The sequence below is a fragment of the Hyphomicrobium sp. DMF-1 genome (assembly GCF_027886585.1).
Taxonomy (GTDB): domain Bacteria; phylum Pseudomonadota; class Alphaproteobacteria; order Rhizobiales; family Hyphomicrobiaceae; genus Hyphomicrobium_C; species Hyphomicrobium_C zavarzinii.
Map to the genome: position 1 here is coordinate 4,445,306 of NZ_CP115706.1, position 112,558 is coordinate 4,557,863.

119 protein-coding genes, 1 tRNA gene and 1 pseudogene (2 of these 121 cut by a window edge) are annotated in these 112,558 nt (G+C 62.8%); 46 read left to right on the forward strand and 75 right to left on the reverse strand.

Going from position 1 to position 112,558, the window contains the following annotated elements; genetic code table 11:
* Positions 1–386 carry the 3' portion of an RrF2 family transcriptional regulator gene (locus PE058_RS20510; protein ID WP_271029361.1) on the forward strand. It extends 118 nt beyond the left edge of the window, so only the last 386 of its 504 coding nucleotides appear in the window; the start codon falls outside the window, past its left edge; the stop codon is at positions 384–386.
* A 28-nt stretch (positions 387–414) separates the two neighbouring features.
* On the opposite strand, the gene PE058_RS20515 is transcribed toward PE058_RS20510, so the two are convergent.
* Positions 415–1,005 carry a rhodanese-like domain-containing protein gene (locus PE058_RS20515; RefSeq protein WP_271029362.1) on the reverse strand — a complete coding sequence of 197 codons (591 nt, stop codon included), beginning with the start codon at positions 1,003–1,005 and terminating at the stop codon, positions 415–417.
* Between the two features lie 146 nt (positions 1,006–1,151).
* Between PE058_RS20515 and PE058_RS20520 the strand changes: the two genes are divergently transcribed.
* On the forward strand, positions 1,152–1,817 hold the full coding sequence (locus PE058_RS20520; RefSeq protein WP_442908667.1) for a Crp/Fnr family transcriptional regulator: 666 nt from the start codon (positions 1,152–1,154) through the stop codon (positions 1,815–1,817).
* A 313-nt stretch (positions 1,818–2,130) separates the two neighbouring features.
* On the opposite strand, the gene PE058_RS20525 is transcribed toward PE058_RS20520, so the two are convergent.
* From PE058_RS20525 to PE058_RS20575, 11 genes and pseudogenes are all read right to left on the reverse strand, one after another.
* Complete coding sequence (locus tag PE058_RS20525; protein WP_271029363.1) at positions 2,131–2,853, reverse strand: cytochrome c biogenesis CcdA family protein; 723 nt, start codon at positions 2,851–2,853, stop codon at positions 2,131–2,133.
* A gap of 10 nt (positions 2,854–2,863) precedes the next feature.
* Positions 2,864–3,259 carry a thioredoxin family protein gene (locus PE058_RS20530; RefSeq protein WP_271029364.1) on the reverse strand — a complete coding sequence of 132 codons (396 nt, stop codon included), beginning with the start codon at positions 3,257–3,259 and terminating at the stop codon, positions 2,864–2,866.
* Positions 3,260–3,316: 57 nt separating this feature from the next.
* Positions 3,317–4,117, reverse strand: a complete 801-nt coding sequence (locus tag PE058_RS20535; RefSeq protein ID WP_271029365.1) for a pentapeptide repeat-containing protein — start codon at positions 4,115–4,117, stop codon at positions 3,317–3,319.
* Between the two features lie 769 nt (positions 4,118–4,886).
* Positions 4,887–5,357 (reverse strand): annotated as a pseudogene (locus PE058_RS20540) (efflux RND transporter permease subunit); the annotation flags it as partial.
* Positions 5,358–5,366: 9 nt separating this feature from the next.
* The gene (locus PE058_RS20545) at positions 5,367–5,687 is read right to left on the reverse strand and encodes an SHOCT domain-containing protein (protein ID WP_333780408.1); all 321 of its coding nucleotides are present in this window, start codon (positions 5,685–5,687) and stop codon (positions 5,367–5,369) included.
* 10 nt (positions 5,688–5,697) lie between these two features.
* Positions 5,698–6,084, reverse strand: a complete 387-nt coding sequence (locus PE058_RS20550; RefSeq protein ID WP_271029367.1) for a DUF302 domain-containing protein — start codon at positions 6,082–6,084, stop codon at positions 5,698–5,700.
* A 7-nt stretch (positions 6,085–6,091) separates the two neighbouring features.
* The gene (locus PE058_RS20555) at positions 6,092–6,691 is read right to left on the reverse strand and encodes a Spy/CpxP family protein refolding chaperone (protein WP_271029368.1); all 600 of its coding nucleotides are present in this window, start codon (positions 6,689–6,691) and stop codon (positions 6,092–6,094) included.
* Between the two features lie 260 nt (positions 6,692–6,951).
* Positions 6,952–7,161 (reverse strand): hypothetical protein, encoded by a 210-nt coding sequence (locus tag PE058_RS20560; protein WP_271029369.1) that lies wholly within the window; start codon positions 7,159–7,161, stop codon positions 6,952–6,954.
* Between the two features lie 98 nt (positions 7,162–7,259).
* The gene (locus tag PE058_RS20565; protein ID WP_271029370.1) at positions 7,260–7,733 is read right to left on the reverse strand and encodes a DUF411 domain-containing protein; all 474 of its coding nucleotides are present in this window, start codon (positions 7,731–7,733) and stop codon (positions 7,260–7,262) included.
* The gene (gene lspA / locus PE058_RS20570; protein ID WP_271029371.1) at positions 7,730–8,251 is read right to left on the reverse strand and encodes a signal peptidase II; all 522 of its coding nucleotides are present in this window, start codon (positions 8,249–8,251) and stop codon (positions 7,730–7,732) included. Before lspA ends, PE058_RS20565 begins: the two co-directional genes overlap by 4 nt.
* Entirely contained in the window at positions 8,248–10,440 is a 2,193-nt protein-coding gene (locus tag PE058_RS20575; protein ID WP_271029372.1) for a heavy metal translocating P-type ATPase, read from the reverse strand. Before PE058_RS20575 ends, lspA begins: the two co-directional genes overlap by 4 nt.
* Before the next feature lie 49 nt (positions 10,441–10,489).
* Between PE058_RS20575 and PE058_RS20580 the strand changes: the two genes are divergently transcribed.
* Positions 10,490–10,909, forward strand: a complete 420-nt coding sequence (locus PE058_RS20580) for a MerR family transcriptional regulator (protein WP_271029373.1) — start codon at positions 10,490–10,492, stop codon at positions 10,907–10,909.
* A gap of 83 nt (positions 10,910–10,992) precedes the next feature.
* On the opposite strand, the gene PE058_RS20585 is transcribed toward PE058_RS20580, so the two are convergent.
* The 4 genes from PE058_RS20585 to PE058_RS20600 all read right to left on the reverse strand — a co-directional run bounded on the left by PE058_RS20585 (position 10,993) and on the right by PE058_RS20600 (position 14,869).
* Positions 10,993–12,021: a tyrosine-type recombinase/integrase gene (locus tag PE058_RS20585; RefSeq protein ID WP_271029374.1), complete on the reverse strand. Its 1,029-nt coding sequence runs from the start codon at positions 12,019–12,021 to the stop codon at positions 10,993–10,995.
* Positions 12,018–13,388, reverse strand: a complete 1,371-nt coding sequence (locus PE058_RS20590; protein WP_271029375.1) for a tyrosine-type recombinase/integrase — start codon at positions 13,386–13,388, stop codon at positions 12,018–12,020. Before PE058_RS20590 ends, PE058_RS20585 begins: the two co-directional genes overlap by 4 nt.
* Entirely contained in the window at positions 13,385–14,617 is a 1,233-nt protein-coding gene (locus PE058_RS20595) for a site-specific integrase (protein ID WP_271029376.1), read from the reverse strand. The genes PE058_RS20590 and PE058_RS20595 overlap by 4 nt, the downstream gene beginning before the upstream one ends.
* A gap of 108 nt (positions 14,618–14,725) precedes the next feature.
* Positions 14,726–14,869 carry a zincin-like metallopeptidase domain-containing protein gene (locus PE058_RS20600; protein WP_271030634.1) on the reverse strand — a complete coding sequence of 48 codons (144 nt, stop codon included), beginning with the start codon at positions 14,867–14,869 and terminating at the stop codon, positions 14,726–14,728.
* Between the two features lie 65 nt (positions 14,870–14,934).
* Here PE058_RS20600 and PE058_RS20605 point away from each other — a divergent pair, with 65 nt between their 5' ends.
* The 9 genes from PE058_RS20605 (at position 14,935) to PE058_RS20645 (ending at position 23,986) form a co-directional block, all read left to right on the forward strand.
* Positions 14,935–15,642, forward strand: coding sequence for a TetR/AcrR family transcriptional regulator (locus PE058_RS20605; RefSeq protein ID WP_271029377.1), 708 nt, complete (start codon positions 14,935–14,937; stop codon positions 15,640–15,642).
* A gap of 13 nt (positions 15,643–15,655) precedes the next feature.
* Positions 15,656–16,102, forward strand: a complete 447-nt coding sequence (locus PE058_RS20610; protein ID WP_271029378.1) for a hypothetical protein — start codon at positions 15,656–15,658, stop codon at positions 16,100–16,102.
* A gap of 162 nt (positions 16,103–16,264) precedes the next feature.
* Positions 16,265–17,710, forward strand: coding sequence for a dihydrolipoyl dehydrogenase (locus PE058_RS20615; RefSeq protein ID WP_271029379.1), 1,446 nt, complete (start codon positions 16,265–16,267; stop codon positions 17,708–17,710).
* A 99-nt stretch (positions 17,711–17,809) separates the two neighbouring features.
* Positions 17,810–19,606: a PHA/PHB synthase family protein gene (locus tag PE058_RS20620; RefSeq protein ID WP_442908686.1), complete on the forward strand. Its 1,797-nt coding sequence runs from the start codon at positions 17,810–17,812 to the stop codon at positions 19,604–19,606.
* A 44-nt stretch (positions 19,607–19,650) separates the two neighbouring features.
* Positions 19,651–20,082 (forward strand): hypothetical protein, encoded by a 432-nt coding sequence (locus PE058_RS20625; protein WP_271029381.1) that lies wholly within the window; start codon positions 19,651–19,653, stop codon positions 20,080–20,082.
* A 122-nt stretch (positions 20,083–20,204) separates the two neighbouring features.
* Positions 20,205–21,338 (forward strand): efflux RND transporter periplasmic adaptor subunit, encoded by a 1,134-nt coding sequence (locus tag PE058_RS20630; RefSeq protein ID WP_271029382.1) that lies wholly within the window; start codon positions 20,205–20,207, stop codon positions 21,336–21,338.
* Entirely contained in the window at positions 21,335–22,468 is a 1,134-nt protein-coding gene (locus PE058_RS20635) for an ABC transporter permease (protein ID WP_271029383.1), read from the forward strand. Before PE058_RS20630 ends, PE058_RS20635 begins: the two co-directional genes overlap by 4 nt.
* A 1-nt stretch (position 22,469) precedes the next feature.
* Entirely contained in the window at positions 22,470–23,192 is a 723-nt protein-coding gene (locus PE058_RS20640) for an ABC transporter ATP-binding protein (RefSeq protein WP_271029384.1), read from the forward strand.
* Between the two features lie 5 nt (positions 23,193–23,197).
* Positions 23,198–23,986, forward strand: coding sequence for a class II glutamine amidotransferase (locus PE058_RS20645; protein WP_271029385.1), 789 nt, complete (start codon positions 23,198–23,200; stop codon positions 23,984–23,986).
* A 136-nt stretch (positions 23,987–24,122) separates the two neighbouring features.
* Here the strand turns inward: PE058_RS20645 and PE058_RS20650 are convergent, their stop codons facing one another.
* The 8 genes from PE058_RS20650 to PE058_RS20685 form a co-directional block, all read right to left on the reverse strand.
* Positions 24,123–24,542: a hypothetical protein gene (locus PE058_RS20650; protein ID WP_271029386.1), complete on the reverse strand. Its 420-nt coding sequence runs from the start codon at positions 24,540–24,542 to the stop codon at positions 24,123–24,125.
* Positions 24,543–24,775: 233 nt separating this feature from the next.
* Positions 24,776–25,609 carry a quinoprotein dehydrogenase-associated SoxYZ-like carrier gene (locus PE058_RS20655; protein WP_271029387.1) on the reverse strand — a complete coding sequence of 278 codons (834 nt, stop codon included), beginning with the start codon at positions 25,607–25,609 and terminating at the stop codon, positions 24,776–24,778.
* A gap of 19 nt (positions 25,610–25,628) precedes the next feature.
* Entirely contained in the window at positions 25,629–26,504 is an 876-nt protein-coding gene (locus PE058_RS20660) for a quinoprotein relay system zinc metallohydrolase 2 (protein WP_271030635.1), read from the reverse strand.
* Positions 26,505–26,693: 189 nt separating this feature from the next.
* A complete protein-coding gene (locus tag PE058_RS20665; protein WP_271029388.1) occupies positions 26,694–27,263 on the reverse strand; it encodes a TetR/AcrR family transcriptional regulator in 570 nt (189 codons plus the stop codon).
* 400 nt (positions 27,264–27,663) lie between these two features.
* The gene (locus PE058_RS20670; protein WP_271029389.1) at positions 27,664–27,891 is read right to left on the reverse strand and encodes a hypothetical protein; all 228 of its coding nucleotides are present in this window, start codon (positions 27,889–27,891) and stop codon (positions 27,664–27,666) included.
* Positions 27,888–28,169: a DUF3240 family protein gene (locus tag PE058_RS20675; protein WP_271029390.1), complete on the reverse strand. Its 282-nt coding sequence runs from the start codon at positions 28,167–28,169 to the stop codon at positions 27,888–27,890. The genes PE058_RS20670 and PE058_RS20675 overlap by 4 nt, the downstream gene beginning before the upstream one ends.
* 2 nt (positions 28,170–28,171) lie before the next feature.
* Entirely contained in the window at positions 28,172–31,333 is a 3,162-nt protein-coding gene (locus tag PE058_RS20680; protein WP_271029391.1) for an efflux RND transporter permease subunit, read from the reverse strand.
* A 3-nt stretch (positions 31,334–31,336) separates the two neighbouring features.
* Positions 31,337–32,404 (reverse strand): efflux RND transporter periplasmic adaptor subunit, encoded by a 1,068-nt coding sequence (locus PE058_RS20685; RefSeq protein WP_271029392.1) that lies wholly within the window; start codon positions 32,402–32,404, stop codon positions 31,337–31,339.
* A 167-nt stretch (positions 32,405–32,571) separates the two neighbouring features.
* Here PE058_RS20685 and PE058_RS20690 point away from each other — a divergent pair, with 167 nt between their 5' ends.
* Positions 32,572–33,225: a response regulator transcription factor gene (locus PE058_RS20690; RefSeq protein ID WP_271030636.1), complete on the forward strand. Its 654-nt coding sequence runs from the start codon at positions 32,572–32,574 to the stop codon at positions 33,223–33,225.
* Positions 33,226–33,228: 3 nt separating this feature from the next.
* Positions 33,229–34,581, forward strand: a complete 1,353-nt coding sequence (locus PE058_RS20695; protein ID WP_271029393.1) for a sensor histidine kinase — start codon at positions 33,229–33,231, stop codon at positions 34,579–34,581.
* Positions 34,582–34,924: 343 nt separating this feature from the next.
* Here the strand turns inward: PE058_RS20695 and PE058_RS20700 are convergent, their stop codons facing one another.
* The 5 genes from PE058_RS20700 to PE058_RS20720 all read right to left on the reverse strand — a co-directional run bounded on the left by PE058_RS20700 (position 34,925) and on the right by PE058_RS20720 (position 37,208).
* Complete coding sequence (locus PE058_RS20700) at positions 34,925–35,503, reverse strand: YeeE/YedE thiosulfate transporter family protein (protein WP_271029394.1); 579 nt, start codon at positions 35,501–35,503, stop codon at positions 34,925–34,927.
* 26 nt (positions 35,504–35,529) lie between these two features.
* The gene (locus PE058_RS20705; protein WP_271029395.1) at positions 35,530–36,048 is read right to left on the reverse strand and encodes a YeeE/YedE thiosulfate transporter family protein; all 519 of its coding nucleotides are present in this window, start codon (positions 36,046–36,048) and stop codon (positions 35,530–35,532) included.
* A 109-nt stretch (positions 36,049–36,157) separates the two neighbouring features.
* Entirely contained in the window at positions 36,158–36,334 is a 177-nt protein-coding gene (locus PE058_RS20710; RefSeq protein ID WP_271029396.1) for a YgaP family membrane protein, read from the reverse strand.
* A 25-nt stretch (positions 36,335–36,359) separates the two neighbouring features.
* The gene (gene trxC / locus PE058_RS20715) at positions 36,360–36,830 is read right to left on the reverse strand and encodes a thioredoxin TrxC (RefSeq protein ID WP_271029397.1); all 471 of its coding nucleotides are present in this window, start codon (positions 36,828–36,830) and stop codon (positions 36,360–36,362) included.
* Positions 36,831–36,941: 111 nt separating this feature from the next.
* Positions 36,942–37,208, reverse strand: a complete 267-nt coding sequence (locus PE058_RS20720; protein ID WP_271029398.1) for a cysteine rich repeat-containing protein — start codon at positions 37,206–37,208, stop codon at positions 36,942–36,944.
* Positions 37,209–38,185: 977 nt separating this feature from the next.
* Between PE058_RS20720 and PE058_RS20730 the strand changes: the two genes are divergently transcribed.
* On the forward strand, positions 38,186–39,586 hold the full coding sequence (locus tag PE058_RS20730) for an AAA family ATPase (RefSeq protein ID WP_271029399.1): 1,401 nt from the start codon (positions 38,186–38,188) through the stop codon (positions 39,584–39,586).
* 18 nt (positions 39,587–39,604) lie between these two features.
* Here PE058_RS20730 and PE058_RS20735 read toward each other — a convergent pair whose 3' ends face one another.
* Together PE058_RS20735 and PE058_RS20740 are read right to left on the reverse strand one after the other, a co-directional pair.
* Complete coding sequence (locus PE058_RS20735; RefSeq protein WP_271029400.1) at positions 39,605–40,204, reverse strand: hypothetical protein; 600 nt, start codon at positions 40,202–40,204, stop codon at positions 39,605–39,607.
* Between the two features lie 13 nt (positions 40,205–40,217).
* Positions 40,218–41,861 (reverse strand): PDZ domain-containing protein, encoded by a 1,644-nt coding sequence (locus PE058_RS20740; protein WP_271029401.1) that lies wholly within the window; start codon positions 41,859–41,861, stop codon positions 40,218–40,220.
* A 250-nt stretch (positions 41,862–42,111) separates the two neighbouring features.
* Here PE058_RS20740 and PE058_RS20745 point away from each other — a divergent pair, with 250 nt between their 5' ends.
* The gene (locus PE058_RS20745; protein WP_271029402.1) at positions 42,112–42,465 is read left to right on the forward strand and encodes a DUF6915 family protein; all 354 of its coding nucleotides are present in this window, start codon (positions 42,112–42,114) and stop codon (positions 42,463–42,465) included.
* Entirely contained in the window at positions 42,387–43,604 is a 1,218-nt protein-coding gene (locus PE058_RS20750) for a DUF6878 family protein (protein ID WP_271029403.1), read from the forward strand. Before PE058_RS20745 ends, PE058_RS20750 begins: the two co-directional genes overlap by 79 nt.
* A gap of 220 nt (positions 43,605–43,824) precedes the next feature.
* Here the strand turns inward: PE058_RS20750 and PE058_RS20755 are convergent, their stop codons facing one another.
* The 7 genes from PE058_RS20755 to PE058_RS20785 form a co-directional block, all read right to left on the reverse strand.
* Complete coding sequence (locus tag PE058_RS20755; protein ID WP_271029404.1) at positions 43,825–44,355, reverse strand: hypothetical protein; 531 nt, start codon at positions 44,353–44,355, stop codon at positions 43,825–43,827.
* An 88-nt stretch (positions 44,356–44,443) separates the two neighbouring features.
* Positions 44,444–45,571, reverse strand: a complete 1,128-nt coding sequence (locus PE058_RS20760) for a hypothetical protein (protein ID WP_271029405.1) — start codon at positions 45,569–45,571, stop codon at positions 44,444–44,446.
* 318 nt (positions 45,572–45,889) lie between these two features.
* Positions 45,890–46,210, reverse strand: coding sequence for a hypothetical protein (locus PE058_RS20765; protein WP_271029406.1), 321 nt, complete (start codon positions 46,208–46,210; stop codon positions 45,890–45,892).
* Entirely contained in the window at positions 46,210–47,838 is a 1,629-nt protein-coding gene (locus PE058_RS20770) for a type IV secretory system conjugative DNA transfer family protein (protein ID WP_271029407.1), read from the reverse strand. Before PE058_RS20770 ends, PE058_RS20765 begins: the two co-directional genes overlap by 1 nt.
* A gap of 158 nt (positions 47,839–47,996) precedes the next feature.
* Positions 47,997–48,722, reverse strand: coding sequence for a hypothetical protein (locus PE058_RS20775; protein ID WP_271029408.1), 726 nt, complete (start codon positions 48,720–48,722; stop codon positions 47,997–47,999).
* Positions 48,723–48,881: 159 nt separating this feature from the next.
* Positions 48,882–50,261: a hypothetical protein gene (locus PE058_RS20780; protein ID WP_271029409.1), complete on the reverse strand. Its 1,380-nt coding sequence runs from the start codon at positions 50,259–50,261 to the stop codon at positions 48,882–48,884.
* Between the two features lie 61 nt (positions 50,262–50,322).
* Positions 50,323–50,622, reverse strand: a complete 300-nt coding sequence (locus tag PE058_RS20785; protein WP_271029410.1) for a hypothetical protein — start codon at positions 50,620–50,622, stop codon at positions 50,323–50,325.
* 279 nt (positions 50,623–50,901) lie between these two features.
* Here PE058_RS20785 and PE058_RS20790 point away from each other — a divergent pair, with 279 nt between their 5' ends.
* The 7 genes from PE058_RS20790 (at position 50,902) to PE058_RS20820 (ending at position 56,087) form a co-directional block, all read left to right on the forward strand.
* Positions 50,902–51,306 (forward strand): hypothetical protein, encoded by a 405-nt coding sequence (locus PE058_RS20790; protein ID WP_271029411.1) that lies wholly within the window; start codon positions 50,902–50,904, stop codon positions 51,304–51,306.
* Between the two features lie 398 nt (positions 51,307–51,704).
* The gene (locus PE058_RS20795) at positions 51,705–52,283 is read left to right on the forward strand and encodes a hypothetical protein (protein ID WP_271029412.1); all 579 of its coding nucleotides are present in this window, start codon (positions 51,705–51,707) and stop codon (positions 52,281–52,283) included.
* Positions 52,284–52,346: 63 nt separating this feature from the next.
* Positions 52,347–52,571, forward strand: a complete 225-nt coding sequence (locus PE058_RS20800) for a hypothetical protein (RefSeq protein WP_271029413.1) — start codon at positions 52,347–52,349, stop codon at positions 52,569–52,571.
* A complete protein-coding gene (locus PE058_RS20805; protein WP_271029414.1) occupies positions 52,564–52,974 on the forward strand; it encodes a hypothetical protein in 411 nt (136 codons plus the stop codon). Before PE058_RS20800 ends, PE058_RS20805 begins: the two co-directional genes overlap by 8 nt.
* A gap of 730 nt (positions 52,975–53,704) precedes the next feature.
* Positions 53,705–54,061: a plasmid mobilization protein gene (locus PE058_RS20810; RefSeq protein ID WP_271029415.1), complete on the forward strand. Its 357-nt coding sequence runs from the start codon at positions 53,705–53,707 to the stop codon at positions 54,059–54,061.
* Positions 54,058–55,461, forward strand: a complete 1,404-nt coding sequence (locus PE058_RS20815) for a relaxase/mobilization nuclease domain-containing protein (RefSeq protein WP_271029416.1) — start codon at positions 54,058–54,060, stop codon at positions 55,459–55,461. The genes PE058_RS20810 and PE058_RS20815 overlap by 4 nt, the downstream gene beginning before the upstream one ends.
* 2 nt (positions 55,462–55,463) lie before the next feature.
* Complete coding sequence (locus tag PE058_RS20820; protein ID WP_271029417.1) at positions 55,464–56,087, forward strand: HAD family hydrolase; 624 nt, start codon at positions 55,464–55,466, stop codon at positions 56,085–56,087.
* Between the two features lie 12 nt (positions 56,088–56,099).
* Here PE058_RS20820 and PE058_RS20825 read toward each other — a convergent pair whose 3' ends face one another.
* Positions 56,100–56,453 (reverse strand): ankyrin repeat domain-containing protein, encoded by a 354-nt coding sequence (locus tag PE058_RS20825; protein ID WP_271029418.1) that lies wholly within the window; start codon positions 56,451–56,453, stop codon positions 56,100–56,102.
* Complete coding sequence (locus PE058_RS20830) at positions 56,447–57,658, reverse strand: hypothetical protein (protein WP_271029419.1); 1,212 nt, start codon at positions 57,656–57,658, stop codon at positions 56,447–56,449. Before PE058_RS20830 ends, PE058_RS20825 begins: the two co-directional genes overlap by 7 nt.
* Before the next feature lie 33 nt (positions 57,659–57,691).
* Between PE058_RS20830 and PE058_RS20835 the strand changes: the two genes are divergently transcribed.
* On the forward strand, positions 57,692–58,552 hold the full coding sequence (locus tag PE058_RS20835; RefSeq protein ID WP_271029420.1) for a sigma-70 family RNA polymerase sigma factor: 861 nt from the start codon (positions 57,692–57,694) through the stop codon (positions 58,550–58,552).
* Here PE058_RS20835 and PE058_RS20840 read toward each other — a convergent pair.
* Positions 58,549–58,938: a helix-turn-helix domain-containing protein gene (locus tag PE058_RS20840; protein WP_271029421.1), complete on the reverse strand. Its 390-nt coding sequence runs from the start codon at positions 58,936–58,938 to the stop codon at positions 58,549–58,551. The two genes, PE058_RS20835 and PE058_RS20840, sit on opposite strands and share 4 nt — an antisense overlap.
* Positions 58,939–59,113: 175 nt before the next feature.
* Here PE058_RS20840 and PE058_RS20845 point away from each other — a divergent pair, with 175 nt between their 5' ends.
* Both PE058_RS20845 and PE058_RS20850 read left to right on the forward strand, forming a co-directional pair.
* Positions 59,114–59,566 (forward strand): hypothetical protein, encoded by a 453-nt coding sequence (locus PE058_RS20845; protein ID WP_271029422.1) that lies wholly within the window; start codon positions 59,114–59,116, stop codon positions 59,564–59,566.
* Positions 59,567–59,629: 63 nt separating this feature from the next.
* Positions 59,630–60,046: a hypothetical protein gene (locus PE058_RS20850; protein WP_271029423.1), complete on the forward strand. Its 417-nt coding sequence runs from the start codon at positions 59,630–59,632 to the stop codon at positions 60,044–60,046.
* 91 nt (positions 60,047–60,137) lie between these two features.
* On the opposite strand, the gene PE058_RS20855 is transcribed toward PE058_RS20850, so the two are convergent.
* From PE058_RS20855 to PE058_RS20865, 3 genes are all read right to left on the reverse strand, one after another.
* Complete coding sequence (locus PE058_RS20855) at positions 60,138–60,491, reverse strand: ankyrin repeat domain-containing protein (RefSeq protein WP_271029424.1); 354 nt, start codon at positions 60,489–60,491, stop codon at positions 60,138–60,140.
* Positions 60,482–61,573, reverse strand: a complete 1,092-nt coding sequence (locus PE058_RS20860) for a hypothetical protein (protein WP_271029425.1) — start codon at positions 61,571–61,573, stop codon at positions 60,482–60,484. The genes PE058_RS20855 and PE058_RS20860 overlap by 10 nt, the downstream gene beginning before the upstream one ends.
* A gap of 87 nt (positions 61,574–61,660) precedes the next feature.
* Positions 61,661–62,209 carry a hypothetical protein gene (locus PE058_RS20865; protein ID WP_271029426.1) on the reverse strand — a complete coding sequence of 183 codons (549 nt, stop codon included), beginning with the start codon at positions 62,207–62,209 and terminating at the stop codon, positions 61,661–61,663.
* 178 nt (positions 62,210–62,387) lie between these two features.
* Here PE058_RS20865 and PE058_RS20870 point away from each other — a divergent pair, with 178 nt between their 5' ends.
* Positions 62,388–62,735 (forward strand): hypothetical protein, encoded by a 348-nt coding sequence (locus tag PE058_RS20870; RefSeq protein ID WP_271029427.1) that lies wholly within the window; start codon positions 62,388–62,390, stop codon positions 62,733–62,735.
* Between the two features lie 81 nt (positions 62,736–62,816).
* Positions 62,817–63,395, forward strand: a complete 579-nt coding sequence (locus tag PE058_RS20875) for a hypothetical protein (RefSeq protein ID WP_271029428.1) — start codon at positions 62,817–62,819, stop codon at positions 63,393–63,395.
* 18 nt (positions 63,396–63,413) lie between these two features.
* On the opposite strand, the gene PE058_RS20880 is transcribed toward PE058_RS20875, so the two are convergent.
* The 10 genes from PE058_RS20880 to PE058_RS20925 all read right to left on the reverse strand — a co-directional run bounded on the left by PE058_RS20880 (position 63,414) and on the right by PE058_RS20925 (position 70,673).
* Positions 63,414–63,938 (reverse strand): GIY-YIG nuclease family protein, encoded by a 525-nt coding sequence (locus PE058_RS20880; RefSeq protein WP_271029429.1) that lies wholly within the window; start codon positions 63,936–63,938, stop codon positions 63,414–63,416.
* Between the two features lie 60 nt (positions 63,939–63,998).
* On the reverse strand, positions 63,999–64,307 hold the full coding sequence (locus tag PE058_RS20885) for an H-NS histone family protein (protein WP_271029430.1): 309 nt from the start codon (positions 64,305–64,307) through the stop codon (positions 63,999–64,001).
* Between the two features lie 294 nt (positions 64,308–64,601).
* Positions 64,602–64,679: transfer RNA gene (locus tag PE058_RS20890), tRNA-Pro, on the reverse strand.
* Between the two features lie 37 nt (positions 64,680–64,716).
* A complete protein-coding gene (locus PE058_RS20895; protein ID WP_271029431.1) occupies positions 64,717–65,460 on the reverse strand; it encodes a 4'-phosphopantetheinyl transferase family protein in 744 nt (247 codons plus the stop codon).
* A gap of 189 nt (positions 65,461–65,649) precedes the next feature.
* On the reverse strand, positions 65,650–66,201 hold the full coding sequence (locus PE058_RS20900; RefSeq protein WP_271029432.1) for a MerR family transcriptional regulator: 552 nt from the start codon (positions 66,199–66,201) through the stop codon (positions 65,650–65,652).
* Positions 66,202–66,836: 635 nt separating this feature from the next.
* Positions 66,837–67,157, reverse strand: a complete 321-nt coding sequence (locus PE058_RS20905) for an integration host factor subunit alpha (RefSeq protein WP_020084780.1) — start codon at positions 67,155–67,157, stop codon at positions 66,837–66,839.
* A gap of 188 nt (positions 67,158–67,345) precedes the next feature.
* Positions 67,346–68,323 carry a beta-ketoacyl-ACP synthase III gene (locus PE058_RS20910; RefSeq protein WP_271029433.1) on the reverse strand — a complete coding sequence of 326 codons (978 nt, stop codon included), beginning with the start codon at positions 68,321–68,323 and terminating at the stop codon, positions 67,346–67,348.
* Positions 68,324–68,366: 43 nt separating this feature from the next.
* Complete coding sequence (plsX, locus tag PE058_RS20915) at positions 68,367–69,425, reverse strand: phosphate acyltransferase PlsX (protein ID WP_026867846.1); 1,059 nt, start codon at positions 69,423–69,425, stop codon at positions 68,367–68,369.
* 214 nt (positions 69,426–69,639) lie between these two features.
* A complete protein-coding gene (locus PE058_RS20920) occupies positions 69,640–70,170 on the reverse strand; it encodes a YceD family protein (RefSeq protein ID WP_020084777.1) in 531 nt (176 codons plus the stop codon).
* Positions 70,171–70,190: 20 nt separating this feature from the next.
* Complete coding sequence (locus tag PE058_RS20925; protein WP_271029434.1) at positions 70,191–70,673, reverse strand: ubiquinol-cytochrome C chaperone family protein; 483 nt, start codon at positions 70,671–70,673, stop codon at positions 70,191–70,193.
* A 264-nt stretch (positions 70,674–70,937) separates the two neighbouring features.
* On the opposite strand from PE058_RS20925, the gene PE058_RS20930 reads away from it, so the two are divergent.
* Together PE058_RS20930 and PE058_RS20935 are read left to right on the forward strand one after the other, a co-directional pair.
* Complete coding sequence (locus PE058_RS20930; RefSeq protein ID WP_026867845.1) at positions 70,938–71,363, forward strand: outer membrane protein assembly factor BamE; 426 nt, start codon at positions 70,938–70,940, stop codon at positions 71,361–71,363.
* Positions 71,364–71,365: 2 nt separating this feature from the next.
* Complete coding sequence (locus PE058_RS20935) at positions 71,366–71,734, forward strand: bleomycin resistance protein (RefSeq protein WP_271029435.1); 369 nt, start codon at positions 71,366–71,368, stop codon at positions 71,732–71,734.
* A 73-nt stretch (positions 71,735–71,807) separates the two neighbouring features.
* Here PE058_RS20935 and PE058_RS20940 read toward each other — a convergent pair whose 3' ends face one another.
* The 6 genes from PE058_RS20940 to PE058_RS20965 form a co-directional block, all read right to left on the reverse strand.
* Positions 71,808–73,964 (reverse strand): sodium-translocating pyrophosphatase, encoded by a 2,157-nt coding sequence (locus PE058_RS20940; protein WP_020084773.1) that lies wholly within the window; start codon positions 73,962–73,964, stop codon positions 71,808–71,810.
* Positions 73,965–74,476: 512 nt separating this feature from the next.
* Positions 74,477–74,818 (reverse strand): hypothetical protein, encoded by a 342-nt coding sequence (locus PE058_RS20945; RefSeq protein WP_026867844.1) that lies wholly within the window; start codon positions 74,816–74,818, stop codon positions 74,477–74,479.
* Between the two features lie 226 nt (positions 74,819–75,044).
* Entirely contained in the window at positions 75,045–75,392 is a 348-nt protein-coding gene (locus PE058_RS20950) for a RidA family protein (RefSeq protein WP_020084771.1), read from the reverse strand.
* A gap of 98 nt (positions 75,393–75,490) precedes the next feature.
* Entirely contained in the window at positions 75,491–76,069 is a 579-nt protein-coding gene (locus PE058_RS20955) for a GDYXXLXY domain-containing protein (protein ID WP_020084770.1), read from the reverse strand.
* Positions 76,066–77,163 (reverse strand): DUF2157 domain-containing protein, encoded by a 1,098-nt coding sequence (locus PE058_RS20960; protein WP_271029436.1) that lies wholly within the window; start codon positions 77,161–77,163, stop codon positions 76,066–76,068. The genes PE058_RS20955 and PE058_RS20960 overlap by 4 nt, the downstream gene beginning before the upstream one ends.
* 408 nt (positions 77,164–77,571) lie before the next feature.
* Positions 77,572–77,787: a hypothetical protein gene (locus PE058_RS20965; RefSeq protein ID WP_020084768.1), complete on the reverse strand. Its 216-nt coding sequence runs from the start codon at positions 77,785–77,787 to the stop codon at positions 77,572–77,574.
* A 194-nt stretch (positions 77,788–77,981) separates the two neighbouring features.
* On the opposite strand from PE058_RS20965, the gene PE058_RS20970 reads away from it, so the two are divergent.
* From PE058_RS20970 to PE058_RS20985, 4 genes are all read left to right on the forward strand, one after another.
* Positions 77,982–79,379: a cytochrome ubiquinol oxidase subunit I gene (locus PE058_RS20970; RefSeq protein WP_271029437.1), complete on the forward strand. Its 1,398-nt coding sequence runs from the start codon at positions 77,982–77,984 to the stop codon at positions 79,377–79,379.
* A gap of 4 nt (positions 79,380–79,383) precedes the next feature.
* Positions 79,384–80,397: a cytochrome d ubiquinol oxidase subunit II gene (gene cydB / locus PE058_RS20975; RefSeq protein ID WP_020084766.1), complete on the forward strand. Its 1,014-nt coding sequence runs from the start codon at positions 79,384–79,386 to the stop codon at positions 80,395–80,397.
* A gap of 102 nt (positions 80,398–80,499) precedes the next feature.
* Complete coding sequence (locus PE058_RS20980) at positions 80,500–81,210, forward strand: hypothetical protein (RefSeq protein WP_271029438.1); 711 nt, start codon at positions 80,500–80,502, stop codon at positions 81,208–81,210.
* Positions 81,207–82,796 carry a sensor histidine kinase gene (locus tag PE058_RS20985; protein ID WP_271029439.1) on the forward strand — a complete coding sequence of 530 codons (1,590 nt, stop codon included), beginning with the start codon at positions 81,207–81,209 and terminating at the stop codon, positions 82,794–82,796. Before PE058_RS20980 ends, PE058_RS20985 begins: the two co-directional genes overlap by 4 nt.
* A 12-nt stretch (positions 82,797–82,808) precedes the next feature.
* On the opposite strand, the gene PE058_RS20990 is transcribed toward PE058_RS20985, so the two are convergent.
* Complete coding sequence (locus PE058_RS20990) at positions 82,809–83,213, reverse strand: response regulator (protein ID WP_083929068.1); 405 nt, start codon at positions 83,211–83,213, stop codon at positions 82,809–82,811.
* Between the two features lie 139 nt (positions 83,214–83,352).
* Here PE058_RS20990 and trmFO point away from each other — a divergent pair, with 139 nt between their 5' ends.
* The 3 genes from trmFO to PE058_RS21005 all read left to right on the forward strand — a co-directional run bounded on the left by trmFO (position 83,353) and on the right by PE058_RS21005 (position 86,519).
* Positions 83,353–84,765, forward strand: coding sequence for a methylenetetrahydrofolate--tRNA-(uracil(54)-C(5))-methyltransferase (FADH(2)-oxidizing) TrmFO (trmFO, locus tag PE058_RS20995; RefSeq protein ID WP_271029440.1), 1,413 nt, complete (start codon positions 83,353–83,355; stop codon positions 84,763–84,765).
* Positions 84,766–84,816: 51 nt separating this feature from the next.
* Entirely contained in the window at positions 84,817–85,971 is a 1,155-nt protein-coding gene (locus PE058_RS21000) for a GNAT family N-acetyltransferase (protein ID WP_020084761.1), read from the forward strand.
* Between the two features lie 122 nt (positions 85,972–86,093).
* Entirely contained in the window at positions 86,094–86,519 is a 426-nt protein-coding gene (locus PE058_RS21005; RefSeq protein ID WP_040497955.1) for an HIT family protein, read from the forward strand.
* A 10-nt stretch (positions 86,520–86,529) separates the two neighbouring features.
* On the opposite strand, the gene PE058_RS21010 is transcribed toward PE058_RS21005, so the two are convergent.
* On the reverse strand, positions 86,530–87,027 hold the full coding sequence (locus PE058_RS21010; RefSeq protein WP_156827246.1) for a hypothetical protein: 498 nt from the start codon (positions 87,025–87,027) through the stop codon (positions 86,530–86,532).
* Positions 87,028–87,152: 125 nt separating this feature from the next.
* Positions 87,153–88,586, reverse strand: a complete 1,434-nt coding sequence (locus PE058_RS21015; RefSeq protein WP_271029441.1) for an alpha/beta hydrolase — start codon at positions 88,584–88,586, stop codon at positions 87,153–87,155.
* Positions 88,587–88,856: 270 nt separating this feature from the next.
* Between PE058_RS21015 and PE058_RS21020 the strand changes: the two genes are divergently transcribed.
* Both PE058_RS21020 and PE058_RS21025 read left to right on the forward strand, forming a co-directional pair.
* The gene (locus tag PE058_RS21020) at positions 88,857–89,528 is read left to right on the forward strand and encodes a pyroglutamyl-peptidase I (RefSeq protein WP_020084757.1); all 672 of its coding nucleotides are present in this window, start codon (positions 88,857–88,859) and stop codon (positions 89,526–89,528) included.
* Positions 89,529–89,563: 35 nt separating this feature from the next.
* Positions 89,564–90,952 (forward strand): TIGR03808 family TAT-translocated repetitive protein, encoded by a 1,389-nt coding sequence (locus tag PE058_RS21025; protein WP_020084756.1) that lies wholly within the window; start codon positions 89,564–89,566, stop codon positions 90,950–90,952.
* 202 nt (positions 90,953–91,154) lie between these two features.
* Here PE058_RS21025 and PE058_RS21030 read toward each other — a convergent pair whose 3' ends face one another.
* Positions 91,155–91,823, reverse strand: a complete 669-nt coding sequence (locus PE058_RS21030; protein WP_271029442.1) for a hypothetical protein — start codon at positions 91,821–91,823, stop codon at positions 91,155–91,157.
* A gap of 273 nt (positions 91,824–92,096) precedes the next feature.
* Between PE058_RS21030 and PE058_RS21035 the strand changes: the two genes are divergently transcribed.
* From PE058_RS21035 to PE058_RS21050, 4 genes are all read left to right on the forward strand, one after another.
* A complete protein-coding gene (locus tag PE058_RS21035; RefSeq protein ID WP_271029443.1) occupies positions 92,097–94,241 on the forward strand; it encodes an AsmA family protein in 2,145 nt (714 codons plus the stop codon).
* A 195-nt stretch (positions 94,242–94,436) separates the two neighbouring features.
* Entirely contained in the window at positions 94,437–95,978 is a 1,542-nt protein-coding gene (locus tag PE058_RS21040) for a M23 family metallopeptidase (protein WP_271029444.1), read from the forward strand.
* Between the two features lie 61 nt (positions 95,979–96,039).
* Positions 96,040–100,122 (forward strand): M4 family metallopeptidase, encoded by a 4,083-nt coding sequence (locus PE058_RS21045; RefSeq protein ID WP_271029445.1) that lies wholly within the window; start codon positions 96,040–96,042, stop codon positions 100,120–100,122.
* A 71-nt stretch (positions 100,123–100,193) separates the two neighbouring features.
* Positions 100,194–101,183 (forward strand): hypothetical protein, encoded by a 990-nt coding sequence (locus PE058_RS21050; protein WP_020084751.1) that lies wholly within the window; start codon positions 100,194–100,196, stop codon positions 101,181–101,183.
* A 230-nt stretch (positions 101,184–101,413) separates the two neighbouring features.
* On the opposite strand, the gene PE058_RS21055 is transcribed toward PE058_RS21050, so the two are convergent.
* Both PE058_RS21055 and PE058_RS21060 read right to left on the reverse strand, forming a co-directional pair.
* Complete coding sequence (locus tag PE058_RS21055; protein WP_020084750.1) at positions 101,414–102,160, reverse strand: bestrophin-like domain; 747 nt, start codon at positions 102,158–102,160, stop codon at positions 101,414–101,416.
* 204 nt (positions 102,161–102,364) lie between these two features.
* Positions 102,365–103,138 carry an SDR family oxidoreductase gene (locus tag PE058_RS21060; RefSeq protein ID WP_271029446.1) on the reverse strand — a complete coding sequence of 258 codons (774 nt, stop codon included), beginning with the start codon at positions 103,136–103,138 and terminating at the stop codon, positions 102,365–102,367.
* Between the two features lie 116 nt (positions 103,139–103,254).
* On the opposite strand from PE058_RS21060, the gene PE058_RS21065 reads away from it, so the two are divergent.
* The gene (locus PE058_RS21065) at positions 103,255–104,157 is read left to right on the forward strand and encodes a LysR family transcriptional regulator (RefSeq protein WP_271029447.1); all 903 of its coding nucleotides are present in this window, start codon (positions 103,255–103,257) and stop codon (positions 104,155–104,157) included.
* A 34-nt stretch (positions 104,158–104,191) separates the two neighbouring features.
* Here the strand turns inward: PE058_RS21065 and PE058_RS21070 are convergent, their stop codons facing one another.
* From PE058_RS21070 to arfB, 3 genes are all read right to left on the reverse strand, one after another.
* A complete protein-coding gene (locus PE058_RS21070; protein WP_020084747.1) occupies positions 104,192–104,548 on the reverse strand; it encodes a cupin domain-containing protein in 357 nt (118 codons plus the stop codon).
* A 93-nt stretch (positions 104,549–104,641) separates the two neighbouring features.
* Complete coding sequence (otnI, locus tag PE058_RS21075) at positions 104,642–105,424, reverse strand: 2-oxo-tetronate isomerase (RefSeq protein ID WP_271029448.1); 783 nt, start codon at positions 105,422–105,424, stop codon at positions 104,642–104,644.
* A 23-nt stretch (positions 105,425–105,447) separates the two neighbouring features.
* Complete coding sequence (arfB, locus tag PE058_RS21080; protein WP_020084745.1) at positions 105,448–105,870, reverse strand: alternative ribosome rescue aminoacyl-tRNA hydrolase ArfB; 423 nt, start codon at positions 105,868–105,870, stop codon at positions 105,448–105,450.
* A gap of 150 nt (positions 105,871–106,020) precedes the next feature.
* On the opposite strand from arfB, the gene PE058_RS21085 reads away from it, so the two are divergent.
* Entirely contained in the window at positions 106,021–106,365 is a 345-nt protein-coding gene (locus PE058_RS21085; protein ID WP_271029449.1) for a hypothetical protein, read from the forward strand.
* Positions 106,366–106,374: 9 nt separating this feature from the next.
* On the opposite strand, the gene rfbD is transcribed toward PE058_RS21085, so the two are convergent.
* The 6 genes from rfbD to PE058_RS21115 all read right to left on the reverse strand — a co-directional run.
* On the reverse strand, positions 106,375–107,262 hold the full coding sequence (gene rfbD / locus PE058_RS21090) for a dTDP-4-dehydrorhamnose reductase (RefSeq protein ID WP_271029450.1): 888 nt from the start codon (positions 107,260–107,262) through the stop codon (positions 106,375–106,377).
* 131 nt (positions 107,263–107,393) lie between these two features.
* The gene (locus PE058_RS21095; RefSeq protein ID WP_020084742.1) at positions 107,394–107,798 is read right to left on the reverse strand and encodes a hypothetical protein; all 405 of its coding nucleotides are present in this window, start codon (positions 107,796–107,798) and stop codon (positions 107,394–107,396) included.
* Between the two features lie 155 nt (positions 107,799–107,953).
* Complete coding sequence (locus PE058_RS21100) at positions 107,954–109,159, reverse strand: ABC transporter permease (protein WP_271029451.1); 1,206 nt, start codon at positions 109,157–109,159, stop codon at positions 107,954–107,956.
* Between the two features lies 1 nt (position 109,160).
* A complete protein-coding gene (locus PE058_RS21105; protein WP_271030637.1) occupies positions 109,161–109,865 on the reverse strand; it encodes an ABC transporter ATP-binding protein in 705 nt (234 codons plus the stop codon).
* Positions 109,866–109,899: 34 nt separating this feature from the next.
* Entirely contained in the window at positions 109,900–111,219 is a 1,320-nt protein-coding gene (locus tag PE058_RS21110; protein WP_271029452.1) for an efflux RND transporter periplasmic adaptor subunit, read from the reverse strand.
* Positions 111,220–111,515: 296 nt separating this feature from the next.
* Positions 111,516–112,558, reverse strand: the 3' portion of a protein-coding gene (locus tag PE058_RS21115) for a phytoene desaturase family protein (RefSeq protein ID WP_271029453.1). It continues 571 nt past the right edge of the window; 1,043 of the gene's 1,614 nt are visible here — the last part of the coding sequence; its start codon lies beyond the right edge, outside the window; its stop codon occupies positions 111,516–111,518.

The window sequence follows — 112,558 nt, forward strand, 5'->3', positions numbered from 1 at the left end:
ACCTGATGAAGGCGACGCATCAGCTGGGGCAGTGGGGATTCGTGGAAACGGTACGGGGTCGAAACGGAGGGCTGCGTCTCGCCAGACCGGCGGCAGAGATCACGGTAGGAGAAGTGCTGCGCCGGACGGAAGCGCCTCTTGAGCTTGTTGAATGCTTCAATCCCGAGACGAACACCTGTCCACTGCGCGCGGTGTGCCACCTGTCGCGCGCGTTCCGTCGGGCTTTGACGTCATTTCTCGCCGTGCTTGACGAGGTGACGATTGCCGATATCGCGCGCAATCGCTCGGACCTCATGCCCCGCCTGGGACTGACGCTTGCCGGAGCGGCACCTAAGACCATTGCCCGCCGATCCATGCCTCGCAGTGCGGCGCGGGCGACGAAGTAGGAAGGTTCCGACCGTGCACCAGATGATGTCATCGAGCGGCGACGGGAGCGAGGAAAAGCTTTCCCTTATCGAGCTTATAGGTCCACGGCAGTCCGGTATTTTTCCAGCCATTGACCGTCCGGCGCCCGTCTGGCGACAGGTCGCCCTCAAACCCTTCGTAGACGCTCCACGCGTTGGTAAAGCCGGCGCCAGCAAGCGCGTTGACGGCCTTAACGGTGCGATCCCCCGATCGGCATATCACGATGACCTTGTCCGCCTTACCAAGCCCCTTCCTGGCCAACAGAGCCTCGACCTCCGATACGAAAGATGGATTGGGCACGAGTTGAAGCCTGCCATTCTTATCATCCCATGCCGGCGGGCTCGGCAGGTCAACAAACGGGACATGCGCATCGATGTCGTTGGTCATGCCGACGAACATGAGTTCGGCGGCCGTGCGCACATCAACAAACAACACCTTATCCCGTTCTGCCGTCACGAGGTCATGCGCCTCGTTGGCGGTGAGGTACTTGCCGAGCGTGGTTTGCTTGTCTTTAGGAACCTCAAGCGCCATCGCCGCGCTGCCAAAGCAGCTCATCAGCAGGGCGAAGACGGTCGCGACGGCAAACAAAGGGGACTTCATGATGCTCTCCAGCTCCAGTCGTCGAGTGTATGGTTTAGTTACGGGCATCAGCCAGTGTATGTCGGTGACAAAGTCACCAAGTTTCGTGGCCCACGTGCCGCAACCGCGGCTCGGACTGGCATCGTTGAGCAATTCGGAAGGGAAGCATGATGTCGATCGGGTGGGTTGAGCAATTTCCGGGTCTCAAGAAGCTTCAGCCGGCCGTTGGCGAAGTCCTTATCGACGCCAGCCGAGTGGTCACGTTGCCGGCTGGGACGCAGATCTTCGGTCCTGGTCGGGCCCCTGAGAATTATCTGCTGCTGCTTGAAGGGACCGTTCGCGTGCAGCAGGTCTCCGAGTCCGGGCGTGAGATTGTGCTTTATCGAGTTTCGGCGGGTGAAAGCTGCGCCCTGACCACCGCCTGCCTGATGGGCTACGAAGAATATCAGGCGGATGGCATCGCGGAGACGGACGTCGAGGCGGTCGCAATTCCGCGAGCGCTTTTTGATGATCTGATTGCTCGATCTGCCGAGTTTCGGCGCTTCGTCTTCACGGCGTTCAGCGTGCGAATCACAAACCTTTTTAAGATCATCGAGGAGGTGGCGTTCTCTCGCATCGACATTCGCCTGGCTCAAAGGCTGCTGGAGCTTGCGGATGACCAAGATCGTATCGCCCTGACCCACCAACAACTTGCCGCGGAACTTGGTACCGCGCGAGAGGTCGTGAGCCGGCAGCTTCATGAATTTCAGCGGCGGGGGTGGATTTCAACGTCGCGCGGGATCACTGTGGTCACTGACCGTGGGGGGTTGGAAGAACTGTCGAAATCAGCATAGCAATCAGAATGCTCGGCTCTTTACCTGCGAAGCACACGACCGTTGTCGTGCTCATGACCATCGCAGGATGGTCATGATCGCCACCTGTTCAGCTCCCTCATCGAGGACTTAGGCGGCGAAAAGAGTGTGCTCAAGCGCAATGTGTTTAAAGACATAGCACTTCATCGTTGGTCTCCATCTTGAAATGCCCAACCTTGGCCCAGCGGAGAGAACGATGGATCCGGCGAGGATGATCGCGGATAGCTTGACACCTAGTCCCGGAGCCAACCGTCCATATCCGGTTTGGACAGTAGCGGACAAAATCGCCGGCGCGCTAGAACCTTGTCGTAAGCTCGGTGAGCCAGGCAGGCGAGACTGCGACGAGCTTGGCTTCGATGACTTTGTCGAGACCCGTCAGGATCAGACTCCCCGCCGCGATGAGAAGCGCTCCGAGAGCGGCCTTGCCGCCGCTGCCCGCCCCGAGTAGCCGTCCGCGCCAGGCGGCCATTGCCTCACGGGAGAGCAGGCCGAGGACGAGGAGCGGGAGGGCCGCGCCGAGGCCGAAGAGGAACATGGTCAGCGCCACCTCCCCTAGGTTCTTGCCCTGTGCGGCGAGAACGGAGGCTGCGCCGAGCGTCGGCCCGACGCAGGGGGCCCAGACCGCGCCGAGGAGAAGGCCCAACGCGAACTGGCCGCCCGCGCCCTTGGTCGAGAATTGGCCGAAGCTGTGCTCGATCCAGTTGCTCGCGGGGCCAGCCGCGGCGGCGAGCCGCATCTGGGCTGCGGGGACGACCAACAGCGCACCGATTGCGATCAGAAGCACGGCGGCGACGCTGCGGAACCATTGGGCGTCGAGCCCGATGGCGAAGCCGACCGTCGCCACGAACAGGCCAAGCGCGGTGAACGAGAGGGCGAGGCCCGCCGCGAGCGCGACCGGACCCCAACGGGTCTCCGCCGCCGCCGCGCCGAGCACGATCGGGAGCATCGGCAGCACGCACGGCGAGAGCGTGGAAAGAACGCCCGCAAGGGCGGCGAGCGCCAGCGTCCCGAAAGCCATGGGGGCTACCTCAGAGCGCGCTCATGACAAGGGCTGTAACCGAGTCTTTGTTCGTGTCGCCGACCGAGCGGCCGGTTTCCGTTGCGCCTTTGTAGGTGACGATCGTCGACTGGCTGCGGGCATTGACCGCCTTGAGCGCCGCGCCGCCTGTGTCGAAATCGATCTCGAAGACAACGAGGTCCTTGAGCTCGGGCTTGGCGGTGAGCTCGTCGATGATGGGTTTCTGGGCCTTGCAGGTCGGGCACCACGGCGCCGTGACATGTACGAGGATTGACTTTCCAGCCTTCTGGGCGGCGGCGAACGCGGCGGGCTCGAATTTCTGGTTCTCGCCGGCTTGAGCTGCAAGACCGCCGAGCATGGCAGTGAGGGCGAGAGCGGCGGCGACGAGCGCGAGGGGCAGGCGCATGCATTTCCTCCAATCGACAGGTCTTCGGCACTCATGAGGTACGCAGCGACCGGGCTTTCAGTTTCGGTAGGCCCGGTCCAGATTCTTCGCCTGATCGAGGTTCTTGGCCGCGTTCGCATTCTGCATGGCGCCGATCTTGGCCGAGTTCACGTCGGCGCCGTTGAAGTCGGCCCCCGTCACGTTGGCGTCGGTGAAATCGGCGCCGGCGACCTCGCTGCCGGCGAGGTTCGCCCCTTCGAGGTTCGCGCCCTTGAGCGACGCGTACTCGAGAAGTGCGCGAGAGAGATTCGCCCCCTTTAGCGAGGCGCCGTCGAGGTTCGTGCTTCTGAAGGTGCCGCGCATGAGGCCCATGGACTGGTTCTTCTCGTCCGCCGAGAGATCGGCGCCGTCGAGCTTCACCCCTGTCATGCTCGCCTTCGAGAAGTCACCGGCGACGCGTGCCCGCGAGAGGTCGGCGCCGTCGAGCTTGGCGCCGACGAGCTGCGTCCCGAACAGGCTCGCGCCCTTGAGATTGGCCCCGCGCCAGTCGGAATTGAGCGACCAGGCGGAATCGAGGTTGACCCCTTCGAGATTGGCCCCCGCCAGGTTGGAGCCCATGAGGCGGGCAGCCTGCAGGTTGGTGCGGCGCAGGTCCATCTTCGAGAGATCGAGCCCGTTCAGCGCCTTGCCGAAGAGGTCGAGTTTCTCGCCAGCGGGCAGCTTGGCGATGGCGGCCTCGAGGTCGGCGCGGCTCATCTCCGCCTTGGTGAAGGCGTCCGAGGTGAGATCGACCATGTCGAGCATGTTTTGCGCCGCGGCCGGCCCCGCGAGGAGCGCGGCGGCGAGACCGAGACCGAGTGCGATGCGTCGTATCACCATTTTGCGTATCCTCCGGACCCTAGGGCGGGCGAGCTGCCTAATGATATTGGGACGTGTCAAGGATTGGCGTTAATAGATCTATGAGGGCCGCCCCTTTAGGTGGTGGGCGTCTCCGGCTATGATCGACGCCAAAAAAACCTTCACGATGGGGATGGTATTGGTCATGGCGTATTCTCCCCCTCGCGGTTGTCCTTGACGCGATCTTTCCCCAGCCGTCGATCGCAGAAATGGTTGCGGTTGTCGGTGACTTAGTCACACATCTGTCTTCGCACATCGGCTACGGCTTCGGAAAACACGCGCAGCCGTGCATCCCTCTCCGCGCGCCCAGGCGCATCTTGCTTGTCTGTCTTGCCACGGCGTCCGGGAGCCCAAGAGCCGCAGCGCGCCCTACGCGCGCAAAGGATTTTTGAGGTAGCCTACGGCCTCGGAAGCCTTGGCGGCGGCAGTGAAGATGGCGCGGGAATCGGACTTCAGAAGGGTAAGTAATCGCGAGGTGTCGATAATGCGCAGGTGAGCCGCGTCCGCACTGAATTTCCTGTGAATTGAATGCACGAGGTGCGTTCTTCCTGCGCATTATTTGGTGCTCCGTAGCAGCCGCTGAAGCCCGCGGTCCGTGACGCACAAGCCAGATAGGTCTGTGCCGGCGACGCCTCTTTTGCCAGCTTGGGGCAGGGATGTTTGTGACCTGAGTTGAGCACGACCGCTTCAACCCCAATCGCGTTGGTTCCGCCGTAGAAGGGGAACTTCGGCTCAGGGCCAACAGCAGGCATTATGAATTTGCCAGAACGGTCCGGTCCGCTTGAGTCGACTCGTTCCCTCGATTCATCTGCCACCCCTTCGCCACTGCGTATATTGCGGGAATGACGACGAGCGTCAGCAGCGTTGATGAGACCATTCCGCCGATCATCGGCACAGCGATCCGCTGCATAACTTCCGAGCCCGTGCCCGTGCTCCACAGGATGGGGAGTAGTCCGGCCATGATCGCGACCACAGTCATCATCTTGGGCCGCACGCGCTCGACGGCGCCGAACATGATCGCGTCGTAGAGATCGTCACGCGTATAGGCCCGGCCTTCACGCCTGCACTTGGCCTTGGCATCCTCCACCGCGTGATCAAGGTAGATGAGCATCACCACGCCGGTCTCGGCGGCTACGCCTGCGAGCGCGATGAAACCGACCGCCACCGCAACTGAGAGGTTGAACCCCAGCCACCAGACCATCCACATGCCACCGACAAAGGCTGACGTCGGCTAACCACCCAAATCCCGACGCCGCTGCTCGTATTCCTCGCGGTCGATCTCTCCCCGGGCATAGCGTTCATCGAGGATGGAAAGGGCCGATGATGGTGCGCTCCGTTCGGGCCCCTTGTCGCCGAACAGCCAGCGGACCACCGAGACCAAGCCAACAATCGCTAGCCCGAGGAACGCTAGCCAGATAAACCCGCCCAGCGGCCACCATCCGCGCCACGCCCATTCATGCATGGGGCCAGGCACAGGACCAGTTTGAGCCCAACTCGGTGTGGCAAGGATCAACGTACCAAGGAATCCAATTACCAAGCGCATGTGAGCCATCCGGGACCAGTCAGAGCGATCGGATCACTTTCTCCAATCTCTCGCGCACCATTTGCGCCTTCTCAAGAAGGGCCGGATTGTCGATCGCAGACATCGACGCCACGGGGTCGATTGCAGCCACCTCCACCTGCCCCGGCGCGAGTTCTTGGACGATCACGTTGCAGGGCAGCATGGTCCCGACCTTGTCCTCAAGCTTGAGCGCTTCATGGGCGAGAGAAGGGTTGCATGCTCCAAGAATGCGGTAGGGACGAAACTCCACGCCGATCTTGGTCTTGAGCGTCGCCGCCACGTCGATTTCGGTGATCACGCCGAAGCCCTCATCCTTGAGCTTCCGCGTCGTCTCTGCAACCGCCGCATCGAAGCTCAGCGACAGCACCTTGTTGAAGTAGTAGCTCATTAGAACCTCACATCATGCAGCAACCGCTTCCAAGCAGGAGATCCGCTTTCTTCTTCTGGTCGTCACTCAGCACTTTGTAGAGTGCGTCGGTGGCCGGCAGGAGGGCCTTCATGCTCTCGACCATGCTCTGCATCGCCTGCATATGCGCCTGCATTCGCTCGCTTGCGCTGCCGGTCTGCATGGCCTGCATCATCGTTGCGTGCATGCTCTGCATGGTATTGCCCCGGGCTTTGACGGCACTTACGTAGCCGTCCCAGGCTGCGGCCTGGGTGTCAGTGATGCCCAGTTCGGCCTTCAGATAGGCAAGACGGCCTTCCATCATGGAACCCATGCCCATCATCATGCCTGGCCCCATACCTTGGCCCATCATACCCATACCCATCGGCATGTTGCCCATCATGCCTTGCATGCCTGGGCCCATCATTCCCTGCATACCCGGGCCCATCATGCCCATTCCCATATTGCCGCCCATCATGGGACAGCCACCCATCATCCCCATGCCCTGACCCATCGGCATATGCTGGCCCTGTTGTTGGCCTTGAGCCAGCGAACCGGTCGCAGTTGCTGCCAGGAGCGCCGCTGCGATCACCCATTTACGCATTGTCATGTGCATTACTCCTTGAGGCGTTGCCACGACTTTCCTCGTTCAATTCTTCTTTGCGGCTTCCCAGCAGGAAGCAATCCGGAATTATTTTTACGTTAGCGTCGGTGCCTCGTAATTGAGCTGGATCAAGACTCTTGGCCAGGTTGGCCGCTGGCGCTAGGAACCCGATCAGCCCTCTGGCCTCAGCGCGAGGGACCCCAAGCATCAGCCCATGCCAAACAATCGAACCAGGCACTCACAGGGATTTTAGGATTTATAAGAGATCACTTTTTTGTCCAGCGATTGAGGGCAACCACCGACCAAATCGCTTCGACCACGCCAAACGGCCAAGCGCCTTGCAGGAAGCCGTAAAGCGACGCCAATCCGCAGGCTCCTGCGAAGGCGAGAACATAGGTTGGGCTGCGGTCTTCGAGCGCGTAAAAGACAAGCATTGCGCTTACTGCAAAAAGTCCGAATAGCGTTAGCGCATCCAAGGTGCGAACTCCTCGTTTCGGCCAACGCTTGCATAGCAGATGATAGTCCTAATGCAGTCCCACTGCGGCACGAGATCGCCTTGGGTCGATCATCCGTATTATTCAGGTTGCGAGCCATATCGGGCGAAAACTTCGGTGCTGCCATCCTTCTTCAACAGTAGAACCTCGTAGGCCTCCCGCTTGTTGCCGGACTCCATCCCCGGTGAACCTATCGGCATGCCAGGCACAACGAGGCCGAGTGCCTCGGGGCGCTCGCTAAGCAGCTTTCGAATATCTTGCTCGGGAACGTGACCCTCGATCAGATAGCCATCGACTCTTGCGGTATGACAGGCCGTCATTGCAGCGGGAATGCCCGCATCGAGCTTCATCTTCATCAACTGGCCCATTGCGAGATCCTTGACGGCAACCTCATGACCGGCTGCCCGCAAGTGGCGGGCCCACGCATGGCAGCAAGAACATCCTCCGGTGGTCATCATCTCGAGTGATGCCGCAACTGCCGCAACCGGAAAAAATCCTATGGCGAACGCCGTCATCCAAGCTGACCGCCGATAAATCTGATGTTCTGTGGTCATGATGGGTTTTCCTTCGACTGATTGTCCGCGAAGTTGCCAAAAGAGGTTACGAGCAGGACCATGACGCCGACTACGATTGCGGCATCCGCGAAGTTGAATGCGGGCCAGTGATAGTCCCGGACATGAAAATCTAGGAAATCGACAACCGCACCGAGGCGAACACGATCTAGAGCGTTGCCAAGTGCGCCGCCAATGATCAGACCGAACGCGATGGCTTCCCAACGCACGGTCGATCGGATCAGAAGAATGGCAAATAGCGCAACAATGACGAGCGTGATCCCGGCCAGAAGCGTGGGTCGGCCCGCGAATGTCTCAGCGAACATGCTGAAGGATATCCCTTGGTTGAAGCTGAGACGCAGATCGAAAAATGGCAGCACGGATTGTGCGTTTCCGCGCTCAAGCGTCGCTAACGCCATCAGCTTGGTGGCTTGATCGAAAACGAAGGCGACAGTAATAGCCGCCAATCCAAATAGTTTTGTCAGGCGGGGCGATGCCGACGTGTCGATTGCGCTGCTCATGTGACCTCCTCGGACGGTGCCGTCGCCGTTGGACGATATCGCAGCAGGCGCAATGCATTCGCGGTGACCAGCACGGTGGCCCCTGTATCTGCTAGGATGGCCATCCACAGCGAGCTGATGCCGAGCAGAGTCGTGATCAGAAACACGGCCTTCAGCCCTAGCGCGAGCGCGATGTTTTGCCAGATATTGGACAAGGTCGCCCGCGCAAGGCTGACAAGCTCGGCAACGCCGCTCACGCGGTTGCTGAGCAAGGCTGCATCGGCTGTCTCCAGCGCAACATCGGTCCCACCTCCCATCGCAATGCCAACTGATGATGCCGCGAGGGCTGGCGCGTCGTTGATGCCATCGCCTACCATGGCCACCGGGCCAGCCGTCTTGAGTTCAGCAATGGCTTGGAGCTTGGCGTCAGGCAATAGCTCGGCGCGTACATCAAGGCCAAGGGCGCTGGCTATGGCTTGCCCGGTGCGCCGGTTGTCGCCCGTCAGCATGATGCCGTGTACCCCGAGCGCCTTAAGCCAGTTGATCCCAGCCACGGCATCGGGGCGCGGTTCGTCGCGGAGCGCGATGAGGCCGAGCGCGCGCTCTTTCGTGGCCACGATCACCACAGTCTTTCCTTCCGCCTCCAGCCTCTGCACCGCGTCCTCTAAGGAAGGGGGCAGCAGGTTGAATTCGGCGGCATAGCGCGGCGAGCCGACCGATATAAAACCCTCGCTCAGGCGAGCAACAACGGCTTTACCAGGCACGGCGGATGCGCCCCCGTAGGCCTGCGGGATGGCCAGCGAGCGAGCGCGGGCTGCGGCAATGATTGCAAACCCGAGCGGGTGGCTGGACCCTTGCTCGACGGCAGCTGCTTTCGCCAATACCTCACCGTCGTCGCCTTCAATGGCAACGACATCGGTCACCTGCGGCTTGCCGATTGTTAGCGTGCCGGTCTTGTCAAAAGCCACAGTCTTGATTTTGCCAAGAGCCTCTAAGGCTGCACCGCCCTTGATAAGAAGGCCACGGCGGGCCCCAGCCGCGAGACCGGAGGCGATGGCAGCGGGCGTCGAAATCACGAGCGCGCAGGGACAGGCGATAAGCAGCGTGGCGAGGCCGCGATAAATCCAAGTCCCCCAATCGGCTCCGAATAGCAGTGGCGGTACGATAATGATCAGGGCCGCTGCGGCCATGGACGCGGGCGTGTAATAGGTCGCGAATTGGTCGATGAAGCGGGCCGTGGGCGCTTTCGACGCTTGCGCGTTCTCCACCAGATGAATGATACGGGCGATCGTGTTGTCGGCTGCGGTCTTGGTGATTGATACCCTGAGCAAGCCGTTGCCGTTGATGCTACCGGCATAGACCATCGCGTCGGCAGTTTTAAGGACCGGAACGGACTCGCCGGTGACCGGGGATTCGTCAAGTTCCGATGTGCCTTCGATGATTTTTCCGTCCGATGGAACCCGATCGCCAGGGCGGACCACGGCAACATCGCCGACGCGCAATTGTTCGACTGATACTTTCCGGACCTCGCCGTTTTGCTCGACCTGGGCGATGCGCGGCACCAATCCAATTAGCGCTTGGATGCCCGCCCGCGCTCGACCTGCCGCGACGTTCTCAAGGAGTTCGCCTACGGCGAAGAGGAAGATCACAACGGCCGCTTCCTCGGTCGCGCCGATGAGAACAGCTCCGGCTGCCGCCACGCTCATGAGCGTTTCGATGCTGAAGGGTGTGCCGGACATGGCACCGGCGAGCGCACGCCGTGTAATAGGGACGAGACCAATGACGGCCGCTGCGAGATAGGCGAAAAGCGAGAGATTCGGCGCAATCCAAGCGACAATGGCGGCCACTGCAAGCAGGGCTGCGCTTACAAGGACGAGTTGCCCCTTGCGGGTTTGCCACCACGGCCGGTCGGCCCGCTCGGCCGAATGGGTCGAGTCGGTCTGCTCAGTCGCCAGTGGACGCGGCATGTAGCCAAGGCTGCGGATCTGGTCCTCTATCGCTTGGCGCGAGCTTCGATCAGCGTCGTGGTTCAGGGCCAGCGTCTCGGTGCCGTAGTTCACGTTTATGTCGCTGACGCCGGGGAGACGCTTCAGAGCGTTCTCGATCTTGAGCGCGCATGTGCCGCAATCCATGCCCTCAACCCCCATCTTGAGCGTCTGAATGTTTTTTGAGGGTCGTTCGGCAGCCGTCATGATTTTTTGGACTTTCATTCGTTAAGAGCCCATATTGCACCCTGTAGTAACTACAGGGTCAACACTTATGAGTTCAGGCGTCCTCACGATTGGCGATTTGTCCAAGACCACCGGCACCAAGGTGGAAACGATCCGCTATTACGAGCGGATCGGATTGCTTGCTGCCCCCGATAGGACCAGCGGAAACTATCGTGCGTATGGGACCAAGGATCTCGGTCGCCTCAGCTTCATCCGCCGCGCCCGCGATCTGGGATTTGGTCTGGAGCAAGTGAGAGAGCTTCTGGGTCTATCCGATCAGAAGCAGCGTTCCTGCGAGGGTGTCGATGTCATCGCGCGCGACCACCTCGCGGACGTTGATCGCAAGCTTGCCGATTTGAAGGCCCTGCGGCGCGAACTCGACAGCATCATCCGCCAGTGCGGCTGCGGCACTATTGCGAATTGCCGAATTATCGAAGCGCTGGCTCCGATTGATCCAAGCAATCTGTGACCGATTTGGGTAGCGAACGTCGATGCAATGCGTCAGATCCGGTGGCCGTTTCACCCCTTGAAGCGACCACCAGAATGGTGTCCTCAAAGCGAGTCGAGCCAGGCGAGCACGCTTGCGTCCCGCTTCCATGACGGGAGCTTTTTGCCTGGACCAGGTGCGCCGACGCGCTCCAGGGCCTTTCGCTTCGTTTCGAGATTGGCCTGGGCGTAGTGGTTTGTCGTGTCCAGGCTGACGTGCCCGAGCCAGCTGCGGATGACAGTGACGTCGACGCCCGCCGAGACGAGGTGGACGGCGGTCGCATGACGGAAGCTGTGCGGCGTCACGGTCTTGGAGCGAAGCGTCGGTACTGTCTTCGCCGCCGCCTCCACGTAGGCCGCGAGCTTGAACCGAACACCGGATGCGCCGAGCGGCTCGCCGTACCGATTGACGAACAGCCGCTCGCTTGGCAGCCGTGGCTGCCACTCCAGCAGCTTTTTCAGCAGCAGTATGGTTTCCGGCCAGAGCGGACAGATGCGCTCCTTGCGCCCTTTGCCGTAGAGCCGCACGCAGTTCGGCGTCTCGAACCGGATCGCCTCGGGCGTCAGATCGAGCGCTTCCTGGATGCGGGCACCACTGTTGTAGAGGAAGGACAGCAACGCATGGTCGCGCAGTCCTTCCAGCGTCGACCGGTCGGGCTCAGCGAGGATCGCCTCCACCTCCCTCGGCTCAAGATAGCAGGGCGCCGGGATCGGTGCGCGCTTGAACGGAACGGCGATGACCTCGGTGCACTGCGCGATCGCGGTCGGCTCCTTTCCGGCCACGAAGTGGAAGAAGCTGCGGATCGCGGCAAGGCGGCAGTTGCGCGTGCCGATCGTGCCCTTCCGGTCGTGCTCGGCGTGACCGAGGAAGGCGCTGACCTCGCTAGCCGTCAGGTCGGCGAGCTTGATCTCGGCGACCTCTTTGCGCTGTCGCGCCGCGACGAAGCGGAGGAACAGCCGCCAAGTGTCGCGATAGGAGCGGATTGTATGTACAGAGGCGGCGCGCTGCTCCGTCAGCCATTCCTGGAAGAAGCTGCGCAGCAAGGCCGGGAACGGGTCGTGCCGAAGGCGCATGGTGTGGGTGTTCTTCTTCATGGCCGCACCTCATCGCCAGAAGCGAGGCAGCGCGCCCCGACCAGACGAAACCGCTCGCTCGCCTCTTGCATCAGGTCCTGCGTAACCGTGATGTAGACCAGCGTGGAGTTGATATCCCGGTGGCCCAGATAGGTCGCCAGGAACGGCAGCCTGTCCTGCGGATTGATGCCCGACCGGTACCATTGGAGCATCCGGTTCACGACCATAGAGTGGCGGAGGTCGTGCAGACGCGGCCCCTTTCGCCCGGTCCCAATCCCAGGCTTGAGCCCGGCGCGACGCAGGATGTCGACGATCAACCAGGCGATGGCCGCCGAGCCGTAGCGATCATTCCCTTGGGTCTGCCAGAACAGCCCGGACTGCGGGTCTTGCGGCGCTCCAGCGCGCCGTCTGGCATCGAGGTAGGCGCGCAGCTCAGCCATCACGGTGTCGGGCAGCGGCAGGATTCTAGTCTTGAAGAACTTCGTCTCGCGGATGGTGATGGTGCCACTTCGAAGCTCGATGTCGCCAAGATCGAGGCGTGCAAGCTCGCTTCGTCGCAGGCCTGCGCAGTAGGCGAGCAGCAGCATGAGACGAGCGCTCATGGGCCGCAGCGGCGCCCGGGGGGACGGATAGGACCGGGCGATCTCCAGCATGCGCTGCACGTCGGCGGGGCTGTAAATGTGTGGCTTCCGGAAGTGACGCGCGGCTTCCTTCTGTGGCCGTAGGTCCAATCGCCTCGGCGGCAGGCTCGGATCCCGATGGCGGAGTGCATTATCGAGAGCGTGCTTTAGCTTTTCGCATTCCGCGGCGTGGTGGTGCGTCGGCTTGGCTGCCGACCAGTGCTCCAGCATCGTCTTGACGGGCTCTTTCGCAAGCTCCGGATGATCCTGAAGGAACTGATCGAACCGCAGGAACCATGCGGCCTGTGTCGTGTAGCGATATCCCCGCTTGCGCATCCGTTTCACATGCTCGCGCATGGTCTCGCCCAGGACACTGCCGAACGGCTTTGGACGGCGCAGTGCAACGAGCGCCTGATCCGGTTTGCGGGACGCCAACGCCTGCCAGATCGGCCGGCTCTGCTTGACGCTCAACTCCGAGCGCAGCACCGCGACTGGGTTACTGGTGATCAGCTTCAGTTCAACCAGATGATCGAGGAAGCGATCTACGATGCGGGCTCGATGAAGCAGGGTAGATGGTTGCCAATTCTTTCCCCATTCTCGCAGCCACGCTTCCAGCGTCTTCCGGTCGACTGCCCGGCGTCGCTCAGCGACCGCCTGGAAGTCGCGAAGGACTTGGGCATAGACGGAGCGAGCATGGGAGCTGAGCCGTAGTTGTCCCAGGTAGCGGGAGACGATCTTGCGATCTGGATCGATCCATGGGGCGGTCATGCCAGAGCCTCCGATCCCGGCACATCGAGCGCGATTGATCTGAGATCTTCGGTTGCCAGCTTCAGATATGGGATCGTCGCTTCGGTCGATCGATGGCCGAGCACGTCGCCGATGAGCTTCTGCGGCACCGATGCGCGCAGCATTTCGACCGCTCGGGCATGACGGAAGATATGTGGGCCACTTTTACCCGGTGGCTTGACGCCGGCTGCCGACAGGCGACGCTGCACCTCACTGGAGAAGTTTCGCAACGGACGATAGGGCGCACGAGACCGGAGGAAGACCTCTCTCCTGTCCGTTCTAGGGCGCCCGTGGCGCAGATAGTTGAGCATCGCCTCGCCGACCTGCGGCAGCAAAGGTAGAAACGAGCATGCACCGGTCTTAGAGTGCCGAACCCGTAAAGATTCAGCGCGCCAATCGATGTCTTCGATGGTCAGGTTCCGGACTTCGCCTGATCGCAGCCCGTAGGTCGCGAGGAGCTGCAGCATGGCATAGTCGCGCAGCCCCATCGGGGACGTGTCACGCTTCGTGGTCTCAAGCACGGCGGCGATCTGGTCCGGCTCTAAGATCGAGGGCACGCCCTCGTACGCGTACAGCATGGGCGAGACCACGTGAGCCGCGAGATCGCTCGCGACGTATTGGGTCCGGTGCATGTAGCGCACCAGCGAGCGCAGGCGCTCGGCGTAATCCTTGAGCGATACGCGCCGCTGTCCCGGCGCTCGCGCGTCCATGTAGAGATCGATGTCCTGGACGCTGAGGCCCTTGAGGCTCTGAGCCCCGCCGCGCTCGAGTTGCCAGACCAGGAAGTGTCTGGCCTCCGCCATCAACGCGACGATGCTCGCGCTCGCAAGGCCTCGCTCGTCACGTAACCAAGTCTCGTATTTGAGGCAGATCTCATGCCGGAGCGTCGCCTCTGGTCCAACGATGTCCGGCTCCGGCGGCCATTGCCCCCGAGCAAGGCGCAGCAACGCGTGGATTCCGGAACGGGGGATCGAGTGCCAGTCCAGGGCCGGCTGACGGCCACGCCGCTTCCTGAATTCGACCCTCGCATGGCGCAGGTACTGCGCAACCTGTGCCGGTGTCACTGTTGCGATAGGCATTGCATGCTGCGCCAGGTAGGCGAGGAAGTCGCGCGCGTAGGCGCAGTAGTTCCTGACGACGACTGGGCTGTAGCTCTGTGCGCTCAGCACATCTGTGAGTTCGGCGATCAGGTCGCGCTTGGTGTTTGACATGGAAGACCCCTCTGCTGGCTAAACGACAGCAGAAGTCGACCTCAAATAATGCGCAGGAAGAACGCACCTCGTGCATTCAATTCACAGGAAATTCAGTGCGGACGCGGCTCACCTGCGCATTATCGACACCTCGCGATTACTCGACTTATGGGGAGCTGCGCATAACTTCAGCCAGTCAGCGAGGTACTGGGCGTGATCAGGGCGGACGTCCTGGGTGATGCCGAGCTCGCAGCAGAGTATGGCCGATCCTATTTCGGCGACTTATCCTGACAGTTTGCGTCTTCTCTCGACGTTAGGAGCAGCAGGATTGACATCGGATGCCACATAATGATAGTAATCAATTACTATCATTTGGACCGAAGTCAGAGATGCAGACTAAATATCTTCCCGCCGAGGAGCGCCGCCAACGCACTGTGGAGGCCGTCGTCGCCCTTGCGGGCACGCAGAACCCGAGCGAGATCACGACGGCGGCGATTGCCAGTGAAATGAGCGTAACTCAGGGCGCCCTGTTCCGGCACTTCCCGAGCAAGGAGGCCATCTGGCAGGCTGTGATGGAGTGGGTCGCCGATCGGTTGCTGGATCGGATCGACCGGGCAGCCGAGCAGTCAGCGTCACCGCTTGCTGCCTTGCAGGCGATATTCATGAGCCACATCGAATTCGTGATCGAGCATCCCGGTGTGCCGCGGATGATGTTCGGAGAGTTGCAGCGAGCAGAAGCAACGCCTGCGAAGAAAGTCGCGCACACGTTAATGAGACGCTACGCGGAGCGGCTCGCACACAAGCTGGAAGAGGCGAAGGCCGGGGGAGAGGTGCTGGCCGACACGGACACGCAGGCGGCGGCGATCCTGTTCATCGGGATGATCCAAGGCTTGGTCATGCAGTCGATGCTGGCAGGCAACCTTCGTGCGGCGAGAGCCAATGCGCCGGGCGTGATCGAAATCTATTTTCGCGGTCTGGGTGCCCGCTGTGTGGAGCGGGCATCGGCAGCCAATAAAGACCTGAGACAGACCAAGAAGAAGGGTTGAGATGAACATGCGAATGACACTTGCTATCATTGCACTCGCGCTGGTCGCTGGTGGTGGGCTAGCCTTCTATCATCTGCACGGAAACGGCCATAGCCATGAGGCCGGGGACGAATTGCAGCTCAATGCCGGCCAGAAGTGGGATACGGACCAGCCGCTCCGCGTCGGAATGGAGCGTATCCGTGAATTGGTGAGTGCCGCCAGGCCGGACGGCAGCGCGACTGAGATGCAGGCGCTCGCCAGCGGCATCCAGCAGCAAGTCGATTACCTGACCACAAACTGCAAGCTCTCGCCCGCGGCCGACGAGAACCTCCACGTCATGATCGCGGATTTCCTGGAGGGCGCCGATCTCCTTACGCAGAAGAATGATCCGCAGCGCGGTATCGCAGTCATGCGAAAAGCTCTTGATACATATCCCAAGTATTTCAATCACGCAGGCTGGCGTGGCCTCGGCGACACTTGAGCGTGGGCGTCTGGAGCATGTTTCAGCCAGCCAGCTCAGCAACGGCCGCCGTTGAACCGGCCCAACCGACCACACCAGAACGGGTGCAACAGATGACGCCAGTATTGGTCGCGGAGATGGTCCGGCGGCCGTCGGTTGCCGATCGCGCAGAGGAGACCGCTCATGCGGGCTGTTGACGTAGCCATCATCGGTGCGGGCTCGGCCGGTATCGCGGCCCGGAGCGAGGTCGCCAGGGTCACAGACGATTATGTCGTGATCGATGACGGGACGCTCGGCACGACATGCGCTCGTGTCGGCTGCATGCCCTCCAAGGCGTTGATCCAGGTTGCCAACGACTTTCATCGCCGAACCCTGCTCGAGGAGATGGGTATCTCCGGCTCCGAAAACATGGTGGTCGACCGCGGCAAGGTCATGGCTCATGTGCGACGCCTGCGTGATGCGTTCGTCGCAGGCGTCCACAAGGACATGCGCATTTGGGAGAAGCACGTCATGCGAGCGCGGGCACGGTTCATCGGTGCCGATACGCTCGCGGTCGGCGATGAGACTCTCAGAGCCAAGTCGATCGTCATCGCGACCGGCTCCCGTCCAACTGTTCCAGCGGCGTGGCGCTCGCTGTCCCAGGCTGTCCTGGATACGGATCGGTTCTTCGAGGAGAAGGTAGTTCCAGATCGAATGGCCGTGATCGGCGCCGGTGCCATAGGGACCGAGCTCGGCCAGGCGCTGGCAAGGCTGGGGGTCGAGGTCGTCGTTGCCACGACCAGCAAGGCCGTTGGCGGGCTGAGCTCTCCGGCACTACAGGAAGCAGTCTTGAAGCTCTTGTCCCGCGAAATGAGGATCCGTTTCGGCAATGCAGGTCTCAGCGCAGGAGGTGAGCACGCCGTAACGCTGACGGTCGACGGGGAGTCATGGGAGGCGGACGCCGCCTTGGTCGCGGTCGGACGCAAGCCGCAACTCGCCGGCCTCGGTCTCGAGGACATCGGAGTGCGGCTCGACGAGAAGGGCCTGCCCATCATCGACGCGACCACGATGCGGATCGACGGCACGAGCATCTATATCGCCGGTGATGCGAGCGGTGGCCGGGCCATATTCCACGAGGCGGTCGATGAAGGCCGCATTGCCGGGTACAATGCTGCGCGCGCAGACAGCCACTGTTTCGCCCGCTCGCCCCGGCTCGCTATCACCTTCACAGACCCCAACATCGCAATTGTTGGGCGCGGCTGGCGGAGCCTTATCGATCAAGGTGCCGACTTCGTGACCGGCGAGGCCTCCTTCGCCCGCCAAGGCCGCGCCATTGTCATGCGCGAGACCGACGGTCAGATCGAGGTCTACGCGGACAGGAAGAGCGGCAGGCTGCTCGGTGCGGAGATGATCGCGCCGAGGGCCGAGCATCTGGCGCACCTCTTCGCCTTCGCGCTGTCGAGGGACCTCACAGTACATCAGGTGCTGCAGATGCCCTTCTATCACCCGGTCATCGAAGAGGGCTTGCGCACGGCGCTGAAGGACGCCGCCTACAAGCTCGAGCGGCGGATTCGTGACATCGAGCTGATGCGCTGCGCCGAGCCGCCCGTGGGCGGCGACGGGAGTGCCAGCTTCGTCGAAATGCGTTGAGGAGTGACCATGGGACAAAAAGCGCTGATTCCCGCGAAACCGGACCTGCACGGCACATCAATGGCGGCTCAACAACTGACGCCAGTGATGCTCCCGGAGATGCTGCAACAGTTGGGCAATGGATTATCGGATTTCTGGCTTGGTGCGAGTGCAGCTGGCGATGAAGATGTCTCGCAGCGCGTCGGCGAGGCTCTAGACCGCTCTTGGCACTACCTCGCCTCTCGACGCACGCTCGGTTTGTCGCCGATGGCCGTTGCCGAGGCCTACTTCGACTGGATGATCCATCTGGGGGCATCGCCCGGCAAGCAGCTGCAGCTGGCCGAGAAGGCGGTGCGGAAAGCCGCGCGCCTTGCGCACTACGCGGCCCACTGTGCGCTGCGGTCCAATGGCGTCGAGCCGTGCATGGAGCCGCTGGCGCAAGACAAGCGCTTTCGCGGCGAGGCGTGGCAGCAATGGCCTTTCAGCATCATCTATCAATCCTTCCTGCTGCAACAGCAGTGGTGGCATGTCGCGACGACGGGTATTCAAGGCCTCGGAGACAAGCACGAGGCGCAAGTCACGTTTGCCACCCGGCAGGCGCTCGACATGGTCTCGCCGTCGAACTTCGTGCTGACAAATCCGGAGGTGCTCCAGAAGACGCTGGCCGAAGGCGGCGGCAATCTGGTGCGGGGCTACTGGAATTTCATCGAGGACTGGGAGCGCGCGATAAACGGCCAGCCACCACATGGAGCCGAGGCGTTCGAGGTCGGCCGCAATCTCGCGCGGAGTGCAGGCAAGGTCATCTATCGAAATCGATTGATCGAGCTGATCCAGTACGCGCCGACCACCGACAAGGTGCATCCCGAGCCGGTCCTGATCGTGCCGGCGTGGATCATGAAATACTACATCCTCGACCTGACGCCTGAGAACTCGCTGGTAAAGTTCCTGACTGACCAAGGCTTCACGGTTTTCATGGTCTCGTGGAAGAACCCGGGCTACGAGGACCGCGACCTCGGCCTGGAAGAATACCGGAAGCTCGGCGTGATGGCCGCGCTCGAAGCGGTCAACGCTGTGATACCGGAACGTAAAGTGCATGCCGTTGGCTACTGTCTCGGGGGCACATTGCTCTCGATCGCAGCGGCAGCCATGGCGCGGGATGGAGATGAACGGCTTGCGACCCTGAGTTTCCTGGCCGCCCAGTCCGATTTCAAGGAGGCCGGCGAGCTGACCCTGTTCGTCGTCGAGAGCCAGGTTGCCTTCCTCGAGAATATGATGCGCGAGCAGGGCTATCTCGACATCCATCAGATGGCGGGCGCCTTCCAGATGCTGCATTCGAACGACCTCGTCTGGTCGCGTGTCATCCACGACTATCTCATGGGCGAGCGCAGCCCGATGAACGCGCTGATGGCATGGAACGCCGATGGCACCCGGATGCCAGCGCGCATGCACTCCGAGTACCTGCGGCAGCTGTTCCTGAAGAACGATCTCGCAGAGGGGCGGTTCAAAGTCGAAGGCCGCGCCATCGCACTCACCGACATCCGGGTGCCGCTGTTTGCCGTCGGCACGGAGACCGACCACGTCGCGCCCTGGCGCTCCGTCTACAAGTTCCATCTTCTTGCCGATACGGACGTCACCTTCCTTCTCACGAACGGCGGCCACAACGGCGGTATCGTCTCCGAGCCCGGTCACAAGGGCCGCCGCTATCGGATACGGACCAAGCGCGAAAGTGATCGCTTCCTCGATCCCGAAACATGGATGAGGGACACGCCGGGGCATGAAGGCTCCTGGTGGCCGGCCTGGGTCGAGTGGTTGTCGCGCCAGTCTGGAAAGCGAGTTACGCCTCCGGGGGGCGGCGCGGCAGACAAGGGGCTTGCCGCCCTGGCTGATGCGCCTGGCGGCTATGTACGACTAAGGTGACATCGACGAGGTGCAACCAAGCTATTCCGATCATGAGGTATGAGATGATGGCAACATCGCAATCGACCGGCACAAAGAACATCGTCATCGGCTTGCTGTTTCTCGCCGGTTTCATGGCCTATGGGTTCGTGCTGATCTACCTCCGCGACTTTGCGCCGGGGAAGGAGCAGTGGATCGCCGACTACGCGGTCGGCAAGCACTTCGAGTCGCGCCTCGCACATGTCCACGGCAATCTGTTCGCCCTGATCAACATCGCGGTCGGCCTCGTCCTAGCCCGCTTTGAGCTGCCCGAGGCCACAGGCCATCGGATCTCGTGGCTGGGTATCGCGGCCCTTCTGATGCCACTTGGAATCCTGTCCGAGGTCCTGTTCTCCGTACCCCCAGTCCTTGTCATCGTTGGCGGCATATCGATGGTTGCTTGCATGGCTTGGCTCGGAATCGCGATATGGCGCGAAATAGGACCGAAGGGAGCCTGACGATCATGAACGAGTTACGCGCGCAATCGGCCTCGGGTGGGAATAAGCCCATGGAAGAAAAGTCTGCAGCGAGATTGCGAGCAGTTGCGCTCCTTCGCCGGCCCGCGGTCAGGTACGCGCTGGTGGCTACCGGTGTTATTGCTGCGATCATGCTGGGTTTCGCCATCTACGGCAATCGCCCCATCAGCGTTCAGGTGGCGGCGGAGGAGCGTAACGTCCCCGTCCGCGTCTTCGGCCTCGGAACCGTCGAGGCGCGTGTACTGTCGAAGATCGGGTTCGAGGTCGGTGCCGCGCTCGCGGAGCTCCATGCCGACCACGGCGACCGCGTGACGAAAGGCCAGGTGCTGGCGCGATTGAGTCTCGGTGAGCAGGAGGCCAAGGTCGCCAAGGCCCGCGCCGCACTCGAAATCGCTACGGTCAACATCACGCGGGCGGAGGCCAACCTGGAGAAGGCCCAGGCCGTGCTTGCTCAGAAGCAGGAGGCCAACAGACGGAAGCAGGCGCTCGTTGGCCGCGACATCGTCTCCCAGCAGGTGGCGGAGGAGGCCGTGCGGGACGAGGCGGTGGCGAAGGCCGATGTCGTCGTCGCGGAGAGTGAGATTGCAAGCGCTCGCGCGCAGCTTACCGATGCCAAGGCACAGGTTCAGTTCGAGGAGACGTTGCTGCGGCACCGTACACTCGTTGCGCCCTACGATGCCATTGTGATCGAGCGGCACAAGGAGCTCGGCACCGTTGTCAAGGCCGGCGATCCGATCTTCACTCTGATTGCCGCGGGCAGCTACTGGGGGCTTGCCTATGTCGACGAGGCACGCGCCGGGTTCATCAACGAAGGCCAGCGGGTCGATGCACGGCTGCGCTCGCGCCCTCAGGAAGCATTCACCGGCAAAGTCGAGCGCATCGGGCTCGAGAGCGACCGCGTCACGGAGGAGCGGCGTGTCTACATCAAGGGTGACAATCCCCCGCCACGTGTGTTTCTCGGCGAGCAGGTGGAGTTCTGGATCACGGTCGCCACGCTCGACGAGGCCCTGCTCGTGCCGGCAGCCGCCGTGCACGGCTACGACGGACGCCAGGGCACGGTGTGGACGGTCGAGGCGGGCCGCCTGCAGCGCCGCTTCGTCAAGTTCCGCCATCGCACGGAGGATGCGCGCCTCGAGATCGTCGATGGGGTGCCTGAGGGCGCGCGCGTCGTTGTCAGCCTCGACAGCGACCCCAAGGAAGGCCGGGCGGTGCGCGTGAGCGAGGCGAGGCCCCAATGAACCTCGCCTATCGGGACATTCGACACAATCTCGGCCGCTTCCTGTTGACCTGCGTCGGGCTCGGATTGCTGCTCGGCGTCGTGCTGGCGATGATCGGCATCTATCGCGGCCTCGTCGCCGACGCGCTGACGATCGCCCGGGCTCCTGCCGTCGATCTGTGGGTGGTGGAGGCCAATACGCGCGGCCCCTTCGCCGAAGCATCGCGCATCCCCGGTGACATCCGCGAGGCTGTGGCGCGCATTGCCGACGTTACCGCTGCCGGCAGCATTACCTATCAGACCGTCGAGACCGAGCACGGGGGAGTGAAGCTCAGGCTCTACGTCATCGGCTACGAATTGACCCGGCCAGGGGGGCCGCCGGAGATCGCGGAAGGCCGTGAGATTGCCCGCAATCATTACGAGATGGTCGCCGATCGAAGCACGGGCCTGACCCTGGGTGAGCGGGTCCTGCTCGGACGCAACGTGTTCACCGTCGTTGGATTAACGCGCCACCAAGTCAACTCCGGTGGCGATCCCGCCGTCTACATCACGCTGCCCGACGCGCAGAAGCTGCAGTTCGACCTTGCACCGCCTGCCGCGCGCGTGCAGCTGGCGCGTGGCACCGGCGGCTCCAGCCGCGACACCGTCAATGCCGTCGTCGCGCGACTGCACGGCAATGCGTCCCCTGAAGCGGTGGCCGAGACGGTGCGCCGCTGGAAGCATCTCTCCGCGATCACGCAGGCGGGCCAGGAGCTGATCCTCACGCGCTCGCTGGTCGACCGCGCCCGGCGGCAGATCGGGCTCTTCACGTCGCTGTTGCTGGTGGTGTCGGCCGTCATCATCGCGCTCATCATCTACACGATGACCATGGAGAAGCTGAAGCAGATCGCGACGCTGAAGCTGATCGGCGCACCCGATCGCGCCATCACCGGCATGATCGTTCAGCAGGCTTTGGCACTCGGTGTCATCGGCTTTGCGATCGGCGCCGCCCTCATCGTGAACATCAAGGACTACTTTCCCCGGCGCGTGGTGCTGGAGCCTGACAACGTCATGATCCTTGGCCTGATCGTGTTCGCGGTGTGCCTTCTCTCGAGCGGTCTTGGCGTGCGCGCTGCCCTCAGGGTCGATCCCGCGACGGCACTGGGAGGCTGAGATGGCAGGCGCGAAAGATCACCCGCTCGTTCGTCTCGACCGCATCTCGAAGCATTTCGGCGAGGGCGAGACGCGTGTCGACGCGCTGCGTGACGTCTCGCTTGACGTCTATCCCGGGCAAGTCGTGGCGCTGCTCGGGCCGTCGGGCTCGGGCAAGACCACCCTCTTGAATGTCATCGGCTGCATCCTCGACCCCTCCTCCGGCTCGATGGAGCTCGATGGAGAGCCGGTGATCGAGGATGGGCGCTGGCTGAGGCCCAATCTCAGGCAGCTCAGGCTCGACAAGATCGGCTTCATCTTCCAGTTCCACAACCTGATCCCGTTCCTCGATGCGACGGACAATGTCGCGCTCGTGCTGCAGCTGGCGGGGGCGGACGCCGCAACAGCGCGCAATCGCGCGGTCGAACTGCTCGAGTATCTCGAGGTCGGACACCGCCGGGGGGCGATGCCGGCCAAGCTGTCGGGCGGGGAAGCGCAGCGCGTCGCCATTGCGCGGGCGCTTGCCAACCGGCCGCGTATCATTCTCGCGGACGAGCCGACCGCAGCGCTCGACTCCAAGCGCGCCGGGATCGTGATGGACCTGCTGCGCAAGGTCGCCGTCGAGCAGGAGGCCGCCATCATCGCCGTCACTCACGACGAGAAGATCTTCGACCGCTTCGAACGGATCTTCAGCCTGCGCGATGGCCGTCTCGACAGCGAGCACGACACCTCGCGGGCGGCCTGAGCCTCATGTGCGAGCTGCTCGCCATCAGTGCCTCCGCGCCCGTGGACGTCAGGCTGTCGCTCTTGAGGCTGGCGGCACACGGCGGTCCCGCAGGGCAACCGGACGGCTGGGGGATTGCGTTTGCCGACGGCAGGGATGCGCATGTCTGGCGCGATCCTCACGCCGCGGCCGGGAGCCCGTGGGTCGAGTGCCTGCAGAGAAACCCGATCCGCAGCGAGCTTGTCGTCGCCCATATCCGGCGCGCGACGCAGGGTGCGGTATCGCTTGGCAACACGCAGCCGTTCGTGCGCGAACTATGGGGTCGTACGCATACCTTTGCGCACAATGGCAATCTCGGAACCGCTCTTTCGGCCAGCAGGGTTACCGCGTTGCGTTTTTGGCCGATCGGAGAGACCGACAGCGAGGCGGCGTTCTGCGCGTTTCTCGATGACATCGCCCGGACGGATGGAAGCGCCGCCGATATTCACGCGCGGTTCGCCGACACCGTCAGGCGTCTCAGAGCGATGGGGCCGGCCAACATTCTTTATGCAGGAGGCGGGCGTCTCTGGGTCCATGCCGACCGCCGCAAGCAGCCGTCGGGCGCGATCGAGCCTCCTGGCCTGTGGCTACTCGAGCGGTCATGCGCGCCGAATGGAGCTGCGGACGAAACCGCGCCCTTTACGGTGTCGGGCGACGCGCTGAAGGTGGTTCTGGTCGCCAGCGTGCCGCTGAGCGCGGAGCCCTGGCGACCGTTGCCGCGCGGTGCGGTCCTCGAAATCGCGGGCGGAAGGATTGCCGGGGAAGAGGTGGCCTGACAGCCCCTTCGCGCGCGCCCCCGCAGTTCGGACAGACGATGATCCCGGTGTCCTGCGATTTCCATGTTCCCGCTGCCGCCCGGCCCATGCCAGGGAATTCAGCGCCCGCGGCCTGCATCGGATGGGCATTTGGCGCTCATCCGGTGATGCGGCTCCCAGCCCGCCACTCCTGCGGGCCCTGGCCCATGCCCATTCCCGGGGCGGTCGACTCGAGCGCGGCCTTGCATGCCGCCGAGACCTTGTCTTTGTTCGCCTCAAGGCATGCCCGCATTTCGCCTTGGACGTACTCCTCGCCCGTGCAGACCTTGGGCATATTGTCCTTGCAGGCCGTGGCGACGGGGCCTTGCGCTAATGCGCCTGTGGCGAACAGAAGCGATGTGAACATGCTCGCTGCAACCGTACGGCCGGTCATACAGACATGCACTCCTCCCCTCGCGTGAATTTGGGTGCGCTTCATAAGCAAGGTGGCTACCAGAATGCCGCCAGCGAACATGGCGGCGACGGCGAGGGTCGAGCCGGCCGATAACTGCGTCATGCCGGAGATGCCGTGACCCATACGCGCTCGGAACAGCATCGCGAAACCGGCCGGAAAGGCGATGGGAGCGTGTCGCGGTGCCCCTTGTCGTGGATCAAACGGAAGCGACTCGTCGCCCGAAAGGTCTCATCGAGAGCCTAGCACCCAGGGCGAGATCGATGACCACTACGATCTGCCACGGTTCTTCGCCCGTGAAGGAATTCAATCCTTTGTGGCTCGGCATCGCCCACCGCCGCGGCAGCTGTACTGTTCTGCTACTGCGTGACGGCCACTTGGGTGGAGCGGGCGGAGAACTTCGTTTCGTCGGTGTCGATCGAGGTCACCTCCAGCGCGTTGTCCTTCCCGTTCTCGTAGGTGAACCGGAAATTCGGATTGGCGGAGAGGGAAAAGCTCGTCTCGGCCTTGAATACCAGGTCGTTGCCGCGCATCACCGTGAGCTCACGGATGAAGCGGGCTGGAACGTAGGCCCGCGTTTCCGGGTCCATCTGCATTCCGTTGTTGTTCGGATGCTTGATCATGATTTGCGCCTCGCGCAACGCTGCCGTTTCGACAGCAGGATCGAAACTCTTGACCAGTGTCTTGCCAAGGTCATCGTTGGCTCTGTCCGCATCCTTCGGCGCCGGAGCGGCGCAACCGCCCGAGGCCTTCACGAAGGCTTTCGTCATGTGCAGCACGCCGTCATCCGTCTCGACCACGGCATGAACGTAGGAATAGGTGTCAATCCGCACGCGCGTCGTAAAGCGGCGCTCGCCACCGCCTTGTCCTGCCGCTGGTCCAATTGTTAGAGCTGCCGCCACGGGTGCGGGGTTCTTGTCGATGATCAACCACATCGCCTTCAGCTGCCCTTTGACGGACGGAGGAACGCGGATGGTGAGCGGAACAACAGCGGCATCCTCGGCCCGCTCCGGAGCATCAAGAGCCACGACCCCGTCGTTCTCCTGGACCGGCCGCGAACCGAACACCTCGCTCTGCAACGATGGCCAAATGTCCTCCTCGGCGCGCGCCGCGCCATTCACATGAGAAAGAAAGCCCGCTGCCATCGCAACAACGGCACCAAATCGACCGATCGACTGTCTGTGCGTTTCCATTATCTGCTCTCCGCTCTTCTTATTCCCATTCGAGCTCTGCGAACGCCGCCGTCACGTTGCGGACGTGGTATTGATCGAACAGCTTCCAGTTGCCACGCTCGGATTGCCCCGCGGTTTTCGTTGCTTCTATCAAGTCTTTGCCGTCCTTGATGAGCTTGCGCACGTCGGACGCTACGATCGACCAATACTGTTGCTCCGGCAGCATCGCGGCGGGCAGCTGCATCGCATGCGGTCCGTGTCCAGGAACAACGCGCGCCGCCGTGCGCGCCTCGAGCTGCTCGATCAGCGACAGCCAGCCGCGAAGGGAGCCGTCGAGCGTCGGGATATGTCCGGAGAACAGCAGATCGCCAAAGAACGCGGTGTCGGTTTTGCTGTCGGTGATGATGAGATCGTTGTCGGTGTGGGCCGTCTTCTGCGCCTCGCACACGAGGGATCGACCGCCCAGGTCGAGGGTGAGCGTGTCCTCCACGTTCAGTGTCGGAAGGATGATCTCCGAGCCCTCGAATGCATCCTCGCCGAGCATGTCTTTACTTGAGGCCATATAGCTCTGGGTCCGGGCTTCGAGCCCACGCCTGAGCTTATGGTGGCCGACAAATTGAGGGTTGTCGTCCTTGAAGGCCGCATTGCCGAACACATGGTCCGGATGCATGTGGGTGTTGATGACGTAGCGGATGGGCTTGTCGGTGATGGCCTTGATGGCGGCGCGCAACTCCCGGGCGACCTTGGCGCTCCCGAGCGTATCGATGACGGCGACGGCGTCACTGCCGATGACAATGCTTGCGTTGGACATGTCTCCGCGGTTTTCAGGGGACTGCAGCTCGTAGCGGCCCTGATGGACGAACACGCCGGGCGCGACCTCACTGACCGGCAGTGCGGTGCTCGCCAAGGCCGGCACGCGTCCGATCAGCGGCGCCACCGTGAATGCAAGTGCCGATTTCAGGACTGCTCTTCGGCAGGCGCGCCGACCAAGCACGCTTGCCAGCGCGTCCGTTTCATCCTGGTTTTCCCTACCGAGGGCTCGCAGTTGAGACGTGGTACACATAGCCTTTCTTTCAGTACGTAGGATTCGTCGGCAAAAAACGTGTTACCTGGCCAGCCTCTCCAAAGCCTGCCGATAGGCAGGCTTGACCACCGATGGATCTTTCAATGCCCAGGCCACAATGCTCGCCCCCTGCAGTGTGCTCAGAAGCAGCAACGCATAGGTTTTGGGTGACTGGCCACCGTCGATCTCTCCGGCCGCAATGCCATCGGCCAGAACCTTTTCAAGCCAGGTGAGATGAAGCTCGAAGAACTTCCTGACGCGCTGCTGCATGGAAACGGGAAGATAGGTCGCATCCGCAGCAAGCGCGCCGCACAGGGGCATTTGTCCATCCTGCAGGCTGGCCGCAAAGAAGTCCCCGTAGGCCAGCAGCTTGCGCCTCGCATTGATGGAGCGGGCCGCAAGCGCGTCCAGCTCGGCGACGAAGCGCTCGAGATAGGTATCGATGACGGCTGCGCCCAAAGCTTCCTTGGTCGGGAAGTGATGGTGGATGCTGGCTTTGCGGATGCCGACGCGCTCCGACAGATCCGCGTAGCTGAACCCAGCATAGCCGATCGTCCGGATCAGCGCTTCAGCTTCGGACAGCAGGGCAGACTTGGTATGGGCAGGAGCCATCCACATTAGCTACCTACTACATGGTAGGCTGTCAAGACGGTTATTGTGGATTGCACGCACGGAGGATTCGATAGGCTCCAAATTCTGTTCACGCACAGGAAAGCAACAAGCACGGTGAAAAAGCGGAGGTCATTGAGGCGGGTCACGCAGGAATTCTGTTAGCAGGCAAAGGTGCTGCCAAAAGTATACCCGGCCGCGCCGAGCCCCTCGCATTTGCCTTTCCCAAGATGACGATGGGGAACACTGCTCTCGAAGGCCGCACGCCGCTGGCATGGCCCTTTCGCGCAATGGCCATAGCCTTTGATGCGCGCGACCCCATTCCTCCACGGGATCTCATGGGCTGAGGCCGGGCCGGTGGATGCGATCAGCGCGCAGGCGAGGGTAGCAAACACAAGGTGTCTCATGGCAGGCAGTCTCCTTCTTTCTCCTTGTCGGTCGTGTGCGTTCGGGGCAGCGCTGCAACCGGCTTATGCCCACTTGCACGTGTTGGCGGTTTCCATCTCTGAAGGAATTCGATGCGCGGGCTGTTCTGCTTCAGGGCCCAAACGGCAATCGCCCATGCGGCTCCTGAGGTGAGCAGCGGCAGGACCAGCGCAGTGAAGGGGAAGGTGATGGCGGACACGGTCATGGCGCCGCTCCAGCCGGCTCAGCCTGCGGGGCGCTGCCATCGACCAGACGACCGACCTCGAGGACCGGCTCGATCCAGTAGGCCATGTGCGGCACCGGCAGCGTCTTGCGGATGGTTTCGAGCAGGAGGGACGCATGCCCTCGCAGCATCACCGCTACAAGCACGCCCCGCTCGACGCGACCGCGCACCCGCTCGCTGATGCTGGCGCGTGAGAAATCGAAGCCGTGGCCTTCCGCCTTGAAGGTGGTGAAGCCGCCGACCGCAGGCTTTGAGGACATGATCAACTCGATGAGGTCATTTGCAGTGGTTGTTGGATAGACGAGCGTGAGCTTGCAAAGGGATTGGTCCATTGGGGGCTCCGGATTTCATTGCTGTCCCTGCCCCCCCGCAGCCCGAAGCGACGGAAGAGGATGGGCAGAAGCAGCAGGGTGAGGGCGGTCGAGGTGACGAGGCCGCCGATGACGACGATCGCGAGCGGCCGCTGGATCTCCGACCCCGGCCCTGTCGCGAACAGGAGCGGAACGAGGCCGAACGCGGCGATGCTCGCCGTCATCATCACCGGACGCAGGCGCCGAACAGCGCCGTCGAACACGACTTGCCCGATGGGCATGCCGGTTGCGGCGAGCTGGTTGAAGTGGCTGACGAGGACGAGGCCGTTCAGGACCGCGATGCCGAGCAGCGCGATAAAGCCGACCGAGGCCGGGACCGACAGATATTCGCCGGAAATCCAGAGCGAGAGCACACCGCCAACCAACGCGAAGGGCACGTTGGCGAGAATGAGCAGCGATTGACGGATGGAGCTCAGCGTCGCGAACAGAACGCCGAAGATGAGGAGCAGAGCGACCGGAACGACGATCGACAGCCGGGTCGTGGCCCGGCGCTGGTTCTCGAACTGTCCGCCCCATACGAGGCGGTAGCCTGGGGGCAGCTCGACCTTCTCGACGACGACACGCTGGGCGTCCTCGACGAAGCCCACGAGGTCCCGGCCCGTCACGTACGCCTGCACGATGGCGAAACGGGAGGCATTCTCGCGCTCGATCTTGACCGGTCCACTCACGCGCGCGAGCTTTGCGATGTCGCCCGCGCGCACCACGCCGCCGTCGCCCGCTGCAATCTGGGTCGATGTGAAGGCTTGAGGATCGTCGCGAACATCCTGGGCGCCGCGAACGACGATCTCCGTGCGCCGGCCAGGCTCCGAGACGAGACCGGCAGGCGCCCCTTCGAGCATCGCCCGGAGTTCATCCTCGACGCGCGTGACAGCGAGACCCGTGCGGCCCGCGGCAAGGCGATCGAGATCGATTTGGAGGTACTCGACATTGTCGTTGGCGACGGTCGAAACCTCGGATGCGCCGGCCACGGTCTCGAGCGCGCCCTGGATCTTGCCGGCGAGGTCGGCAAGCGTCGCGAGATCCGGGCCGAAGATCTTGATGGCGAGATCGCCGCGCGCTCCCGTCAGCATCTCGGCTGTCCGCATCTCGATCGGCTGAGTGAACGCGAACTCGACGCCCGGCATGTCGGCCATGGCTTGGCGCAACTCATCGATCAGCCATTCCTTGCTTTGCACGCGCCAGCGCTCTTTGGGCTTCAAGACGAGGAAAGCGTCCGTCTCGTTGAGACCCATGGGGTCGAGGCCAAGCTCATCTGATCCGACGCGGGCGACGATGCGCTCGACCTCGGGCACCTTCTCCTTCAAGAGCCGCTGGATGCGAAGATCGCCATCGACGCTGGCCTTGAGATTGATGGAGGGAAGCTTGGTGATCTGCATGATCACCGAGCCTTCATCCATGGTGGGCATGAATGATTTGCCGACGGCGCCATAGGCGAACACGACTCCGACGATGCCGGCTGCGGCCACCAGATACACCGCCAGCGGAAAGGCAAGGCAGCCCTTGAGGAGAGCTTTGTAGCCACGCGTGAGAAGACGCATCAGCAGCGGCTCGCCGTGGCTGCCGCCCCGCAGGAGGTACGATGACAGCACGGGAATGAGCGTGAGCGAAAGAACGAGTGAAGCGCCGAGCGCGAAAATGATGGTGAGGGCAACCGGCGCGAACAACTTGCCTTCGAGGCCCTGGAGCGACAGCAGCGGCAGAAACACGAGGCAGATGATAAATATGCCCGAGGCCACCGGCATCGCCACCTCGCCCGCCGCACGATAGACCTTGTGGAGCAGGGGAATGTCGTTGTGCCCCTCGTGGTGGAGCCGCTCGACCGTGTTCTCGACGACCACGACGGCCGCATCGACGATGAGTCCGATGGCAATGGCCAGGCCCCCGAGCGACATCAGGTTCGCGGACATGCCGAACGCCTTCATCATGATGAAGGTAACGAGAGCGGCGAACGGCAGCGTCAGCGCCACGACGATGGCGGCCCGCAGGTTGCCGAGGAAGAGGAGCAGCAGTACGACGACGAGCACGGTCGCTTCGACAAGCGCCTTGCTCACTGTGCCGACGGCCTTTTCGATCAGGTCCGAGCGGTCGTAGAATGTGTTGATCTTGACGCCTTCCGGCAGACTCGGCTTGAGCTCATCGAGGCGAGCCCGCACAGCGGCCACGATTGCGCTCGCATCGGCGCCCCGTAGAGAGAGCACCAACCCCTGCACTGCCTCGCCTTGACCGTCCATGGTTACGGCGCCGTAACGGGTGAGGCTTCCGATCCGGACGCTCGCAACGTCGCCGAGGCGCAGGACATGCTCGCCTTGGGTCTTGAGAACGATCTGCTCGAGATCCTGCGGCTTCTGGATAGCGCCGGCGGCGCGCACGACGAGCGCTTTTTCGCCCTCGCTCAGCCGCCCCGCGCCATCGTTGCGGTTGGCCTCGTCGATGGCTTTCAGGATATCTTCGACGCCGAGGCGGGCGCCGGCGAGCGCCTTTGCGTCAGGGATAACCTCGAACGTGCGGACCATGCCACCGAGCGCATTCACGTCGGCGACGCCAGGAATGGTGCGCAGCGCCGGGCGGATGGTCCAGTCGAGCAGGCTGCGCCGCTCCTCCAGAGAAAGGTCGCCGCCGTCGATGGTGAACATGAAGACGTCCGATAGCGGAGTCGACACCGGCGCGAGACCGCCGGAAATGTTACCCGGCAGTTGGTCCCGCACGCCGTTGAGGCGCTCGGCGACCTGCTGGCGCGCCCAATAGATGTCGGTGCCGTCCTCGAAGTCGAGCGTGATGTCCGCGATGGCATATTTGGCGGCCGAGCGAAGGATGGTCTGGCTCGGGATACCCAGCAGCTCCATCTCGATGGGCGTGATGACGCGCGTCTCGACCTCTTCCGGCGTCATACCGGGTGCCTTCAGGATCATCTTCACCTGAACTGGCGAGATATTGGGGAAGGCGTCGATCGGAATGGTGCGAAAGGCCCATGCGCCGGCCACGGCTGCGGCGCCTGCCAGCAGCAGGGTGAAGACGCGTTGCGTCAGAGAAAAACTGATCAGGCGGTCGAGCATGGGCTATTCCGCCCCCAGCATCTGCTCGAGCTGCGGCAGCCCGCTCGCTGCGACCGCGGCGCCCTCGGGCAGGTTGCCGAGCACCGTTGCCGCCGAGGGTGAGCGCCCTGCGACCTCGACCGGCACGAGCGTGAAGCCAGTCTCGTTGCGGACGAACACGCCTTCGATCCCATTGATACGAGCCACCGCACTTGCGGGCACCGAGCGCGCGCCTGTCAGAGCTTCCTGGATGATGTTGAGCGTCACCATCTGCCCCGGCAAAAGCCCGCTCTCGGAAGGGACGCTCGCGATCAGCTTGGCGGAGCGCGTCAGCTTGTCGAGAGAGCCGCCCACGGACACGACGATGCCCTCTGGGCCGTCCATGACCTTGATGCGATCGCCCGGGGTGATGCGGCTGACAAGGTGGGCCGGCAGTTGCGCCTCGATCCAGAGCTCATCGCTCGTATCGATGGTGACCGCAGGAGCCATGGTCTCGATCTTGTCGCCGGGCATGACGCTCGCCTCGACGACGCGTCCTGCTTCGGGAGCCTTGATGGTATAGTGGCCCGCGCTCGTGCTGCTGATGCCGCCGAGAACCATTGTACGCCTGTGCTGCTCGATGACGGCCGCAATTTTGGCAACTTGTGCCTCGGCCTCTTCGGCCATCGTGGGGCTCTGGATGTTCTTCTCGGCGAGATCCCGCCGGCGGCGGGCAACGGCTTCGGCGGCCTGAAGCTCTGCTTCCGCCTGAGCGAGGCTCGAAGCTGCTTCCAGCAATTCGCGGCTCGACACCACGGCCAGATCCTGGCCTTTGCTGACGCGCTGGCCGGGGAGCACCTGGACCTGCGTGACCGTACCGCCGAAAGGAGCGGCTGCAACGATGCGGGCATTGAGCGCCGGCACGACGACTCCCGGCAGCAGAGCGACGACTTGCTCTGTTGTCGGTGTCGCGGGCTTGATGTCGATCGCCATGTGCTCGATCTGGGTCGGCGAGACGGCAAGATCGCGTGCCGGTGCGGGCGAGGCTGCGCTCACTGCAGCCCCTGCAGAAGGGAGCGAGACTGCCGCTGCCAATATCCATGCCTTGCGCATTCAGACCTCCCGGCTCCGATCTCCAATTCCTGACCGGAGATGTGCGGCGCTAAGCTGAATTCGACCTGAACCCAACCTGCCGGCTGGCTGAACAACCGGGCTTTTAAGCTTCATTTCAGGAGCGCTGTGCTATCAACCCGCAATAGAGATCGCCAAAGGAGTGCGCCATTCGCATTCTCCTCATCGAGGACGACCCGGAAATCGCCAAGCGCCTGTCCGAAGGACTGGGTGCGGCAGGATTTGCCGTCGAGCGGGCCGACAACGGCGCCGATGGATACGTCATGGGAACCGAGGATCAGTATGACGCCGTGGTGCTCGATCTTGGATTGCCGCAAATGGCCGGGCTCGACGTGCTGCGCAAATGGCGCGGGGGCGGCTTTAAGATGCCGGTCCTTGTCCTGACGGCGCGTGGCTCGTGGCCGGAAAAAGTCGATGGCCTCAATGCTGGCGCCGACGACTACATCACCAAGCCGTTTCACATTCCCGAGGTGGTCGCGCGGCTCAACGCGCTCATACGGCGCTCCGCAGGTCTCGCAAGCTCGACGCTCACCCACAAAGGGATCACGCTCGACGCGGGTGCCGGCAAAGCCTTGCTTGACGGCCAGCCGATCGAGCTGACAGCCAAGGAGCTGCGTATGCTCAACTACTTCATGCATCGCATCGGCCGGGTCGTCTCCCAGGCTGAGCTCACCGAGCACCTCTACAGCCTGGACGAGAGCCGCGAGTCGAACACCATCGAAGTCTACGTCAGCCGTCTCCGCCGAAAATTCGGCGCCGACGTGATCAAGACGATCCGCGGCCTCGGTTACCGGATGGACTAGGCAATGAAGGAACCCGCCAGCCTCAGAAACCGGCTCATCGTTGCCGCCACCGCGTGGATCGCGTTCGGCATGGTGCTCGCGTGGCTGATCCTCTCCAATGTCTTCCGGGCCCATGTGACGCAGCAGTTCCACGACGAGCTGTTCGTGCACCTCTCGGAGCTCAAGCGTCTCGCACATGTCGAGAACGGCCGGGCGGTGCTACGTGCTGCGCTGAGCGACCCGCGCTACGATGTCGAGAACTCGGGGTACTATTGGGAGATTCAGCAGCAAGGCGATGTGCTGGCGCGCTCTCCATCCATGAAGGCGGCCCCGCTCACCACTCCACCCGACGGGCGTTCGGACGTCGGTGTCCATACGCATCGCATCCAAGGCCCGACGGGCGAGCTGCTTGTTGCAGAGAGCCTCGAGTGGAAGAACCCCGGCAATCCGCCCATCCAGTTCATCATCGGGACCGACAAGCGCCACCTCGAAAGCGTTGTGAACAGTTTCAACAACACGCTGTCGTGGTCGTTGACGGCGTTGGGGCTGTCGATGGTTGGGGCTGCAGCACTCCTTATTCTCTATGCAATGCGCCCGCTGGGGCGGCTCAGCATGGCCCTGCACGAGGTCCGCTCGGGCCGGTTGAAGAGCTTGCCGGGTAGCTATCCCGCCGAGGTGCAACCGCTTGTCGATAATCTCAATTCCATGTTCGCATCGACGACCGATCTGGTGCAGAGGGCGAGGACGCAGGCCGGAAACATCGCGCACGGGCTCAAGACACCGCTCGCGATCCTTACCGATGAAGCCTATCGGCTCAGAGAAGGCGGCTGCGGCACGAGCGCAGAGACGATCCTCGATCAATGCCGCAAGATGGAGACGCAGATCGATTACCAGACGACGCGCGCGCGTGTCGTCGCCAGCAGACTGTCCCCGGGAGCATCCGCAGGCGCTGGAGATGTCGTGGCGGAGGTCGTCTCGGCTATCTCACGCATCTACATGCACAAGAACCTTCACTTCGACGTGGACATACCGGCTTCCCTTCGCGTTGCCTGTGAGGCGCAGGATCTCCAGGAAATTCTCGGCAACCTGATCGACAATGCCGGCAAGCACGCCAACGCGCGTGTGCGCGTTGCGGCAACCGCGCTGGAGGATGGATTGATCGATATCACAGTCTCGGACGACGGTCCTGGCCTCCCCGTAGAAGCACACGAAGTCGTGTTCAACGTCGGGGAACGCTGGGACACGCAGAGCGCGGGATCAGGCTTGGGACTCGCCATCGCACGCGATCTCGTCACACTCTACGGCGGCACGATCCATCTCGGCACCTCCGTGCTTGGTGGCCTTGAGGCGTCCATCCGCTTACCAGCGGCTCAGTAGTGACCGAAGGGGTTGGGGATCAAGCGTTCATACCAACTGCTCGGCGTGCAACTGCTGGATTCTATCGGCGTGTAGACTGGGATTGGAACCTTCGGAGCAAGAGGGCTCGTTTCTAAGTTCGGCAGCTCAGCGCGGAAGTGGACATCTTCAAGCCCCCTGGCGCCGCTTGATCCAAATCTCGATCGACCCGAAGCGGCGGAGAAGCCGCACCCGTTCATGGGTATGGCATCGCTCGAGCCGACACGTTCTCCTCGCGAGCTTGGTTTCTGAGGGACGCCGTGTTGCGGTCAGAGGCTCCCGGTCTCCGCGCCGGTGGGCCTCGTCATCTCGAGTTGATGTTTGCCTATTCACCTTCCATTATGCCGTCATGGTCTGCCCCGACCTCCGCGCGCCAAGACTGCCGGCTTTCGATGAGCCAGAGACCGACCGAGAGTAGCGCCGCAAAACCGATCGCCGTCACCCAGAACGGCAGACCGAGGAGAGTGTCGAACCCGATCTTGTCGCCTGTCTCCGCCAACATCGCAGTTATGGGCGCATCGAAGTAGCCGTAGGTCATTGCACCGGCCAGTCCACCCAGCAGGACGAAGAGCGCGTCGCGGTAGCCCGCACCGATCTGCGCCAGAGTTGTGCCGGGACAAGCGCCTGCAAGGGCAATGCCAGCGCCAAGAATGAGGCCGCCGATGATATCCGCCCTGAACAGCAGTGGCTTGAGGCTGAGCTTGACGCCGAACATACCGTTGATCACCGCAAGAACGATGAGGCCGGCAATCACCGCAGCGAGGAAAATCTTGAGCATCAGGAAGTTCCTGAGCTGCATCTGGCCAATGATGACGCCGGGCTCGAAGACGCGACTCTTTTCGAGGGCGAAGCCAAACACGATGCCGGTGGCAAGACCGACGAGGACGGCGTTAAGGACGGTCATTGGTGTTCTCCATTGCGTTTGACTGCTCAAACTCGCTTCAGCAGCAGCATGGCGGTCAGAATGCCGCCGACGAACATAGCGGCCACGGCCAGGGTCGAACCCGCCGAGAGCTGAGCCATGCCGGAAATGCCGTGTCCCGACGTGCAGCCCCCGGCGATGCGAGCACCAAACAGCATGATGAAGCCGGCAAGGAAAGCGATGGGGGCTCGAGCTTGAAGCGTCGTAGTGCCCATGGCACGGACCCACACCGGAGCGATTGTCCGCCGCCTCGTGCCTGAGAGGCGCATCGATAGAAATGCACCGATGGCGATGCCGCCGACGACGGCAACCTGCCACCAGTTCTTGGCGCCCCACATGTGTGAAGCAAGATATTTGATCTCGCTGACCCGACTGTCGAACAGCGCGGCGATGTGCGCGGCGACCGTGACGAAGGACGAGGACGCGCCAAGCGCCGTGTCCAGGAGTAGGAAGGTCGGGATCTGCAGGAGGCCGATGATCGCCCCTGCCAAATAGGGTGACCAAGCCTTGTCCGTGATGTTGGGCATGGATTTCTCTCCCTCGCTTGTTTGCAGGCCGTGGTCGGGTGCGACCCGCGCCTCTGTTTTGATGCCTCTGTTCTGATCATGTCCTGGCGAACGCGCAGCCTTCCTGAATTCAGAGTTTGCGGAAGACGATCGCGGCCGGACAGAAACCGGTGAAAGCCGCCTGCAGCAGATTGAGGCCGATGAATGGTGTCTGAACGAGCCAGGATGGGCGGAAGAGCGATGCTAGCCAATGGCTCAAGGGGATCGCCGTTCCTGCTACGACAAGATCGCTGCAGTCGATAGTCATCTTACGTCTCCGCTGGATGGAATGTTCATTGATTGGCCGATTCCCGCGCAAGGCTCGATCTGGCCCATGCTGCAATCTGGTCGGCGCGCATGACACCGGAGGCCCGCGCTAAGACCTTTCCCTTGTGGATGAGCAGCAGGGTTGGGATGCTGCGGATACCGAGACGCGCCGACAGCTCTGGCGCCTCGTCGGAGTTGAGCTTGATGAGGCGGATGTCGGGTTCGAGCACGGCCGCCGCCTGCTCGAACATCGGGGCCATGGCTCGGCACGGTCCGCACCAGGGCGCCCAGACATCGACCAGGACCGGTAACGAGCCCTGGGACAGGAAGCGGTCAAATTCGCGCGCGGACGCGACTGCGGTCGGCTCGCCGGTGAAAAGGCGTCCATGGCACTTGCCGCAGTTCGGGCTGGGGCCGGAGACCAACTTGGAATGCGGCGCCTTGTTGAGTGCGCCGCAGTTCGGACAGACGATGATCGCGACGTTCTGCGATTCCATTTTCCATCTTTCCGCTGCTGGCCGGCGCACTGCCGGGGAATTCAGCGCCTGCCGCGTGACATCGGATGAGCACGGCATTGGCGCTCACCCGATGATGCGGCTCCTAGCCTGCTACTTCTGTTGGCCCTGGCCCATGCCCTTGCCCGGGCCGGTCGAATCGAGCGCGGCCTTGCACGCTGCCGAGACCTTGTCCTTGTTCGCTTCAAGGCATGCCCTCATTTCGCCTTGGACGTGCTCCTTACCGGCGCAAAACTTGGGCATATCGTCGTTGCAGGCGGCGGCGACCGGGCCCTGCTGAGCCAATGCATTGGTCGCAAGTGCGGCGCCTGAAATCGTCGCCCCGGCGATCATCTTGATGATTTTGCGATTCATGTTCATGATGTCTACTCTACTGTTGTTGGGCGAATTTCCACGTCACGAGAAGCGCGGCGCGCCTATGGGAACGCTTCGAAATGAACATTGGTACGACGATATGAGCCTTGACCTCCATCAACCTGAGGCGAGTAATCGACGTTGGCGGTCTCGCCGCCGGCCGGAGGACATCCGGCGCCAGACATCGCGATAGGTGAATGGGCTCTGGGCGATGAGCTCCTCCTCGACCGCCCAACGATGCAGGCCGCTCTCGATCAGCTTGAAGGGGAAGGTTATCAAATCTTGCCGGAAGACATTACGGCTCTCACCCCTGGGTCATGAGCATTGTAATTTTCTGGGGCGTCATTGTTTCCGTCCCGAAGGCCTGCCCCCAAGACGGACTCTCAGACCTTTACGGAAACCGCAAGAACTGGAATTTTTGCAGTATAAAATGCTTAACCCGAGTTTCTGTTCCGTTGCGCGTCAGCCCCCCTTCCTGGAAGCGCTCTGATTATGCCGATATGCCGCGCTGGCGTTGTACCTGTCCGCAGGTTCGACGATCGGCGCTGCATAATTCAGCACTCGGCATAATTGCAATTATGCCGATGTCGGCAAAACTGTCGCATCACCCGCGATCATCAAGGGTACATCTTCTACAATACCCACCTCATCGAGCATTTCGACACTGACTACACCATGAGCGATCGCGCCAAGGCCTATACCCCAACAGCTTGCAAGCGCGTGCCAGACCCTCGAATCAAAAGGTATCACCCCGTCCTTCAAAGCCATCAATACTCACGCCCCCATCCCCTAACTCAGGAGATGCGCTTGCTTGCCTGCGAAAGCCCGAATGCGGGCCGCCCAAGGGCGAAGCCCGGGAGGGCTCAGAGCAGAGAACCCCCTGCCGATTTCCTCTTTCACTTTTTCCCGGCTTTCTTGATTTTATTGCAATAATTTTCTCTATTCCCTATTATGTCATAAAAACAAAAACAATAGAGGTGTGCATGACAACAGAGTTCGAAACTCTCTTGAGTCGTGCAATTGTCGGAGATACCAAAGAACGCAAGGACTTTGCCGATTATTGCCGCTCGAATGAAAGATATATACTGGCCCTTGAATGGTATCGCCGCCTGGCCGATGCTGGAGATGCCGAAGCCCAATACCACGCGGCCCTGCTCTATCACGACGGCAAAGGCTGCCCCCTTGCCAATACCGGCAAAGCCATCGAGCTTCTGACCCGTTCGGCGCAATCGGGATATCAGCCCGCCGCCCGCAAGCTCGCAGAGATCACAGGCGTTGCTCACGACGAACCAAGCAACGATGACACTCCCCCCGATCCCGATCAGAAGAAACCCCTCACCTTCCGCGATGTCGCCTTCAAACCGACCGATGACGGCTCGTTCTGTGCCGAGATCGTTTCAAACGAAGATTTCACCAACTACAATGCAGCCTATGACACAGGCTATCCCGCGGCCCCCGATCAAGAAGCCCAGGATCCCAGCTACGACTACGACCGCGGCCATTACGCCAACATCGCCCTCACCATCCACGAGCCCGACGCCGAGGACGATCCCTATGCACGGCTCAATGGTCTGATCGGTCTCTCAGACCTCAAGACCCAACTGGAAACCATCAAAGCGGGTATTCAATTCCAGGCCCGCCGCGCCGATGCAGGCCTCGCAACAACAACCAGCAGCAACCATTTCGTGTTCGTGGGAAACCCCGGCACCGGAAAAACCGAAGTTGCCCGCGTACTCGGCCGCATCCTCAAGGAATCCAAGCTCCTCTCCCGCGGCCACGTTGTCGAAGTGGACCGCTCCGATCTCATCGCCGGCTGGATCGGCCACACAGCCCTCAAGACCGAAGCCGTGCTGGAACGCGCCATCGGCGGCGTGCTGTTCATTGACGAAGCCTACAGCCTTGCCCAAGGCAGCGGCTACGATTTCGGCGACGAAGCCCTGACCACCATCCTTAAATTCATCGAAGATCGCAGAACCGACCTGATCGTCATCATGGCAGGCATCCCTGCGGAAATGGACGCCCTCCTCGCCTCCAACCCCGGATTATCTTCCCGCTTTCGCCACAAGATCACCTTCCCGGATTTCTCAGCCGACGAGCTGTGCCAGATCTTCGACAAATTCTGCCGCGACAGCGATTACATCCTGCACGGCGATACCTGGCCCGCACTCCGCACACTGTTCCGCGAGGCCCACAAACACATCACGCCTGAACTTGGAAACGCCCGCTTCGCGCGCAACGCCTTCGAGGCCGCCATCGAGAACATGGCCCGCCGGGTCATCCGAAATGACGACCCCGATCTGAAAACGCTCTATTTCAGCGATATCCCGGTCTTCGCCGATCTTAAGACCGGCAAGGCCCGCTCATCAGCCAGACTTCTGGTCTGATGCACCCGCCAAGCTGCATCATGGCGTCGGACCCTCCTCAGATCCGCTGCCGCGCTTTCCGCCCTTACGTCCCGATGGAACCGCACCCGCTTCCCGGTTGAATTCCTTTTTGATCTCACTTTTTGGCCGCACCGCCTTGTCCACCGCCTTCTCGACAGGCGGCGCAGCCAGCTTCTGCTCCTGCGGCGCCGCCGCTATCGGTGTCCTTTCCTTGAACTGCTGCCGCTCCAGCAATCTTTTCTCCTCCGCCGCCTTGTTCCGCGCCCGCACCTCATCCAGGGATTTGTTGCTCGCGCCCTGCCGCCGAATGCTCTCCTTCGACTGAAGCAGCTTGTCGCGCGCCTGCGGCGACACATCGGCCGGAATATCAACCTTCGGCACGACCGTCTTCCCGCGCGATGCGGCACCTGCCGCATCGTCGATCGCTTTCTTCGCCTTCTGCTCGGCCGCATTGTCGATCGCTTTTTGCGGCGGAGGTGCCGGGGCCGGCAGCGGCTTTGGCGGTTCAGGCGTCGCCGCCTTGCGAAACGTATCCTTGTATCGACTGGCCGAAACCGTATCGACCGGACAACCAATCAAGCCTGCCGCAAGAAGCGGCAAAAGCCCCACGATGCGCATGTTCGCTCCGCTTCTATTGAGGGCGCATGTACTTCGCCTTGCTCGCCTGCGCCGACATCAAAGTGCCCCCAGCGACCCCGAACCCCACGGCATAGGGCAAATCGCTGCGAACCGATTTCATCCGATCTTGCAAGCTCAGCCCCGGCGGACCTGCGCTGAAGCTCCAAAGGCTCGTTTCCACCACCTCCGCCATCACCGCCGATGCGAGAGCCCGGCCCGTTCCGCGTTTGATGACACCCTTACCCATGCTTCTCAGCAGCGGTTTGGTCAGATACGAACCGACCCCGGTCGGCAAAATGATCCCAAGCATCTCGGCCTGCGCGTAATATTGCTTTTGCGTCTGCCGCGATAACGCCGCCCGCTGCTCGTTCTCCCAAATGCACAGTTCGATTTCCTCGGCGGTGCGCGGCTTCATCAGCTGCGCCTTGCCCTTATCGAATTGCCGCTCCTCTCGCACCGCGTTGAACCCTTCATAAAAGGCGCCAAAAATATTGGCCCCGAGCTTGCCAATCTCACTCCCAATGCAGCTGATCCAGGTCGCCTGACCGTAAAGAAAGGCATTGCTCACCCCCCACGCCATCGCCTCTCCTTCACCGGCCTGACCGGAATAGGCTTCGTTGAAGAAATAATAGACCGGCACCGTGCATGTCTCCGGACACGTCTCGCCCACGGTCTTGAGCGAGATCGCCTTGTTGACCCCGCGCTTGATATCCATGGCATGGCGCTGGATCTCGGCCTCGAGGTCGATGATTGCAAACACCGGCTTGCCGTTGATCGCCAGGATGGTGTCGCCGGCGCTGATCTTCTGCGCGCTGCCGAAAATATCCTGAGCCATCGCCGTCTCGATCTCGACCCCGGGGCTCAAGGGAGAATTGCTGTCAACAATCTTCGCGCCGAGATAGCCGACAATCGTCCGCCCGCCCAACTCCCGCGCCTCCTGCATCTGACGCTGCATCGCATCCCGCAGCGCTTTGAGCTGCAGTTGCGCGAGATTTACATCCTGCAGCGGGTTTCTGGCGCTCCCCCGCAGCAACGGCCAGTTCGGAATATCGAACCCATAAGCCCACACCCGCGATTGACCATCTGGCCGCGCCGCAAGCCCATACCCACGCAGCACCCCGTGCTCGCACGTTTCATCGCTCGCAAAAGGACGGCCCTTTGGTCCTTCCTCTACAGCGCTGCAATAGATCACATCGGCCGTGCCGTGGAAGTAAACCGTATCGTACGATTCCTCGAAAACCACCCGGTCTTCCTCAGCCAGCGCGCTGCCGAAAAACGCATTGACCTTCTTGTTCGCCTCGATCGCCACCTGATCATGGCTGGCCGAATAACCATACACATAGATCTCGCCGAAACCCGGCCGGTGATAGACGGTACGCTGCTCACATTCGCCGCTTTCAAGATCCCCGCTGCGAAGCCGCGTCCGATCCTCGCTAACCCGAACAGCGGCGCTCCACCCCACCGAAAACAGCGACAGGTTGCACACCGTCAGATGTGCCTCCTCGATCTTCGATCCTAACGCGTCAAGCTTGCGCTGCAGCTCCTGCAATACCGAGTCCTGAGCCGTGATGCGCTCATAGACGAAATACCCGCCCGCCATAAGAAGACCGAGCAGCACGACTTGAGACCCAACAAGCCATTTAACACTGCGATCCATGCCAACCCCCGACCAGAAACCAAGGCCTTCCGCCCTAGACAATGAGAAGTGTTGGAAGAAATCAAGCGCAGCTCAAGGGCAGGGCACGCACAAACTTTCAGCACACAGCTTTGCAACGCGTCGATGACACCAGCATCACGCCGCCATAGCCCGCCAGCAGCCAAATACTTCAGTAAAGAGCCCGAGAAGGGCCGCCCCGAGGGCAAGCCCGGGGCAGGTCAGAGAAGAGCCCCGGCAGAAAAGGAGCCCTATGACCCATCCCCACTACCACGCCGTATCATCCGCCAATTTGTTCGGAGGCACGGCTGAGGACTATCTTCCTATTCACAATTGGTTTGATGCCACCAAGGAGAGCTTCGCGGATTTCCGCCACCGGGCGCTGCGCCATCACGCCGAAGGAATCTTCGAGGCCGAGCGCGTGTTCGGCATCACCATCACCAACTCCGCAGGCAAACAGGTGCCCGTCCGCTATGTCGCCGAGCAACACGTCATGGAAGATTGCGGCCGCATCCCCTCGGTCGCCGATTGGCTATCCAGAATCCAACCCGAAACCTGGATGTCCCGCGCCACCAAAGTCGGCGTTCACTCACGGAGGGCCGCATGATGGATAAATCTCACGGCACCCCCCTCACGGCCGAACAGCGCCTCTTCGCCCTGCCCCCCAAAGCCGCGCAGCCGTTCCGCCAACTGCTCACCACCGGCCAGATCACCGATGAGACCGTCAATCTCGTTCTCGATGCCGGCGAGCTTGCGCAGGACACCAACAAGCTGATTGGATTTGCCGCCGGTTATCTCTCCATGCGCGCCCAGAACGTTCCGGTACACGACGTCATCGCCATGGCCAAGAGCCAAAACCGCCGCCTCAACCTGGCCTGGAGCCCGCAGCGTTGGAAAGTCGAACATGAACGGCTCTCCCGCGCCGAAGCCCTCCGCCGCATGGCGGCTGAGAATGTCCGCTACGACGTTTCAGCTTACCAGCAGCACCTTCCCCCGAAATTTCCCGGCTACCTTATCGAGAGCAGCCGCCGCCTTGGTATGGAAGGCCTGCGCCAGCGCCACTGCGTTGCCAATTATCACGCCCGCCTCATGGCAGGGACCTGCGCCATAGCTGCCGTCTTCGTCGACAAGCAGCGCTGGACCGTAGAACTGTCCCACAGCAATGATCCGTTAGCTCCGCTGCGCATCACTCAGATCAAGACCCGATACAACGGCCTACCCTCGCCCGATATCCGCCAGCGCATTCACAAGCTGCTCGGAATCGAGATCCCGCAGGCTCCGGCCCAGCCTCCTCAGGCAACCGAAAGGCCCTCTCTTTATCTGGAAAATCTGCGCCGCGTGCTCCCCGTCCTGCGCGATCAAGCCATCGAAACCGTTATCGTCAATTTCGACGGCTCCGGAGACAGCGGCCAGATCGGCGACATCGACTACTATCCCGCCGACCGCAATGCTGCCGTTCGCAATCTCCCCGTCGAGCACTTGCAGAATGAGCGCTTCTTCGATGACGGACAATGGACCAGCCGCGTGATACCGCAGCAGGCCCGCCTTGATGACGCCATTACCGCCCTCACCGACGATTATCAGGAGCTAAGCGGCTGCAACTGGTGGGACAACGACGGTGGATACGGAACCCTCGAAATCGACGTCCAGGCCGGAACCGTAGAGCTCAACATCTATATCCGCAACGTCGACAGCTTCTGCGATCATTCCTCCTGCCGCAACATAGAAACAGGCGAAGAGATTTAATCAGACCACTCGTGAAGATGCCATGTGCCAACCACACATTTAGGCAACACCAACCGCACTCTTTCCCTGCCCCACCACCTCCTTAAAAAAAGACCCCGGATTGCTCCGGGGCCAGTTCAACAACAGGGAAAGGTAAGAGGTGTGTAACGGAAAGCCGCCCCCGGGCATTCCCAGAGGCGGCTTTCTGCGTGCGCGGCTGTGCAGCCCGCTGACCTGCCATCTAGGCGGCCATTTCCAAACCAAAGTGCGGGATCTGGTGCATCCCCACCGGCACCTTCATTTTCGGCATCCGCACCCGGTTCAAAAGCTTTTTCTTCACCCGCTCCGCCATCACAGCCTGGTCGTCCAGGCGATCCTGCTTGCGCTGCGCGTCAGCCAACCGCCCCTCCAGCTCATGCAAGGCAACCATCGAGCTCAGAACACCGCTGCACCCCTTCAGCCAGACCACCCGATAGCGTTTGCCTTCGAACTCCTCCGGACTGATGTTCAGCTCCTCGATATTCTCTACCGGCACGAAGCGGTTGGCTCCGATATCGACAAACCCCAGACGCTCCATCACCGTTTCAAACGACACCGGCGTCACGATCCGCCCTTTGCTCTTGTCCCGCAGCGCGATCACGGCTGCGTTGCGCGGCGCGTCGATCGGACCATCCCGATCTTGCCCCAAAGCTTCGTTTTCCCGCACCTTGCGCACATACAGAATGTCACTAGTGCGAACCTTCATCGATTTGTTCAGACGTAAGTATTCCATTTTTTTATCCTCCACACATTGGGGGCAGAAAGGCGCCGCCTGACGATCGGCCCCGCAAGCGGCGCCCCGTTTCTGCTCCTCCTTACAGTTACGCCATACCCAGCTCAGGCGGCTCTTCCGGCGCTGTCGTTGCGCCCCCCGACGTGCCCAACGCCTTCTCGCACCGCTGCTTGATCTGCTCCGGCGTGGCAGGGCTCAATGCCATGCCATTGATCAACGCCACGGACGACTTCCATGCACGCTGCACATCGTAGCCCGCCTGCGAAAGTGACGATTTCTCATCCTTCGTAAACGCGGCCACCCTGTCCTGCGCGATGTTTGCCGCCGGCACAAAGCGGTCGTACCCAATATTGACGGCTTTCAAAGCCGTCTTCAGCTCATCCACGCCAGTGGTCGAGAGCACAGTGCCGTTGCCGTTCGCCAGCGTGAACTTGGTCACGAAGCGATCAGCGTTGATCCCGGAATTCGCGGCGCGCGCTTTGTCTTCCTCGGTAAACGGACCGAAGAACTTGATATTCTCGCGCACCACCGTGTCGCCCTCGCCGATATCCACCAGATCCAGACCCTGCGATCTGAATTCCACCAGCGAAAGACGCGAAACCTTCGGGCGATCCTCGCCCTGCAGCGTCACCTGCGTTCGGAAGCCGCCGCCATCAATATTGTACTTCGCCGAAATCCTCTGGCGATCGTCATCCTTAAGCTCGCTCAGCTTCCTGATGTTCATGGTGTGAACGGCCGCACCATCGCCGATACCCACGAAACGCACCCCGCGCTCGTTAAGCTCCGCAATCGTCTTGGTCGCCCAGAACGAGCCAAGCTCCCTGGTCAGCACAACCCGCGTACGGAACTTCGAAGTGTCCGAAGCATTCGCCTGCTCGGCAAAGATCTTCTTCTGCTCAGGCGTGATCGGCTCCAAACGCATGATGTTGCCGCGCACCGCATACTTGCCGCCGCCCACATACACGAGCTGGAAGTCATTCGAGCGCAGCTCCTTCACAGATTCGCGGGCGTAGGTAGGATCGATTTTACCCGCCTCGTAGATCTTGGACTGAAACCCGCCCGACGAACCGTCCACATCGCCGCCTTTAGGACCATTCACGATCTGCAGGTAACGAATGCCGCTGACAAGAATTGCCCGCTGCGAGCCATCCTCCAAAGTCACCGTAATGGCTTTGGCTTTTACGCTATTATTAGTGTTGTTTACGTTGGTGTTCATAATTAAATACTCCTTTTCGTTATGATTAGCTATAAAATATGTACAGCGATATTTTCATAATCAACCCTAGATGGTCAATTATTTGATTTTAGAATTTCAATTATTGGCGGATTTCTGCGCCTTTTGCGCCGGACGCTTTTACATATTAAAAAAACTACATTTGCAACTTTCAGACGCAAGCATAAAAAGAATAGGTATTTTATTTGTTGGCAAAACATCTAAATGCTACAACAATAATAAGCATTCTCCCCTTCGGGTCCCGATCCGAAACGCCCAGGGCTTTCCCCACAGGCCCTGGGCCATCTTCAATTGGCCGCATCAGAATTTCGGCCACTCCCGCCACCGCACGAGCGGGCAATACGGGCCGCTGGTCCGAAACGGCTCCAGCCCGAAATAATCGCACCGCGTATAGATGCGGGCCGATCCAGTCCCGAAATACGAATAGTCATAAAGAATGTGCGGATTGCCCCACACGTAGAGCATCCAGCCCATAGCTCCGACCACCACCAGCCGGCCGTTCAAGCTGATGTTCGACTCCGCAAAACTCTGCTTTACTGTCCGCCACAGCGCTCTCCTTACCGCGCCCTTGGGATTGCGCGGATCATCAGGCTCAGGAAAACGTTTCACGACATAAGCCATCAGAACACCACCTCCGTGGGTCCCTTGAGCCGCTTGTTCCCATAGCGCCGATTGACCGCATATTTCGAGCGCATCGGTTCGCACCGCTCATAACCAGGCAGACTGGCCAACATCACCCGCTCCTGCCGATACAGCACGATCGCCCGCTTCTCGCGCCGCACCATCTCCGGCGTCAGCACAGGACGCTGCGAGATCGAACGGTTCTCGCCAACCCCATCACTCGCCGCATGGCCCAGCGAATAAGATGGCGAAAGAATATTCTGGGTCCCGCACAGCTCGCTGACCTTCTTGGCCTCCTCATCCGTCGAGATGGCGAAGAACAGCTTCAGATCCGAGTTGTCGAGGATCATCTGCTCACCTTCCGCGCCCCACGTGGCGCGCATCTGCGCCCGCGACTGACAAACATTGATCAGATGAACATTTCCGTCGCCGCGCACGATCGTCATCTGCTTGGGCAGATCCTTTACGACGAAGTTCGCCGCCTCATCATTGATGAAAACCACACGCTGCGGGCATGGATCGCGCTGAAGCTCAAGCAGCATGCACGCATTCAGCATCGCGCCAAACGGCTCGAACACCACGCGCCGCGAGCTGTCGAAATGATTGTAGATCGTGAGATGACGCCCCTGCGCATCCTTGTATTTAAGATCGCGATACCGGAACGTCGATTTCTCGGTCAGCTTGTGCAGGATTCCCGACTTCGCATAGGGCATCATCGCCTGCTTCGCGACGTTGATATATTCCTGCAGACCGCCCGGTTTCTTGTCGTTGACCATGCCAATCATGCCGCGGGCCATGATTGCGAGATCACCCTCCAGCGCGCTCTCGTATTCTACCTCCTCGCACAGCGCGAGGAACATATTCAAATCCGTCACGATCGCCTGAATCGCAGACAGGTTGGCGTTCTGCGGGTCCTTCACGCAAAGACCGATCATCGCAATCGTAATCACGTCACGGCCGCCTTGGCGCCAATAGGAATTGCGCTCATCCTTGGGCTCCGGCACCAGCGCCAGCGCGATCGTCCGTGCGTCGCTCAGCACGTCCCCGCCGCCGGCCGCAACACCATCCTTGATCAGATCCAGGGGATTGTAGGCTTCCGATCCGCCGACCCCGAGGCGAATGACACGCTGCCCGAAGCGCCGCGCCCGGTATGCCGACGTCACCTCGAAGTTCTCGCCTTTGACATCCGTCACCACGCAAGGCTGATCGATCAGTCCCAGAAAAATGAATACCAGATTGCGGTTCTTGCCTGCGCCCGAAGGCGCGACAATCAGCATGTGGACCGCTTCCAGCAGCAGAACCTTGCGACCCACCACCCCGGCATAGAACACCACCTTGTTCTTCGCCGAGCCGAACAGACTTGCGAACCAGCCCTGCTCAACGCAGATCCCGGACTCCTCGATATCCTCAACGGTCGCGATGCGCGCCGAATGCGTCGATTCCTTCGGCCGCTCGGCATCCAACGCCTTTCTGAAGCGCAGCCGAAACCGCAGCGCCGCCAGCACAAGCTGAAGAACGCAAAACCCAGCCACGACCATAAAACCAATGCGCGCCTGTTCCGCAAACTCTGGCGGCACGTACTGCCAGGCCCAGCCGTCCTTCAGCGCGTAATAGAGCGCGCCCAGCACAATGACGGATTGCACCACGGGCGACGTCTTCTTCCGCGCCTCCTGCCCCTGCCCGTTAGCTCCGCTCCTACCGCCAGCCATCGCTCCAACTCCCGGTTCTGGTCAAAAAAATGCGGGGCACGCCTAAGCGCTGCCCCGCTACCACCGCTCACCCGCCATCACGAACTCTCGCTCGGAAACGAGCACAGCCCCGTGGCTTCTTCCATTTCAGCGGCCGTGAAACGGATCTGCGCCAACTCCGCCGCTGAAATCGTTTCCTGCTTCACCGCCTGTCCCGGGCGCTTCCTGGCCAGCTGCACACTGATCGTCACACCCTGGTCATTCGGCACTTGCACGTAGCACCAGGCCGTCACCCACTCCTGATGCCGAACAAACGATTTGTATTCGACGCCGGTCTCGACCTTGATCCCGCGCTTGAACACGTTGCTCTTGAACAGATTGAACGAGGTCGAGGCTTTCTCCAGCGCCTCCAGCTTGCCCAGCTGCTTGGCAAGCTCCGCCCGTTTCTGGTCCAATCCCGCCTTCTCGCCTTCGAGCGCCTTGCCGCGCCCTTCAAGCCCGGCAATCTCATCGTTGCGCTTTTTGATCATGGCATCGAGGTCACGCTCACGAAGATCGAACGCCTTCTGCCGCTCCTGCATCTCCAGCTGGAAAGCTTTCTCCATCTTGGACAGGCCTTCGCTCAACTTCTTGTCGAAGCACTTGTCATCGCCCTGAAACTCAATACCCACGGCGCAGCGCAACTCAGGCCAGATCGGATCATTGGGCAGCGAGCGTGCGATGTTGAAAAGCACCAGCACGCCCACCGAAGCCGTCACGCAGCCAACGGCGCAAACCGTTGCGAAATCCACGATCCCAGACCCAACATCACCCAGCTTGCTCATTATGCTTTCCTTTCATCCGAACCGGTCCGATATCGCCACCTCAACCGGATCTGTTCTTTCTCTGTATTCGTTGTTGTGAACCGTCCTCTGCGCCTCAACCACACCACCCCGCTTTCCGCAAAAATTTCTTGCCCGTCCCGTTCGGTGAAAAGAGCGCGCCTACGCGCGCTCTCTCTTCTTGCCAGCCGGCGCTACCGCCGCCTTTCCCGCCGCCGGCAATGCGATCTTCGCCAGCACATCCGGATTGAGAAGCTCCTTGCCGACCACATCATCAAGCTCCAGCAGGCCGCGAACGCGCGCTTCCCGCTTTTCGCGGCGCTTGACTTCCTCCAGTCCATGCAGGCCCAGAAAGATCAGCGCCCACACCGCAAAGAGATCGATACCGATTGCCAGAGCCAGGGCGGGCTTGAACTTGTGCTTGAACTCCCAGACCACCTCCGACATCGAAACCGACTCCACCAGCGAACCGCTGACAGCCTCAGCGCCCGAGAGCTCATCGATCAGCGTTCTCAGCTTGGCGGCAATCTCCGCCATGTCCTGGCGGGTCTGATCGATAGCCGCTGTCTGACGCGCGCCAACCTTCGAACCATCGGTCGGCATGGCCGACACCGCCGATTCAACGGCCGCCAGCGATGAACGCACCATCTCGCCCAGACCGGCCGAGTTCATCGCACCGATCATCGAACGAAGCTCCGACGCGCCTTTCACGAACACGCCCTCACGCTCGCTCATCTTGAGATCGCGATTGTTCACAGCCACCGAGATCTCGGCCAGCTTGGCGCGCATTTTCACCGCTTCCGCATCGGCCTTCTCGATCACGCCACGGATTTCTTCCGAACCCGTGTTCAGAACCGCCGCTGCACCTTCAAGCGATTGAGACAGCGGACCAACGCCGCGGGCTCCGGTCGCTCCGCCGCCTGCAGCCTCTGATGTTCCACGGACCGAGAAACCGGCGGCCTTCGCCGACATGGCCGTCGGAATGCCGCGCGCGTTCTTGATCTGCGCCGTCGCACCGGCAACAGCCTTCTCAAGCTTGTCCGTTGCAGCATTAAGATGCATCTCCAGCGCCGGGATGCCGGTCGTGGACATAAACGCGTACCAGCTGCTCGTTCCAACCGCCCAGCAGCAGAACAAGAAGATACACACCCACCCGCCGACAAACGCGGATGTACGATCCATCGTGGTCGAAAGCTTAGAAGCCTTAAGGAAGCCGATATAGATGCACATCGAAAGCGTGATCGCCACGCTCAGCGCCATCAACGCATTCTCAAGCGTTGCGCCTAACGAGCGTGCCAGCTCGTAGTTCAGGCCCTTGTAGACCATTTCGCAGGTCAGCATCGCAGCCGCGATCACGGCAAGCTCCGCCAACTTCGCAGACACGGCATGCGCCCGACCGCGCTTCTTCTTGCGAAAGATCCGACGCTGGCCTTCCTCCGCCTCCTCCTTGGTGGGCAGGTTCAAATCCCAATCGAACGCCGCTTCCTTTTTCGCTCCGAGCTTGCCCTTGGCCCACTCGAGCACACGCTTGAAAAATTTCATTGCTATGCCTTTTCTTTTCGTCATCTGCCGGATCAAGCAGCGGACCTACGCCGCAGCCGCCTCACGCATCGCTCAGACCCAGGTGAAGCTTCGATTTCCGGACCCAGTTTTCGAACCCGCGCACTTCCGCGCGCTTGTCCTTGATCATCTGATCGAGCAAATAGCCCATGCTCAGATGCACCCCGGCGCGCAGTGCCAACTTTTCGATCTCAGCGACCGAAACCTCCGGCCTGATGTAGCTTTCGAACGACCGCTCCATGATCAGCGGCACCGGCACGCCCATCAGCAGCTTGGTTCGATTGAGCATCACCCCATCGCCCGACATCCGCGCGAAGAACGCGCCGTGAAATGCCGTGCGCATGTAGAGATCGTCCTCCAGCACATCGAACCGAGAGCTTGTTTTCGACATCGTCTTTCCTTTCCCAACGGCGACAACGCATCGCCCGTAAAGCCAAGCTTGGGAAAGCTCCGGCCTCTCTCAATCGCCCCTGTCGTTAGAAAATTCGCGGCAACCCCGCGCTCACCCCGCAGCCGGCGTGGCGGAACCAAACGGCGCGCGCTATCAAGCCCCCTGACGGGAAAGCTCCGAGATTTTTTTTCTGTTCAAGCCATCAACCGTGCGCACCAGACACCTCACACGATGATCCGCATCGCCAAGGACTGGGGTTGCGGCGTTGTCATCAATACGATCCGCACGACCACGACCCCCGGCGTGTCAGCCGCATACAAAGGCGTTACCTTCGCCGACCATGATGCCATTCATGCGCTCCTGCGCGCCGAGGGCGAAGACGCGGAATTTCCCGCCTTTATGCATCTCGATCCGGGAGCAGCCCCCGAAGTCCTGAACGGGTGCTGGCTTGGCAACGCCCGAACCGTGCAACGACATCTGTGCTCCATCACGCTGCACAACGCCCCCTATCCGGAAGACGACACTCCCATTCCGCCTGCACACCGGGACGCGCGCATGCCTGAAATCGTCCGCCGCCACATGCTGTGCGTGCTCAAGCACGGGCCAGGCAAACTACCCACCCGAGTACATCTATAGGAATCCCGTCGAAACCAAACCACCGGCCATCAATAAGCTGGAGCCCACAAGCACGAAGAAGCCCATGGGATTCATCCCTCGCACCGAATAATCAGCAGCACCGCCAACAGGTCTCTCAGAACGGCGCTCATATTAGCGTCTGGTTGAACCGTCATGCCTCGTGCGTTTCACGACTTTCTTTGAAATTTTTCCCGTCAGAACCAGCCAGCCTTACCAGCACTTTTATCCGACGCGTTCCGCAAACCGCGCGACGTCATGATTTTTAGTCGCGCTTGCAACGACCTTCCGCACCAGCACCGCGAAGGTCGTTGCATTTCCGGCCCTATGCGCCGGATGGACAAAGTGCATGGCTGGATGGTCCAGCCAGAAAAAACTCCTCAGAAAGGAAACTTACAATCATGACTACTCAAACCACCAATAAAGCACCTATCTACGAACTTGGCTTTTGCGCCAAGAAAGGCACTGACGGCCGCGGAGGCGAAATCCTCGGCTCCATGGTACGCCTGGCCGCCGTATGGGAGCGCAAGGATGCCACCAAAGGCGGTCTTGTCGATTTCTATACGAAAGCCGCGTCCCCGTTCGGGGCTCTGGGCGAAGGCGTCGTCTTCCTCCTGCCGCCCAATCTCCCCGAGCAACGCGATGCCAACAAGTCCTACCCCATCTACGAACTAGGTTTCTGCGCCAAGCGGGGGAAAACCCAGTCCGGGCAGGATATCCTGGGTGCCATGGTCCGCGTAGCGACCGTCTGGCCCCGCAAGGATGCCAGCAAAGGCGGTATCGTCGACTACCACCTGGATCCCGCCTCGCCCTTCGCCAATCTCGGCGATGGCGTGGTGTTTCTAATTCCCACCGAAACCAAAGGCAGCACTCCCCAGCCTGCCAATCAAGCAAACGAGCCGCATGATCCGGAGACGGGCGAAGTCCTGAACGGACACCCTGTCGACAACTATGCGGCCCCCGCCCTCGAGCAAATCTAAGCTCAAAAGGCCCGCCCCTCGCAGGGCGGGCCTTTCTCTTTCTCAGCAACGAAAGGAAAGACAATGAACACCCTACGCTACAACTACCTCCGCTCGGTCATCCGCAAGCTGGAAATTGAAACCCAGACCGCCGATGCGATCGCCGCACGCATCCTCAACAACGGCGATATCTCGGCCCTGACATCATTCGATGTCCAACAGCTCGGCCAGGCGGTGCAAACCAGCGCCATGCTTGCCCATGAGGCCGCCATCCAGCTACCCCAGGTCGCGGAGGTGCGCTATGACTAGCCAACCCCACGATCTCGGTGCTGGAGAAGTCATCATCGACGGCAAGCTTCACGGCTGGACCGGCCGACCCTGCCCCAACTGCCAAGGATCAGGCGAAGGCTCTGGATTGAACGGCGAATGGCGCAAATGCACCGCCTGCGCCGGAACTGGTGATGAGCACGGCCTTCTCGACAAACAGCCTGCCGATATGTCCGTCTTCTACAAAACGGCCGACCAATGGCTGAATACCGATCCCTACAAAGGCATCACCATTCTCGATCCCGATGGCTGGGACCGCAAAAATCTGGATGCATCTTGGGCTGAACCCATCACGCAGGAAGAATTCAATTTCCGTCTCTCGATCTCGACCGCTTCCTACCCGGAAAACTTCTTCCGCAGGATCACAGCTTCAACCCATACCTAGCCCCACCTGTAAGGGCATCCTTACCGCCCCCCGCATTTCATCGGGTGGGCGCTTTCTTTCCGAATAGGCCGCCGCCCATACGGGCTTTATGGGCGGCCTTGGGCGGCGTGCTTAAGCCGCCGCCGCAAAAGCGGGCAACACACCAAGGATGCGCTTATGGCCCGTGCCGCTGCCGGGCATTGCCTGCATACGTGTGTGTGTTGCCCGCGTCCCATGCTAGAATAAGTACCGTGCCATCGATTCCATATTCAGCCGCCGATTTGTTTGGCTTCATATCGATATATGAATGGATCGGTGGCGGCTTTTAATTCCCATAATCGAAAATTCTTGCATTTTTTCTCCGAGTGAGGCCTAATATAAAGGCCGAACGAGGAGCGAGATGTGTTTTTGCTATGCAAAAACCCTCCCATTCGGACATAAAACGGGGCTTCGCCACCGTTTTATGTTTATCCGAATGGTCGGCATCTCGTGGGGAAACCGTCCCGGTTTCCCTCAACCCATCCAGGGTCGGGCTTGTGCCCGACACCACACCGGGGCAACGGCCGCCCCGGACCCGGCAAGCGGGCAGCTAATCCCCTGACTTAAGCTACCGACCCGCCACCCCCCAGCGCACGGCCCCGCGCACTCGACACCCGCCACGGCCTTACGGCCGGGCAGGGTCATGCGCGTTCCGGCTTTAAGCCGGACCGCCACTTCACAACACAGTCGAAACAGCTATGGAGGAACCCTATTGAGCAAACCCATCACAGGGCGCGGCGGCCGTCCCATCAAACAGAAGGCCGAGAAGCGCTGCATTCAGATCAATATCCGCATCACCATCGCGGAAGACCACTATTACCGCCAGCAAGCGGCCAAGGCGGGACTCACCGTCGCCGAATACCTGAGAAGGGCCGGATTGAATCTCGCGATCTCGGTTCCCCGCCCAATGGCGGACGCGCAACTGATCCGCGAAGTCAACGCCATCGGCGTGAACATCAACCAGATCGCCCGTGCCGCTAACCGAGGCCAGGACCAGCGCGACTTCTGGCAGACTCTCGCCGAAAAAGTTGCCAACACACTCGATGAACTGGTCAAGAGGTCGGCTTGAACCCGCGCATCCTGCATGGGCGCTCGTTCAAAGGCGCCGCCGCATATCTATTGAAAGGATCCAAGCACGAACTCAATGAAAAGCGAGTTGCGTGGACGATGACGCGCAACCTGGCCACCCAAAACCCCGAAACTGCCTGGCGTGTGATGGCCGCCATAGCCATGGACGCTCCGCAGCGGAAAAAGGAGGCCGGAATCCCCTCCACCGGCCGCAAGCAGAAGAACATCGTCAAGCATCTCGTGCTGACGTGGCACCCCGAGGAAAAAGAAACCCTCACGCGCGAAGATATGGAGGCCGCCATCGAAGGCGCACTCAAAGCCTTGGGCGCTGAAAACCAGCAGGCGTTGATCATCTCGCACAACGATACCAAGCACCCCCACGTTCATATCCTGATCAACCGCACCCTCGACAACGGCGCGTTGCTGGACGATTCCAACGAATGGAACAACCTGTCGGCCTGGGCGCTCGAATATCAGCGCCAACGCGGTCAGCACTATTCGCCCCAGCGCGAATTAAACGCCGAGGCCCGCGCCCGCGGCGAGAAAACCAAATACCGCCCGGTCCCCCGTCACATCATTGATGCTGAGAAATTCATCCGGCAATCAGCCAACGACAACCCCGATCGCCGCATCGAACTGCGCCACAAGCACCATGCCCTGGCCAAAGAGCAGGCCAACCGCTCACACAGACTGAAGAAGCGCCACAAAGCCCAGTGGGACGACCTGCAGCATGATTTCCTGCAAAACCGCCATGCCATCCGCGAACAAGCCCGGAAAGGGCAGGCGGCGGCGCGGGTGCAGATCATCGAGACGTTCCGGCCCCAGTGGAGGGCCTTGAAAGAGGCCGAGATCGCCGAACGCAGACAGTTCGAGGCGCGCGAAAAATCCACCTTCGGCCGCCTTTCGAATTTGTTCCGCAATGTCGACATCGCCCACGCGGCTGCAGACGGCCCGCGCCCTTCCATCCTGTCCCAGCTCTGGCGCGGCATCGGAGACGCGACCGAGCGCCAGGCCATGTTCGACAAGCAGCTCGCGCAGCGCCGCCAAGAGTTGGATACGCGCCAGCGCAATGCCATCAGGGCAGCCATGCTCCCTGTCGTCGCCGCCTATAAGATGGAATCCGAAACAGCCGTCATCGAGTATCGCCGCGCGCGCGCAGACCTGACATTCATTCAGCGGGGCGAACTCGCCAAGAACAAGGCCGAATGGCACCAACTCATCGAGCGCCGCAAAGCCGACTTTGAAAAGCTGGCCCTCTCACTCGAGCGCACGCAGGAGTTCAACAAGGCTGCCGACCCACAGTCCTTCCTCGATAAGCTGCGTAACCGCGCCGCCGACTTCCGCCAGGATCGTGATCCGCCCGGGCCATCCAATGACAACGATCGCACAAGGGATGATTGACAATGACCTTAGCCACGATCCGCGCCGTCGCCTTCGATGCCTTCGACACCCTTGTTCAGATCAGGCAGCCTCAACGCCCACTTTCCCTATTGCAAACGTGGATGCGGGCGAATCTCGCTGAGCCCCGCCTCGATGACTACGAATGGCTGATGACACACGACTTCGATCTCGCCGCTCTTTTTCCCGGCCTACCCACGGAGACGATTGATCATATCAACTCCGCCATCGCCCTCGAAGCCGCCAGCATCGCCGCGTTTGACGACGCCCTCCCGACGCTCTCAGTACTGCGCGACCGCGGATACAAAACCGCGCTCTGCTCCAACATCCTCACCCCTTACGCCGCCCCTGCCCTCGCAGTACTTCCCCTTCCATGGGACGCGATCACCTGGAGCTTCAAGGCCCGCGCCGCCAAGCCCAATCCCATGATTTACGTCGATCTCATACGCACACTCGATGTGCAGCCTGACGAAATCCTGTTCGTCGGCGATCACATCGAAAACGATGTGACAGCCCCCCGCCGCGCCGGCATGAGTGCCCTTTACTTGCGACGCGGCTATCAACCTCTCGCCCCGGACAGAGAAATCGCAACACTCGGCACGCTCCTCACTCTGCTCCCGGAAATGTAACTCCCAACCGACCTAACCTTCCGGCAATGGCACTGCGCCACCGGGATACATCGCCTCATACAGCAGCTTGGAGATTTCATAATCCCGCCGCGCATCCGAATGATCAATGGCAAGACGGCCCTGACGATCCCGAATCCACGGATTGGCCGAATGATCGCGTAACGCCTCGCGGATGAATTCCAGACTGCCATTGAACGCAGCCGTATGCAGCGGCGTGAACCCGTCCTCGAGATCATCCTGATCCAATCGCTTGCCGGCCGATAGCGCCTTCATCAATTGAGCAATATCGTTGGTCCGCGCCGCCTCGAACAGGCTCGGATCTCTCTTTTTCGGCCCTTCCCGGGATTGCGCGCGCGGCTTCAACACGGGCGATATCCGATTGCAAACTTGTCCCGCAATTCCAGCAGCGAAACATACTGAGGACCTCTCTCCGAGATCTGCACGAACCCGGCCAGAGGATCAGTCCGCGGCCGATCCAGCCAGTACGTCCCCCGTGACTCAGAAATAACTTCGACAACCATTTGCCTGAACACGTTCGCGCCATCCAGAGGCCAGGCAATAGCTGAATTTACTGGAATTGGCGCATCCTGCTCTTCTGCAGCCGTCGGAAATAAAAAAACACGCGGATTGCAGTGACGCGACAGGTCTGAGGTCAGCATTGACTGCGACACGCCTGCGCAGGACGGATTGGTGAGTATCAGGCTTGCAGACGCCCCCGAGGTCTTCATCGGCGATAAAGCCGCGTAGCTTTCAAGAACGATGAACCCCGAATACAGATAAATCAGTCCCGACGACAGCGTATCGAAGCGCCGCAAACAATCGAGCGCTGTTGATCGCACACTGCCGACCCCGATTGGCTCTGCCACCAGCCCCGGCGGCAACAAACATGCGACCACCTCTACCGGGCTGATATTGCCTTTGAACGCATGACAGAACAGCAACAGCAGGTATTGGCTTTCGAATGATGGGTCATCGCCCTGGGGCCGGCAATAAGCAGCAAAGACCGTTCTATCTAAAATCCTCGCCAGTTCGACTTGCTCAGCCTCGTTGCCCTTAAAGCCCATCTGCGGCCGGTAGAATATCGCCAACGACTCCCGGTGATATTCCCGCTTCGCATCAGAAACAGTGCGCTCGATCTCATCCAGCAAGCCCTCCACTCTGAGCCCGCGGATATAACGGTCTATGTACTGAAATTTCGTGTTCGTCGGCAGATGGCTGTTTTTGGGATTGTACCAGCCCTTGAAATCATCCAGCCGCACCAATTCACTCCGCGGCCGGTTGACTTTCTTATCCTGATCGTTCCACCCCTCCTTCTCAGCCGCCGTCGCATCCTCTTCGGCCATGATCTGATCGCGGATCGCCAGCCAGCCGACGCGCTTTCTGGTCGTCCGGGTTAGCTCATTTTTATAGCGCAGCAGCAGATCCATGTAGTGCCGCTTCAGCCCGTCCGGAAAATAGACCAGCGCCGGATCGACCGGCTTTTTTCCCCCAGCTTCGCCCGCCTTCCCGCTCCGAAGGGTAACAACCTTACCCTTCGCACCAGGGCCATCTGACCTTTCACTCGCGCTCATCGATCAAGCCTTTTCACGAAGGAAATCAGATCCATGGCGCGCATACCCCTCCCTGTTCCGGCACCCGTTTTCGACAAGGCCCAGAACCTTTCGCTGGCCGCCCGGTACCACGAAACGCGCGCGCCGCACCTCCTGGATCAGCTGGTCAAGAACCACCGCGGCCTGGTCGTCAGATTAGCCAAAACCTTCGGCCGTTACGACATCCCGCTGGAGGACATCATCTCCGAAGGCACCCTGGCCCTGGTGCAGGCCATCCATAGCTTCGACCCTGCCAAGGCGGGCGACGCCTCCTTTGCGACCTACGCCACCTATTGGATCCGCACCGCCATCAAAGATTACATCATGCGCAACCACAGCATCGTGGCCGTCACCCCCACGGGCGACACCAAGCGCGCCTTCTTCCGCGTCCGCTTCGAACGCAACAAGCTGGCCGAGGCCAACGCCGGCGTCCTGCCCCACGATTATCAGAAAACTATCGCCAACAAGCTCGGCATCTCCATCGCCACCGTCACGCTTGTCGAAGCGCGCCTTGCCCGCGATGTGTCGACAGACATGCCCCTGCCCAACGCGGAGGACGGGACTCTCGTGGAAACTTTCTCTTCCACCGATCCCGTCCTCGAACCTGCCCCAACGCCCGAGGATCTCGTTTCAGAAATCCAGGAACGTGACTACCTGCGCTCGCTCATCAAGGGTCTCACCGACCGAGAGCGCCAGATCGTCAGCGAACGCGTGCTCGCTGCCAATCCGCCAACCATCGCGCGCCTGGCTGAAAAGCTCGGAATCACGCCGCAGCGTGTTCACCAGCTCGAAACCCGTGCGCTCAAAAAGCTGAAAGCAGCTTCGACCGGATTGATCCCGAACGAAGCAACCACGGCAAAACACACCAATGCCTAAGCACGCACACCTGTGCCAACCGGCGTCCTCGAGGCCAGCATCCCGGCATGAACCCCTGGGCTGCTGCCTCGCTTGCGCCCGGGCATCGTGCGCGGGCCAAGATCGAGCTCGCGCTCCTGGGCAAAGCGATCAACGATCGCAAACACCTGCCCGCGCAGCTCTGTGGGTACCACCATCAGTTCGCAATCAAGTGCTTTGCTCATGTCCAGCACCAGGCCCAATGACAACCCCGTTGTCCCAACCTCGATCCGTGACAGCTGCGCCTGCGCCGACCCCACGTCCCGGCACAGATCCTGCTGAGATTTTTTGCGGATTACCCGCCATCGCGTCAACGAATTGACCAGCTTTGACCGCTCCTTCACGGCTCTTTTTTTCCATGTACTCATTATGATTTCCCCTCAATTATTAGTTGCACATTCTCTAATATTACCAGAAAACACATATCGATTTCAAATAATCATACCTTTGTATTCCACCGCTTAAAGCACAACCATAAATTGACATAAATAAAAGACGCCAATATTTCTTGACGGCACTCGATTCTTACGCGTCAATTCCTCTATGGACCCCTCGCCGTTTCTTGTACCACCCGAGCACCACAAAACGCTCGATTTCTGCTTTTACAAAATGTGCTGGGAAGCATCGCCCGGCCAGATCATGTCCCAATACCCAAGCCTGGCGCGTCAGATCGATTTCAGCGCCATATCCGCCTATCTAACAGCCCAGTGCCCTCCGATCGAATACATCAGCCCCTACTTCCCCCGTCATCGCGCCGAAGATCTCTGCCGCTATAAAATGACCCATGGCTGGGGCGACAGACAGATTGCCAACGCATTCCCGAGAACAGCGGCTCTTACCGACCTTCCCGCGTTGCGCAACAACACCCTCAATCTTCACCGCAGCCATATCCGCTACCTGATCGCCCTGAAATCCACCCTTCCCGATCCGGCCTCACTCGACGAACAAATCGCCGCCACCGGAACAATCGGCAAGATCATTGCGGCCAACGCCTGATTCCGCGCCCGCCAAATCAGCGGCAATCCCCACAATCGGCCCAGAGAAAGAGAGCGGCGAGCCTTGCGCGGCTTTGCCGAGCAATGCAGAAAGAGTTTTTTCTTGCATTATCGCAATAATTTATGCAATGCCAAATCATCGTCAATAATTACGGAGAAGATCCAGAAAGAAAACTACATTATGTCTAAACGCTTATTTATTTCATCTCTGGCCGCCGCCTTCTCGGCCGGCACCGCCTTCGGCCTTTATATAGACCACGTCATTACAAGCGACGAAATCTGCGCTATTCAAAACGCCAAAGATCTCCCGCACCTAAGCAAAAACTCTGCCGACGCTTCAAACACGCCAACCCACCGCGTCAAGGAGCATTTTTATGACTTCCCTCCAATTGCATCCGACTCCTGGCCCGACAAAACCGTCCCGCAAAACAAACCCAGTGACGGCGGATGGATCTATATGGCCCCAGAACCGGGCCCGTGATTTCACGCGCAACCCCCGACCCTGCGGCTTGCCAGCTCCAACAGCATGCTCGGCAAGCCGCTTCTTCCCCACCCCACCTTTCTAGGAAGCGCTATTCCGAAAACCGTACCTGCCCATTGGGGTACATGGCATCGAACAGCAGATTCATAGCCGCTCGATCCCTGCGCACTTCCGCATGATCAATCGCCAGCATGCCCTTGTTGTCCCTGATCCAAGGATCGACATGCTTGATCTTAAGGGCTTCCTCTAGGAACCGCAGGCTCCCGTTCAGCGCTGCCGTATGCAAGGGCGTGAACCCGCTACCCGGCCCTTGCTCATTCAAAGAACGTCCACGGTCCAGCGCCCCCTGCATAAGCCCCACATCGTCCATCCGCGCCGCATCGAACAGCGGATTGCCGATCATCTGCTTGAGCTTACGCTCGATCTCCGCCTTGCTCAATCCCATGGCCGATACCTGAAAGCCAAGCTGCGCTCCAAAGCCTCTATCCGATGATCGCGACGAACCCGCCGCATTGGAGGCGGTGCCAATCCCTCTTTTTTATCACCGCCACCGGCTTCAACACCGAACACGGGCCCGAGCAACGCAAGATCATCACCTGTCTCCAAAGAAATTTCCGCGCCATCGGCGCTGAAGGTCACCGACGACTTGTACGTTCCGCCTTCGGCCAACGACGCAATGCCATCATCCCGTGGCGTCGCCCCGCTCCCCTTTGACAAGATAAGCTTGCCCCAAAGCGCGACCTGTTCCTCGCCAAGCGCCAAGATGTTGTCCGTGACCAGAAACCCGGTATAGAGCGGCACAAAATCCGGCTGTTCTTCCTCCCCTTCACGCCCTTCCTTCCGAAGCAGCACGATATCGACCGGCGTGACATGATTGCCGTAATCCCTGACCAAAAACAGGCAGACCGCGGGCCGCGGCGGTCCTTCTCCAAGCCACTGCGCCTCGACCTCGAAACATCCTCCGGACACAAACTTTTCAGCCAACGCCAGATCGCGCTCCTTGAGCACCAAGCGATCCCCGCCGTAAGAATTCGGCCGATAAAACAAATGCAGCGCGTCCCGGACGTATTCACCCTGCGCCAAATCCAAGGCCCGCTCGATATCGTCAATCGCGCCGCTTTTTCGCAAGAAGCGCACGAACCGTTCGATGTACTGAAACTTCACATCAGACGGCAGATGCGACTTATCCTTGTCATACCAGCCCTTGAAATTTTCCTCTGACACGGCTGTCGATTCCGGGCGCGCCGTTTCGACATTGATCCGGTCGCGCTGACCACCCCTTTCCCTGGCAAGCTTCTCGTCTTCAGGAGCCATCACCATATTGCGGATCGTCTTCCAGCCCACGGGCTTGCCGCCCTGCCGCGCCAGCTCCTGTCGATAGCGATCCAGGATTTGCAGGTAGTGGCGCTTGAATGCATCCGGATAGTAAAGCACGAGGCGTTTTTCAGCCGCACTTGCCCCACGCACCTGCGCCAAGCCCGTCAGCGCGTTCGGCAACGGTTTTGCAGACCCCTTCCCCGCCTTCATCGATCAGCCCCTGATCCCAGCCCCTGGCCGGCTATCCTCCAACAATTGACTGCTCCCGCCAAGAGGAGCCGGCCCACCGCTCCAGCGCTATCGCTCGATCTCGATGCCCGGTTTCGGCGCATTCTCAGCCTCCGCCTGCCGTTCGAGGGCGCGCGCCCGCAGCCGCTCCATCAAGCTGTCAGACACGTTACCCTGATGTCCCTTGAACCGTTCGAGCGCTAGTCGCTGCTGACCGACGGGGCCGATCCGCTTGATCTCCTGCCGCTCCACCGCTGTCAGCACATCGCGCGTCAGCACCATGCGCTGACGCCACAGCCCATCATTGCGCACTGAAAATTCATCGACAATCGCCTGACGTTCCCGGGCATAGATGTCCAGCCTCGTATTCGCCTTCGAAAAAGAGCCCGCAACGCCGCCCAACGCCATCTTCTTCTGCAGATCCGGATCGTACCGGCTCTCGAGCACGGACAGCTTTTCACTCGCCTCCGCTTTCAGCTGCTCAGCGATGTTGTTGATCTTCCAAAGCTGCTCTTCCGCATGCCGGATCTTCGGATGGCCAGGAAGCGCCGCGCGCGCGCCGTCCATCCAGATTTTCAGCTCCAGCAGCATCGCACTGTCATCAAGCTCAACAGCCATGGCGTGTTCCCGCATCGCTTCCTGCCAACACCAAGAGCCTTGTGAGCCACCGCCTTGTTATAAAGACCTTGGCTGCAAAAGAAGCAGAACGCCGGGCTCACCTCGGGGGGAGCACGGCGAGCGCTCTGCGTACGACTTGAACCGAGGCGTGACAGCAGTGCCGCCCTTGAGCGTCCATATGACGGTCGGCCAGCTGATTGAAAAGACTGTGCAGGAGGCAGTGGAGTTGCTGATCGGTGCAGGCGGCTGCGAATTCGTGGGTGATTTTCTTGAGCATGGTATTTCTCTCCGGTTTCGGAGGCTCCGGACATCGAAGCCTTTCGCCCAGCCCCAGAAGGCTTCGCATGGCCGAGACGACGGACACCGGAGAAAGAAATCGCCATCTCAAGAAACACCCGCGTATGATGCGGACGACTGTGACGGGTCAAAAACGACAATGCTGCTCAGGACTTTTCAGGAAGCGCGGACTGACATCGCACCACAGGCACTGCTGGCCGACCGAGGGACAATCGCGCAAACGCACTAGGCTTTGCTCTCCCGAGCGGGCCGGCCGCTGCAAGCGGCCCAACACTCCTCGCCACCAATATATTTCCAACGGGACATCGGCATGCTGCTGAAGATGTTTGAACAGGAGCTCCAGGACATCGCCCAGCCGGCGCGCAACGACCGCGACGACTGCGAAGGGCGGCTGCTCTCAGCATTTGAAAAATCAGGCCTGGCCCACGACGAGGCCGCCCAGCACGCGCGCCACCTCGCCTTGGCCATGGATCTCTGGCCGCATGGCGACAGCAAACCGCTCTATTTGTGGATCGACGATCGGCTGACCTACCGCAGCCCCTCCGACGCCTTGCCCTACGACATCGGCTTTGCAAGCTTCCTCATCGCCCAGCCGGACGGTTCCTACCTGTTCTCAATCTGGGAATTTGCCGAGCGCAACGACCGCATCAACCTGCTTGACCACCACCAGGATCTGCCGGCACCAATTTCGCAACAGACCACCCTCGAAGATATCCTTCAGGCCAAGCCGCCCAGCCATCAGCTCTATCAAGACTTGAGGTTCGTGCCCTTCAACTACAAACCCGACACGATCGCACCGCTCGAAGCCTTCGACGCTCCACCCGATTTTTCCGCGCAAAGCCGCTTTCAGAAAAAATACTTCAGGATCGACCCGGCCCCCGGCAGGTGAAGCCACGCACCGCGAACCTTAGACCGACTTCTGGGTCAGCCGCGCCTCTATCGCCCCCACCGATCGAGAGAGCTGATCTGCAATCTCATAGTCGGATTTCCCTTCCCGCTTCAGCCGCCGCATCATCTGGTCTTCCTTGCGCGACCACCGCCGCCCTTCCCTGACAGGCCGGCCATTGGCAATCGCCGCCAGCTGCTCCATGCGCGTTCCCGCGCCCAGCTCTCCGCGCAGCCGCCGCTTTTCCCCGGCCCGGGCGCTATAGCCATCGAACGCCTGATTGTTGGTCAACGCCGCCCCGCGCCCACTGAGCAGGTCAATCCAGAACACCTCGGCCATCAGGGCGGCCCGTTCACTCTCGCAGTGCTGAAGGATGAAAAACTGCGGTTCCCGCCCAGCCGCAACGATCTCCTGAACACGAAGACCGCAGATGGTTTCGCCGGCTTCCAGGTGCTGCTCAATGCGCAGATCAAGCCGCGATGTGTGCCCGATATAAAATACCTTCCGGCAGCGGGGATCGGCGATGGCGTAGATAACGAAACTCACCCTTCCAGTTTACCGCAACCCGGCTGCTGTAATCCATTCACGCCATACCGATGTATGGCGTCAGACGCGAAAGCGATCGAAATCCCCGCCGGCCTCTACCATCCAATTCGGCCTACGTCCGCGACCAGTCCAGGTCTGAGAGGGATCTTTCGGATTCCGGAACTTGATGGGAGCTGCGCCACGCTTCTGATTCCTGCCCGAACCAAACAGCTCGCCCACGCTGAAGCCCGCCTTCTCAGCCATGTCAGCAAGCTTAGCCCTGACGTCAGCGCGGTCTTGCTTTTCGCGCTCCGAAATCGCCGCCTCGACACGTTCCTGCAGTACCCGCAGTTCCTTGAGGCTCAATCCTGCTAGTTCGCTCGCTTTCATGCGTGCCCGCTCCACTTCAATGCGAATCCAATTGGATTGGCTATTCGATCGGATACGGAAGGTCAATCGCCGCAGATTGTCGGTTCGGCCCTACGGCTGCGCTGCCTCGCGCAGCAGCCCACACCGTGCATTTTATAAGCTGGAAAATTGACCGATTCAGACCTACGTTAAGGCTGCCGACCACGATCCACTCCTGCCAAATCCGTCTCGGGACGCCCGGCAGCGAAGGATCAAAATCGGATCAAAATCAGCCTGAATCCCTGAAGCGGAACCCGATAAGTACTTGAAGGATATTGGTCGGAGCGAGAGGATTTGAACCTCCGACCCCCAGTCCCCCAGACTGGTGCGCTAACCAGGCTGCGCTACGCTCCGACTTCGGCCCCCCTTATGTCTGGCCTTGGGCCTCCGGTCAACGCCTCGTTCCGCTTCCAGGCTCAAGAAGCGCCTCAATTTTTGCCGCAGCTTCGGGAAGCACGCCGAGAGGGGGCGGGCTTTGCCCCGCGGGAAGGGCCACGGCGGCGAAAAGGTCTCGGGTCGCCGCTACATCGTGGGCCACGATCCGGCGTTGCTCAGCGCCGGGCAGACTCACGTGTTCCGCGCTCGAGTGAGGGGCCTCTCTCCCAGGCCTCAGATGCTCCAGAAGCGGCCCCACGCCCTCACCGAGCGCTTTCGCCACCGCCTCGATGCGGACCCAGGCCCGCAGAAAGCGCGCATCCGCGTCCGCATCGCCGAGCGGCGCGCCGGCCGCGAGCGCCACGGCCTCCCGCTCGATGGGGGCTCGGCGTGTCTCGGGCATGTGCACGGCCCGCATCAGCTCCAGATCGACGCCGAGCGGCATTCCCGGTCCCGTGCCGATGAGGGCCAGCCCCTTGGTGTGAGCGAGGCTGAAGCTCACGCCATCATTGGCGAGAGCGGGCTTGCCGGATGCGCCGATGACAAAGGGCATGCCGCGCACGGACGGACCGAGCTGGCGTTCGAGAAGAACACGCAGCGCGATGTGCGCCCGCATCCGCTCCCGGCGGGTGGCCTCATCCTTGATGGCGGCGAGGCGGGTGAGGACATCGCTCGAGAGACGCGGAGACGATGCCTCTAGCGCTTCGAGCGCCTCTCCCGATTTATGAAGATCTACGAGCCAGAGTTCCGTCTCAACCATCTGCATCCGCCTGCGCCGCTGTCCGCCCGCGGCAGAGCCAGCCGACGCGATCACAGCGACTATACAGGACGACGGGCAGCCATGGAGCTTATGGCGTGCTTCCCGGCAAACGAAGACCGGCGACGCGCCAGCGCGTCACCGGTCCAATCTCTCGCATTCCTCTGCCGCAGACGTACCTAGCGCTGCCGGCTAGGCGCCCACGGCGCGCGCGCGGCGCGGAGCGCGCAACGGCTCGTTCTTGCCGAGCGTCTCGAGCAGGATCGAGCGGCACTGCTCCAGCTCCTTGATCGCAGCCTCGATAGCGGCCAAGTGCTCGATGGCGTTGCCCTGGTTGCGTGCCGCCGCGCGGCGCGCCGACACGGGCACCGGCCCACGGCCACGCCCGCCCGTCGCGGGGACGTTCGCCTGCATCGCGCGCGCATCGGGAATGCCGCGCCCTGCAGCGGGAGCACGCGTCTCTGCCTCGCCCGGAAGGCGGCCGTGCTGCTTCACATGATCGATGCCCTGCTCGCGAAGGATCTTCTGCACGCCCTTGATGGTGTAGCCCTCGGCGTGGAGCAGATGACGGATGCCGCGCAGCAGCTCCATGTCCTCCGGCCGGTAATACCTGCGCCCGCCGCCGCGCTTCATGGGCCGGACCTGCGGGAAGCGTGCTTCCCAGAATCTCAGAACATGCTTCTGGACATCGAGCTCATCAGCCACTTCGCTGATGGTTCGAAAAGCCTCCGCTGCCTTGCTCATCGTTACCCCTCGATGCCTTGGCCCAAGACGCGCATTGAACGGCATTCGCCGTCACGTTGTCTGCTGGCGCGCGCCGACCGCCCCTCAATTACACTCGCGGTTGGAATCAAGTTCCATGCCTGCCTCTCCTTCTCAGACGAAGAGACGTGCAGTTACTCGACGCTACAGCTTGCGGGCGCGATGATACCGTCAACGTCTCGCTGCGTCTCGACCAATCGGATCATTCGGTCACAGCTTTTTTCGCAATGAGACCAAGCGCAGCGCGATATCGTTTGTGCGTGCGTGCCTCATGTCGCGCGCAGGTGCGCGCTCTGCACGTCTTCTACACGCCCGCCCGTCGCGATGTCTTCGCGTTCGCCGACACCACGCTGCGACGAACACGCGCGCCTGCCGATTGTCGGCGCACGCCTTGAACACGTTGTCGTTTCTGGGCCGTTTCTGGAGGGCGCTTTGCGGAGACCGGATCAAGCCAGCGGTCTCGACGCGATCGGAGCGGCTTTGAAAAAGCACGCGCGTAACAAAGCGCGCATCTGCGCGCGCTCGCACGGGCCGTGCAAGAATTCACAGCCCGTTTACGCGCAGCATCCGCGCATCGATGCAACGCGCTCACGCACGACGTGCGGCAATCGCAGGGATTACTCGGCTGCCTTGGGGCGGCGCGACCGACCGGAGTTGATCCGATCCTTCATGATGTTGCTGGGGCGGAACACCAAAACTCTGCGCGGAGTGATGGGCACTTCCTTGCCGGTCTTGGGATTTCGACCGATGCGCTCGCCTTTTTGACGGATTCCAAACGAACCGAATGACGAAAGCTTCACCTGCTCTCCGCGGGCGAGACTCTCGGAGATCTCGTTGAGCACGAGCTCGACAAGCTCCTGCGATTCGTTTCTCGGCAGGCCGACTTTCCGGACCACTGCCTCGGCCAGATCGGCACGTGTCAGTGTCTTGCCGCTCATGCGCTTTCGCCTCCCCGTCGCTAGGTATTTTCCCTTATGCTACCGAGGGTCGCGTCGGCGGTCAATCACCCATCTCAACAAGCAACTGAAATATCACGTAGATTTAGCTAACGCCGAGAGGCCCGATTTTCAGACGTTCCGACGTCGGATTTGTGCGCTGCACCCCCTATTTTCTCGCTTTTGCGAGATCACCAGCGGGCGAGCACCGCGCCCCAGGTAAATCCGCCTCCCATGGCTTCCATGAGCACGAGGTTACCCTCGCGCAGGCGGTGGTCCTCAAAGGCCATATTCAGAGCGAGCGGGATCGACGCCGCAGACGTATTTCCGTGCTTTTCCAATGACATAACGATCTTGCTCGGATCAACGCCCAGCTTCTTGGCTATGCCTTCCAGGATGCGCACGTTGGCCTGGTGGGGGACGTAGAGGTCGATCTCGTCGGCGGCATAACCGGTGATGACCAGAGTTTCCTCGATCACGCCGGAGATTTTTTGCACTGCATGACGGAACACCTCGCGGCCGTTCATGCGCAAATGGCCAACAGTTTTCGTCGAGCCGGGGCCGCCATCGACGTAAAGCAGGTCCTCGAAACGGCCGTCGGAGCGGATGAGGGTCGAGAGGATGCCGCGGTCCTCGCGCGTGCCGTGCTGGGGCTGCGCCTCGAGCACGACGGCGCCTGCGCCGTCGCCGAAGAGCACGCACGTCGAGCGATCCGTCCAATCCAGAATGCGCGAAAAGGTCTCCGCGCCGATGACGAGCGCGCGGTGGGACTGGCCGGCCTTGATGAAGTTGTCGGCGATAGTCATCGCGTAGACGAAGCCGGAGCAGACCGCCTGCACGTCGAACGCGGCGCCCTTGGTGATGCCGAGCCCGGACTGGATACGAACCGCCGTCGACGGAAACGTGCGATCGGGCGTCGCCGTCGCGCAGACAACGAGATCGATATCGACCGGATCGATGCCCGCGCGCACCAGCGCCTGGCGCGCAGCGGCAATGCCGAGGGTGGACGTCAGCTCGTCATCGGCTGCGATGTGGCGCTGGCGGATGCCGCTTCTCTCGACGATCCAGTCGTCGGTGGTATCGACGATCTTCGCCATATCCGCGTTGGTCATGACGCGCTTGGGAAGATGGGCGCCCACACCGCGGATGACCGATCGAATGACTGCCAAGGTGTCCTCTTATCTGCTTCCGGGGTCTTGAGCCCCTTGTCCCCTATTGGGGAGCCGATTGCGGATCCTGGGACACGGTCCCAAGACGATGATGGAAAGTCTCGAGATCGGCAGCCAGCCGCTCCAGGAGGCCGCTCTCGGACATTTCGTAGCCGAGATCGACCGCGCTCGCAAAGCCCAGGGCGTCCGTGCCGCCGTGGCTCTTCACCGCCAGCCCGTTGAGGCCGAGGAACGTGCCACCATTGACCCGCCTGGGGTCCATTTTTTCCTTGAGAACACGGAAACCGCCACGCGCGAGCAGGGCACCAATGCGCGACAGCCACGTGCGCATCATGGCGTCCTTCAGATACTGGCCGATCTGCCGCGCGGTCCCTTCAGCGGTCTTCAAGGCGATGTTGCCCGCGAAGCCTTCGACGACCACCACGTCGACCTTGCCCTGGCCGATCTCGTCGCCCTCAATGAAGCCGCGATAGTCGAGCGGAAGCTCGACCGCTTTCAGGAGTGCGTGGGCCTCCTTCACTTCCTCGGCGCCCTTGATGTCCTCCACGCCGACGTTCAGAAGGCCCGCGGTCGGACGCTCGACGTGGAAGAGCGCGCGCGCCATGGCCGCGCCCATGAGTGTGAAATCGGAAAGCTGGCGCGCGGTGGCGCCGATGTTGGCGCCGACGTCGAGCACGATGCACTCGGCCGTGATGGTTGGCCAGAGCGCCGCGATGGCCGGGCGCTCGATACCCTTCATGGGGCGCAGGATGAGCTTCGCCATGGCCATCAACGCGCCAGTGTTGCCTGCGGAAACGGCGGCGTGCGCCTCGCCCTTCTGCACGGCTTCGAGCGCAAGCCACATGCTGGAGCCTTTGCCACGGCGCAGGGCCTGGCTCGGCTTCTCGTGCATGGCGACGACTTGCGTGGTGTGAACGATGCGTGAGCGGGCGGCGAGCGCCGGATGCGCGGCGAGAAGCGGCGCGATGCGCGCTTCGTCACCAACGAGAATGAAGCTCAACGCCGGATGGCGCTCAAGGGAGATCGCGGCGCCCGGGATTACCACCTCGGGTCCATGATCGCCCCCCATGGCGTCGAGCGCTAATGTCCGCGGCTGAGCCATCTGGCGCGTCTTGAACCTGTCGAACGAGCTCGGTGCTTTGTCTTCGAGCCAGCTCCATACCCCCGGGAGCAAGCCGTCGGGAAAATACCCGTTTGCACCTGCGAAACAACCAATTTCCGCCAATCCGCGGGGGAGAACCCGAGCGGCTTGGAAATTCTCTGGCTAGCGAGCCACTTGCGATGCGCTTCGGGCCGCCTGCCAGATTGGCCGCAAATTAAGATCGCGGCTTCAACTTGGCCAATGCGGCAAACGGACTTGCCCCGTCCGGGTCGGCCGCCGCTTTGGGGTCCACCCAATCGAACTCCGCGTTCTCCTTGCGCGGATAGGAAGGTAGGGCTGCGGAAAGCACAGCGAAAAGAATGGTCCCCACCTCGATGCGTCCCTCCTCGATGGGCTCCACATCCGGGATGCTGGACACCTCGCGATCGCCCTCGACGGCTGGCTCGTCTCCCAACTCCTCGGCCGGGCCGAGCTCGATGGAGAAAGCTTCAGAAATGACAGCGGGAACAGGCTCGAGGCTCACGACGCACGCCTGCGTCACCTCGGCGTCGAGCGCGCCCGCGAACAGATAGCGGCCCTTTCCGTGGGGCTTGATCTGGTAGGCGACGCGCAAGCTCTCACAGGACGGAATGTCGAGCTCGCGCGCCAGCTCGATGCGCTCCTCCTCGGTCGCAACGCGCTTTTCGTTGAGCGTGCGATCGCCGATGTCGGAGACGAGATGGAGCCAGTCGCGAAGGGCGGTCATGCGATTTTTCCAGGTTGAACTCAGGAAACGGCCGTGGCGGCCGGATCGGGAAAGGTGATGCGGCCGCCTGCAAGCGCGTCCGTGGACGTGCCGGCGAGTGCGGCGCGGGCTGCCAGCACATAGCGGGCGAGCGCGCAGGCGCCTTCGGGGTTGGCGTCGAGGCCGGGCAGCGTCGCTGCCAGCTCGCCCGCGAGTGCGGGAGCCGGCTCGGGTGTTTCTGCCGCAGTGCGGTAGGCGAGGCAGCGCTCGCCCAGCGCCTGGGCCGCGCGCTTCACCTTCTTCGGCACCGACATGTCGCCGACGCCCATCTCGCGCAGGCAGTCGTCGATGTCCGTGACGAAGGTTTCGCTCAGGAAGCGAGCCGAGCGGCGGCCATGCTCGCCATCCGCCTGCAGCCGCTCCAGAACAGGGAAAAGCAGCAGGATGATCACAGCGGTACGCCCTTCCGGCGTATCGAGGACACCATAGCGCTCAAAAAACGCCGGCTGCCGAGCCTGGGCCACGATCGCGCCATAAAGGTCGATTGCTGTGCGCCGATCTTGGGCTCTGTTTCTAAACCAGGATAGCACGCAGGTTTTCCTGTCCTTGACGTTAGGGGATGACGGGGACCACGCCGTTGCTTTGGGGGCTCCTTTTAGCTAAGGGCGGGACATGAGCACAGGGAATTCATGAGTCTCCGAGGGGGGCGTTACAATATGCGTCGTCGGGATGCGTCGCGCCAGGGCGCGGAACGCTGCAGGGCTGCACTCCGGTCTTGCCGGGCGGCCGTGCCTGCTGTTTTGCTGATGACGCTCTCGCTCGCCGCCTGCAGCGAGCAAATCACCAAGCACGGGCACTTGTTCCGCGAGACGGACATCGCACAGGTGCAGCCCGGCATGGGCCAGGAGCAGGTGCGCATGATCCTCGGCACACCGACGACCACGACCACCTCCGGTAACGGGTCCGTCTACTACTACATCTCGAGCACCGAGAAGAAGACGGCCTTCCTCAAGGGCGACGAAGTGGACCGCCAGGTGCTTGCCGTTTATTTCACGCCTGCTGCAACGGTGGACCGCGTTGCGAACTACGGCCTCAAGGACGGCAAGGTGTTCGACTTCGTGTCGCGCACCACGCCAGCTCCCGGCGGCAAGGAAGATGGCCTCATCAAGCAGCTCTTCCGCAACCTCGGCACCAAGCAGATCTTCGGCGAGTAGCAATGGCGGTGGAGGATCCGGCGATCACGATCCCGGTTCTCGCGTCTCTCGATCTCGCGGAGACCGAGCGCTTCTATCGTGACGCGCTCGGCTTCGCTGTCGACAGGATCGACGACTATCTGATCGCGAAGCGCGACCGGATGGAGATCCATTTCTGGCTCGCGGCGGATCGCATCCATCCCGAGCATACGTCCTGCTACATCCGCGGCGGGCAGATCAGCGCGCTCTACGAGGAGTATAGCGCGAAGGGCGTACCCACGCTTTCCGATTTCGCCGTGCGTCCGTGGAACATGAAAGAGTTCTACATCCGCGATCCGCACGGAAACCTGCTGCGCTTCGGCGGCGCGCCGGAGGAGCTGGACACGCACTGAGCTTTCACACCCCCATAAAAAAAGCCCCGGAGCCGAGCTCCGGGGCTTTTCCTTTTTATCGATCGCGGATCGCTTAGCTGTGCGCCAGGACGGCGAGCAGCAGGAGCGCCACGATGTTGGTGATCTTGATGGCCGGGTTCACGGCGGGGCCAGCGGTGTCCTTGTAGGGATCGCCGACGGTGTCACCGGTGACCGACGCCTTGTGGGCTTCCGTGCCCTTGACGTGCTTCACGCCGTCCTTGTCGACGAAGCCATCCTCGAACGCTTTCTTGGCGTTGTCCCAGGCGCCGCCGCCGGAGGTCATCGAGATGGCAACGAAGAGACCGGTCACGATGACGCCGAGCAGCATGGCGCCGACCGCCGAGAATGCCGCGCCGCGACCACCGATCTGCTCGATCACGAAGAAGAGCACGATGGGCGACAGCACTGGCAGGAGCGACGGGATCACCATCTCCTTGATCGCGGACTTGGTCAGGATGTCGACTGCACGCGCATAGTCGGGACGCTCGGTGCCCTTCATGATGCCGGGCTTGGCCTTGAACTGACGGCGCACTTCCTCGACGATCGAGCCGGCGCAGCGGCCGACTGCCGTCATGGCGATGCCGCCGAACAGGTACGGGATGAGACCGCCGAGCAGGAGGCCGACCACGACATACGGATTGTCGAGGCCGAAGTCGATCTCGACGCCCTTGAAGTACTGATAGGACGTGGCACCGGCTTCGTTGGCCTTGGCGATGAAGTACTGGAGGTCATAGTTGTAGGCGGCAAACAGCACCAGCGCGCCGAGACCGGCCGAGCCGATTGCGTAGCCCTTGGTGACGGCCTTTGTGGTGTTGCCGACTGCGTCGAGGGCGTCCGTCGAACGGCGGACTTCCTTCGGCAGGCCGGACATTTCGGCGATGCCGCCGGCGTTGTCCGTCACCGGGCCGAAGGCGTCGAGCGCCACGATCATGCCGGCGAGGCCGAGCATCGTCGTGGTTGCGATCGCCGTGCCGAACAGGCCAGCAATGTTGTAGGTGAAGAGGATGCCGGCGACGATCGCGATCGTCGGGAGCGCAGTCGCCTCGAGAGACACCGCGAGACCCTGGATGACGTTGGTGCCGTGGCCGGTGACGGAGGCCTGGCTGATCGAGCGTACCGGGCGGTAGCCGATGCCGGTGTAGTACTCCGTGATCCAGACGATGAGGCCGGTCAGCACGAGGCCGACGAGACCGCACAGGAAGAGACCCTGGCCGGTGATCGAAACGCCATTGGCGACACCGACCTCGCCGAAGCCGCCGAGAACGTACTGGGTCGCCGCATAGAGACCAGCGATGGACAAGACGCCCGAAGCGATGACGCCCTTATAGAGGGCACCCATGATCGAGTTGTTGGCGCCGAGCTTCACGAAGTAGGTGCCGACGATCGAGGTGACGATGCAGGCCGCGCAGATGGCGAGCGGATAGATCATCAGGGGTGCGAGGTTCGCCTGGCCAGCGAAGAAGATGGCCGCGAGAACCATGGTCGCGACGACCGTCACCGCATAGGTCTCGAACAGGTCGGCCGCCATGCCGGCGCAGTCACCGACGTTGTCGCCCACGTTGTCGGCGATGGTCGCCGGGTTGCGCGGGTCGTCCTCGGGAATGCCAGCCTCGACCTTGCCGACGAGGTCGCCGCCGACGTCCGCACCCTTGGTGAAGATGCCGCCGCCGAGACGGGCGAAGATCGAGATGAGGGACGCGCCGAAGCCCAACGCGACGAGCGCGTCGATGACCGTGCGGTCACCCGCGCCGTAGCCCATAAGATCAGTGAGAACATAGAAGTAGATGGCGACGCCGAGCAGGGCGAGACCAGCCACGAGCATTCCCGTCACGGCACCAGCCTTGAAGGCGATGTCGAGACCCTTGCCCAGCGAGACCGTTGCGGCCTGAGCGGTGCGCACGTTGGCGCGAACCGAGACGTTCATGCCGATGTAACCGGCGAGGCCGGAGAGGACTGCACCGATCAGGAAGCCGACGGCGACGAGCGGTCCCAGGAGGAACCAGGCGAGCGCGAAAATCACCGCGCCCACGATGCCGATGGTCTGATACTGGCGGTTGAGATAGGCGCTCGCGCCCTCGCGGATCGCGGCTGCGATCTCCTGCATCTTCGCGTTGCCCGCGTCGGACTTCATGACCGACTGAATCGTGACAACCGCATAAAGGATCGATAACGCCCCGCAGGCGATGATCCCCCAAACTATTTCCGTCATTGAATTCCCCTATATGGCCAGTTCGTTGGCTGCGACCTCGCACGTGTCCGTGCTCGCGACAACCGGTGAGCGTGATCGTTCCTGATTGAAATCAATCAACAACGTGAGCAACGCACTTCATCGCAAGTGTCGATCACGGATTACGCGCCGAGCCGGCAAAGCCCGAAGCGGTCTAGTCCGCGTTTCCCCGTCCCCTCCCAAAGCAGAGACGCGCGACCATGCCAAAAGACCCTTTGCGTTGCAATACAGGCACAAAGGGTTATCGCGTAGGGAAACAGACCTGCTCCCATCACATACGACTTCAATTTTTCTTTTTTATTTCAGCTGCCTACGCTCGCTCTCTCCGGTTTAGGAAGCCGAGATCGCGGCTGTGGTCTTTAGGCGGACATGACCGCCTGAGCCTCTTTAGCGTGTACTCCGTGCACGGCCCACATACGCAAAAGAGCAGACGACGCCCCGCGCGGGCGTTGCCTGCTCCCTATCCAGAAGGCCGTCGCGGCCGCCTCGGCGCCTTACTTACAGGGGCGCGCCTCGATCTGGCAGTCGAAGCTCCCTCCACCGCCGCCGGAGCACGTCATGCCCTTGCTGGCCGCACGAGAAAAACGAGCCCAATCACTGCCGTACTCGAAATCGGTGAAGCTTGCCCAAGAGCCGATCGCAGCCTTCTGAGCGGCCGCCTTGGTCGGCCCGCTGCCGCTGCCATAGTGATAGTGGTCCGTGAAGCACGTCCGGCCGCCTTCCTTGCGGAGATCGTGCATGTAGGCGAAGCCCGAATCATCCGCCATTGCAGGCGCTGCCACCGCGCTCATCACGGCCGCAGCCGCTATCGCCCTGAAAATCCTCGTTGCCGACATTGGAGCCTCATTTCGCATTCAGCTATTGAGGCGCGCAGTCTGCCCGATTCACTTAGGGGGCTCGATAGCGCCAGATCAGTGTCCGGCCGAATCGGCTGACGGCGAGGCAAACACGTCACACGGGTAGAATCTTAAGCGAGCAGCTCGGAATAACTGCGAGGCAGAACCCGCTCCGCACATAGCGAAACAGACCCTGCCTCGTGCTCGCTTTCGTATCGTCGCGCGCTTACTTCGCGGCAACGACGCTGATCTCGACCAGCATGCGCGGATCGACCAGCTTGGCCTCGACGCAAGCGCGGACGGGCGTGTTCTTGCCGGCGGTCCAAGCCTTGTAGGCCTCGTTCATCTGCTCGCGATGGCGGATGTCGGCAAGCCAGATGGTGGCCTGGACGACCTTATCCTTCGACGTGCCTGCGAGAGCCAGAAGGCGGTCGATCTCCTTCAGCACTTCCTCGGTCTGGCCTTTCACGCACCGCGAAAGATCGGACGGCACGATGCCCGCCGTGAAAACGAGGCCGCCTGCTTCGGCAGCCTTGGAATAGATCTCGTTGGACTCGTGGCGAACGATGGTCATGGTCGGCGGGGCTCCAATTCAAACAAAAAGGTGCGCCCGCTTAGCAAAGGTTGGCGCGCGGCGCCAGGGTCCGCGCGTCGCCCCCGCTCTGCGGAGGCTCAGAGCCAGGGCTGTTCCGCCACCCTCTTGCCGTCGATGACGAGGGCCTTGATCGCCACGTCACCCGATCGTCCGACAGCGAGGACCACCGAAATCTTCTTTTCACGGACCTGATTTTCCAGTTCGCGGCCCGTACCCTCCGGCACGAAATAACTTTCGATGCCATAGCGGACGGCGGCCTTCGGCAGTTCGCCCGGGACGGCGCTGCCGGACACGTAGGAGACGATGCCCTTGAGGACGACCGTCTCGGCGCCCATGCCTTCGCTGGGATAGGTGCCGGAGGCGGAGACGACGTCCCACTGTCCAGGCGCCGCGGCGGGCTTCAGGGTCACGTAGACGGTGTCTCCCTGAACCGTGCCGGCGGGAACCGGAACCTCGGCGCGGCCGAAGCCGTAGCCGAGAATGACGTAGTCGCCGCGGAAGATTTCGCGCGGATCGACGGGGATCACCTCGGCGACGATCTCCCGGCCGTCCCGAAGCAGGGTCACGCGGCCGTAGACCATGCTCGCGAGCGCGACGGTCTGGAGCACCGCGACGATGGCAATCGCAAGCCAGGAGGTGGGCGACAACTTGATCATGACAGGGCTCCCTTAGCCTGCGCCTCGCCACGGGAATGAAGCCGGTAGGCCATTGCGGCCAGCGCGGAGACGATCAAGCCGGCGACGAGGAAGAAGAGTGACGTGTTGAGCAGTGTGCCGATGGTCTCGACGTACACGGCCAGGATCTCGACGGAGAAGCCGGCATAGCCGAGCCACAGCGCGCCGCGATTTCCGGATTTGAGACCCCAGAAAATGGCCGCGATGAGCAAGGCGAGCGCGAGCACCGCCAGCAGCGTGAAGACATCGAGCGGCGGGTTCTCGAAGAACTGCAGCGCCCAGAGCCCGGCGAGCACGATGACAAGGCCATAGTTGAACGAGCCCGACCACAGAGCCGGCAATTCCTGCTTGAGGCGCTCGCCCGCCATGGAGGCCGCCATGATGCCGAGCCCCATGGCGACGACGAGGCCATGGGCGTGTCCGTCGTTCAAGCGATAGCCGAGGCTCACCACAAATCCCGTCAGAGCAAGGCCGGCGAGATGAAGGCCGGGCCGCCAGCGCTGCCAATAGAAGGCAGCCGACACCAGGGCCCACGGCAAGAGGAAGAGCCAGAACACCTTGTCGAGCCGCAAGGCTTCCATGGTGCCCCAGATGGTGACGAGGATCATGGCGAAGGCGAGCGCGGGGTTCGACCTCAAGACGACGCCAGCCAGCAGAGCGCCTGCAGCCCAGAGCAGCACGGCGCCGGCCGGGTTGCCGTCCATGTGATACATCTGGGAGATGAGCATGATGCTGCCGCCGAAGATGCCGACGCCAAGAAGAATGGCGGCGTGAGAAAATCCGGCCATGCCGCGGCGGGCGAAGAAGCCCGATAGTCCGTAGGACGTCCACAGCGACGCGATCAGCAGCCCCAGGCGCAGCACGCGCGGCATATCCTGCCAGTTGGAGGCGACGAAGCTCATGACCGCGAAGCCGATCAGGACCGCGGAGAGAATGGCGAGCGAGTTGGCCAGCCCCAGCGTGCGTACGCCCCTCTCTGCGTCGTGGCGAATGGCGGCTTCGTTCTCCGGCGTGATCCAACCCGCCTCGCGCCATCGCACGAGGTCGCGGTCGAGACGTTTGCGGTAGCTCCACATGGGGGGTCCTGATGTTCCGTTTAGGTGAGATCCGGTCGCGGACGGGGCGTTCGCGCGGGCATGGGTCCGGTGAAAAAAGCGACTTGGGCAGGCGTGAGCAGTCACGCGGGGAACACGGAGCGACAGAACTTATCGCCGCGTCGCGTTCTGCGGCTTCCGGTCGCGATCTCCGCTTCCGGCGCCCGCCGTTCGTTGATCTCTACCGAGAGCAAAGATTCATCGCGAAATTATTATGTCACAAGCGTGACGTGCCCACGCGCCGGGATCAGCGCGCGAGCCTCGCCACGCTTATGGGACATGCGGCGTTAAGGTTGAGAAACGCCAAACGCGGCGCACACAGAAGTTTCCGGGAAGCTTCTCTCGCCTCCAGGGGCATTTCTCAACCTCACAGGCAGGGTCGCCGCCAGGTTATTGCGGCGCAGCAGGAGGAGGTGTCTCGGGAGCCGGGGCCGGCTCTGGCGCGGGGGTGGGAGCTGCGGACGGCGCTGGTGCCGGCGCAGGAGCGGGTGCGGTTGCTTCGGGTGGCGTGGCGGGACCTGTCGCGGGCTGCGGCGTGAAAGCGGTGTAGGCGATCACCGCCAGCGCAATGGCCGCGGCGATGGCAACAATGACCTTCGTGTCCATGTGCGTCCTCCGTGCTCCTGAAAAACACGAGCGGCCCTCTTAGCACGCTTTCCGCCATCAAGCCAGGAACGCTCCCCTTTGCCTGCGTCCAACGGGGGGCTCGACGGCACGGCCGACGCACGCCAGTATGCTGCGGACGTCCGGGTGTCCCGGCGCTCGCTTTTCGCGCTCAACCCTTATCGAGATGGCGGTCCATGGATCTCGACGCAACCTTTCTGGCGCGTATTCAGTTCGCATTTACTGTCTCGTTCCACATCATCTTCCCGAGCTTCACGATTGGGCTCGCGGCTTTCATCGCGACGCTGCTCGTGCGCTGGCGCATGACCGGGCGGGAGCACCTGCACAGGCTTGCCCGCTTCTGGACGAAGATCTTCGCCGTGAGCTTCGCGATGGGCGTCGTGTCCGGCATCGTGCTCTCCTACGAGTTCGGCACCAACTGGAGCGGCTTCTCGCGGATCGTGGGCAACGTGCTCGGGCCGCTGCTCGGCTACGAGGTGCTCACCGCCTTCTTCCTCGAGGCCTCCTTCCTCGGCATCATGCTCTTCGGCTGGAACCGGGTCTCGCCCAATCTTCACGTGACTGCGGCGGTTCTGGTCGCGATCGGCACGTCGCTGTCGGCGTTCTGGATCCTGGCGGCCAACAGCTGGATGCAGACTCCGGCCGGACACGAGGTGCGCGCGGGCATCGCCTATCCGGTGAGCTGGTTCGAGATCATCTTCAACCCGAGCTTCCCCTACCGCTTCTCGCACATGTTCACGGCGGCCTATCTCACGACATCGCTCGTGGTGGCGGCGGTGGGCGCGCGCTATCTGCTGGCCGGACGCTTCATCGAAGAATCCAAGACGATGCTGCGAATGGGCATCGGCATGGTGGCGCTGCTCGCTCCGCTCCAGCTCGTCATCGGCGACATGCACGGCCTTAATACGGCGAAGCATCAGCCGGCGAAGGTCGCGGCGATGGAGGCTCATTGGGACGGCAGCAAGCCAGCGGATCTGGTGCTGTTCGCCATCCCCTCCGAGACGGAGGAGAAGAACCATTTCGAGATCGCGCTGCCCAACATCGCGAGCCTCATCATCACCCACGAGTGGGAGGGCCTGTTCAAGGGCCTCAAGGACTTCGCGCCTGAGGACAGGCCGCCAGTGAAGCCCGTGTTCTTCGCGTTCCGCATCATGGTGGGTCTCGGCCTACTCATGATAGCCGCGGGCGCGATCGGCGCATTCCTGTGGTGGTGCGGCGCGCTGTTCCACACACGGTGGTTCCTATGGCCGCTTTCGATCTCCTGGCCTGCCGGCTTCATCGCCATTCTCGCCGGATGGTGGGTGACCGAGACGGGGAGGCAGCCTTGGCTCGCCACCGGCATCGTGCGCACGGCGGAGGCAGCCTCACCCGTTTCCGCCGGGGCCGTGCTGACCACGCTGGTGCTGTTCGTACTGATCTACTCGGTCGTCTTCTCGATGGGCATCTACTACATCAACCGGCTGATCGAGAAGGGACCTGCGGGCGCCTCCGTCAAGCCGCCAGAGGGCGTGCCGTCACGACCGCTGTCGGCGGCCGAGGAAGCAGCCCACGAAGCCATCGAAGGGACGAGGTGAGCCCATGGAAGACACGTCCTATTGGCTCCCGCTCATCTGGGTCGCCATTCTCGGCGTCGCGGTGGCGCTCTACGTGGTGCTGGATGGCTTCGACCTCGGGATCGGCATCCTGTTCCCGGCGAGCCCGGAGGAAGCGGACCGGGATCAGATGATGAACTCGGTCGCGCCGTTCTGGGACGGCAACGAAACGTGGCTGGTGCTGGGAGGCGGCGGGCTTCTGGTGGCCTTTCCGCTGGCCTATTCGATCATCATGCCAGCGGTCTACCTGCCGGTGATCATCATGCTTCTGGCGCTGGTGTTCCGCGGCGTGGCGTTCGAGTTCCGCTGGGTCGCCAAGCCTCACCACCAGATCTGGGATCTTGCGTTCGCGGGGGGCTCGATCGTCGCCTCGTTCATGCAGGGCATCATTCTCGGCGCGCTGCTCGAAGGCCCCACGGTGCGCGACGGCGTATTCGCGGGCGGGACATTCGATTGGCTTTCTCCGTTTTCGCTGCTCACCGGCGTTGCCGTGGTGGCGGGCTATGCCCTTCTCGGCGCGACCTGGCTCGTCATGAAAACAGACGGCGAGGTTCAGACGCAAGCGCGCGAGCAAGCGAAGCGCATTCTTCCCTTGGTGCTGCTTGCTCTCGTGATCGTGAGCCTTTGGACTCCGTTCGCGGTGCCGCGCATCTTCGAGCGCTGGTTCACGCTGCCGAACTTCCTGATTCTAGCTCCCGTGCCGCTCTTGACGGCGTATGCGGCGTGGTCGTGCTGGTCGGCGCTTCATGCCGGGCGCGACACGGCTCCCTTCGTCTCGACCATCGCGCTGTTCCTGCTCGGGTTCATCGGCCTCGCGGTCTCGAATTTACCTTACATCGTGCCACCCAACGTGGACGTCTGGCAGGCGGCCGCCCACCCGTCGTCGCAGTTGTTCATGCTGATCGGAGTTCTCATCCTGCTGCCCGTGATCCTGGCTTATACCGTGTTCGTCTACTGGACGTTCCGCGGCAAGGTGAGAGCCGGCGAGGGGTATCACTGAGCGTCGCCGTGCGGGGCGCCCCCACACGCGGCCACGTCGCGAGAGGGCCTGTTTTGAGCTCGGATGAAGATCATGTGCGTCTGCGCCTCACGCGCTCAAACCATGGCAGCCTGGGTGCTGCTCGCGCCGATCGCGGCTCTTGTTGCGATCGGCTGTTTTACGTCTGACGCCGTGGCCGGAGCCCGGCTACGCGTCGCCGTGGAGAACGGCAACGTCGTGCTGTTCACGGGCAACAACCGCAAAACGCTCACCAGCCAGCAGCGCGACAGCGAGGCCGTCATCTCGCCCGATCAGCAATGGGTGATCTATACGCGCTCGGCAAAGCCAGCTTCCAAAAGCCCCGACGAGGACGATAGCGGCGACTGCACCGCGCTCAGCGCACCGGACGAGTTGCGGCGCGTTCGCATCGACGGCGCCGGTGACGAGTTGCTGATCCGAGGGCAGGCGGGATCCGAACCCAGCCAGGCTCTGTGCGCGTTTCAGAACAAGCAATTCTCCGCCGACGGCGAGACGCTTTTTTTCCTCTCGCCTGCCTGGGCCACCTCCTCGGCGCTCCATGCATTCACCCTCAAATCGCGAACCCCGCGCTATGTGATGCCGGCGAACGATTTCGCGATCCTCTCGTGGTGCACTTCCGACCTCAAGGATTCCATTGTCGCCCAGCAGCACCGCTATCTCCGTTTCGGGGGCAGCTTCGATTGGTATTGGCTGTTCGATGCGAGCGGCGCAAAGGAGATCGCGCCCGTCGGCGAGTTCGACTCCTTCGACGCGGTAAAGGCCGATCTCGACGCGAGCGGACAGTGCGCGTCATGACACGCGCGCCGCTCTTCCTGAGGAGCGAGTCTGCGACCTCCGCCGGGAAGGAGAAGCGGGGCGAGGCCGAGCGAGGCGCGGGCGGCGCGGTAAGCCTAGAGCGTGTGGGGATAGGCGTTCTCGCCGCAACGCTGATGACGGCCTCCTACTATTTCGCCGCGCGCTATGGGCTCGCATTGCTCGCCCATCCGAGCGGGGTCGCCGTGTTCTGGCCTGCCTCGGGCATCGCGGTGGGTGCACTGCTCGTCTTCGGGCGGGCGAGCTTCGTGCCGGTCGCAACCGGCGTGGCCATCGCAACGATGGCGGCGAACATGGCCGCCGGGCGGATCTATGCATTGGCGCCCCTGTTCGCTTTCGCGAACGTGGTCGAGTGCCTGACGGTGGCGTGGCTTGCCGAACGGTTTCTCGGCACGGACCTGCGCTTCGACAGCCTGCGCCGGGTGTTCGGCATTTTCGTCGCCGCGACCGTGGGAACAGCGCTCGGCGCGGCCATCGGGGCCGTGACGATCAAGATACTCGGCGAGGCCAAAGGCCCGCTTCTCACGCACTGGCATCTCTGGTTCCGCTCAGACCTGATCGGCGTTATCGCCATCACGCCGATGATTCTAGGGTTGCGCACGCTCGCCTCTCGCGAGATCCCGGTGCGCGATCATATCGAGGGCCTGCTTCTGATCGGCCTCGTCTCCGCTACGGCGACGGCGCTCTATCCGGGCGCAATCGGGCAGCACGGCGCGGAGCTGCGCATTCCGGTCGCCATCCTGTTTCCGCCGTTGCTGCTGCTCGCCATCCGCCAGCCGCTCACCCATTCGCCGATCGGAGCTTCGCTCGTTGCGTTCATCCTGGTGGCCTGCGTCGTCGCGCAGCGGGGCGACATCACGGACGTCGACATCATGTGGTCGCAGATCACCATCGTGTCGATGGTCGCCTGCTCGCTTTCGCTTTCGGCGCTGATCGCGGAACGAAGCGCGGGCGAGGAGCGGCGAAAACTGCTCGTCCGCGAGCTCGATCACCGCGTCAAGAATGGGCTGACGCTCGTGCAGGCCGTGGTGGACCGCTCGCGCGAGAACGCATCCTCGGTCGAGGATTTCTACCTGGCGCTCGGCGGGCGCATCCGCTCCATGGCGCGCACGCATTCGATGCTGAGCCGGGAGAAGTGGCACGGGCTCGAGCTTGCGGAGCTCGTTCAAACCGAGCTTGCGCCGTTCCAGGACGCAAGCGCCGACGCGCTCACCGGCCCGCGCATTCTTTTGCGGCCGGCGCTTGCGCAATCCCTAAGCCTCGTGTTGCACGAGCTTTCGACCAACGCGGTCAAGCATGGCGCGCTGTCACGGCCGGAGGGCCGGGTTTTCGTCACCTGGCACATCGAGAGCACAGAGCTGCCGGACACAAAAATTCTCGTGATCGAGTGGCAGGAGCGTGGTCTTCCGCTCACGGGCGAGATCGGGCCGGAAGGGTTCGGCACGAGCACCATCCGCGATCTCTTGAAGTATGAGGCGGATGCGATGGTGACACTGACGTTTCCGGAGCATGGCGCAAATTGCACCATCTGGCTGCCACTCGCGCCTGCCGACCTGACGCTCACATGACGGGGGTGGCGCTCAGGCGTTCGCCTGACTGGCGCTGAAGTCGCGAATGAACTCCGCGATGCGATCGTGATCGAGCGGCTTGCTCATGCGGGCAAGCGCCTCGCGATCGGCATTCGAGGGCAGCGCTTCGTAGGCGGTTATGATGGCGTAGGCGATGCCCCGCTCGATCAGCACATCCACCAGCGGATCCGCGAAACCGTCCCTGAGGTTCATGTCGACGAGCACGAGGGACACAGGCTGGTCATCTATGACCTTGAGGGCTTCGGCTACCGAGGGCACCGGTCCCACAACCCGGGCGCCAGCCTTTTCCACGATGCCCTTCAGGGATTGGGCGACGTTCCAGGAATCCTCGACGACCAGCACGTCCACTTCGGCCCTGCTGCACGTGATGCTGTCAGGTTTCGGGATGATGGACATGGCCGATATTAAGGCTCCTAGTGAGCATGTTCCGTGAATTTTTATGCGCCAGAAATACCCATATGTCCATTCCAGGCTGGCGGACCGGCAAAGAGGCAGCTTGACGAACGGCCGTTAAGGTTGTGATAGGCTCGGCGCCATGACAGCACACACACCCATTCACGTAATCGGCGGCGGCCTCGCGGGCTCGGAAGCGGCTTGGCAAATCGCATCCCAGGGCGTCCCGGCCGTTCTCCACGAAATGCGCCCGGAGCGCATGACGGATGCCCACAAGACGGAAGGCCTCGCGGAGCTGGTCTGCTCCAACTCCTTCCGGTCCGACGACTGGGAAAACAACGCAGTCGGCCTGCTGCACGAGGAAATGCGCCGCGCGGGCTCGCTCATCCTGGCGGCGGGAGACCGGCACAAGCTGCCGGCCGGCGGCGCGCTGGCGGTGGATCGCGACGGCTTTTCGGCCGAGGTGACGGCACGGCTCTCCCAGCATCCGCTGGTCACGATCGAGCGCGGCGAAGTGGCCGGACTGCCGCCAGCAGACTGGGACAGCGTGATCGTCGCGACCGGGCCGCTCACATCTCCCGCGCTGAGCGAGGCGGTGAAGACGCTCACGGGCGAAACCGAGCTTGCCTTCTTCGACGCCATCGCTCCCGTAGTGCATCTCGAGAGCATCGACCAGACGATCGCCTGGAAGCAATCGCGCTACGACAAGGCGGGACCCGCCGGAACCGGGGCCGACTACCTCAACTGCCCGATGTCGAAAGACGAGTATGAAGCTTTCATCGACGCTCTGCTCGCGGGCGAGAAGACCACTTTCAAGGACTGGGAAGCATCAACTCCCTATTTCGACGGATGCCTTCCGGTCGAGGTGATGGCGGAACGAGGCCGCGAGACTCTGCGTTTCGGGCCCATGAAGCCCGTGGGTCTCAGTGATCCCCGCACGGGGCGGCGGCCCTACGCCGTGGTGCAGCTTCGGCAGGACAACGCGCTCGGCACGCTCTGGAACATGGTGGGCTTCCAGACCAAGCTCAAGCACGCGGAGCAGGTGCGCGTGTTTCGCATGATCCCGGGGCTCGGAGACGCGGAGTTCGCGCGCTTGGGCGGCCTTCACCGCAACACGTTCCTCAACTCGCCGAAGCTGCTCGACAGCTCCCTCCGGCTCAAGGCCGAGCCGCGGCTTCGCTTTGCCGGTCAGATCACCGGGGTCGAGGGCTACGTGGAAAGCGCGGCGATCGGCTTGCTCGCCGGACGTTTCGCGGCTTGGGAGCGGAAGGGCGAGCCTCTCTCTCCGCCTCCGCCCACGACGGCGCTCGGTGCGCTGATCGCCCACATCACAGGCGGGCATCTTCTCGATGCCGGCGCCTCCGCGCCGTCGTTCCAGCCTATGAACATAAACTACGGGCTGCTGCCTCCGCTCGACGACGCGCCGACGTCGGGGGCGGACGGACGTCGGCTCAAAGGCAAGGAGCGCGGGGCAGAGAAAAAGCGCATCATGTCCCGGCGTGCGCTGAGAGAGCTGGAAGGCTGGCTTGCCGAACGCGCGCGGGTGGACGCTTAGGTTTCGAGCCTCGATAGGAGCAGGACGCTGGGCGACGCGGAGCAGAGACTCGTGAAAGTCGTGCCGCGCATCCGCGACATCGCGGCCGATGCGTGGGACGCTTGCGCTAACCCGGATGCGGCGACGTACAATCCGTTTCTCTCGCACGCGTTTCTCGGCGCGCTCGAGGCGGCCGGGACCGTCGGCGAGCGAAGCGGATGGCATCCCCATCACCTCGTGCTCGAAGGCCCGGGAGACGCAATTTCCGGCGTGATGCCGCTCTATGCCAAGACGCACAGCCAGGGCGAGTACGTGTTCGACCACGCCTGGGCCGACGCGCTGCACCGCGCGGGAGGACAGTATTATCCGAAGCTGCAGGGCGCCGTGCCATTCACGCCGGTTCCGGGGCGCCGCTTTCTCGCGCGGCCTGGCGCAAAGGAGGCCGAGACGGAACTGCTGCTCGCCCGTGCGGCCATTCAAGTTGCAGATCGCATCGGCGCATCCTCGGTGCACGTGACGTTCCTGACCGAAGGCGAATGGACGCGGCTCGGCGGCGAGGGCGGCTTTCTGAGACGCACCGGCCAGCAGTTCCATTGGCACAACGCGGGCTATCGCACCTTCGACGATTTTCTTCAGACGCTCGCCTCTCGCAAGCGCAAGGCGATCCGCAAGGAGAGGGCTGACGCGCAGGCCGCCGTCGAAATTTTCTCGGTCACCGGCGCGGAAATCACGGAGGCCCATTGGGATGCGTTCTTCGCGTTCTACACGGATACCGGATCGCGCAAGTGGGGACGGCCGTATCTCAACCGCACCTTCTTCTCACTTCTCGGTGCGGCCCTCGCGGATCGGTGTCTGCTCGTGTTCGCGCGGCGTGACGGGAAGCTGGTGGCGGGCGCGCTGAACCTCATCGGCGGAGACTGCCTGTTCGGGCGCTACTGGGGCGCGATCGAGCACCATCCGTTCCTGCATTTCGAGCTCTGCTACTATCAGGCCATCGACTATGCGATCGCGCACGGGCTTCCCCGTGTGGAAGCGGGCGCGCAAGGAGAGCACAAGCTCGCGCGCGGCTATCTCCCCGAGACGACGTACTCTCTCCACTGGCTCGCCGATCCGCGCCTTGAGGCGGCGGTGGCCCGCTATCTCGAGGAAGAGCGCAGCGAGGTGGCCGAGGTCAACGAGCTTCTGCGCGAGCACGGACCATTCAAGCGGGACGGCAACGGACAATAGGGCGCGCCGTGGGGAACCCGCTTCATCCGCATGAGATCAAGGCAAAGCTCGTGAGGGCTTGCAGAATGGCAAAGGCGATGCTCATAGAAGGCAGCATCAGACCTGAGATTGGGGTGAGCACGATGGCCTACGACACCAACAACGTCTTCGCCAAGATCCTGCGCGGGGAGATTCCGGCCCACAAGGTTCTGGAAGACGACGACGTGCTCGTCTTCATGGATGTGATGCCGCAGGCGCCGGGGCACACGCTCGTGGTGCCCAAGGCGGCCGCGCGCAACATTCTCGATGCCGATCCCGCTTCGCTCGCCAAGCTGCTTCCGGTGGTGCAGAAGGTGGCCCGCGCCGTCAAAAGCGCATTCGCGGCCGACGGCGTCAGCATCTTCCAGTACAACGAGGCGGCCGGCGGACAGAGCGTGTTCCACCTGCACATTCACGTGGTGCCGCGGCACACAGGCGTGCCGATGAAACCGCATTCGGGAAAGATGGAGGATCCCGCCGTTCTGGCCCAGAACGCGGAGAAGATACGCGCCGCGCTCGCTGGCGGCTAAGGGCCGCTGCTCAGCGGATCGGCGAGAGCTTGTCGCGCGGGGCTGTCGTCTGAACGGAGGTGGACCATTCTCCGACCGGGGATTCGGGATAAGCCTCGAACGCGTCTCCCTCACCTCCATAGCACCCGGCCACACAGGCGGCCGCATTCGACGAAAGCACCGCGCCGGGTGCGGCGGCGGTTTCGCCGTTGTCGGATGTGGGAACGAGCAAACCTTGCGTCACCGTCTTGGCGGCCTCGGCATGGCGCTTTGCGTAGACGACCTCAGGCTTGCCGATGGTCGTGCACCCGGCTTCGCATACCACAACGTCCATGCCCGGATAGGACGCGGCCAGCGGATGCGGTTTCTCGATACTGCTCTTCTCGGCTTCCAGGATCGACTTGGCGCGGCGCGTATAATAGTCGGCCTGCGGCGGCGCGTCGGCCTTTGCCTCGGCTGAAGCTGCCGGCGTGTCTTCAGCGGCAGCGGCGGGAAGTCCGGCCATCAGCATGACCGCCAGAGCGCTCATGCCCGCTTTCAGAGCCAACCGGCTGCCGCCGGCCATTCCAACGCCACGCATCGTTTCACACCCACGCTACGACAACACCGCGATCCCGGATCGTCGCAAAGCGGAGTTAACGAATCCTTCCGCCCTCAACGCGCGGCAGGGTAGCGCCAATAGACGCCGCGGTCCGTCGTCACCTCCTCCAGGCTCGGGGTGCGCAGCTTCGGCGGCCGGGTACCGCTGGCGATCAGCGCGGCGATGTCGGAGAGAAGCGCGTTGTTCTCCGCGTAGCCGGAGTGATTGAGGCCGAGGCTGTCCATGCTCGCGGCGGTCACGTCGATCGTGTCGATGCCCGGCAGGATCAGCGGCCCCGTGGCCGGCACGTCGCCCGCGCGCGGAATGCCGCCGTAGAAATTGCGCGAGACGCGAAGGGCGCGATCGTTGCCGGCGGCGTAGAGCGTGACGCCGTCGGCGAGACCCTTGATGGAGCTTGCGATGTTCTCGAAGTTGTCGCGATCGACATCGGGCGCGGCCAGAATGATCTGGCTGATCTGCACGCCTTCTGGCTTGGCGTAACGCAAGTCGCGCAGCACCTGTAGCGTCGGCTGGTTGCCCATGCTGTGGGCGATGATACTCACGGACTTCGCGCCCGTCTTGTTGATCACCAGCTCCATGAACTGCTTGAGATAGGGCTCGGACTGTCCGGAGCTCTCGCGATCGTAGGTGTAGCTCGCGAGCCCGCCGCCCGACGGCCAGCTGTAGGCGAAGGCCGCGCCGTCGAACTTCAGATCGTAGGAGATCTGCGCCGTGCGGTAGATGGCGTAGTCGAAGCTCGTGTTGTAGCCGTGCACGAAGATGAACGCGTGATCCTTATAGCGCGACGAGGCGGCGAGCCGCTCGCGCACGGCGGCCAGGAACTCCTCCTCCGAGAGCGTCTTGATCTCTTCCATCGTAAAATGGCGATTGGGGTCCTCCGCCTCTTCGTAGAGCGTGACGTTGAAGACGCGGATGGCCCAGGGCCGCTCGATGGACGGAACCTTGTGGGCCTTGGGAACGGTGACGAGCGCGCGGCCGAGCTCCAGGCGCCGCCCGCGCTCGCTGCCATAGTCGAGCCGCTTGTCGTTCGGCGTCTGGGCGCGATCCGTACCGTAGTAGACAGGCACGACATCCCACTCGCCCGGAGCGGTCTTGGCCTCCTCGGCGGCCGGTGGCGGCGGCGGCGCAGGTGCGCCGGGCGCCATCGCGTCAGGGGGCGGCGCGCCGCTGCCCACGGGCTCGGGCGCGGAGGACGGAGCGGGGGCCTGCGGTTTCGCAGCGGCAGGCGGACGCGCCGCCGCTCTTGGGCGCGCTTCCTCTTCCCCGGCCGCGGGCGGAGCCCCGCCGGCCGGTGCGCCATCGGTCTCGCTCGGAGCCTCGGCCTTGGGCTCGGGTGCCGACGGCGCGACCTCGTCCGTCACCGGCGGCGGCTCGGCCTGGGGCGCGGGCGCGGTTGCAGGCGGCGGACTGCCGCTCTTGGGAGCTTCTCCGCACGACGCCAGCATCAGCGCCGAAAGACAAGCCGCGATCACACCGAAGCTACGCAAGGTCGCCTCCCCAAAATGCAGTCCGCATCAGGTATCCGCCATTGAAGGAACGGCACGGCGTTCCCAAGTCTCGCAAGCGGCCCTGCAAAATCGGGCGAGAGCGTAATTCCGATCCGGCGCCATTTCAAACGGGATCACGCCAATCGCCGCCAGCGCTGCTTGCGGTGATGAAGCCTACCGCCGATTGCGATAAAATACGGATAGGCTTCGACTTCGTGTCACGGGCTTCCTCCGTCAATACGCCCAATCCAGGGGCAATTTCTTGAGGCAATGCGTCAGCGAGATACCATTCTTCTGACGGGCTTCGGCCCATTTCCTGGTGTCGCCGAGAACGCCAGCCAACGGTTCGTGCCCAAGCTCGCCCATCTCGCGGCCCGCCGTTTCAGCGCGCACCGGGTGGTCTCCAGGATCCTGCCCACGGAATGGGAACGAGCGCCCGGCCGGCTCAAGACGCTCTACGAGCGGGAGCGGCCGAAGCTGGTGCTGCATTTCGGCGTATCGTCCAAGGCTACTTGCTTCGTGATCGAGACGCAGGCGCACAATCTGTGCCGCTCTGCAGAGGATGCCGTGGGCGCGCTGCCGAGCGACACCCACATCGTCCGCGGCGGGCCTGCGACCCACGCGACGCACGTTCCCGCCGAAGAAATCAAACGCCGCCTCGCCGCGTTGCGCGTTCCTGCCGAACTCTCGGACGATGCGGGCGGCTATCTCTGCAACGCCATTTTTTACCACTCGCTGCTTCTGGCGGAGCAAGGTGAGCAACCGGCGACTGTCGGCTTTTTTCATATTCCCCAGGAAATTCAGCCTGCGTTGCTCAAGTCGCGGGCCGATCCCAAGGCGATGCGGTTCGACTGGGGGACGGCGCTCATCGGCGGGCTCGAGATCATCCGGACCTGCCTCGGCCGGCCGCCCCCCTCACGCCGGCACGTTAAGGTCCTTTAACCGGGGGTGTGCATGATGGGCGTCCGGAGCCTCTCATGCCCCTCGATCGCCGCACCCTTCTTTCGACCGGACTGGTCTCGACCGGCCTTGCCGCCGCTGGGTTTTCCGCCCAGGCCGCAACGGGCGCGGGAGGCGAGGCGGGACCGCGTGCGCACTCGAAGGCTTCCGCATCATCCCTGCCATTTGCCCTCCTGCCGAAAGACGGCGTGGAGCAGACGGCAGACTTGCAGGCCGCCATCGACAGCGGGGCCAGCCAGGGTCTCCCGGTCACCCTTCCGCCGGGACGCTTTCGCATCGGCGCGTTGGCGCTGAGGCCCGGCACGCATCTCATTGGAACATCCGGACGCACCGTTCTCGAATTCACGGGCGGAGGCAGTTTTCTTTCAGGACGCAAGGCGGCGGGCGTCCGCCTCGAAGGGCTCGTCCTCGACGGTAATCTGCTCGGCATGGACGCCAATCAGGCGACGGGCCTCGTCTCGCTCGATGATTGCGAGGGGTTCACGCTGTCCGGCCTCGACGTGCGGCGCGGGTTGCTCAACGGCATCGCGCTGACCCGGTCGGCAGGGACGATCACCGACTGCACGCTGCGGGAGATGTCGCAGGCTGGCCTCTTCAGCCTTGATGCGCGCGGGCTCGACGTGAGCCACAACGCGATTTCGGACTGTGCCAACAACGGCGTGCAGATCTGGCGGAGCAGCCCCGGCGAGGACGGCAGCCTCGTTCAGGCGAACCGCATCGAGCGGATCGCTACCAAGGGCGGCGGCAGCGGGCAGAACGGAAACGGCATCAACGTGTTCCGCGCGGGCGGCGTGCTGGTCTCGGGCAACCGCATAACGGACTGCGCCTATTCCGCGATCCGCGGGAACGGAGCGAGCAACATCCAGATGGTCGGCAATGCGTGCCGCACGATCGGCGAGGTGGCGCTCTACGCGGAGTTTGCGTTCGAAGGCGCGCTCATCTCGGGCAATGTCGTAGACAACGCCGCGAGCGGCATCGCCGTCACCAACTTCAACGAGGGCGGACGGCTCGCCGTGGTGCAGGGCAATCTCGTCCGCAATCTGTTCCGGCGCGAGCACGAACCTGTGGATAAGCGCGGAGTGGGCATCGGTATCGAGGCGGACACCACGGTGACCGGCAACGTGATCGAAGGCGCGCCGACGGCGGGCATCCTGGCCGGGTGGGGAGCCTATCTACGCAACGTGGCGATGACCGGAAACCTGATCCGCGACGCGGGCGTGGGCATCCTGATCTCGTCAGACCCGGCTGCGGGCGCGTGCCTCATCAGCGCCAACATGATCACCGGGGCCCGCGACGGTGCGATCCGGGCCATGGATCATGGAACGCCGCTCGGACCTGACCTTGCCCTGGCGGATGCAGCTCCGCGTGGCGGGCGCCTCGCGATCAGCGGCAATCTCGCGGTGTAAACGCCGCGCCGTTCGATGCGCTCCCGAGCAGCGATGGATTGGCCCATTTCTGGCGTGTCTGGACACCGGCCTACGCCGGTGTGACGGCTTGAGGTGTCGGCGGCGCTCGCCCAATCCCTTCGTCACCCTGGCGAAGGCCAGGGTCCAGAACACCTCTCAGGAGCGCATCAAACGAACATGCGTCGCGTGATCGCCCGTCTCTCTAGGGCGTGGCGGCAGGGGGCGTGGCGCGGATCAGCTTCAACAGCTCGCTGTCCTTCGAGATCTGGCTCGTATCGCGGCACTGATCCTTGGCTTCGGCTGTGCATTCGACCGTCACCGTGTACGGCACGCCGAACTTCGTGATCGTGTACTCCGCGAGGAGGCCTTCCTCGCCACCTTCGTTGCGATCGTCGAACACGGAGACCGTGGGTCCCGCCTGGGGCGCGGCGCCCCGGCTCTCGTTCTGATAGATGGGGTAGCTCGCCGGGAACTCGTGCTGCACGCGCAGATCCGCCGACACGGAAACCGTCACGTCTCCATAACGTTCGACGATCTGGTACCAGACAGGCTCGGCCTCATCCATGACGACATCGCGCTCTGTCGCCGGGCGCGGACCGATGCGGAACGTGTTCTCCGCGACCCCGGGCGTCGCCTCGAAGGCGAGCACCGGCAGCTTGAGCTTGCCGAGCTGATCGTCTGCGGTGGGGCCGAGAGAACGGGGCGGATTGGCCGCCGTCGCGCTGACGAAGCTCTTGATCTCGGGATCGGACCACTGGACCGCGATGAGCTTGCCGGCGGCCGCGGCCAGCGTACTGGCCGACAGGAGCATGACGACCGCCAGTCCCGTCGCGGGCCGGTACGCACGAGCGGACACGCCAACAATCGTCATGCGGACATTTCCTTGTCTACTCAAGACATACCTAAGCGCTCAGCGGTCCGCCAAGCGGGGCCGGGCCATTTGGGTGCGAACCTTACCCGGGCGGCCCGTCCACGATCAAGTCCGTCAAGACCCGGCGTCTCCTCCGCGCAACGCCTCTGAGCACAAGCGCGTGGCAGGCGCGGCACGGGTTGAAGGAGTGCGCGCCAAATAGTATGCCGCTTGCATACTGGCATGGTGCGCATCCGGCATGATGTCAGTCCCGTGTGTTGCGTGGAGACCCGCATGCCAGCAGATCCTGGAACGCCCTCCGAGGCCGAGGCGCCGCGCAAGACGGGTCGAACCGCGTGGCGGCTGTTCCGCACGCTGCTGATCGGCGCCATCGTTGCGATCGCGCTTCTCGTCATCTTCCCGCCGCTAGGCCTCATCAAGGATCAACTCGCCAAGAGCATCGGGGATGCGTATGGCCGCAAGGTGACCATCGGGGCCATGCGCATTCACATCCCGCCGAAGCTCGAGCGGCCGAAGCTCGACGTGGAATTCGACCAGGTGGCCGTCTCCAATCCTGAGGGAATGCCGGAGCGCAATCTCTTTCTGGGCGACACCGTGAAGACCACGGTCGATCTGTTGCCGCTGCTCAAGGGCCGCGTGCGGATGGAAAGCCTGCAACTGATCAAGCCGAACATCACGCTCGAGGAAGATGCGAACGGCACCCGCAACTGGGTGTTCGGCACGCCTGCGGCGAGCGTGGCGGCACAACCGGCAACCTCGGCGCCCGTGGCCGCTTTCTCTCCGCCGCCGATCATCACGATCGGGGACGGCGCCCTTAGCTTCCGGAGCGGGAAGACGGGGGCCATTCGCGCGGTGAGCGCCATAAACTCCGTGCAGACACTGGACACCGTCGGAGGCGGCGCGACCTCAAAGGGAACGCTGGTGGCAGGTGGCGAAGCTGTCGCGTTCGACATCGTGCTCGGCGATTTCGATGCCATGGTCGCGGGCGGATCGTCGACCCTAAAGGCGAGCATCGACGGGCGTCCGTTGCGGGCGGCACTCGAAGGTGACGCGCTTTTCTCGGCCGCCGCCGAGTTCAAGGGCGACGTGACCGCATCCACGCCCTCTCTCTTCGATCTCGCGCGCTGGTTCGGCGCGGACACGACCGCGACCGGCGAGCCGCTCAAGACCTCGCTCGAAGGCAAGGTGCTGGCCACCACGCGCGACGTGACGTTCACCGAAACCGACGTGATGATCAACACGACGAGCAGCCGCTTCGACGGCAAGCTCGATCTTGGCGGCGTGCGGCCGAAGCTTTCTGGCACGATTGCGAGCGAGCATGTCGATCTCGGCCGGATCGCGGGCAAGGGAGGACGCGCATCGCTCGCACCTGAAGCGTCACCCGTTACAGAGTTCGAGCCGCAGGTAACCGCGGGCTGGGAGCAGCTTCTCAACGATCTCTCGACGCTGGAGCGCGGCCCGCAAGCGGCCGCGCAGGCCGAAGCTGCGTCCGCCACGGCCTCCTCGGCGCCCGGATGGAGCGAGCAGCCGTTCAATCTCAGGGCACTTCGGGCTTTCGATCTCGACGTGCTCGTCAACGCCGCCGCGATCACCTATGGCGCGCTCGATCTCAAGCAGGGACGCGTCAAAGCCGCGATCACCGACGGGGTGCTGGATGCCCAGCTCGAAGAGCTGGCCGTCGGCGCCGGCAAGGCAACGGGCACACTCAACGTCGACAGCCGCGCCGCGCCGCCCAAGGCCGCAGTGGTGCTCACCATGTCGGATGTCGCGGCGGAGCCCATCATCACCGAATTGACCGGAAAGCCGCTTCTTTCCGGCACATCCAACGTCGAGATCTCGGCGACGGCCGCTGGGCAGAACCAGAGCCAGCTCACCTCCACGCTCGAAGGGAAAGCGCATTTCCGCATGGGACAAGGCGCGCTGCGCGGCTTCGACGTGCGCCGGATGATCTTCGAATGGTGGAAAAGCTGGAAGTTCGACCTCGGCCTCAAGACAGGCTTCGAGCGCCTCGAAGCGCAGTACGACATCAAGAAAGGCATTCTCCGGAGCCAGCCGGGCCTCTCGATGGGCGGCTCTGAGGTGGAGATCAACTCGGCGGGAACTGTCAACGTACCGAGCAAGCGGCTCAACCAGGAAATCCGCGTGAAGGCCATCCCTCCGCCGACGGCGTTCCCGATCCCGGTGCGCATCTCGGGCGATTGGGCGAAACCGTCGATCGGCATCGACTGGGGCGGGCTCTTCTCCGCGGCGCCCGGCCTTGGCGGCCCGCAGGCGCTGGCGGTCGCACCGGAACCGGCACCCGCAAACGTGCAAGCCGCAATCCGCCGTGTTCTTGCTGCAGATCTGCCGGAAGATCGCCTGTCGCCGGAAGCCCGCGCGATGCTGCAATCTCTGCTTCCGGCGGAGAGCGCTCCTTAGGTTTTGCTCCGCACGGCCAGGGTTTGCCTGCTCGCACGGCAGCGGTACAAGCTGTTGGTTTTTAGATTGTTTCCACAAGCGCCCGCCAGAAGGCGCACTGCCGGGGGTTCCGTTGCCAGGGTCCAACTCTTTGGGCATTATCCGGCGAGGGATCCACATGCACTGTGAAACTGCACTGGATACGGGGGACGTCGCGTGAGGATTGCTCGTGGAGTTGCGTTGTGCGTCATTCCCGCACTCGCGGGTGCCGGCTTCGCAGGGTTCGCCCATCTGCCAACTCAGGATCGCGCGTTCGCGGCTGGGCCTTCGCCTCTTCTAGGGCGCGACATCGCAACATACGCGCTGGTGCAAAGCTTCGCGGCGCCGAGCATGGCACCGGCCTTCAATGGCGTGCGCACGGCTCCTCAGCGCGGTTTTACGCCGTGTGTTGGCGACGCCGGTGTGCAAGGCAACGATCTCGTGCAGCTCGCGCGTTGCAGCTTGCTGCCACCGGCTGATGGCTCGACGCCACCCGTCACCGGCGGCGGGACGACCACACCGGGGACTGATACGGGCGCGGGAAGCGGAACGGGGCAGCCTGGCACAGGTCAACCGGGTACCGGTGGGGGCACGGCCACGCCTCCGGCTCAAGCAGGCTTCGCCTACTATCCGCCCGGAGACCTCTTGGAGAAAGACAAAGGCCGCGGACGCGCGGACCGTCGCGTCTATGCGCCCGACATCATCTTCCCGCTGAAACTCGGCCCCGGCCTTTTCCCGCACATGAACTCTCAGATCTGGGGCTATGGCGGCGGCGGCTGGAACGGCAAGGGCGCGGCCGGCGGCAGCGACAGCGATCCGCGCAACTACGACCCGATGAAGCAGCGGGACAACTACTGCGAGGTTCGCGGCTGGGACATGCCTCTTTGCCCCGGCGGCGCAGGCCATCAGGGCCAGGACATCCGTCCGCCGAGCTACAAGGACAACACGTGGGAAGTGGTCGCGGTCGCGGATGGCACGATCGTCAACGTGACCTCCAACACCACCGTGCAGCTCAAGACCAACGACGGCACCGACTACTACTATCTTCACATGCACCCGCGCTCGATCACCGTGAAGACGGGCGCGAAGGTGAAGCAGGGCCAAGTGCTCGGCAAGGTCTCGAAGTACATGGGCGGCAAGCCCGCCACGAGCCTGCATCTGCACTTGAACGTGCGCCAGCGCATCAAGGTCGGCGACAAGACCTTGCAGGTGTACGTCCCCGTATTCACCTCGATGATCGCCGCGTTGCGCCGCGCCAAGGGCCTCGATGCGGGCATCGATGCGGACGGCAATCTGATCGTCGATCCCGTGGTGGAGATCGGCGCGACGGCACCTCCGGCACCGACACCCACGCCGACACCTCAGCCGACGCCTGCTCCGACTCCGACGCCAGCTCCCACGCCCGCGCCGGAGCCTGCGCCAGTGCCCGCACCGGCACCCGAACCCACGCCTCAGCCTGAGCCCACGCCTGCGCCCGAGCCCGCGCCGCAGCCGGAGCCCGCGCCTCAACCCGAGCCGGCTCCCGTGCCGCCTCAACCGGAGCCGACACCGACACCTGCGCCGACACCCGCTCCGCAGCCGGAACCGGCTCCCGCACCGGCGCCAACGCCTCAGCCCGCGCCGCAACCGGAGCCTCAGCCGGCCCCTGCGCCCGCGCCTCAGGAACAAGGGTGGTGGGACTGGATCAAGGGTAAGTGGAACAATTGGTGGGGAAGTTGAGGCACGAGGCCTCTTCACCTCCCCACGTCACGTCAATTTTGTCGAGTTAGGAGCAGCAACGATGCCGAGACATACGCCAGCAATTGCCATGGCGGTGCTCATGGCGCTCACCGTGCCGATGTTCTCGACAGCCGAAGCGCAATTGCCGCCGTCGCAGTACGACCGGCTGCAGCGCTCGCTGGAGGAGAAGTTCGCGCCGAAAACCAAGCCTGCGCCCAAGCCCGGCCAGCCGGGAAGCAGCTCCGGCAAGGACGACTTCATCTACATCGAGCCGGATGAGAAGGCCTCGAAGAAGTCCAACGACCCGAATGCCAAGCGTTCGAGCGTGACGTGGAGCGAGTCCGTCTTTGCGTTCCTTTCCGACAAGCTCGGCACGGAAGCGGCTCCGGCTGCGGAGAACCAGCCGAAAGGCGCCTTCAGCGAAGCCTCCGAGGCCAGCACCTCGCGGCCCAGCCTGTTCCGCACGCTGTTCGGCCGCCGCGGCCGCACGCCCGCGGGCGAACCCGTCGAGGTCGCCGCGCGCAAGGTGCCCGTGGCCAAGCCCAACAGCTACGTCATTCAGCTCGCACCGACCGCGACCGACGCGGACATCGAGGCGCTGCTCAAGAAATACAATCTGCGTATCACCAAGATGATCGCGCCGCTCGGCGTGATCACGGTCGAGGTGGACGGCAAGGCGCCTGCCCCCGTGGGCGCGGCCCCGGGTGCCGCGCCCCAGGATCGCAAGGCGCAGCTCCAGAACATCCTCGAGCCTCCGCTCATCCGCGATCTCAGAAACGAGCGGATCGTCGAGGGCGCCTTCGTCAACTCCACGATGGAAGCCAAGCATCTGCCGAAGGGCGCGGGCGCCACCATCACGGTGGGCGACCAGATCTATAGCTGGCGCTGGAATGCCGGCGACGGCCAGGACGGCAACTGGGGCCTCAAGGCCATCCGTCTGCCGCCGGTGTGGAGCGTGCTCGCGCAGCATCGCAAGGCCAACCCGGATGCGAAGCGCCCGAAGATCGGCATCATCGACGGCGGCTTTGCGACCAATCCGCTGGTGCCGTTCGCTTCGATGGAGAACGTGAAGCCGCTGGTCTACCACACGGCGGGGTGCGGCACGCATCACGGCATGCATGTGGCCGGCATCATCGGCGCGCGGCGCGACGACCAGCCGGGCATCGACGGCATCATTCCCGACGCGCGCATGGATGCGATCGCGGTGGACGACAAGATCGTCGGCGACTCGGGCCACGTGGGCGTGGACGAAGGCTGGCAGGTGCACGCGCTGCTGTTCGACGACGTGCTCGCCAAGACGCTCGACTACGTCTACGCAAACCTAATGCAGCCCGACAATCTTCGGGTGGTGAACATCAGCCTCGGCTACAATTTTGTGGCCAGCAACCTGCTCGGCGACGAAGATCCGGAGGAGGTTCCCGGTCTCGCGCTGCACGTGATGCACCAGGCCAACCTGATCCGCCTGATGGCGAGCCGCGTGAAGGATCATGTGCTGTTCGTCGTCGCGGCGGGCAACGATTCCGACGACCGCGCCGTGCCGATCGACGCCAAGTGGGCCTCGCCGTTCGCGTGGGCGGGAACGCAGGAGTCCGCCACCGGCGACAGTCCGCCCAACATCCTCGTGGTGGAGGCCGTGGACCGTAACGGCGCGCGCGCCGAGTTCTCGAACATCGGCGGTCATCTCGCAGCGCCGGGCGTGGACATCATGAGCACGCTCTCGCCCGACAAGCTGCCGCTCGGCGTTTGCAGCGGCACCTCACAGGCCGCGCCGCACGTCGCCGCGCTGGCCGCCATCCTGTTCGAGCTCGCACCCGACAAGACGCCCGCCGAAATCGCGGAGATCCTGAAGGCGAGCGCAACGCCCGCCAAGCAGGGCGAGACCCACGCTCCCGCCATCGACGCGCTGGAAGCCGCGACGCGGCTCGTTCCCGAGGAGGTGCGCCTGCTCGCCGATCTCGACGGAGACGGCGCGGTGGGTCCGAGCGATCTTGCCGTGTTCTCGCGCCAGCTTGCGACGCTCTCCAGTGCGGCCACTCAGAATGCCGCCTTCACGGAGGACCTCAACGGCGACGGCGTGATCGACGACAACGAATGCTTCTGGCCGCGCATCGACCTCAACGGCAGCGGCTTCGGCGCACTTTCTCCGAAGGATGCGCGCAAGCTCGGCGGCAGCGACCGCACGGATCTCGCTGCCATGGAGTTCCTCTGGTCGGATCCGGCGACGCCGTTTGGAACTGCAGTCGCCAGCGCCGGGCTTTCCACTCCGCCCGAGATCTACGCGGTTGCCGAGGCGTCGCCCGAGCCGATCACGAAATGCCGGCGGCTCGTGAGCACGACCACGGTCGCAAGCAACGCGACTGGCGCCGGCTCGCAGAACGGCGAGCAGGCCACGCCTCTGGTCACGGCCGCGCCGAGCGGGACCCAACCGGCAGCAGCGAGCGATCCAGCGGCCGTGAAGGCCGAAGTAGAGCGCGCGGTAGAGGAATTGCGCAAGACGCATCCCAACCTGCGCGTCACCATCAATCCCGCGACAGGACTGCCGACGACCGTGATGGGGCTCTCGCCGCAGCCGGGCTCGGGTGCGCCGTCGCTCGGGGCCAACGAGGGCGGCCGCGAGCAGACCGAGGAGGAAACGAAGCGGGCGGTGGAAGCCTATTTCGGCACCGGCGGCCTCAGCTCGCTCTATCCCTCGAAGAACAAGAGCGCGAAGCCGGAGTACATCGGACGGCGCAAGGATCCGGATTTTCCGGACCGCTACGTCGCGCAGGTGGAGCAGCGAGTGGACGGTATTCCCGTGTTCGGCTCCACCGCGAAGCTCAACGTCGACCGTTCGCTCGGCGTGACGAAGTTCAGCGGCACGATCTCCAACGTCGCGCTCGAGGACACCAAGCCCAAGATCGCCGAAGGCGAGGCCATCGCCGCCGCGCGGGCCAAGCTCGCGGATGTGCTGCGCAGCGCGCCGGACGCCTCACGGGCCTTCCCGCTGGCGCCGGACCCGAGCAAGGCCGAAATCAAGAAGCCTGATCTCACCGTGTTCGATCCGGCTCTCATCGGCAAAGCGAAGTCGGGGCCGACACGGCTCGCGTGGCTGGTCACCATCGATTCCTTCCGCATCTTCGTGGACGCGAGCACGGGCGAGGCCTTCTACTATTATCGCGATCAGCCTTCGGGGATGCTGCGGCGGGTGTACGATCTGGCCCAGGCCACGACCTTCCCGGGCTCGCTCGGCATCGACGAGGAGACGCGCAAGCGCATCGAGAAGCTCGCGCCGGAAGCGCTGGTCGCGTTCCGCAATGCAGGCATCGTACGCGACTACTTCTTCCTGACGTTCGGCCGTGACGGTTTCGACGACAACGCTGGACAAGGCGGCTCGCCGCTCGAAGCCTACGTCCGCCATGGGCGCACGCAGAATGCCTACTGGTGCACGAGCAAATCCTACGACTGCCCCAAAGCGAACGTCATGGTGTATGGCCCGGGCTATGCGGGCGCGCTCGACATCGTGGCTCACGAGATGACGCATGGCATCATCGCGCATGAGAAGAACCTGCTCTATCTCAACGAGCCGGGCGCGGTGAACGAGTCGCTCGCCGACATCTTCGGCGCGCTGATCGAGTTCGACGCGAGGGGCGACGGCGGCAACTGGCTGATTGGCGAATCCTCTCCCGGCTTCTCGATCACGTCGCCGCTGCGCAGCCTCGCCGATCCCAACCTCAAGGACGCCAACAACAAGTCGATGTTCGACCGCGCGGCGCGCTTCTCGCTCGCCAATCGCGGACAGCCCGACCACTACTCCGACGTGCTGACGCCCGACGATCCCCAGTGCGGATCGACCGCTTATCAGGACAACGGCTGTGTGCACTTCAACAGCGGCATCCTGAACAAGTTCGCTTATCTGATCTCCGAAGGCGGCACGCATCGCGGCGTGACGGTGCAGGGTATCGGGCGTTACAAGCTCGCGCGCATTACCTATCGCGCGATGACGGTAGGCCTCAATCAAAGCTCGACGCTGGCGCACGCGGCGAATGCCTTCGTCGAAGGCTGCTTCGAGCTCGCTGGCGCGGAGCTCGGCGGGCTCATCCCTTCCGATTGCGATCAGGTGGTGGCCTCGCAAAAGGCCGTCGGTCTCGAAGTGCCGTCGAGTTGAGCAGTCCTGACTTTTCGCCGTCCCGTTTTCGGGTCGCGGATAGCCAAACGAAATGTGACGAGGGAACGCGTATGAAACGGGTCCAAATCGACCGCCGGCAGCTTGGAAAGGGCCTTGCAGCCGCAATGGCGCTTCCCCTCGCGGGCGGCATCGGCAGCCTTTCCGCCCGGGCCCAGCGCTATGGCGGCACGTGGTCGTCGCTCGCGGGCCTCTCCGAAGAAGCCCAGCGGCTTGGGCTTTCCGTGCCTCGCATGGGCCTTGCGCCTTCGTCCTCCAGCGAGGACTTTACAGAGATCCAGCCGGCCATCGTGGACTTCATGGACAGCGTCAGCGCGTCGGCTCCCGACGCGCGGGGCGTAACGTCAGCCGACGTGGACAGCCTGCTCGATCGCGCGTCCGAGCTTCTTCGCACGGCGCGCAACGCGGAGCGGATGCCGCGCGACATCCCCGAGGGCCCGCAGGCGCAGGCGATCACTGCGCCCGCCTTCGACAGCATTGCCGAGGACTACCGGCGCCTGTTCGCCACGTGCGAGATCCGCTCCGAGAAGCGCTCGGAGGTGATGTGGTACGTCTCGAAGATCACCGATCCCACGCGGCGCAAGGCCTACGACCAGGTGTTCGAGGAAACCTGCGTGCCGTGGTATTTCGTGGCTATCATCCACGGCATGGAATGCGGCTTCGACATGCAGTCGCATCTCCACAACGGCGACTCGCTCAAGAAGAAAACCGTGCAGGTGCCGAAGGGCCGGCCCGCGCAATGGCTGCCGCCATCAGACTGGGTGTCGAGCGCGGTGGATGCGCTCCGCTACGACAAGCTCGACGAGAAGCCCGACTGGACGCTGGCGCACATGCTCTATCGCTGGGAAGCCTACAACGGCTGGCGCAGCCGCCTGCTCTACAAGATCAACACACCGTATCTGTGGAGCTTCTCGAACCACTACACGAAGGGCAAGTTCGTTGCCGACAACGTGTGGGATTCCAACGCCGTTTCCAAGCAGTGCGGCGCGGCCGTGATGCTGAGGGGACTGGTGGAAGCCGGTCACGTCGCGGCGCCCGCGTAAGGAAGAGTTGCGCGAAATTTCGCGCTGTCATCGTTCAATTATGAGGCGTTGATCGAGATCAAAGCAGCTTGCCGTGCGCGTGCCTCTTCATACAGGCGCGCGAACGGTCGTGCTGCCCACTCTCCCCCTCGGGGCAGCCTTCAGCTTTCCCCACCCCCACATAGTAAGCTGCGTCGCGCTTCGAGCCCCCGGCTTAGTCCGGGGGCTCCTAATTTCGCGAGACGCGACGCTCACTGCATCGCCGCCAGAGCTTCCACGAAGCTGTTGCCGGTCACCCGGATAATGCCCATCCCCGGATAGTCGAGGTCGATCGTCATCCACAAGGCAACCGCGAGGACGGCCCCGTAGACGGAGTCGAGGAGCGAGAAGCGCCGGTTCACGCGCCCGTTGCCGAAGCCGATCAGCGCCACGCCGATTGCCGTCGTGCCCAGCAGGGCTCCCATGATCGGAATGGGCAGGTGACGCCTTGCCATGGCGAGGTGCGTCGCATGCAAATCAATGACCTCGTTGACCGGGGGAAGCACGACGGCCATGAGGGGCGCATTGTCCTGCGTGCCCGTGATGGCCGCTTGCCACATGCGTTGGTGCAGGCCGCCGACCTTGGCGAGCAGCGTCTCGATCTCTTGGCGCCCGGCGCCGCTCAACATAGTGACTCGATCGCCCGTGTACTCCTTCAGCGCGGATTTGAGATCGCCGCGGTATGGATCGGCAAGGGTATCGGCACGCAGATACGCCGTTCCAAGCGCATTGGCTTCGGTGACCATGATGTCCAACCGGTCGATGAAGCGCGAACCGGCTCCCGAGAACGCAAAGCCGATCAAGAACGCGACCAGCGCGCCCGTGGAGTTCCGGACGAGCGCCACTTGGCGGTCCAGGGTTGCATCGGCGGATCGCGACCTGAGGCCCAATCTGAAACCGATTTCATGGGCGGCTATGACACCGGCGACGAGTGCGGCAGCGACGAGCAACTCAGCCATGGCTGCACCTTCCTCCGCAGAGCATCGCACCAGACCTTCGGGCCTGGACGCGAGAAAGGGCGTGTGATCGTCCGACGTCGAATATTAGCCGAAAAGCTTCTCTCTGCGAAGCGGGGCCGGACCGGCAGCAGCCCCCGCCATTCAAACAGAACGGGCGCCCGTGCGTGCGGGCGCCCATATCTTGTCGCGCTCACGGGGCGCGGATCATTTCGTCGTGTATCCGCCGTTGACGAGGATCGTCTGTCCCGTCATCCACCAGCCGTCCGACACGAGGAAGCGAATCCAGGGGACGATGTCCTCGATGTGCGTGAGGCCGGTGGGCGTGAAGGGCGATAGCGCGGCGGCCGTCTTGTGATAGGCCACGGCATCGGCGCCTTCCGCGGGATAGAAGAACGGTGTGTCCATCGGGCCCGGACCGATCGCCGTTACGGATATTCCGCGCGCGCCGAACTCCTTCGACGCCGCACGCGTGAAGTGCTCAACCGGCGCCTTGGTTCCGGCATACGAGGAGTAGAACGGCGTATATGCGCCGAGGAGCGAGGTCACGAGCGTGCAGACTTTGCCGTTGTCGTTGACGTGCTTGCCCGCCTCCTTGAGGAAGAAGAAAGCCGACTTGGCGTTGACCGCGCTCATCTCGTCGTATTCGGCCTCCGTGATGTCCACCATCGGCTTCTTCAGCACCTTGCCGACGGTGTTGATCGCGATATCCGGCCTTCCGACGGCGCTCACGGCATCCGCAAACAATTTCTCGACAGCTCCTGCCGAGGTCAGGTCGGCTTGAAAGGCCACGCATTGTGCGCCCGCCGCCTTGACCGCTGCGACCGTTGCCTCGGCCTCGGCCTTGCTGGAGGGGCTGTTGTAGTGAATGGCGACGGCCTTGGCGCCTTGAGCCGCCAAGTCTTTCGCTATGAGACCGCCCAGGTTTTTCCCACCACCTGCGATGATGGCTGTCTTTCCCTTGATGCTGTGATCGACCATGATCTCCTCGTTCAACTAGCCTTTTCGCCATCGAGCATATCGTCTAGTTTCCATATATAAATATGGCCAATCTGGCATCACATGTCAGAAACGCCGAACAATGGAGACGCTTGCCGGTGGACCGCATCGAGCTGTTTCGCATCTTCGCTCGCGTGGTGGACTGCGCGAGCTTCACCCGGGCCGCGGACACGCTGGGGCTGCCGAGATCCTCGGTCTCCGCGGCAGTGCAAGACCTGGAAACGCGCCTCGGCACGCGACTCCTCAACCGGACGACCCGCAAGGTTGCGCCGACAAATGACGGGCTCGCCTTCTATGAAAGATGCCTGCGGCTGCTGGCGGACGTCGAAGAAGCCGAGACGCTGTTCCGCAAATCGGCCGCACGTCCCTCGGGAAAGCTCAGGATCGATGTGCCGGGCCGCATCGGGCGCCTCACGATCGCGCCGGCTCTGCCCGCCTTTCTCGATCGCTATCCCGACATCACCGTCGAGCTCAGCATGTCGGATCGAACCGTCAACCTCGTCGAGGACAACGTCGACTGCGCCTTACGCGTCGGGCCTCTGCGGGATTCAGGGTTGATCGCGCGGACTGTTGGAGAGCTGCGGCTGATCAACGTCGCCAGCCGTTCCTACATCAAGCGTCACGGCCGGCCGCGATCTCCCGAGACGCTCGATGCGCATTGGGCCGTGGGCTATGCCTCTCCCTCGACGGGGCGCGTCGAGGATTGGGAGTGGGTGGAAGACGGCGAGCTACGCTACCGCTCCGTGCGCGCGCGTGTGACAGTGAACAGCGCCGAGGGCTACATCGCGTGCTGCCTCGCGGGTCTGGGGCTCATCCAGATACCGGCCTACGATGTGAAGACCCATCTCGAGTCGGGTGAGCTCGTGGACGTGATGCGGACACACCCTCCCGCTTCGATGCCAATCACTTTGCTCTATCCGCATCGCCGGCATCTCTCGCACCGGCTTCAGGTCTTCACCGAGTGGCTCGAAACGGTGCTGAGAGCGGACGTGCTGGTCTAGGATGACGCTCGCGCGCGACGGCACGGAAGCGCCTTCAAGCGCCCAGCTTTTCGAGGCGTGCGTTTTTCATCGGTTCGCCGGCCGGGTTGGGGCCATAGATCCCCAACATGCGCGCGTACTTCGGTGCGAAGTATTTTCCGATGCTGCCAGCGGGTACACAGACCATATCACCCTGGCTGGCTTCCACGGTCACGCCGTCGCTTTCGACAAAGAGCTGGCCTTCGAGAACGTAGGCGAACTCGTCGTGCGCGTGCTCGTCCGTCCACGCCTCGCCCGTGAGCTCCCATTCGCTGATGATTGGATCTGTCCAGGTGCCGCGGGGCGGCCCCGTCAACCAACGGGCCTTGGGTTCGCCAACGAGTGGGGCCTTGGGAATTTTTCTGGGTGCCATCTCTTCCTCGCTCGGTAGCGGCTTGCGTGGGTATCTGGGGTGAGCAGGCACTTTCCGCAACCCGGCTTCAACGAAGCCCAGGCCGGACGCGCATCATCCCAGCGTGACACCGCAGGCGGCAGGCCAGCCGAGGCCGGCCGATGTCTCGCCGCGCGGCTTGTATTCGCAGCCGATCCAGCCCTCGTATCCCGAGGCGTCGATCAGGTTGAAGATGCGCGCGTAGTCGAGCTCACGCGTGCCGAGGCCCGGCTCGCCGCGATCGGGCGGGTCGGCACACTGGAAGTGGCGCGCGAGTGGACCGAACTCTGCGAGCGCGCTCTCCACGCCGCCCTCCTGGACGTGGCGGTGGTAGATGTCGAACTGGAGCCCGATGTTTGCTTCGCCCACCTCGGCGATCACGTCGCGAGCGTTTGCGGTGCGCGTCAGGAAATAGTCCGGCATGTCGCGCGTGTTGATCGGCTCGATCAGGATGTCGATGCCGAATGGCGCGGCCCAGTCCGCTGCCATGCGCAGGTTCGCGACGTAAGTCTCACGCGTGGCGCCATGCGTCGCAAGGCCCGCCATCACGTGCAGGCGCGGGCAATCGAGCGCCTCGGCGTAGGTCAGCGCGAGGTCGACGGCGGAGGCGAACTCGTCCTCCCGGCCGGGCAGGGCCGCGAAACCGCGCTCTCCCTTGTCCCAATGGCCGGGCGGCAAATTGAAGAGCACGAGCGAGAGGCCGTTGTCGTCGAGGCGTGCGCGAATGTCACCCGCCGGCACGGCGTAGGGGAACATGAACTCGACCCCCTTGAAGCCAGCCTTCGCGGCCGCCTCGAAACGATCGAGGAAGGGCAGCTCCGTAAAGAGGAAGCTCAGGTTCGCGGCAAAGCGGGGCATGGATGCTCTCGATGGCGGAAGGATCAATCGTGGGAGGGGCGGGACTGGCGCAGCTTCTTCACGTTGCCGCGTTTCACCTTTGTGTCCACGCGGCGCGCCCTGGCGGCACGGCTCGGCTTGGTGGCGACGCGCTTCTTGGGAACATGGAGCGCGCTGCGCACGAGCTCGACGAGGCGGGCGCGCGCATCCTCGCGGTTTCGCTCCTGCGTGCGGTGGCGCTCGGCGCGGATGACGAGCACGCCCTCGTCGGTCATGCGGCGGCCGGCGAGGCGCACCAGCCGGTCGCGCACCGCAATCGGCAGGCTGCCCGAATGGCGCACGTCGAAGCGCAGCTCGACCGCGGTCGAGACCTTGTTGACGTTCTGTCCGCCCGGTCCGGACGCGCGGATGAAACGCTCCTCCAGCTCACGCTCGTCGATCGATATGTCTTGGGTGACTTCCAGCATGGCGCGGGTTTAGCAGAGATTTGGCCGCTGTGCAGCGGGCTCAGCGGCCGCGCTGCCTGTTTCGGCTGGAACTGACGGCGGCGCGCGCGATGAGCAGGGTGCGTCCCATGCCGGATTCCGCATCCCGGCGGGCTTAGGCCGGAGGTTCCCATGATCACGATCTTCACCATATTGGTTCACGGCTTCGTGGCGCTGGTGGTTCTGCCGCTGGCCGTGCTTTCGCTCCTCGGCGGCTCGAAGCCGCCCCAGGGCGGGTTCCTCACCAAGTATTATCTCGCCGAGCCGCGTCTCATGCTGGCGAGCAACGTGTTCCTGCTCGCGGTCGGCGCGACGGCGCTTTCACGCCTGGCCGAGCATTTCGGCTTGGTCGGCACCGAGACCGCGAGCCGGCTCGACGTCTGGATCGGCGTGCCGTTCATGCTGCTTCTCGTGGTGTTTCTCGGCCTCTTCAGCCGGGCCTTTCTGAAAGTGCGCCGCGCCGAAAGGCAGGTCTAGATCGCCGCCTCAAGGCTGCAGGAGGCGTCCCACACAGTCCGCGACGCCGTCCTGCCAGGGCGGCAGACGCAGTCCGAACGCGCGTTCGAACTTCGTGCAATCGAGCTCGGAGTTGAAGGGCCTCGGAGCCTTGGTCGGATAGTCGAGGCTGACGATAGACTCCACCGGCACCTCCGGGCGACCGAGCCGTGTGGCGCAGCCCACCACCTCGCTCGCGAAGCCGTGCCAGGACGTGGCACCCGTCCCCGCCGCGTGGTAGGTGCCCCAGATGGAGGCATCCCTCTCGTGCTGCGTGAGCTGGCGCGCGACCTCCAGGATCGCCAATGCCAGATGCGGCGCGTAAGTGGGATTGCCGTGCTGATCGGCAACGATACGCAACGGGTCCTCGCCGGTCGCGAGCCCGAGAATCTTGGTCACGAAGTTCCGCCCCACAGCCCCGAACACCCAGCCGGTGCGGATGATCACGTGATGCGGATTGGCTTCGGCCACCGCGCGCTCGCCTTCGAGCTTCGAGCGTCCGTAGATCGTGAGGGGGTGCGGCTCGTCGCTCTCGACGTATGGCTCAGGCTTTCCGCCGTCGAACACGTAGTGGGTGGAAAGATGGATGACCGGCACGTTGCGCCGCGCGGCGGCGCGCGCAAGAACCCTAGCGCCCTCCTGATTGAGCGCGAAAGCGGCGTCCGGCTCCGTCTCGGCCTGGTCCACACCCGTGTAAGCTGCCGTGTTGATGACGATGCCGGGCTCAATATCGCCGAATGCGCGCTCGACAGACTTGGGATCGCGCAGATCGAGCGCCGGTCTTCCGGCCGCCAGCGCCTTGACATGCGGCGAGGCCGGCGCTGCCTCGATGAGCGCGCGCGCAACCTGTCCATGCCAACCTGCAATCAACAGCCGCATAAGCTCTCAAAACCCAGCATCCCGGCTCTGTGATGGCAGGGTAGCAAAAAGAACGCGCCACGTCGCTTCGGAACACGTCGCTTCGAGACGTGGCGCGCTTATCGGTGCCGTCCTGAATTTCTCCGCGCTTCCTAAGCGCACACAGCGAGGCGGACCGTGTTTCCGTCTGCGGGCTGCGCAGGCTGCTGGGGCTCGGCCGCTCGCGCGCGCAGGGCCTGTAAAGTCTGAAGCGCCGGGTTTCCGCCCAGGGCGCCGCCCACGATGTCCTGATCCATGCCGTGCTCCAGGCTCTCACGCGCGAGGTCGTGAGCGTATTTGAGGAGAGCCTCGTGCACGGCGCTGTGGAGCGCTTCGGCGAAGGCCGCACGTGCGCGACTGCCCGCCACGAAGCCTTCGGTCGCCTGCAGATCGATGGTGTAGTCCGTTCCAGAGATGCGGGTGACGCCGAGAATGAGATTGCGCACCGCCCTCAGCTCACGCTCGAACTCGAACGCCAGATCCCGTTTCATCGCCATGAAAACTGCGAGCTTGCCCATATGGAAAGTCCCCTTTCGAAGCGTTGTCTCCTGCACTTCGGAGGCTCGATTTATTCGCTTTACAAAAGGTTAATCCGGGTGACGGATTCTTAGTTTTTTCGTTTAAAAACATATGGTTGATAACTGGCCTCCGCTATCCTTCTAAGGAGTGCGGACTACTCGTGACGCAGCGCCTCGATGGGATCGAGGCGGGCGGCGCGGCGGGCCGGGAAATATCCGAAGACGACGCCGACGAGGGCCGCGAAAGCGAAGGCCACCAGCACGATGCCGGTGCTGACGATGAACGGCACGCCGAGCGCCATGGTGGCGAGCAGCGCCAAGGAGAGCCCCAGGATCACGCCGAGAATTCCTCCGAACACCGAAAGCGCGACCGCTTCGATCAGGAACTGCATCAGCACCTGGCTTTCCAGCGCGCCGATGGCGAGGCGAATGCCGATCTCGCGCGTGCGCTCGGTGACCGAGACCAGCATGATGTTCATGATGCCGATGCCGCCAACGAGCAGCGAGACGGCGGCCACCGCGCCGAGCAGCCCCGTCAGCATGGCCGTGGTTCCGGCTGTCGCTTGCAGGATCTGCTTCATGTCGTGGACGGAGAAATCATCCTCGTTGCCGGGCGCGATCTTTCGGCGCTCGCGCAGAAGCCATTCGATGTCGCGCTGGACCTTGGCGGTCTCGCCGCCGTTCTTCGCGGACACGAAGATGCGGCTGATGTTCGTGTTGCCGGCAAGCCTGCGATGCAGGGTGCGGATGGGCATGATCACGACGTCGTCCTGGTCGCTGCCGAAGCTCGATTGCCCCTTGGCCTGCAGCACGCCGATCACCTCGCACGCCACGCTGCCGACGCGCAGGCTGCGCCCGACCGGCGCCTCGCGGCCGAACAGTTTGCTGCGCACCGTCTCGCCGATGATGCAGACGGCGCGTCCGCCCCGCATCTCGCCATCGAGGAAGGTGCGCCCGGCGCTCAGGTCCCAGTCCTGGGTCAAAAAGTAGTCGTTGCTCGTTCCGATCACCGTGGTGCTGCGATTTTCCGTTCCGTAGATGACGGTCGCCGTCTTCTGGGCCAGCGGCGCCACGGCTCGCGCGCCGAGAAGCTGCTGCTTCATGGCCTCGACATCGCGATAGTTGAAGGGCTTGGCTTCGGAGCTGGCGCGGCCGGGGCCGAACTGGCCGGGATTGACCGACAGCAGGTTGGTGCCGAGCTTGGCAAGATCGGCCGTCACCTTGGCGGTGGTGCCGTTGCCGATGGTGACCATGGCGATGACGGCACCAACACCGATGACGATGCCGAGCACGGTGAGGACGGAGCGCAGCGCATTGCGCCGGATGGCCTGGACGGCGAGCTTCAGCGTTTCGAAAAACATGTCACGCCGCCTCCCGGTTGACCGTATCGCTATCGATGCGGCCGTCGACGAAGCGAATGACACGACGCGCGTAGGCGGCGATATCGGCTTCATGCGTGACCATGACAACCGTGATGCCCTGATCGCGGTTGAGGCTCACGATCAGATCCATGATCTCGCGGCTGGTCTTGGTGTCGAGGTTGCCGGTCGGCTCGTCCGCCAGCAGCACGCGCGGGCTGGTGACGATGGCGCGCGCAATGGCGACGCGCTGCTGCTGGCCGCCGGAGAGCTCGGAGGAGCCGTGATCGATGCGCCCGCCAAGGCCCACACGCTCCAGCGCCTTGATCGCCAGCTTGCGGCGCTCGACGGGGCCCAGGCCGCGATAGATCAGCGGCAGCTCCACATTCTCGACGGCCGTGGTGCGCGCGAGCAGATTGAAGCCCTGGAACACGAAGCCCAGGAAATGACGGCGCAGCCGGGTACGCTGGTTGCGCGAGAGCGTGCCCGTATCCACGCCCTGGAACAGATACTGGCCCGTGCTCGGCACATCGAGGCAGCCGATGACGTTCATGGTCGTGGACTTGCCGGAGCCGGAGGGGCCCATGATGGCTACGAACTCTCCCCGCTCGATGACGAGATCGACGCCCGCCAGGGCGTGCACCGTCGCGGCGCCGGTGCCGTAGGTCTTGGTCACGGAGCGGAACTCTATCAGGGGCGTTTTCGGGATTGCCTTTTGCATGGCGTCTTACGGTTGCTTCCCGTTACTGCGCGGCCGTCGTTTCGTCGATGATGACCGCCTGGCCCACCTCGAGCTCGCCCTTCACGATCTCGGTGACCTTGCCGTCGCTCGATCCGATCTCCACCGGCACCGATTGCGGCACGCCATCGCGCATGACCCAGATCGTCCGGCTCGCCCCCGTTTCCTGCCGCGCGCTCGGCGCACGGAAGCGCGGCGGGCCGGGCAGGATGCGGCGCAGGAGGCTCGTCTGCTCCGCGGGGGCGTTGGATGCCTGCGGCGCGTAGCGCAAGGCCGCGTTGGGAACGAGAAGTGCATCCTTGACCTCGGTGACGGTGATCTCGGCCGTCGCCGTCATGCCGGGACGCAGAAGCAGCTCGGAGTTATCGACTCCCAGAATGGCCTTGTAGGTGACGACGCCTTGCACGACTTCGGAGGCATAGCGCAACTCCTCGATGGCGGCGGGGAACTTGCGATCCGGGAATGCATCGACGCTGAATTCCGCTTTCTGCCCCTTCTTCACCTTGCCGACGTCAGCCTCGTCCACATCGACCTGCAGTTCCATCTTGGTCAGATCCTCGGCGATGGAGATCAGCACCGGGGCCTGAAGCGAGGAGGCCACAGTCTGGCCCGGCTCGACAGCGCGCGACAGCACGACGCCGCGGATGGGCGACACGATGCGCGCCTTCTCGAAATTGGTTTCGTTGATCTTGAGATCGGCTTCCGAGACGCCGAGATCGGCGCGTGCGCTATCGAGGCTCGCGATGGCGCGATCGTAGGCGGCCTGCGCCGTATCCACATCCTGGACTGACGCCCAGCTTTTCGTGACGAGGGCCTTCTTGCGCTCAAGCTCGGCCTTCTTCTCGACGACGGTTGCCTCCGCGTCGCGGATCTTCGCCTGGCTGGCCACCACCTTGGCGCGCGAGCTGTCGAGCGTGGCCTTGAGCTTGTCGGTGTCCAGCTCGACCAGGAGATCTCCGACCGCAACATTGGAGTTGTAGTCCACCATCACGCGGCGGACCGTGCCCGAAAGCTCGCTCGAAATGTCGACCTGATTGGTGGGCTGGACGGAGCCTGTCGCCGTGACGAGCACCGTGAGATTGCCGCGCGTCGCCGGCTGCGTCGTGTATCGCGTGCGCTCTCCCGATCCGGACGAGAGCGCGTACCAGGCAGCGAGCAGAACGAGCGCCGCAATACCAGCGCCGATCCACGGCCAGCGCCGCCGCGGCTCTCCTTCGAGACCGAGTGCTGCGGCGATGTCGTCCGGCGCCTGCTCGACAGGCGGCAGCGCGCTCTTCTGCGGTTGAGCCTCTTGAAGCGGCTTTGCCGCTGTGGCCGATCTCATTCGTTCACCCCGTTGGGCACCGCCGCGGCCCCAGTATCGACTGTCGGCGGCGCACCATTCCCCTGATCACGATCATCCCGATCGGCGGCCTCACTTCGTGCGACGGGGAAACGTCCGGCCGGACCTCAATCCGTCGCATTCGAGCTCTCCTTGGACAAAGCCGGAATATCTTTGTGCTACAGGGGGAAAAGCCGACTTTTTGTGGCGGGGAAACACTTCGTTACACGATGCGACAAACTGCGACGCCTCACCGCGCCGTCAGGCTCGTCCGACCCGTTGGTCCTTGAAGCGCTCCGTCATGCCCGGCCTTTCCACCAGCCCTTCCTGTCGCGAAGGATCTCGCGTGCCGCGTTGTGTCCGGGAACGCCCGTCACGCCGCCGCCGGGATGAGCGCCCGAGGCACACAGGTAGAGGCCGGGCAGCGGCATGCGATAATCGGCATGGCCGAGAACCGGCCGCATGGAGAAGAGCTGATCCAGGCTCAAGGCGCCGTGGAAGATGTCGCCGTCGATCAGGCCGAAGCGTTGTTCCAGATCCCAGGGCGAGAGCACCTGGCGGCCCACCACGCTCGCCTTGAAGTTCGGCGCATGCCGCGTCACCGTATCGATCACGAGATCGGCGAAGGCTTCCTTCTCATGCGGGTTCGACCAGGCGCGCGGAGCGGGTAGATGCGGCGCGACGTGCTGCACGAAAAGGCTCGCCACGTGGCGGCCCTTGGGGGCCAGCGTGGCGTCCAGCATGGACGGAATGAGAATCTCGACGACGGGCTCCTTCGACCATCCGTCGCGCCGCGCGTCGAGATAGGCGCGCTCGAGGTAGTCGAGCGTCGGCCCGATCACGATGCCCGAGGCGAGGTGGTCCGTGCCCTCGCGGTTCGGACGGCAGGTAAAGTCCGGAAGCTCCGACAGCGCGACGTTCATGCGGAACGTGCCGGAGCCGGACTTGAGGCCCGCGAGCCGCTGGTGCAGGCCGGGATTGACCGCGCCTTCAGGGACCAGGCGCGAGAAGAGCAGCTTCGGCGGAACGGCCGCCGCCACGGCACGGGCGCGCACGGTTTCTCCCGAGGCGAGCACGACGCCCGCCGCGCGGCCGTTCTCGACCAGGATCTCGCGCACGGGGGCATCGGTGCGGATCTTCGCGCCCTTCTCACGCGCGGCTGCGGCGATGGCCGCGCTGATCGCTCCCATACCGCCCACCGCGTGACCCCAGACACCCGGCTTTCCGTTCACCTCGCCGAAGCAGTGGTGCAGCAGCACATATGCGGTGCCGGGCGTGGTTGGTGCTGCGTAGGTGCCGACGATGCCGTCGAACGCGAATGCGGCTTTCACGGTCTCGTTCT

Coding starts and splice junctions, on each gene's coding strand:
- PE058_RS20950 (WP_020084771.1), bottom strand. CDS start 75,392: ATGACCATCGTTCGCCACGAGTCCAACGAGATCTATTCCAAGGCTGCC.
- PE058_RS20865 (WP_271029426.1), bottom strand. CDS start 62,209: ATGGCTGTTGAGCTTGATGACAGTGCGATGCTGCTGGAGCTGAAAATC.
- PE058_RS20980 (WP_271029438.1), top strand. CDS start 80,500: ATGGCAGCCTGGGTGCTGCTCGCGCCGATCGCGGCTCTTGTTGCGATC.
- PE058_RS20555 (WP_271029368.1), bottom strand. CDS start 6,691: ATGACAATGCGTAAATGGGTGATCGCAGCGGCGCTCCTGGCAGCAACT.
- PE058_RS20625 (WP_271029381.1), top strand. CDS start 19,651: ATGATGGCAACATCGCAATCGACCGGCACAAAGAACATCGTCATCGGC.
- PE058_RS20760 (WP_271029405.1), bottom strand. CDS start 45,571: ATGAACACCAACGTAAACAACACTAATAATAGCGTAAAAGCCAAAGCC.
- PE058_RS20650 (WP_271029386.1), bottom strand. CDS start 24,542: ATGGGTCACGGCATCTCCGGCATGACGCAGTTATCGGCCGGCTCGACC.
- PE058_RS20840 (WP_271029421.1), bottom strand. CDS start 58,938: ATGAGTACATGGAAAAAAAGAGCCGTGAAGGAGCGGTCAAAGCTGGTC.
- PE058_RS20795 (WP_271029412.1), top strand. CDS start 51,705: ATGACTACTCAAACCACCAATAAAGCACCTATCTACGAACTTGGCTTT.
- PE058_RS20695 (WP_271029393.1), top strand. CDS start 33,229: ATGAAGGAACCCGCCAGCCTCAGAAACCGGCTCATCGTTGCCGCCACC.
- PE058_RS20675 (WP_271029390.1), bottom strand. CDS start 28,169: ATGTCCTCAAAGCCTGCGGTCGGCGGCTTCACCACCTTCAAGGCGGAA.
- PE058_RS20635 (WP_271029383.1), top strand. CDS start 21,335: ATGAACCTCGCCTATCGGGACATTCGACACAATCTCGGCCGCTTCCTG.
- PE058_RS20775 (WP_271029408.1), bottom strand. CDS start 48,722: ATGAGCAAGCTGGGTGATGTTGGGTCTGGGATCGTGGATTTCGCAACG.
- PE058_RS21110 (WP_271029452.1), bottom strand. CDS start 111,219: ATGAGATCGGCCACAGCGGCAAAGCCGCTTCAAGAGGCTCAACCGCAG.
- PE058_RS20740 (WP_271029401.1), bottom strand. CDS start 41,861: ATGGATCGCAGTGTTAAATGGCTTGTTGGGTCTCAAGTCGTGCTGCTC.
- PE058_RS20585 (WP_271029374.1), bottom strand. CDS start 12,021: ATGAAGAAGAACACCCACACCATGCGCCTTCGGCACGACCCGTTCCCG.
- PE058_RS20605 (WP_271029377.1), top strand. CDS start 14,935: ATGCCACATAATGATAGTAATCAATTACTATCATTTGGACCGAAGTCA.
- PE058_RS20920 (WP_020084777.1), bottom strand. CDS start 70,170: ATGACCGCCCTTCGCGACTGGCTCCATCTCGTCTCCGACATCGGCGAT.
- PE058_RS20700 (WP_271029394.1), bottom strand. CDS start 35,503: ATGACCGTCCTTAACGCCGTCCTCGTCGGTCTTGCCACCGGCATCGTG.
- PE058_RS20535 (WP_271029365.1), bottom strand. CDS start 4,117: ATGGTGATACGACGCATCGCACTCGGTCTCGGTCTCGCCGCCGCGCTC.
- PE058_RS20645 (WP_271029385.1), top strand. CDS start 23,198: ATGTGCGAGCTGCTCGCCATCAGTGCCTCCGCGCCCGTGGACGTCAGG.
- PE058_RS20665 (WP_271029388.1), bottom strand. CDS start 27,263: ATGGCTCCTGCCCATACCAAGTCTGCCCTGCTGTCCGAAGCTGAAGCG.
- PE058_RS21035 (WP_271029443.1), top strand. CDS start 92,097: ATGCCAGCAGATCCTGGAACGCCCTCCGAGGCCGAGGCGCCGCGCAAG.
- PE058_RS20545 (WP_333780408.1), bottom strand. CDS start 5,687: ATGGCTCACATGCGCTTGGTAATTGGATTCCTTGGTACGTTGATCCTT.
- PE058_RS20575 (WP_271029372.1), bottom strand. CDS start 10,440: ATGAAAGTCCAAAAAATCATGACGGCTGCCGAACGACCCTCAAAAAAC.
- PE058_RS20800 (WP_271029413.1), top strand. CDS start 52,347: ATGAACACCCTACGCTACAACTACCTCCGCTCGGTCATCCGCAAGCTG.
- PE058_RS20885 (WP_271029430.1), bottom strand. CDS start 64,307: ATGAAAGCGAGCGAACTAGCAGGATTGAGCCTCAAGGAACTGCGGGTA.
- PE058_RS20785 (WP_271029410.1), bottom strand. CDS start 50,622: ATGCGCACGGCATTTCACGGCGCGTTCTTCGCGCGGATGTCGGGCGAT.
- PE058_RS21100 (WP_271029451.1), bottom strand. CDS start 109,159: ATGTTTTTCGAAACGCTGAAGCTCGCCGTCCAGGCCATCCGGCGCAAT.
- PE058_RS20525 (WP_271029363.1), bottom strand. CDS start 2,853: ATGGCTTTCGGGACGCTGGCGCTCGCCGCCCTTGCGGGCGTTCTTTCC.
- PE058_RS20970 (WP_271029437.1), top strand. CDS start 77,982: ATGGATCTCGACGCAACCTTTCTGGCGCGTATTCAGTTCGCATTTACT.
- PE058_RS20670 (WP_271029389.1), bottom strand. CDS start 27,891: ATGACCGTGTCCGCCATCACCTTCCCCTTCACTGCGCTGGTCCTGCCG.
- PE058_RS21060 (WP_271029446.1), bottom strand. CDS start 103,138: ATGGTCGATCACAGCATCAAGGGAAAGACAGCCATCATCGCAGGTGGT.
- PE058_RS20595 (WP_271029376.1), bottom strand. CDS start 14,617: ATGTCAAACACCAAGCGCGACCTGATCGCCGAACTCACAGATGTGCTG.
- PE058_RS20940 (WP_020084773.1), bottom strand. CDS start 73,964: ATGACGGAAATAGTTTGGGGGATCATCGCCTGCGGGGCGTTATCGATC.
- PE058_RS20745 (WP_271029402.1), top strand. CDS start 42,112: ATGACCCATCCCCACTACCACGCCGTATCATCCGCCAATTTGTTCGGA.
- PE058_RS21045 (WP_271029445.1), top strand. CDS start 96,040: ATGCCGAGACATACGCCAGCAATTGCCATGGCGGTGCTCATGGCGCTC.
- PE058_RS20680 (WP_271029391.1), bottom strand. CDS start 31,333: ATGCTCGACCGCCTGATCAGTTTTTCTCTGACGCAACGCGTCTTCACC.
- PE058_RS20655 (WP_271029387.1), bottom strand. CDS start 25,609: ATGGAAACGCACAGACAGTCGATCGGTCGATTTGGTGCCGTTGTTGCG.
- PE058_RS20965 (WP_020084768.1), bottom strand. CDS start 77,787: ATGGACACGAAGGTCATTGTTGCCATCGCCGCGGCCATTGCGCTGGCG.
- PE058_RS21030 (WP_271029442.1), bottom strand. CDS start 91,823: ATGACGATTGTTGGCGTGTCCGCTCGTGCGTACCGGCCCGCGACGGGA.
- PE058_RS20515 (WP_271029362.1), bottom strand. CDS start 1,005: ATGAAGTCCCCTTTGTTTGCCGTCGCGACCGTCTTCGCCCTGCTGATG.
- PE058_RS20875 (WP_271029428.1), top strand. CDS start 62,817: ATGCTGCTGAAGATGTTTGAACAGGAGCTCCAGGACATCGCCCAGCCG.
- PE058_RS20705 (WP_271029395.1), bottom strand. CDS start 36,048: ATGCCCAACATCACGGACAAGGCTTGGTCACCCTATTTGGCAGGGGCG.
- PE058_RS20620 (WP_442908686.1), top strand. CDS start 17,810: ATGCTGCAACAGTTGGGCAATGGATTATCGGATTTCTGGCTTGGTGCG.
- trmFO (WP_271029440.1), top strand. CDS start 83,353: ATGACAGCACACACACCCATTCACGTAATCGGCGGCGGCCTCGCGGGC.
- cydB (WP_020084766.1), top strand. CDS start 79,384: ATGGAAGACACGTCCTATTGGCTCCCGCTCATCTGGGTCGCCATTCTC.
- PE058_RS20580 (WP_271029373.1), top strand. CDS start 10,490: ATGAGTTCAGGCGTCCTCACGATTGGCGATTTGTCCAAGACCACCGGC.
- lspA (WP_271029371.1), bottom strand. CDS start 8,251: ATGAGCAGCGCAATCGACACGTCGGCATCGCCCCGCCTGACAAAACTA.
- PE058_RS20755 (WP_271029404.1), bottom strand. CDS start 44,355: ATGGAATACTTACGTCTGAACAAATCGATGAAGGTTCGCACTAGTGAC.
- PE058_RS20860 (WP_271029425.1), bottom strand. CDS start 61,573: ATGAAGGCGGGGAAGGGGTCTGCAAAACCGTTGCCGAACGCGCTGACG.
- PE058_RS20685 (WP_271029392.1), bottom strand. CDS start 32,404: ATGCGCAAGGCATGGATATTGGCAGCGGCAGTCTCGCTCCCTTCTGCA.
- PE058_RS21070 (WP_020084747.1), bottom strand. CDS start 104,548: ATGGCACCCAGAAAAATTCCCAAGGCCCCACTCGTTGGCGAACCCAAG.
- PE058_RS20765 (WP_271029406.1), bottom strand. CDS start 46,210: ATGGCTTATGTCGTGAAACGTTTTCCTGAGCCTGATGATCCGCGCAAT.
- plsX (WP_026867846.1), bottom strand. CDS start 69,425: ATGGCTCAGCCGCGGACATTAGCGCTCGACGCCATGGGGGGCGATCAT.
- PE058_RS20565 (WP_271029370.1), bottom strand. CDS start 7,733: ATGACCACAGAACATCAGATTTATCGGCGGTCAGCTTGGATGACGGCG.
- PE058_RS21020 (WP_020084757.1), top strand. CDS start 88,857: ATGCGTCAGCGAGATACCATTCTTCTGACGGGCTTCGGCCCATTTCCT.
- PE058_RS20735 (WP_271029400.1), bottom strand. CDS start 40,204: ATGCGCATCGTGGGGCTTTTGCCGCTTCTTGCGGCAGGCTTGATTGGT.
- PE058_RS20855 (WP_271029424.1), bottom strand. CDS start 60,491: ATGGGATTGAGCAAGGCGGAGATCGAGCGTAAGCTCAAGCAGATGATC.
- PE058_RS20820 (WP_271029417.1), top strand. CDS start 55,464: ATGACCTTAGCCACGATCCGCGCCGTCGCCTTCGATGCCTTCGACACC.
- PE058_RS20790 (WP_271029411.1), top strand. CDS start 50,902: ATGATCCGCATCGCCAAGGACTGGGGTTGCGGCGTTGTCATCAATACG.
- PE058_RS20710 (WP_271029396.1), bottom strand. CDS start 36,334: ATGACTATCGACTGCAGCGATCTTGTCGTAGCAGGAACGGCGATCCCC.
- PE058_RS20935 (WP_271029435.1), top strand. CDS start 71,366: ATGGCGGTGGAGGATCCGGCGATCACGATCCCGGTTCTCGCGTCTCTC.
- PE058_RS20720 (WP_271029398.1), bottom strand. CDS start 37,208: ATGAACATGAATCGCAAAATCATCAAGATGATCGCCGGGGCGACGATT.
- PE058_RS20530 (WP_271029364.1), bottom strand. CDS start 3,259: ATGCGCCTGCCCCTCGCGCTCGTCGCCGCCGCTCTCGCCCTCACTGCC.
- PE058_RS20895 (WP_271029431.1), bottom strand. CDS start 65,460: ATGGTTGAGACGGAACTCTGGCTCGTAGATCTTCATAAATCGGGAGAG.
- PE058_RS21025 (WP_020084756.1), top strand. CDS start 89,564: ATGCCCCTCGATCGCCGCACCCTTCTTTCGACCGGACTGGTCTCGACC.
- PE058_RS20985 (WP_271029439.1), top strand. CDS start 81,207: ATGACACGCGCGCCGCTCTTCCTGAGGAGCGAGTCTGCGACCTCCGCC.
- PE058_RS20990 (WP_083929068.1), bottom strand. CDS start 83,213: ATGTCCATCATCCCGAAACCTGACAGCATCACGTGCAGCAGGGCCGAA.
- PE058_RS20835 (WP_271029420.1), top strand. CDS start 57,692: ATGGCGCGCATACCCCTCCCTGTTCCGGCACCCGTTTTCGACAAGGCC.
- PE058_RS20640 (WP_271029384.1), top strand. CDS start 22,470: ATGGCAGGCGCGAAAGATCACCCGCTCGTTCGTCTCGACCGCATCTCG.
- PE058_RS20615 (WP_271029379.1), top strand. CDS start 16,265: ATGCGGGCTGTTGACGTAGCCATCATCGGTGCGGGCTCGGCCGGTATC.
- PE058_RS20845 (WP_271029422.1), top strand. CDS start 59,114: ATGGACCCCTCGCCGTTTCTTGTACCACCCGAGCACCACAAAACGCTC.
- PE058_RS20610 (WP_271029378.1), top strand. CDS start 15,656: ATGACACTTGCTATCATTGCACTCGCGCTGGTCGCTGGTGGTGGGCTA.
- PE058_RS21055 (WP_020084750.1), bottom strand. CDS start 102,160: ATGGCTGAGTTGCTCGTCGCTGCCGCACTCGTCGCCGGTGTCATAGCC.
- PE058_RS20520 (WP_442908667.1), top strand. CDS start 1,152: ATGATGTCGATCGGGTGGGTTGAGCAATTTCCGGGTCTCAAGAAGCTT.
- PE058_RS20945 (WP_026867844.1), bottom strand. CDS start 74,818: ATGTCGGCAACGAGGATTTTCAGGGCGATAGCGGCTGCGGCCGTGATG.
- rfbD (WP_271029450.1), bottom strand. CDS start 107,262: ATGCGGCTGTTGATTGCAGGTTGGCATGGACAGGTTGCGCGCGCGCTC.
- arfB (WP_020084745.1), bottom strand. CDS start 105,870: ATGCTGGAAGTCACCCAAGACATATCGATCGACGAGCGTGAGCTGGAG.
- otnI (WP_271029448.1), bottom strand. CDS start 105,424: ATGCCCCGCTTTGCCGCGAACCTGAGCTTCCTCTTTACGGAGCTGCCC.
- PE058_RS20805 (WP_271029414.1), top strand. CDS start 52,564: ATGACTAGCCAACCCCACGATCTCGGTGCTGGAGAAGTCATCATCGAC.
- PE058_RS20590 (WP_271029375.1), bottom strand. CDS start 13,388: ATGACCGCCCCATGGATCGATCCAGATCGCAAGATCGTCTCCCGCTAC.
- trxC (WP_271029397.1), bottom strand. CDS start 36,830: ATGGAATCGCAGAACGTCGCGATCATCGTCTGTCCGAACTGCGGCGCA.
- PE058_RS21050 (WP_020084751.1), top strand. CDS start 100,194: ATGAAACGGGTCCAAATCGACCGCCGGCAGCTTGGAAAGGGCCTTGCA.
- PE058_RS20870 (WP_271029427.1), top strand. CDS start 62,388: ATGACGGTCGGCCAGCTGATTGAAAAGACTGTGCAGGAGGCAGTGGAG.
- PE058_RS21085 (WP_271029449.1), top strand. CDS start 106,021: ATGATCACGATCTTCACCATATTGGTTCACGGCTTCGTGGCGCTGGTG.
- PE058_RS21005 (WP_040497955.1), top strand. CDS start 86,094: ATGGCCTACGACACCAACAACGTCTTCGCCAAGATCCTGCGCGGGGAG.
- PE058_RS20780 (WP_271029409.1), bottom strand. CDS start 50,261: ATGAAATTTTTCAAGCGTGTGCTCGAGTGGGCCAAGGGCAAGCTCGGA.
- PE058_RS20830 (WP_271029419.1), bottom strand. CDS start 57,658: ATGAGCGCGAGTGAAAGGTCAGATGGCCCTGGTGCGAAGGGTAAGGTT.
- PE058_RS20730 (WP_271029399.1), top strand. CDS start 38,186: ATGACAACAGAGTTCGAAACTCTCTTGAGTCGTGCAATTGTCGGAGAT.
- PE058_RS21095 (WP_020084742.1), bottom strand. CDS start 107,798: ATGGGCAAGCTCGCAGTTTTCATGGCGATGAAACGGGATCTGGCGTTC.
- PE058_RS20900 (WP_271029432.1), bottom strand. CDS start 66,201: ATGAGCAAGGCAGCGGAGGCTTTTCGAACCATCAGCGAAGTGGCTGAT.
- PE058_RS20955 (WP_020084770.1), bottom strand. CDS start 76,069: ATGATCAAGTTGTCGCCCACCTCCTGGCTTGCGATTGCCATCGTCGCG.
- PE058_RS20960 (WP_271029436.1), bottom strand. CDS start 77,163: ATGTGGAGCTACCGCAAACGTCTCGACCGCGACCTCGTGCGATGGCGC.
- PE058_RS20905 (WP_020084780.1), bottom strand. CDS start 67,157: ATGAGCGGCAAGACACTGACACGTGCCGATCTGGCCGAGGCAGTGGTC.
- PE058_RS21010 (WP_156827246.1), bottom strand. CDS start 87,027: ATGAGCGCTCTGGCGGTCATGCTGATGGCCGGACTTCCCGCCGCTGCC.
- PE058_RS20550 (WP_271029367.1), bottom strand. CDS start 6,084: ATGAGCTACTACTTCAACAAGGTGCTGTCGCTGAGCTTCGATGCGGCG.